General features: G+C 69.7%; 100 protein-coding genes, 4 tRNA genes and 2 pseudogenes (1 of these 106 cut by a window edge). 66 read left to right on the top strand and 40 right to left on the bottom strand.

What is annotated here, in order from left to right:
* Nucleotides 1-15: 15 nt before the first annotated feature.
* The 6 genes from murJ (at nt 16) to SPK54_RS05420 (ending at nt 7,036) form a co-directional block, all read left to right on the top strand.
* Nucleotides 16-1,578 carry a murein biosynthesis integral membrane protein MurJ gene (gene murJ / locus SPK54_RS05445; protein WP_330946901.1) on the top strand — a complete coding sequence of 521 codons (1,563 nt, stop codon included), beginning with the start codon at nt 16-18 and terminating at the stop codon, nt 1,576-1,578.
* A gap of 35 nt (nt 1,579-1,613) precedes the next feature.
* Entirely contained in the window at nt 1,614-2,588 is a 975-nt protein-coding gene (locus SPK54_RS05440; RefSeq protein WP_330946900.1) for a bifunctional riboflavin kinase/FAD synthetase, read from the top strand.
* Nucleotides 2,589-2,684: 96 nt separating this feature from the next.
* Nucleotides 2,685-5,474, top strand: coding sequence for an isoleucine--tRNA ligase (gene ileS, locus SPK54_RS05435; RefSeq protein ID WP_330946927.1), 2,790 nt, complete (start codon nt 2,685-2,687; stop codon nt 5,472-5,474).
* Nucleotides 5,474-5,974, top strand: a complete 501-nt coding sequence (gene lspA / locus SPK54_RS05430; protein ID WP_330946899.1) for a signal peptidase II — start codon at nt 5,474-5,476, stop codon at nt 5,972-5,974. The genes ileS and lspA overlap by 1 nt, the downstream gene beginning before the upstream one ends.
* A gap of 7 nt (nt 5,975-5,981) precedes the next feature.
* Entirely contained in the window at nt 5,982-6,932 is a 951-nt protein-coding gene (ispH, locus tag SPK54_RS05425) for a 4-hydroxy-3-methylbut-2-enyl diphosphate reductase (RefSeq protein ID WP_330946898.1), read from the top strand.
* 28 nt (nt 6,933-6,960) lie between these two features.
* Nucleotides 6,961-7,036 (top strand) — tRNA-Thr (locus SPK54_RS05420).
* Between the two features lie 64 nt (nt 7,037-7,100).
* Here SPK54_RS05420 and SPK54_RS05415 read toward each other — a convergent pair.
* Complete coding sequence (locus tag SPK54_RS05415; protein ID WP_330946897.1) at nt 7,101-8,228, bottom strand: hypothetical protein; 1,128 nt, start codon at nt 8,226-8,228, stop codon at nt 7,101-7,103.
* Between the two features lie 135 nt (nt 8,229-8,363).
* On the opposite strand from SPK54_RS05415, the gene radA reads away from it, so the two are divergent.
* On the top strand, nt 8,364-9,770 hold the full coding sequence (gene radA / locus SPK54_RS05410; protein WP_330946896.1) for a DNA repair protein RadA: 1,407 nt from the start codon (nt 8,364-8,366) through the stop codon (nt 9,768-9,770).
* Nucleotides 9,771-9,842: 72 nt separating this feature from the next.
* On the opposite strand, the gene SPK54_RS05405 is transcribed toward radA, so the two are convergent.
* The 6 genes from SPK54_RS05405 to ccsA form a co-directional block, all read right to left on the bottom strand.
* The gene (locus SPK54_RS05405) at nt 9,843-10,754 is read right to left on the bottom strand and encodes a hypothetical protein (protein ID WP_330946895.1); all 912 of its coding nucleotides are present in this window, start codon (nt 10,752-10,754) and stop codon (nt 9,843-9,845) included.
* A 148-nt stretch (nt 10,755-10,902) separates the two neighbouring features.
* Entirely contained in the window at nt 10,903-12,465 is a 1,563-nt protein-coding gene (locus SPK54_RS05400; RefSeq protein ID WP_330946926.1) for a DHA2 family efflux MFS transporter permease subunit, read from the bottom strand.
* 156 nt (nt 12,466-12,621) lie between these two features.
* On the bottom strand, nt 12,622-13,842 hold the full coding sequence (locus SPK54_RS05395; RefSeq protein WP_330946894.1) for an efflux RND transporter periplasmic adaptor subunit: 1,221 nt from the start codon (nt 13,840-13,842) through the stop codon (nt 12,622-12,624).
* 9 nt (nt 13,843-13,851) lie between these two features.
* Nucleotides 13,852-15,297, bottom strand: a complete 1,446-nt coding sequence (locus tag SPK54_RS05390) for an efflux transporter outer membrane subunit (RefSeq protein WP_330946893.1) — start codon at nt 15,295-15,297, stop codon at nt 13,852-13,854.
* Nucleotides 15,298-15,301: 4 nt separating this feature from the next.
* On the bottom strand, nt 15,302-15,760 hold the full coding sequence (locus SPK54_RS05385; protein ID WP_330946892.1) for a MarR family transcriptional regulator: 459 nt from the start codon (nt 15,758-15,760) through the stop codon (nt 15,302-15,304).
* A 184-nt stretch (nt 15,761-15,944) separates the two neighbouring features.
* Nucleotides 15,945-16,739, bottom strand: coding sequence for a cytochrome c biogenesis protein CcsA (ccsA, locus tag SPK54_RS05380; RefSeq protein ID WP_330946891.1), 795 nt, complete (start codon nt 16,737-16,739; stop codon nt 15,945-15,947).
* A gap of 329 nt (nt 16,740-17,068) precedes the next feature.
* Between ccsA and ffh the strand changes: the two genes are divergently transcribed.
* From ffh to SPK54_RS05325, 11 genes are all read left to right on the top strand, one after another.
* Nucleotides 17,069-18,436 carry a signal recognition particle protein gene (gene ffh / locus SPK54_RS05375; protein WP_330946890.1) on the top strand — a complete coding sequence of 456 codons (1,368 nt, stop codon included), beginning with the start codon at nt 17,069-17,071 and terminating at the stop codon, nt 18,434-18,436.
* 116 nt (nt 18,437-18,552) lie between these two features.
* The gene (locus tag SPK54_RS05370) at nt 18,553-19,662 is read left to right on the top strand and encodes a YjgN family protein (protein WP_330946889.1); all 1,110 of its coding nucleotides are present in this window, start codon (nt 18,553-18,555) and stop codon (nt 19,660-19,662) included.
* A complete protein-coding gene (locus tag SPK54_RS05365; RefSeq protein ID WP_330946888.1) occupies nt 19,662-20,708 on the top strand; it encodes a M48 family metallopeptidase in 1,047 nt (348 codons plus the stop codon). Before SPK54_RS05370 ends, SPK54_RS05365 begins: the two co-directional genes overlap by 1 nt.
* Nucleotides 20,709-20,777: 69 nt before the next feature.
* The gene (gene rpsP / locus SPK54_RS05360; RefSeq protein ID WP_028838841.1) at nt 20,778-21,026 is read left to right on the top strand and encodes a 30S ribosomal protein S16; all 249 of its coding nucleotides are present in this window, start codon (nt 20,778-20,780) and stop codon (nt 21,024-21,026) included.
* 40 nt (nt 21,027-21,066) lie between these two features.
* Nucleotides 21,067-21,603 (top strand): ribosome maturation factor RimM, encoded by a 537-nt coding sequence (gene rimM / locus SPK54_RS05355; RefSeq protein ID WP_190280645.1) that lies wholly within the window; start codon nt 21,067-21,069, stop codon nt 21,601-21,603.
* A 96-nt stretch (nt 21,604-21,699) separates the two neighbouring features.
* Nucleotides 21,700-22,473, top strand: coding sequence for a tRNA (guanosine(37)-N1)-methyltransferase TrmD (gene trmD, locus SPK54_RS05350; RefSeq protein ID WP_330946887.1), 774 nt, complete (start codon nt 21,700-21,702; stop codon nt 22,471-22,473).
* Nucleotides 22,474-22,632: 159 nt separating this feature from the next.
* On the top strand, nt 22,633-23,046 hold the full coding sequence (gene rplS / locus SPK54_RS05345; RefSeq protein WP_028838838.1) for a 50S ribosomal protein L19: 414 nt from the start codon (nt 22,633-22,635) through the stop codon (nt 23,044-23,046).
* Nucleotides 23,047-23,118: 72 nt separating this feature from the next.
* Nucleotides 23,119-23,529 carry an RNA-binding S4 domain-containing protein gene (locus SPK54_RS05340; RefSeq protein WP_330946886.1) on the top strand — a complete coding sequence of 137 codons (411 nt, stop codon included), beginning with the start codon at nt 23,119-23,121 and terminating at the stop codon, nt 23,527-23,529.
* Between the two features lie 60 nt (nt 23,530-23,589).
* Nucleotides 23,590-24,282, top strand: a complete 693-nt coding sequence (locus SPK54_RS05335; protein WP_330946885.1) for a YafY family protein — start codon at nt 23,590-23,592, stop codon at nt 24,280-24,282.
* Between the two features lie 67 nt (nt 24,283-24,349).
* A complete protein-coding gene (locus SPK54_RS05330) occupies nt 24,350-24,988 on the top strand; it encodes a glutathione S-transferase family protein (protein WP_330946884.1) in 639 nt (212 codons plus the stop codon).
* Between the two features lie 251 nt (nt 24,989-25,239).
* Nucleotides 25,240-25,959 (top strand): peptidoglycan-binding protein, encoded by a 720-nt coding sequence (locus SPK54_RS05325; protein ID WP_330946883.1) that lies wholly within the window; start codon nt 25,240-25,242, stop codon nt 25,957-25,959.
* Between the two features lie 50 nt (nt 25,960-26,009).
* On the opposite strand, the gene SPK54_RS05320 is transcribed toward SPK54_RS05325, so the two are convergent.
* Entirely contained in the window at nt 26,010-26,477 is a 468-nt protein-coding gene (locus SPK54_RS05320) for an Lrp/AsnC family transcriptional regulator (RefSeq protein ID WP_330946882.1), read from the bottom strand.
* A gap of 96 nt (nt 26,478-26,573) precedes the next feature.
* Here SPK54_RS05320 and SPK54_RS05315 point away from each other — a divergent pair, with 96 nt between their 5' ends.
* The gene (locus SPK54_RS05315; RefSeq protein ID WP_330946881.1) at nt 26,574-27,746 is read left to right on the top strand and encodes an aminotransferase class I/II-fold pyridoxal phosphate-dependent enzyme; all 1,173 of its coding nucleotides are present in this window, start codon (nt 26,574-26,576) and stop codon (nt 27,744-27,746) included.
* Between the two features lie 41 nt (nt 27,747-27,787).
* On the opposite strand, the gene SPK54_RS05310 is transcribed toward SPK54_RS05315, so the two are convergent.
* The 7 genes and pseudogenes from SPK54_RS05310 to SPK54_RS05280 form a co-directional block, all read right to left on the bottom strand.
* A complete protein-coding gene (locus SPK54_RS05310) occupies nt 27,788-27,973 on the bottom strand; it encodes a hypothetical protein (protein ID WP_330946880.1) in 186 nt (61 codons plus the stop codon).
* A 73-nt stretch (nt 27,974-28,046) separates the two neighbouring features.
* On the bottom strand, nt 28,047-28,661 hold the full coding sequence (locus tag SPK54_RS05305; protein ID WP_330946925.1) for a DUF937 domain-containing protein: 615 nt from the start codon (nt 28,659-28,661) through the stop codon (nt 28,047-28,049).
* 93 nt (nt 28,662-28,754) lie between these two features.
* Nucleotides 28,755-30,270: pseudogene (locus SPK54_RS05300) on the bottom strand (catalase); the annotation flags it as partial.
* Nucleotides 30,271-30,383: 113 nt separating this feature from the next.
* Nucleotides 30,384-31,085 carry an MOSC domain-containing protein gene (locus SPK54_RS05295; RefSeq protein WP_190280657.1) on the bottom strand — a complete coding sequence of 234 codons (702 nt, stop codon included), beginning with the start codon at nt 31,083-31,085 and terminating at the stop codon, nt 30,384-30,386.
* Complete coding sequence (mutS, locus tag SPK54_RS05290) at nt 31,082-33,679, bottom strand: DNA mismatch repair protein MutS (RefSeq protein ID WP_330946879.1); 2,598 nt, start codon at nt 33,677-33,679, stop codon at nt 31,082-31,084. The genes SPK54_RS05295 and mutS overlap by 4 nt, the downstream gene beginning before the upstream one ends.
* Before the next feature lie 173 nt (nt 33,680-33,852).
* Nucleotides 33,853-34,440 (bottom strand): DNA-3-methyladenine glycosylase, encoded by a 588-nt coding sequence (locus SPK54_RS05285; protein WP_330946924.1) that lies wholly within the window; start codon nt 34,438-34,440, stop codon nt 33,853-33,855.
* Nucleotides 34,441-34,450: 10 nt separating this feature from the next.
* Nucleotides 34,451-34,651, bottom strand: coding sequence for a hypothetical protein (locus SPK54_RS05280; protein WP_330946878.1), 201 nt, complete (start codon nt 34,649-34,651; stop codon nt 34,451-34,453).
* Between the two features lie 281 nt (nt 34,652-34,932).
* Between SPK54_RS05280 and SPK54_RS05275 the strand changes: the two genes are divergently transcribed.
* The 17 genes and pseudogenes from SPK54_RS05275 to SPK54_RS05195 all read left to right on the top strand — a co-directional run bounded on the left by SPK54_RS05275 (nt 34,933) and on the right by SPK54_RS05195 (nt 53,684).
* Complete coding sequence (locus SPK54_RS05275; protein WP_330946877.1) at nt 34,933-37,533, top strand: TonB-dependent receptor; 2,601 nt, start codon at nt 34,933-34,935, stop codon at nt 37,531-37,533.
* Nucleotides 37,534-37,638: 105 nt separating this feature from the next.
* Nucleotides 37,639-38,136, top strand: coding sequence for a CinA family protein (locus tag SPK54_RS05270; protein WP_330946876.1), 498 nt, complete (start codon nt 37,639-37,641; stop codon nt 38,134-38,136).
* 44 nt (nt 38,137-38,180) lie between these two features.
* Nucleotides 38,181-38,816 carry a transcriptional repressor LexA gene (lexA, locus tag SPK54_RS05265; protein ID WP_330946875.1) on the top strand — a complete coding sequence of 212 codons (636 nt, stop codon included), beginning with the start codon at nt 38,181-38,183 and terminating at the stop codon, nt 38,814-38,816.
* A gap of 182 nt (nt 38,817-38,998) precedes the next feature.
* A complete protein-coding gene (recA, locus tag SPK54_RS05260) occupies nt 38,999-40,030 on the top strand; it encodes a recombinase RecA (RefSeq protein WP_330946874.1) in 1,032 nt (343 codons plus the stop codon).
* The gene (locus tag SPK54_RS05255) at nt 40,027-40,527 is read left to right on the top strand and encodes a regulatory protein RecX (protein WP_330946873.1); all 501 of its coding nucleotides are present in this window, start codon (nt 40,027-40,029) and stop codon (nt 40,525-40,527) included. Before recA ends, SPK54_RS05255 begins: the two co-directional genes overlap by 4 nt.
* Nucleotides 40,528-40,634: 107 nt before the next feature.
* Nucleotides 40,635-43,286, top strand: coding sequence for an alanine--tRNA ligase (gene alaS / locus SPK54_RS05250; RefSeq protein ID WP_330946872.1), 2,652 nt, complete (start codon nt 40,635-40,637; stop codon nt 43,284-43,286).
* Between the two features lie 122 nt (nt 43,287-43,408).
* Nucleotides 43,409-43,603: a carbon storage regulator CsrA gene (csrA, locus tag SPK54_RS05245; RefSeq protein ID WP_190280666.1), complete on the top strand. Its 195-nt coding sequence runs from the start codon at nt 43,409-43,411 to the stop codon at nt 43,601-43,603.
* A gap of 56 nt (nt 43,604-43,659) precedes the next feature.
* Nucleotides 43,660-43,752: transfer RNA gene (locus tag SPK54_RS05240), tRNA-Ser, on the top strand.
* Nucleotides 43,753-43,836: 84 nt separating this feature from the next.
* A tRNA-Arg gene (locus SPK54_RS05235) sits at nt 43,837-43,913 on the top strand.
* Nucleotides 43,914-44,382: 469 nt separating this feature from the next.
* Nucleotides 44,383-44,628: pseudogene (locus SPK54_RS05230) on the top strand (XRE family transcriptional regulator); the annotation flags it as partial.
* A gap of 46 nt (nt 44,629-44,674) precedes the next feature.
* Nucleotides 44,675-44,938, top strand: coding sequence for a DUF1778 domain-containing protein (locus SPK54_RS05225; RefSeq protein WP_330946871.1), 264 nt, complete (start codon nt 44,675-44,677; stop codon nt 44,936-44,938).
* Between the two features lie 3 nt (nt 44,939-44,941).
* Nucleotides 44,942-45,430, top strand: a complete 489-nt coding sequence (locus tag SPK54_RS05220) for a GNAT family N-acetyltransferase (protein WP_330946870.1) — start codon at nt 44,942-44,944, stop codon at nt 45,428-45,430.
* A 495-nt stretch (nt 45,431-45,925) separates the two neighbouring features.
* The gene (locus SPK54_RS05215) at nt 45,926-47,359 is read left to right on the top strand and encodes a Wadjet anti-phage system protein JetA family protein (protein WP_330946869.1); all 1,434 of its coding nucleotides are present in this window, start codon (nt 45,926-45,928) and stop codon (nt 47,357-47,359) included.
* On the top strand, nt 47,356-47,994 hold the full coding sequence (locus tag SPK54_RS05210) for a DUF4194 domain-containing protein (RefSeq protein WP_330946868.1): 639 nt from the start codon (nt 47,356-47,358) through the stop codon (nt 47,992-47,994). The genes SPK54_RS05215 and SPK54_RS05210 overlap by 4 nt, the downstream gene beginning before the upstream one ends.
* The gene (locus SPK54_RS05205) at nt 47,981-51,412 is read left to right on the top strand and encodes an SbcC/MukB-like Walker B domain-containing protein (protein WP_330946867.1); all 3,432 of its coding nucleotides are present in this window, start codon (nt 47,981-47,983) and stop codon (nt 51,410-51,412) included. The genes SPK54_RS05210 and SPK54_RS05205 overlap by 14 nt, the downstream gene beginning before the upstream one ends.
* Nucleotides 51,409-52,593, top strand: a complete 1,185-nt coding sequence (locus SPK54_RS05200; protein WP_330946866.1) for a Wadjet anti-phage system protein JetD domain-containing protein — start codon at nt 51,409-51,411, stop codon at nt 52,591-52,593. The genes SPK54_RS05205 and SPK54_RS05200 overlap by 4 nt, the downstream gene beginning before the upstream one ends.
* 44 nt (nt 52,594-52,637) lie before the next feature.
* Nucleotides 52,638-53,684, top strand: a complete 1,047-nt coding sequence (locus tag SPK54_RS05195; RefSeq protein ID WP_330946865.1) for a LacI family DNA-binding transcriptional regulator — start codon at nt 52,638-52,640, stop codon at nt 53,682-53,684.
* Here the strand turns inward: SPK54_RS05195 and SPK54_RS05190 are convergent, their stop codons facing one another.
* Entirely contained in the window at nt 53,685-55,385 is a 1,701-nt protein-coding gene (locus tag SPK54_RS05190) for an alpha-amylase family glycosyl hydrolase (protein ID WP_330946923.1), read from the bottom strand.
* Between the two features lie 17 nt (nt 55,386-55,402).
* Nucleotides 55,403-56,890 carry an MFS transporter gene (locus SPK54_RS05185; RefSeq protein ID WP_330946864.1) on the bottom strand — a complete coding sequence of 496 codons (1,488 nt, stop codon included), beginning with the start codon at nt 56,888-56,890 and terminating at the stop codon, nt 55,403-55,405.
* A gap of 164 nt (nt 56,891-57,054) precedes the next feature.
* On the opposite strand from SPK54_RS05185, the gene SPK54_RS05180 reads away from it, so the two are divergent.
* From SPK54_RS05180 to SPK54_RS05170, 3 genes are all read left to right on the top strand, one after another.
* Nucleotides 57,055-58,665, top strand: a complete 1,611-nt coding sequence (locus tag SPK54_RS05180) for an alpha-glucosidase family protein (RefSeq protein ID WP_330946863.1) — start codon at nt 57,055-57,057, stop codon at nt 58,663-58,665.
* Between the two features lie 63 nt (nt 58,666-58,728).
* Nucleotides 58,729-60,765, top strand: coding sequence for a glycoside hydrolase family 97 protein (locus SPK54_RS05175; RefSeq protein ID WP_330946922.1), 2,037 nt, complete (start codon nt 58,729-58,731; stop codon nt 60,763-60,765).
* 237 nt (nt 60,766-61,002) lie between these two features.
* Nucleotides 61,003-63,738, top strand: a complete 2,736-nt coding sequence (locus SPK54_RS05170) for a TonB-dependent receptor (RefSeq protein WP_330946862.1) — start codon at nt 61,003-61,005, stop codon at nt 63,736-63,738.
* 105 nt (nt 63,739-63,843) lie between these two features.
* Here the strand turns inward: SPK54_RS05170 and SPK54_RS05165 are convergent, their stop codons facing one another.
* From SPK54_RS05165 to zwf, 5 genes are read right to left on the bottom strand one after another with little or no spacing between them, the layout of a single operon-like run.
* Nucleotides 63,844-64,491: a bifunctional 4-hydroxy-2-oxoglutarate aldolase/2-dehydro-3-deoxy-phosphogluconate aldolase gene (locus tag SPK54_RS05165; protein WP_330946861.1), complete on the bottom strand. Its 648-nt coding sequence runs from the start codon at nt 64,489-64,491 to the stop codon at nt 63,844-63,846.
* A gap of 2 nt (nt 64,492-64,493) precedes the next feature.
* On the bottom strand, nt 64,494-65,507 hold the full coding sequence (gene glk / locus SPK54_RS05160; protein ID WP_330946860.1) for a glucokinase: 1,014 nt from the start codon (nt 65,505-65,507) through the stop codon (nt 64,494-64,496).
* The gene (gene edd / locus SPK54_RS05155) at nt 65,504-67,339 is read right to left on the bottom strand and encodes a phosphogluconate dehydratase (RefSeq protein ID WP_330946859.1); all 1,836 of its coding nucleotides are present in this window, start codon (nt 67,337-67,339) and stop codon (nt 65,504-65,506) included. The genes glk and edd overlap by 4 nt, the downstream gene beginning before the upstream one ends.
* Nucleotides 67,339-68,040, bottom strand: a complete 702-nt coding sequence (gene pgl, locus SPK54_RS05150) for a 6-phosphogluconolactonase (RefSeq protein WP_330946858.1) — start codon at nt 68,038-68,040, stop codon at nt 67,339-67,341. The genes edd and pgl overlap by 1 nt, the downstream gene beginning before the upstream one ends.
* Before the next feature lie 11 nt (nt 68,041-68,051).
* The gene (gene zwf / locus SPK54_RS05145) at nt 68,052-69,509 is read right to left on the bottom strand and encodes a glucose-6-phosphate dehydrogenase (protein WP_330946857.1); all 1,458 of its coding nucleotides are present in this window, start codon (nt 69,507-69,509) and stop codon (nt 68,052-68,054) included.
* A 191-nt stretch (nt 69,510-69,700) separates the two neighbouring features.
* Here zwf and fabA point away from each other — a divergent pair, with 191 nt between their 5' ends.
* Together fabA and fabB are read left to right on the top strand one after the other, a co-directional pair.
* Entirely contained in the window at nt 69,701-70,216 is a 516-nt protein-coding gene (gene fabA / locus SPK54_RS05140; RefSeq protein ID WP_190280686.1) for a 3-hydroxyacyl-[acyl-carrier-protein] dehydratase FabA, read from the top strand.
* Nucleotide 70,217: 1 nt separating this feature from the next.
* On the top strand, nt 70,218-71,426 hold the full coding sequence (fabB, locus tag SPK54_RS05135; RefSeq protein WP_330946856.1) for a beta-ketoacyl-ACP synthase I: 1,209 nt from the start codon (nt 70,218-70,220) through the stop codon (nt 71,424-71,426).
* Between the two features lie 18 nt (nt 71,427-71,444).
* Here the strand turns inward: fabB and SPK54_RS05130 are convergent, their stop codons facing one another.
* From SPK54_RS05130 to SPK54_RS05115, 4 genes are all read right to left on the bottom strand, one after another.
* Entirely contained in the window at nt 71,445-72,128 is a 684-nt protein-coding gene (locus tag SPK54_RS05130) for a YoaK family protein (RefSeq protein WP_330946855.1), read from the bottom strand.
* Nucleotides 72,129-72,132: 4 nt separating this feature from the next.
* Complete coding sequence (locus tag SPK54_RS05125) at nt 72,133-73,530, bottom strand: PhoH family protein (RefSeq protein WP_330946854.1); 1,398 nt, start codon at nt 73,528-73,530, stop codon at nt 72,133-72,135.
* Nucleotides 73,531-73,612: 82 nt separating this feature from the next.
* Nucleotides 73,613-74,083, bottom strand: a complete 471-nt coding sequence (locus SPK54_RS05120; RefSeq protein ID WP_330946853.1) for a peroxiredoxin — start codon at nt 74,081-74,083, stop codon at nt 73,613-73,615.
* Nucleotides 74,083-74,685: a glycine cleavage system protein R gene (locus tag SPK54_RS05115; RefSeq protein WP_330946852.1), complete on the bottom strand. Its 603-nt coding sequence runs from the start codon at nt 74,683-74,685 to the stop codon at nt 74,083-74,085. Before SPK54_RS05115 ends, SPK54_RS05120 begins: the two co-directional genes overlap by 1 nt.
* 120 nt (nt 74,686-74,805) lie before the next feature.
* Here SPK54_RS05115 and dapA point away from each other — a divergent pair, with 120 nt between their 5' ends.
* Complete coding sequence (gene dapA, locus SPK54_RS05110; RefSeq protein WP_330946851.1) at nt 74,806-75,708, top strand: 4-hydroxy-tetrahydrodipicolinate synthase; 903 nt, start codon at nt 74,806-74,808, stop codon at nt 75,706-75,708.
* Nucleotides 75,709-75,729: 21 nt separating this feature from the next.
* A complete protein-coding gene (locus SPK54_RS05105; protein WP_330946921.1) occupies nt 75,730-76,236 on the top strand; it encodes a hypothetical protein in 507 nt (168 codons plus the stop codon).
* A 274-nt stretch (nt 76,237-76,510) separates the two neighbouring features.
* Here the strand turns inward: SPK54_RS05105 and fdxA are convergent, their stop codons facing one another.
* The 4 genes from fdxA to cysS form a co-directional block, all read right to left on the bottom strand.
* Nucleotides 76,511-76,834 (bottom strand): ferredoxin FdxA, encoded by a 324-nt coding sequence (gene fdxA, locus SPK54_RS05100; RefSeq protein WP_330946850.1) that lies wholly within the window; start codon nt 76,832-76,834, stop codon nt 76,511-76,513.
* Nucleotides 76,835-76,892: 58 nt separating this feature from the next.
* Entirely contained in the window at nt 76,893-78,122 is a 1,230-nt protein-coding gene (locus tag SPK54_RS05095) for an MFS transporter (protein ID WP_330946849.1), read from the bottom strand.
* A complete protein-coding gene (locus SPK54_RS05090; protein WP_330946848.1) occupies nt 78,119-78,562 on the bottom strand; it encodes a SufE family protein in 444 nt (147 codons plus the stop codon). Before SPK54_RS05090 ends, SPK54_RS05095 begins: the two co-directional genes overlap by 4 nt.
* A 119-nt stretch (nt 78,563-78,681) precedes the next feature.
* A complete protein-coding gene (cysS, locus tag SPK54_RS05085; protein ID WP_330946847.1) occupies nt 78,682-80,076 on the bottom strand; it encodes a cysteine--tRNA ligase in 1,395 nt (464 codons plus the stop codon).
* A 104-nt stretch (nt 80,077-80,180) separates the two neighbouring features.
* Here cysS and SPK54_RS05080 point away from each other — a divergent pair, with 104 nt between their 5' ends.
* The 10 genes from SPK54_RS05080 to SPK54_RS05035 all read left to right on the top strand — a co-directional run bounded on the left by SPK54_RS05080 (nt 80,181) and on the right by SPK54_RS05035 (nt 90,754).
* A complete protein-coding gene (locus SPK54_RS05080; RefSeq protein ID WP_330946846.1) occupies nt 80,181-80,627 on the top strand; it encodes a hypothetical protein in 447 nt (148 codons plus the stop codon).
* A gap of 243 nt (nt 80,628-80,870) precedes the next feature.
* The gene (locus SPK54_RS05075; RefSeq protein ID WP_330946845.1) at nt 80,871-81,872 is read left to right on the top strand and encodes an N-acetylornithine carbamoyltransferase; all 1,002 of its coding nucleotides are present in this window, start codon (nt 80,871-80,873) and stop codon (nt 81,870-81,872) included.
* Between the two features lie 41 nt (nt 81,873-81,913).
* The gene (locus SPK54_RS05070; RefSeq protein WP_330946844.1) at nt 81,914-83,119 is read left to right on the top strand and encodes an argininosuccinate synthase; all 1,206 of its coding nucleotides are present in this window, start codon (nt 81,914-81,916) and stop codon (nt 83,117-83,119) included.
* Nucleotides 83,120-83,255: 136 nt separating this feature from the next.
* Nucleotides 83,256-84,341 (top strand): acetylornithine deacetylase, encoded by a 1,086-nt coding sequence (locus tag SPK54_RS05065; RefSeq protein ID WP_330946843.1) that lies wholly within the window; start codon nt 83,256-83,258, stop codon nt 84,339-84,341.
* Between the two features lie 33 nt (nt 84,342-84,374).
* Nucleotides 84,375-85,694 carry an acetylglutamate kinase gene (locus SPK54_RS05060; RefSeq protein WP_330946920.1) on the top strand — a complete coding sequence of 440 codons (1,320 nt, stop codon included), beginning with the start codon at nt 84,375-84,377 and terminating at the stop codon, nt 85,692-85,694.
* Nucleotides 85,691-86,638, top strand: a complete 948-nt coding sequence (gene argC / locus SPK54_RS05055; RefSeq protein WP_330946842.1) for an N-acetyl-gamma-glutamyl-phosphate reductase — start codon at nt 85,691-85,693, stop codon at nt 86,636-86,638. Before SPK54_RS05060 ends, argC begins: the two co-directional genes overlap by 4 nt.
* 101 nt (nt 86,639-86,739) lie before the next feature.
* Entirely contained in the window at nt 86,740-88,038 is a 1,299-nt protein-coding gene (gene argH / locus SPK54_RS05050) for an argininosuccinate lyase (RefSeq protein WP_330946841.1), read from the top strand.
* A gap of 5 nt (nt 88,039-88,043) precedes the next feature.
* Entirely contained in the window at nt 88,044-88,304 is a 261-nt protein-coding gene (locus SPK54_RS05045) for a YciI family protein (RefSeq protein WP_330946919.1), read from the top strand.
* 3 nt (nt 88,305-88,307) lie between these two features.
* Nucleotides 88,308-89,489 carry a glutamate 5-kinase gene (proB, locus tag SPK54_RS05040; RefSeq protein ID WP_330946840.1) on the top strand — a complete coding sequence of 394 codons (1,182 nt, stop codon included), beginning with the start codon at nt 88,308-88,310 and terminating at the stop codon, nt 89,487-89,489.
* Nucleotides 89,486-90,754, top strand: a complete 1,269-nt coding sequence (locus tag SPK54_RS05035; RefSeq protein WP_330946839.1) for a glutamate-5-semialdehyde dehydrogenase — start codon at nt 89,486-89,488, stop codon at nt 90,752-90,754. The genes proB and SPK54_RS05035 overlap by 4 nt, the downstream gene beginning before the upstream one ends.
* A gap of 15 nt (nt 90,755-90,769) precedes the next feature.
* Here the strand turns inward: SPK54_RS05035 and motB are convergent, their stop codons facing one another.
* The 3 genes from motB to SPK54_RS05020 all read right to left on the bottom strand — a co-directional run bounded on the left by motB (nt 90,770) and on the right by SPK54_RS05020 (nt 92,883).
* The gene (gene motB, locus SPK54_RS05030) at nt 90,770-91,720 is read right to left on the bottom strand and encodes a flagellar motor protein MotB (protein ID WP_330946838.1); all 951 of its coding nucleotides are present in this window, start codon (nt 91,718-91,720) and stop codon (nt 90,770-90,772) included.
* Nucleotides 91,721-91,723: 3 nt separating this feature from the next.
* Nucleotides 91,724-92,578 carry a flagellar motor stator protein MotA gene (motA, locus tag SPK54_RS05025; RefSeq protein WP_330946837.1) on the bottom strand — a complete coding sequence of 285 codons (855 nt, stop codon included), beginning with the start codon at nt 92,576-92,578 and terminating at the stop codon, nt 91,724-91,726.
* Nucleotides 92,579-92,806: 228 nt separating this feature from the next.
* Nucleotides 92,807-92,883, bottom strand: a tRNA-Pro gene (locus SPK54_RS05020).
* Nucleotides 92,884-93,028: 145 nt separating this feature from the next.
* Here SPK54_RS05020 and hisS point away from each other — a divergent pair.
* Nucleotides 93,029-94,408 carry a histidine--tRNA ligase gene (gene hisS, locus SPK54_RS05015; protein ID WP_330946836.1) on the top strand — a complete coding sequence of 460 codons (1,380 nt, stop codon included), beginning with the start codon at nt 93,029-93,031 and terminating at the stop codon, nt 94,406-94,408.
* On the top strand, nt 94,408-96,303 hold the full coding sequence (locus SPK54_RS05010) for an aromatic amino acid ammonia-lyase (RefSeq protein WP_330946835.1): 1,896 nt from the start codon (nt 94,408-94,410) through the stop codon (nt 96,301-96,303). The genes hisS and SPK54_RS05010 overlap by 1 nt, the downstream gene beginning before the upstream one ends.
* A 16-nt stretch (nt 96,304-96,319) precedes the next feature.
* On the opposite strand, the gene SPK54_RS05005 is transcribed toward SPK54_RS05010, so the two are convergent.
* On the bottom strand, nt 96,320-97,249 hold the full coding sequence (locus tag SPK54_RS05005; RefSeq protein WP_330946834.1) for a hypothetical protein: 930 nt from the start codon (nt 97,247-97,249) through the stop codon (nt 96,320-96,322).
* A 131-nt stretch (nt 97,250-97,380) separates the two neighbouring features.
* Here SPK54_RS05005 and SPK54_RS05000 point away from each other — a divergent pair, with 131 nt between their 5' ends.
* The 9 genes from SPK54_RS05000 to hisIE are packed head-to-tail and all read left to right on the top strand — an operon-like array spanning nt 97,381 to nt 104,789.
* Entirely contained in the window at nt 97,381-97,704 is a 324-nt protein-coding gene (locus SPK54_RS05000) for a YerC/YecD family TrpR-related protein (protein WP_330946833.1), read from the top strand.
* Nucleotides 97,705-97,713: 9 nt separating this feature from the next.
* Entirely contained in the window at nt 97,714-98,628 is a 915-nt protein-coding gene (gene hisG, locus SPK54_RS04995) for an ATP phosphoribosyltransferase (protein ID WP_330946832.1), read from the top strand.
* Nucleotides 98,625-99,923: a histidinol dehydrogenase gene (hisD, locus tag SPK54_RS04990; RefSeq protein WP_330946831.1), complete on the top strand. Its 1,299-nt coding sequence runs from the start codon at nt 98,625-98,627 to the stop codon at nt 99,921-99,923. The genes hisG and hisD overlap by 4 nt, the downstream gene beginning before the upstream one ends.
* A complete protein-coding gene (gene hisC / locus SPK54_RS04985; RefSeq protein WP_330946830.1) occupies nt 99,920-101,011 on the top strand; it encodes a histidinol-phosphate transaminase in 1,092 nt (363 codons plus the stop codon). Before hisD ends, hisC begins: the two co-directional genes overlap by 4 nt.
* A 2-nt stretch (nt 101,012-101,013) precedes the next feature.
* On the top strand, nt 101,014-102,087 hold the full coding sequence (gene hisB, locus SPK54_RS04980) for a bifunctional histidinol-phosphatase/imidazoleglycerol-phosphate dehydratase HisB (protein WP_330946918.1): 1,074 nt from the start codon (nt 101,014-101,016) through the stop codon (nt 102,085-102,087).
* Nucleotides 102,084-102,689: an imidazole glycerol phosphate synthase subunit HisH gene (gene hisH / locus SPK54_RS04975; RefSeq protein ID WP_330946829.1), complete on the top strand. Its 606-nt coding sequence runs from the start codon at nt 102,084-102,086 to the stop codon at nt 102,687-102,689. The genes hisB and hisH overlap by 4 nt, the downstream gene beginning before the upstream one ends.
* Complete coding sequence (hisA, locus tag SPK54_RS04970) at nt 102,686-103,420, top strand: 1-(5-phosphoribosyl)-5-[(5-phosphoribosylamino)methylideneamino]imidazole-4-carboxamide isomerase (RefSeq protein WP_330946828.1); 735 nt, start codon at nt 102,686-102,688, stop codon at nt 103,418-103,420. The genes hisH and hisA overlap by 4 nt, the downstream gene beginning before the upstream one ends.
* Nucleotides 103,414-104,184: an imidazole glycerol phosphate synthase subunit HisF gene (gene hisF / locus SPK54_RS04965; RefSeq protein ID WP_330946827.1), complete on the top strand. Its 771-nt coding sequence runs from the start codon at nt 103,414-103,416 to the stop codon at nt 104,182-104,184. Before hisA ends, hisF begins: the two co-directional genes overlap by 7 nt.
* The gene (gene hisIE / locus SPK54_RS04960; protein WP_330946826.1) at nt 104,181-104,789 is read left to right on the top strand and encodes a bifunctional phosphoribosyl-AMP cyclohydrolase/phosphoribosyl-ATP diphosphatase HisIE; all 609 of its coding nucleotides are present in this window, start codon (nt 104,181-104,183) and stop codon (nt 104,787-104,789) included. The genes hisF and hisIE overlap by 4 nt, the downstream gene beginning before the upstream one ends.
* Before the next feature lie 21 nt (nt 104,790-104,810).
* Here the strand turns inward: hisIE and SPK54_RS04955 are convergent, their stop codons facing one another.
* Entirely contained in the window at nt 104,811-106,661 is a 1,851-nt protein-coding gene (locus tag SPK54_RS04955) for a diguanylate cyclase (RefSeq protein ID WP_330946825.1), read from the bottom strand.
* Between the two features lie 45 nt (nt 106,662-106,706).
* On the opposite strand from SPK54_RS04955, the gene SPK54_RS04950 reads away from it, so the two are divergent.
* Nucleotides 106,707-108,110: a calcineurin-like phosphoesterase C-terminal domain-containing protein gene (locus tag SPK54_RS04950; protein WP_330946824.1), complete on the top strand. Its 1,404-nt coding sequence runs from the start codon at nt 106,707-106,709 to the stop codon at nt 108,108-108,110.
* Between the two features lie 195 nt (nt 108,111-108,305).
* Here the strand turns inward: SPK54_RS04950 and mtnC are convergent, their stop codons facing one another.
* From mtnC to SPK54_RS04925, 5 genes are all read right to left on the bottom strand, one after another.
* The gene (mtnC, locus tag SPK54_RS04945) at nt 108,306-109,004 is read right to left on the bottom strand and encodes an acireductone synthase (RefSeq protein WP_330946823.1); all 699 of its coding nucleotides are present in this window, start codon (nt 109,002-109,004) and stop codon (nt 108,306-108,308) included.
* Nucleotides 109,001-109,543 carry an acireductone dioxygenase gene (locus tag SPK54_RS04940; protein ID WP_330946917.1) on the bottom strand — a complete coding sequence of 181 codons (543 nt, stop codon included), beginning with the start codon at nt 109,541-109,543 and terminating at the stop codon, nt 109,001-109,003. The genes mtnC and SPK54_RS04940 overlap by 4 nt, the downstream gene beginning before the upstream one ends.
* An 11-nt stretch (nt 109,544-109,554) precedes the next feature.
* Complete coding sequence (locus SPK54_RS04935; RefSeq protein ID WP_330946822.1) at nt 109,555-110,199, bottom strand: methylthioribulose 1-phosphate dehydratase; 645 nt, start codon at nt 110,197-110,199, stop codon at nt 109,555-109,557.
* Between the two features lie 410 nt (nt 110,200-110,609).
* Entirely contained in the window at nt 110,610-111,278 is a 669-nt protein-coding gene (locus SPK54_RS04930; RefSeq protein WP_330946821.1) for a class II aldolase/adducin family protein, read from the bottom strand.
* A gap of 73 nt (nt 111,279-111,351) precedes the next feature.
* Nucleotides 111,352-112,890, bottom strand: coding sequence for an amino acid permease (locus tag SPK54_RS04925; RefSeq protein WP_330946820.1), 1,539 nt, complete (start codon nt 112,888-112,890; stop codon nt 111,352-111,354).
* Between the two features lie 153 nt (nt 112,891-113,043).
* On the opposite strand from SPK54_RS04925, the gene SPK54_RS04920 reads away from it, so the two are divergent.
* On the top strand, nt 113,044-113,238 hold the 5' end (the start) of the coding sequence (locus SPK54_RS04920) for an NUDIX hydrolase (protein WP_330946819.1). The gene runs 345 nt beyond the window's last position; the window shows 195 of its 540 coding nt (coding positions 1-195); its start codon is at nt 113,044-113,046; its stop codon lies beyond the right edge, outside the window.

Genomic DNA, 113,238 nt, shown 5'->3' with positions numbered 1-113,238 from the left:
GGGGATGGCGCAGGCATGAGCGGGTTGTTGCGTTCCAGCGCGGTGTTCAGCGCGATGACCCTGTTGTCGCGGATCGCCGGGTTCCTGCGCGATGCCCTGCAGTCGCGGCTGTTCGGCACCTCGGTGGCGATGGATGCGTTCGTCATCGCTTACCGGATCCCCAATTACCTGCGGCGGATCTTCGCCGAAGGCTCGATGCAGATGGCCTTCGTGCCGGTCCTCAACGAGCTGCGCGAGCGGGGAGACAAGGCGGCGTTGAAGGACTTCATCGACCACATGGCCGGCGCGCTGTTCGCGCTGGTGTTCGTGGTCGCCGGCATCGGCATGCTGGCCGCGCCACTGCTGGCCGAGCTGTTTGCCCCCGGCGCGGTGGGCACGCCGGGCGGGGAGGAGAAGCTGGCGCTGATCGCGCAGATGCTGCGCACCACATTCCCGTACCTGGTCGCCATTTCGATGATGGCGCTGGTGGCCTCGGTGCTGAACAGCTTCGGCAAGTTCGCGCTGCCCGCGGCCACGCCGGTGCTGCACAACCTGACCATGATCGCGGCGATGCTGTGGCTCGCGCCGAAGTTCGCCGAGCCGGTCAAGGCTCTGGCCTGGGGCGTGCTGGCGGCAGGTGCGCTGCAGTTGCTGGTGCTGTGGCCTGCGCTGGGCAAGCTGGGGCTGCGGCCGCGGCTCAAGCCGGGGTTCTCGCACCCGGATGTGCGGCGGGTGGCCAAGCTGATGCTGCCGACCTTGTTTTCATCGTCGGTCGCCCAGCTCAACCTGCTGGTGGGCACGGTGTTCGCCTCGCTGCTGGCCACCGGCAGCCAGACCTGGCTGTACCTGTCCGACCGGCTGGTGGAACTGCCGCTGGGGCTGTTCGGGGTGGCGATCGGCACCGTGATCCTGCCGCACCTGTCGCGCCGGCACGCCGCCACCGATGCCGACGGCTATGGCGCGGCGCTGGACTGGGGCCTGCGGCTGGCCCTGCTGGCGGGCGTGCCGGCGGCGCTGGGCCTGCTGCTGCTGGCCGAGCCGCTGACCGCGGTGGTCTACCAGGGCGGCAAGTTCACTGCCTTCGATACCCGCATGGCGGCGATCAGCCTGAGCGCGATGAGCCTGGGCATCCCGGCGTTCATGCTCAGCAAGGTGCTGTCGCCGGCGTTCTATGCCCGCCAGGACAGCAAGACCCCGATGCGGGCGGCGATCTGGACGGTGGTCTGCAACGTGCTGCTGACCATCGCCCTGACCCTGCCGCTGTGGCTCAACGACGTCCCCGGCGCGCACGGCGGCATCGCATTGGCCACCGGCCTGTCCGGGATCGTCAACGCAGGGCTGCTGTGGCGTTACCTCAAGCGTGACGGGCTGATGCGGCCGCAGCCGGGCTGGGCGCGCTTCTGGCTGCAGCTGGCGCTGGCCTGCATGGCGATGAGCGCAGTGGTGCTGGGGCTGCGCTGGCAGATCGGCGACTGGACTGCGATCGACAGCCTGCTGCATCGCGCGCTGCTGCTGCTGGCGGTGATTGCCGCGGGCGGCGTCAGCTACGTGCTGGTGCTGCTGGGGCTGGGCCTGCGCCCGCGCGACCTGCGCCACTGACCGTTGCCGCGGCGCGGCTATACTGGCGGATCATCATGACCTTCCTGTTCCGCGATGCCGCTGGCGGGGCGCTGTGCCCCCGGGGAAGCGTGGTCTGCATCGGTGCGTTTGATGGCCTGCACCAGGGCCATCGCGCGCTGGTCGGCCGCGCAGTCGAGCGCGCGCGCGCGCTGGGGGTAGCGGCGGTGGCGCTGTCGTTCGAGCCGCTGCCGCGCGAACTGTTTGCCAAGGGCGCGCCGCCGCCGCGGCTGATGCTGCCGCGGGCCAAGCTGGAGCGGCTGTGCGCGCTGGGCTGCGATGGCGTCGGCCTGCTGCGCTTCGACGCGGCGCTGGCGGCGATGTCCGCCGAGGACTTCGTGCGCCAGCTGCTGGTGGCGCGACTTCGCGTGCGCGAAGTGTGGGTGGGCCCGGGGTTCCATTTCGGCCGCGGCCGCGCCGGCGACATCGCGCTGCTGCGCGCGCTGGGCGGGGAATGCGGTTTCGCCGCGCACGAGATCGCGCCGGTGCGCGTCGACGGCGAGCGTGTGTCCAGCACCGCCACCCGTGCTGCGCTGGCAAGCGGCGACTTCACCCGCGCCGCGCGCCTGCTGGGCCGGCCGTACGCAATCGGCGGCCGGGTGGTGCGCGGCCAGCAGCTGGGCCGCACGCTGGGCTATCCCACCGCCAACCTGCGCTATGGCGGCAAGACGCCGGCATTGCGCGGGATCTTCGCCACTTGGGTGCACGGCGTCGGCGAGCGGCCGTGGCCGTCGGTGTCGAGCTTCGGCACCCGGCCCACGGTGGACGGGCAGGAGCCGCTGCTGGAGGCGCACCTGTTCGACTTCGAGGGCGACCTGTACGGGCGCCGGATCGAGGTCGAGTTCGTCGCCCACCTGCGCGACGAGGAAAAGTTCCCCGATCTGCCTTCGCTGGTGGCGCAGATGCACCGCGACGAGGCGCAGGCGCGTGCGATCCTGCAAGACGACGCGCCGTCCGGCGCGACCGCCGCCGTTCAATCCTGTCGCGCCTGACGGCGCTCCTGCACACCGTTCGAGACGCTGTCCGTGACCGACAAGACCGAAAATCCCTACAAGGCCACCATCCTGCTGCCGGAAACCGCGTTCCCGATGCGCGGCGACCTGCCCAAGCGCGAGCCCGAAACGCTGGCGCGCTGGGAGTCCGAAGGCCTGTACGCGCAGATCCGCGAGGCGGCCAAGGGCCGTCCGCAGTTCGTGCTGCATGACGGCCCGCCGTATGCCAACGGTGCGATCCATCTGGGCCATGCGGTCAACAAGATCCTCAAGGACATCATCGTCAAGTCGAAGACGCTGGCCGGCTTCGACGCGCCCTACATTCCCGGTTGGGACTGCCACGGGCTGCCGATCGAGATCGCCATCGAGAAGAAGTTCGGCAAGGTGGGCGTGAAGCTCGACGCCGCCGCGTTCCGGCAGAAGTGCCGCGAATACGCCAGCGAGCAGATCGAGGTACAGCGGCGCGACTTCAAGAGGCTGGGCGTGCTGGGCGACTGGGAACGGCCCTACCGCACGCTGGACTTCCGTTTCGAGGCCGACGAGATCCGCGCGCTGGCCAAGGTGGTGGAGAACGGCCACCTGCTGCGCGGGGTGAAGCCGGTGTACTGGTGCTTCGACTGCGGCAGCGCGCTGGCCGAGGCCGAGATCGAATACCAGGACAAGACCTCGCCGGCGGTGGACGTGGCCTACGCGGCGCGCAATCCACAGCAGGTCAGCCGTGCCTTCGGCAGCGAGCTGCCGGAAGGCGTGGAGGTGGCTGTTCCGATCTGGACCACCACGCCGTGGACGCTGCCGGCCTCGCTGGCGATCTCGCTGGGGCCGGAGCTGGACTACGTGCTGGTGGAAGGCCCGGCCAGTGCCGATGGCGGCCGTCGCTGGCTGGTGCTGGCCGAGGCGCTGGCCGAGAAGGCGCTCAAGCGCTATGGCGTGGACGAAGTCACCGTGCTCGGCCGCGCGCAGGGCGAGAAGCTGGAAGGCATGCTGTTCGCGCATCCGTTCTACGCCGGGCGCGACATCCCGGTGCTGCTCGGCGACCACGTCAGCGCCGAGGACGGCACCGGCGCCGTGCACACCGCGCCCGGCCACGGCCAGGAAGACTTCGCGGTTGGCCAGAAGTACGGCCTGGTCGAGAAGTACACGGCGGCGCAGCTCAACCCGGTCGACGGCCGCGGCGTGTACCTGCCGTCCACTCCGCCCGCCGGCGATGTCGACCTGACCCAGCTGCACGTGTGGAAGGCCAACGACGCCATCGTCGAAGTGCTGCGCGGCAATGGCGCTTTGCTGGCGTTCGCGCCGCTCAAGCACAGCTATCCGCACTGCTGGCGGCACAAGACCCCGATCGCGTTCCGCGCCACCCCGCAGTGGTTCATCTCGATGGAGCAGGCCCACCTGCGCCGCGACGCGCTGGCGGCCATCGAAGCGGTGAAGTGGTATCCCGAATGGGGCCAGGCGCGCATCGCCGGCATGGTCGAGGGCCGCCCGGACTGGACGATTTCGCGCCAGCGCACCTGGGGCGTGCCGATCGCGCTGTTCGTGCACCGCGAAACCGGCGAGATCCATCCGCGCAGCGTCGAGCTGATGCGGCAGGTGGCCGACCGGGTGGAACAGGCCGGCATCGACGTCTGGTATTCGCTGGACGCCGCCGAGCTGCTGGGCGAGGAAGCGAAGGATTACGACCGCATCACCGACATCCTCGACGTCTGGTTCGATTCCGGCGTGACCCACGAGGGCGTGCTGCTGGAGCGCGGCCTGGGCAAGCCCGCCGATCTGTACCTGGAGGGCTCCGACCAGCATCGCGGCTGGTTCCAGAGCTCGCTGCTGACCGGCGTTGCCATCGACAACGCCGCGCCGTACCGGCAGTGCCTGACCCACGGCTTCACCGTGGACGAGCACGGCCGCAAGATGTCGAAGTCGCTGGGCAACGGCATCGAGCCGCAGGAAATCATGAAGACGCTGGGCGCCGACATCCTGCGCCTTTGGATCGCCAGCGCCGACTACAGCAACGAGATGTCGCTGTCGAAGGAGATCCTCAAGCGCAACGCCGACGCCTATCGCCGCATCCGCAATACCGCGCGCTTCCTGCTGGGCAACCTGCACGGCTTCGACCCGGCGCGCGACCTGCTGGCGCCGGACGACATGGTGGCGCTGGACCGCTGGATCGTGCACCGGGCCTGGCAGGTGCAGGAGGAGATCGCCGCGGCCTATGCCAACTACGATTTCGCCGCGGTGGTGCAGGCGCTGATGAATTTCTGCAGCGTCGACCTGGGCTCGCTGTACCTGGACGTCACCAAGGACCGCCTGTACACCATGCGCAAGGACTCGCGCGGCCGGCGCAGCGCGCAGTCGGCGATGTACCGCATCGCCGAGGGCTTCGTGCGCTGGATCGCGCCGGTGCTCAGCTTCACCGCCGACGAAATGTGGGCGTACCTGCCCGGCGGGCATCCCGGCAACGTGCTGTTCACCACCTGGTACGACGGCCTGGCGCCGTTGCCGGACGATGCCGCGCTGTCCGCCAAGGACTTCGAGGGCCTGCTGGAGCTGCGCGAGCAGGTCACCCGCGCGCTGGAGCCGATGCGCGCCGCCGGGCAGATCGGCGCCGCGCTGGAGGCCGAGATCGAACTGCGCTGCAGCGTGGCCGACCAGAACTGGCTGGGGCCGCTGGCCGACGAACTGCGCTTCCTGCTGATCAGCGGCGACGTGCGGGTGGTGCCGGACACGGAGGCGAAGGGCGTGATCGGCGTATTCGCCCAGCCCACCGCCAAGCCCAAGTGCGTGCGCTGCTGGCACCACCGCGAGGACGTCGGCGCGCACGCCGCGCATCCGCTGCTGTGCGGGCGTTGCGTGGCGAACGTGGACGGCCCGGGCGAAGAGCGGAAGTGGTTCTGATGGCGTCGGTCAAGCCCAACGCGCTTTCCTGGCTGGCCGTTTCGGTCCTCGTCCTCGTCCTGGACCAGTGGTCGAAGGCCTGGGTGCTGTCCAGTCTGCCCGAGTACACCGCCGTGCCGGTGATCGACGGTTTCTGGAACTGGTACCGCACCTATAACACCGGCGCGGCGTTCAGCTTCCTGGCCGATGCCGGCGGCTGGCAGAAGTACTTCTTCATGGTGCTGGCGTTCGCCATCAGCGGCCTGATGGCGTGGATGCTTTCGCGCACCGCTCGCGGCGACTGGAAGCAGGCGCTGCCGCTGTCGCTGGTGATCGGCGGTGCGATCGGCAACGTCATTGACCGCTTCCTGCATGGCCACGTGGTCGATTTCATCCAGTGGCACGTCGGCCAGCACTACTGGCCGGCGTTCAACATCGCCGATTGCGCGGTGGTGGGCGGCGCCATCGGTATCGCGCTGTTCGGGCTGCTGGCGGGCAAGACCGAAGCGAAGGGCGGATAATCGCGGCATGGACGTTCTGCTTGCCAACCCCCGCGGTTTCTGTGCCGGCGTCGACCGCGCCATCGAAATCGTCAAGCGCACCCTGGAAGTGTTCGGTGCGCCGATCTACGTGCGCCACGAGGTCGTGCACAACAAGTTCGTGGTCGATGACCTGAAGGCGCGGGGCGCGGTGTTTGTCGAGGAACTGGACGAGGTGCCGGACGGCGCCACCGTAATCTTCAGCGCGCACGGCGTGTCGCAGGCGGTGCGCGCCGAGGCCGAGCGGCGCGGGCTGAAGGTGTTCGACGCCACCTGTCCGCTGGTGACCAAGGTGCATCTGGAAGTCAGCCGCACCAGCCGACGCGGCCGCGACATGGTGCTGATCGGCCATGCCGGGCATCCCGAGGTCGAGGGCACGATGGGGCAGTGGCGCGAGGACGGCGAAGCCGGCCAGATCCATCTGGTCGAGGACATCGACGACGTGGCGGTGCTGGAGCTGAAGCAGCCCGGCAACTGCGCCTACACCACCCAGACCACGCTCAGCGTGGACGACACCCGCGACATCATCGCCGCGCTCCGGATCCGCTTCCCGGACATCCAGGGGCCGAAGCACGACGACATCTGCTACGCCACCCAGAACCGCCAGGACGCCGTGCGCGACCTGGTGCGCGGCGGCTGCGACGCGGTGTTGGTGGTCGGATCGCCCAACAGTTCCAACTCCAACCGCCTGCGCGAACTGGCCGAACGCGAGGGCGCGGCGGCGTGGCTGATCGACAATGCCGACCAGATCGACCCGGCCTGGATCGCCAGCCACCAGTGGATCGGCGTGACCGCCGGCGCCTCCGCCCCGGAAGTGCTGGTGCAGGGCGTGCTGGCGCGCTTGCGCGCCTTGGGTGCGGGCGACGTGCGCGAGCTGCGCGGCGAGCCGGAAAGCATGGTGTTCGCCCTGCCGAAGGAACTGCGCCAGCTGGCGCCGTGACCCGGCAGCCGCTACAATCGCCGGCCATGCCGGAGTAGCTCAGTTGGTAGAGCACGTCATTCGTAATGATGGGGTCGTAGGTTCGATTCCTATCTCCGGCACCAGCAGCAACAGAAAAGCCGCCCTGCAGGGCGGCTTTTCTGTTTGCGGGGCAGCCGGACTTCGCGGCTACACCACCAGGTCGATCTGCTGCAGCGTGCCGGCGCCGCCGTCTTCGCGCAGGTAGAGACCGCTGGCGCGCACCGCGCCCTGCAACGCGTTGGCGCTGTCCTTGAGCGCGAACGGCGTCTCCGCCTTGCCCAGGTAGAGCGCGCCCACGCCGTGCTGCAGCAGTCCCTGCAGGCGGTCCTCGCCGTTGCCGTCGCGGGTCCACACCAGCAGGCGGTCGAACACCGCGTCGTTCTGGTCGATCCAGCCGTTGCCGTCGTCATCGTGCCGCGCCAGGTCGGCGAAGCCGTCGCCACTCTGCGCCCCGAACAGCTCACGGCCATCGTTGATGCGGCCGTCGCCGTTGTGGTCCAGCGCGATGAAGCCGCTGCCCGGGGCGACGAAGCGCATGGCGTCCGCCTTGCCGTCGACGTCCAGGTCGAACTTGAACGTGGTCTGGGTGAGCTGCGCGGCGGTGCCGCCGAAGTTGATCACCAGCGGGTCTTTCAGCGCATCGCCCGCGCGCACTGACACGCGGGTATGGCTGGCGAACTCGCGGCTCATGTTCAGCTCCAGCGCCAGCCGGATTTCCTTGCCGTCGGCGGTTTGCACCACGCCCTGCGCAGTGAAGCGGGTGGCCTCGCTTTCGTAATGGACTTCCTCCAGCGAATAGGTCGCGCCCCAACCGGCGCGGCCATTGCCAGCGGCAGCCGGTGCTGCCGAGCCCTGGCGCGCGGCCGCTTCCGCCAGTTCCGCCGGCGGTTCGCCAGCTTCGCCGCCGCCCAGTTCGCCGGCGTCCATCACCTCGATCTTGCGCCCGGTCAGCTGCTCCACCAGCAGGCGCAACAGCGTGATCCTGAGCTCGCCGATGTCCTCCGCCTTGGCGTCCACCTCGCGGGTGGCGCCGGCGCCATCCACTGCGGGCGGTGCCTGCGGCAAGTCCATCGGCGGCGGACGCAGCGCCTCCTGGCTCAACGTCAGCCGGGTGGCGCCGGCCTGCAGCCGCAGCGACTCGCTGGTGGACTCCAGCTGCACCTGCTGCCGCCCCTCAGGCCCGTCACGCCAGGCATTGAGCGTTTCGTGGCGACGCTGGTACTCCAGCGAGGCGTGGCTGCCGCTGAGCTGCAGGTTGGAGCCGGTGATGATCATGGCGTGGGGGACGTCGCGGGGGAGGGGCTCGTAATCGTTAGCGGCCGGCTGAGGGGAAACCTGAGCGTGGTCCGGTCGCGCCTGCTGCGACCCGGCCCCGCTAAAGTGACGGTAATCCCGATTGCAGGACCGCCAATGTCGAAAGCCGCCGCAAGCCCCTCCACCGCCAAGCGCCGCAGCGCGTATGTGTGCGCGGAATGCGGGGCCGATTACGCCAAGTGGCAGGGCCAGTGCGAAGCCTGCGGCGCGTGGAATACGCTGGCGGAAATCGCGCTGGAAACCGCGGCGCAGGCCAAGTCCCCGGCCTCGCGCCGGAGCGGCTGGGCCGGCAAGGTGGATGCGCCGAAGATCATGGCGCTGGCCGACGTGCAGCTGGACGCGCGCGCGCGCGCCTCGACCGGCATCGGCGAATTTGACCGCGTGCTGGGGGGCGGGCTGGCCGAAGGCGCGGTGGTGCTGGTGGGCGGCGACCCCGGCATCGGCAAGTCCACCCTGCTGCTGCAGGCGCTGGCGCAGATGGCGCCGACCTGGCCCGGCCTATATGTCACCGGCGAGGAGTCGCTGGCGCAGGTGGCCGGGCGCGCGCAGCGGCTGGGCCTACCGCTGGAGGGCCTGCAGGCGCTGGCGGAAACCTGCGTGGAGCGCATCCTTGAACATGCCATCGCGGCCAAGCCGCGCCTGCTGATCGCCGACTCCATCCAGACGCTGTGGACCGACACCCTGACCGCGGCACCGGGCTCGGTGTCGCAGGTGCGCGAGAGCGCCGCGCGGCTGGTGCGCTACGCGAAGGAAACCGGCACCGCGGTGTTCCTGGTCGGCCACGTGACCAAGGAGGGTGGCATCGCCGGCCCGCGCGTGCTGGAGCACATGGTGGACGCGGTGCTGTATTTCGAGGGCGATTCCGGCAGCCGCTTCCGGGTGCTTCGCGCGTTCAAGAACCGCTTCGGCGCGGTCAACGAACTCGGCGTGTTCGCGATGTCGGACGGTGGCCTGCGCGAGGTGTCCAACCCGTCCGCGATCTTCCTGTCCGGCATGGGCGCGCCGCAGCCCGGCAGCTGCGTGATGGTCACGCGCGAGGGCACCCGCCCGTTGCTGGTGGAGGTGCAGGCGCTGGTGGATGCCTCGCCGCTGTCCAATCCGCGCCGGGTGGTGGTGGGCCTGGAAGGCAACCGGCTGGCGATGCTGCTGGCGGTGCTGCACCGCCATGGCGGGGTGATGGTGGGCGACCAGGACGTGTTCGTGAACGTGGTCGGCGGCATCCGCGTGCAGGAAACCGCGGTTGACCTCCCGGTCTTGCTGGCGGTGTTGTCCTCGCTGCGCGACGCGCCGCTGGCCGGCAAGACGATCGCCTTCGGCGAAGTGGGTCTGAGCGGCGAAATCCGCCCGGTGCCGAATGGCGAGGAGCGGCTCAAGGAGGCTGCCACGCACGGGTTCAAGCGCGCCATCGTGCCGAAAGCCAATGCGCCGAAATCCGGCAATTACAAGGGCATGGAGGTGGTCGCGGTGGAGCGGTTGGCAGATGCGCTGGAAGTGGCTGGATAGCCGCGTAAGCGGATGGGCATGCTCAAGATCCGCCGCGCGTCGCCCGCCGGTGCGCGCGCCGCGGTCTGATTATCAGCGCAAGAGATGTTTGCGCAGTTGGCTGTCGAAGATGACGTGTTTGCTGCCCGCTGGCGCGCTGTCGGCGGTGTACGACGGATTTGCATAACCGAGAATGTCTGCCCTGCGCGCACGGATAGCTTGGTCGGTGGCTACATAGATCAGGTAGTACAGCGCGGCAATGTCGCCGCGCCAGTGCGCGGGCGGTCGCGGACACAGGGGTGACTGCATGCCAAGCAGCTGTTGCAGCAAGCCATCGGTCTTGTCTGCGAGATTGCGAACGCCGAACGACAATCGCCACCAGGTCTTGTTGAACCGTCCCCATCCAGGCAGAGAAACGACCGGCGCCGTGATTGAATGCTGGCCAGGATCGGAGCCGAACCAAGCCGCCATCAGGGAGAACCGGTTGTTTTTCGCCCAAGGCAGGATATTTCGCCACATCTCCATGACATCCGCTGGTGACAGTACATCTAGCTGCAGGCCGTGGTAGACACGCTTGGTCCACAGCAACATCAGATGGAGGGTGATCGAATCTACCCAGTACGTTTCGCACACCCGCATGTAGCGGCTCTGGTTGATCGTGCGATAGCCGTGGCCTGCGTCGTCGTTAAGCTTGCTTGATGTCCAGATCACGTCGCGGACCAATACATTCTCAAGCTCGAGCATTTGAGCGGAGTCGTAGCTTTCCTCGGGCGAGGCGCCGGCTTTGATTACGCAACGCCTCGCCATGATTGCGAAATACTCGTGGTTCAGCTCGTTGAGCAGGCGATTGCGTTCCAGCTTGCGCCCCGCGGAGGCCGCGACGATCTGGTTGCGATGTATGAGGAAATAGGCGAACAAGGCCGCGCACAGGCCCAGGATCAGCTGGAAAGTCTGTACTTCACCGCTTGGATTGAACCCGAAATAGCGAACCAGCTCGGCAAGCATTTCCGAAAACGAAGAGGGATCGGAAGTCTGCGTTGGCATGGGTAGTATTGAATCAGGCCAGAAGCGGCGGGTTTTTCGATGTTAGCGTGACGGCACCGAAGTGTCAGTTTTCGCTTGTCCCCATTACTGTCCGGTGTAGCTCATTGGGTCAGTGCCCGCCGCCGGGCGCGCCGCCCGTCTTGGCTCCGAATGGCGGTTTTGCCAGCCACACGAACAGGATCACGCCGAGGAAGATGATCCCCAGCAGGTGGAAGATCTCGTTGAAGCCGATCTGCGCGGCGTGATTGGAAATCATCCGTTCCAGCACCGCGGCGCCTTGCTGGAGATCGCCGCCGCCGTAGCGGGCCACGGTCTCCATCGTGGCGGGGTCGAGGGAGGAAATCCGCTCGGTCATGTGCGCGTGGTGGACGGCGCCGCGCTCGCTCCAGGCGTAGGTGGTCAGCGAGGCGGCGAAGCTGCCGCCCAGCGTGCGCACGAAGGTGGCGAGGCCGGAGCCCGCGGCGATCTCGTGCGGCTCCAGGTCCGACAGCAGGATCTGCAGCACCGGCATGAAGAACAGCGCCACGCCCAGGCCCTGGAACAGTTGCACCAGCGCCACGTGCTGGAAATCCACGTCGAGGTTGAAATGCGACCGCGCGAAGCTGGTCAGCGACATCGCGATGAAGGCGAAGCTGGCCAGGATGCGCAGGTCGAAGCGGTTGGCGTACTTGCCGACGAAGGGCGTCAGGATCACCGGCAAGATGCCGATGGGCGCCGTGGCGAAGCCTGCCCAGATGGCGGTGTAGCCCAGGTTGCGCTGCAGCCACAGCGGCACCAGGATGCCGACGCTGAAGAAGGCGCCGTAGGCCACGGTCATGGCGATGGTTCCGGAGCGGAAGTTGCGGTGGCGGAACAGGCGCAGGTCGACGATGGGGTCCTTGTCGGTCAGCTCCCAGATGACGAACACCACCAGCGCGATGGCCGACGTGATGGCCAGCGCCACGATCATCGGCGAGGCGAACCAGTCCTCGTCGTTGCCCAGGTCCAGCAGCACCTGCAGTGCGCCCACGCCGAGCACCAGCGTGGCCAGGCCGATGTAGTCCATCTTCGGCTTTTCCAGCCGCTCCGGCCGGCCCTTCAGCTGGCGGCCGACCACCGTGCTGGCGAAGATGCCGATGGGAATGTTGATGAAGAAGATCCATTCCCAGCTGTAGTTGTCGGTGATCCAGCCGCCGAGGATCGGCCCGGCGATCGGCGCCACCACCGTCACCATCGCCAGCAGGGCGATCGCCTGCCCGCGCTTGGCGGGTGGATAGATCGACAGCAGCAGCGCCTGCGTCACCGGGTACATCGGCCCGGCCACGAAGCCCTGCAGGGCGCGCGCCACCACCAGCAGGCCCATGCTGTGGGCGATGCCGCACAGGAACGAGGCGAACACGAACGCCAGCGTGGACCACATGAACAGCTTGCGTTCGCCGAAGTGGCGGGTCAGCCAGCCGGTCAGCGGCAGGGCGATGGCGGTGCTCACCGCGAACGAGGTGATGACCCATGTGGCCTGGTTGGCGCTGCCGCCGAGGTTGCCGGAGATGGCCGGCAGCGACACGTTGGCGATGGTGGTATCCAGCACCTGCATGAAGCTGGCCAGCGCCAGCCCGAGCGTGGTCAGCGCCACGTTCGGCGGGCGGAAATCGGAGGGCTTTGCCGTGACTTCGGGGCCGGGCGGCAGGCCCATCGATTCTTCTTCCTGGGCAAGGGTCGTGGCCATGGAGGATCGCTATCGGAAGAGGTGCAGGAGCGGCAGTGCGGTGGCTGCCGGCCGGGCGGGATCCGTCACCCAAGGGGGAGGGGAGGGAACGGGGCGCCGCCGGCGCGACTCCTGCGAAGGGGGTCAGGACGCGCGGCCCTGCGGCAGGTTGCCGGCGATGATCCGCTCGATCAGCGCGTCGGCGTCGTGCAGCTGGCGGGCGTAGGCGTCGGTGGTCAGCACCGGCTTGTCGGCCGGCGCGGCCGGCAGCACGGGGCCGCCCTGGTCGTGCACGTCCACGTCCACCGCCATGCTCATGCCGAGGCGCAGCGGGTGGTCGCGCAGCTGCTTGGGGTCCAGCTGGATGCGCACCGGGATGCGCTGCACGATCTTGATCCAGTTGCCGCTGGCGTTCTGCGCCGGCAGCAGGGCGAACGCGCTGCCGGTACCCAGCCCGAGGCTGACCAGCTTGCCGTTGAAGGTCACGTCGTCGCCGTACACGTCGGCGGTTAGCGTCACCGGCTGGCCCAGGCGCATGTTGTGCAGCTGGGTTTCCTTGAAGTTGGCGTCCACCCACACGTCCTGCAGCGGGATCACCGCCATCAGCGCGCCGCCCGGCTGCACGCGCTGGCCCAGCTGCACGCTGCGCTTGGCGATGAAACCGTCGACCGGCGCCACGATGGCGGCGCGCTGCAGGTCCAGGTAGGCCCGGCGCAGCTGCGCCGCTGCCGCCTGCACCTGCGGCTGGCTGGCCACGGTGGTGGCGTCGACCAGCGCGCGGTTGCGCGACAGCTGCCCGCGCGAGGCCGACAGCGCGGCTTCGGCGGCTTGCAGCTGGGCCTGCGCATGCGCCAGTTCCTCGGCGGAGACAGCGCCGCTGGCGACCAGCCCGCTGCGCCGCGCCACGTCCGCGCGCGCCTGCTGCAGCGCCACTTCGCGCGCGGCGATGTCGGCCTGCGCGCTGTCCACGCTGCTGAACAGGCCGCGGACCTGGCGCACCGTCCCGGCGAGGTTGGCTTCGGCCTGCGCCAGCGCCACCTGGGCGTCGTTGGGGTCCAGTTGCACCAGCACCTGGCCCGCCGTCACCCGCATGCCGTCGTCGGCATTGATGGAGACCACCGTGCCCGGCGTCTGCGCGGTGATGCTGACGATGTTGCCCTGCACGTAGGCGTCGTCGGTGTCCTGGTGCCAGCGCGCGACCAGCAGGTAGTAGGCGAGCCAGGCGATGCCGGCCACGACGACGATGGCCAGCAGGACCAGGAGTGCACGGCGCCGCTTGCCCTGCGCGGGCGTCCGCGTGACCTGCGAGGGCGGCAGCGGGGCGGCCGGGCCGGTGGAGGTGTTCGGCGTGGTTTCGGTGGTCATGGGGGCGCGTCAGTGGGAGGCGATGGGGGCTGGCGCGGTGGCGGCGATGCCGCCGCCCAGCGCCTGGTCGAGGTCGATGGCCGCGGCGTAGCGCTGGCTGCGCACGGCCGCCAGCTGTTGCTCCGCCTGCAGCAGCGGCTTGCGGGCCGCCAGCAGGTCGAGCCGGTTGGCCAGCCCGGCGCGCTGGCGCTGCTCCACCACCTGCGCGGCGGCAGCGGCGGCGCTGCGGGCCTGTTCCAGCGCGGCCGCCTGGGCGTCCAGCGCGCGGATGGCCTGCACGGCGTCGGTGACGTGGCGCAGGCCATCGACGACGGTCCGGTTGTAGTCGGCCACGGCGAGGTCGTAGTCGGCGTCGCGCGCGGCCAGGTTGCTGCGCAGCTGGCCGCCGTCGAAGATCGGCAGGCTCAGCGCGGGGCCGCCGAAGCCGAGGAAGGCGTCGCTGTCGAACAGGCCCTTGAAGCCGGTGGCGGCAAGCCCCGCCAGCCCGCTGAGGTCGATGCTGGGGCGGAACCGCGCCTTGGCCGAGGCGATGCCCTGCGCGGCGGCTTCCACCCGCCAGCGCGCCGCGACGACGTCCGGACGATGACCCAGCAGCTCGCTGGGCAGCACCGACGGCAGCGCCGGTGCCGGGGTCTCGAGCAGGTGCGGTCGCTGGATCGCCAGGCCGCGGTCGGGGCCTTGCCCCAGCAGCGCGGCCAGCGCGTTGCGCAGCCCGTCGATGCGCTGCTGCGCGGCTTCCGCTTGGGCTCTGGCGGCGGCGGCCATTGCTTCGTTGCCGCGCAGCGCGGCCTTGTTGTCCAGACCGGCGGCGATGCGCTGCTGGCCGAGCGTGACGAGGTCGTCGGTGCGCGCCTGCTCGCGGCGGGCCAGGTCGAGATCATCGAACGCCTGCGCCAGCGCGACGTAGCTGCGCGCCACGTTGGCCGCCAGCGACAGCCGCGCCGCCTGCGCGTCCACTTCGCTGGCATGGGCCTCGCCCAGCGCCGCAAGGTAGTCGGCGCGCCTGCCGCCCCATACGTCCAGCGGCCAGTCGAACTTCAGGGACAGCACCGCGTTGTGCATCAGCTGGCCACCGAGCTCTTCGCCGGCCAGTCCCGCCGGCAGCTGGGCCAACGCGTACTGCGCGCCGCCGCCCACGCTGGGCTTGCGCGCGGCGTCGGCCAGCCCGGCCTGTGCCTGCGCCTTGCGGGTCCGCGCCACGGCGGCGTCCAGCGAGGGCGCGCCGGCCAACGCCTCATCGATCAGCGCATCGAGTTGGGCGTCGCCGAACGCGCTCCACCAGCGCTCGCTGGGCCAGGCGGCAGGCGATAGGGGCGCGCCGGCCAGCGCGCGACCTGCGGCCAGAGTGGCGTTGTCGTGCGGTATGCCCTGCGGCGCCAGCCCGGCAGTGCTGGCACAACCGGCCACCAGCAGGGCGCCGCCCAAGGCGGCTGCAAGAATCGAAAGTCGCGGCATGAGGTCAGTCCGGGGAAAGCAGGTTGTCGCGGGCTTGCTCAAGCAAGCCGGTCAATTGCGCGCGCGTTGCTTCGTCCATGCCGTGGAAGGCGCGCTCGCGCACGCGCGCGCCGCACTGGTCGACGTCCCGCCACAGGTCGCGGCCGGCATCGGTCAGGTGGATGTGCAGGGCGCGGCGGTCGTGGGGATCGGCCGCGCGGGCCAGCAGGCCGCGCGCCTCCAGCCGGTCCAGCAGCCGGGTCATGGCGCCAGGATTCAGGTCGGCGGCGCGGGCCAGGTCGGTGACGCCGGCGGTGCAGCCGCTGGCCAGCTTCTTCAGGGTGATGTACTGGCTGAAGGTCAGTTCATGCCCGGCCGCTGCCAGCTCGCGTTCCATGCGCGCCCACATGGCATCGCGCAGTTGGCGGAACAGCAGGCCGAGCGAGGTGCTGCAGGCGCCGGCGGACGGGTCGGAAGGCTTCATGGGGCGGCATTTTGTTTCGATGGACAATAGTTGTCAATGCAATTATTTGCATTGCAAACGTATTCGCGGCACACGGCAGTCCCTCGCCAGCGCATCGGGATTTCCTCGGGGGAAGGACGCGAAGACCGGCGCGCCTGCATGACAGGCGCGAGCCAGATGGACAGGGGGCGGCGCGGGATGCCGCTCAGGCGGTGCGGTGCAGCACCAGCTCCAGCACGAACTTGCTGCCGAAGAACGCCAGCACCAGCAACGCCATCGCCGCCAACGTCCAGCGCACCGCGGTGGCGCCGCGCCAGCCGCGCCGCGAGCGGCCCAGCAGCAGTGCGCCGAAGGCCAGCCACGACAGCACGCTGAGCACGGTCTTGTGCACCAGGTGCTGGGCCAGCAGGTTCTCCACGAAGAGGACGCCGGTCAGCAGGGTGGCGGTGAGCAGCGCGAAGCCGACCGCGATGGTGCGGAACAGCAATGTTTCCAGCTCGGTCAGCGGCGGCAGTGCGCGCAGCCAGGCGTGGAACTGGCGCCGGCGCAGGGCGCCCTCCTGCGCCCACAGGAATACCGCCAGCACGGCCGCCAGCGCCAGCGTGGCGTAGGCCAGCAGGGCCAGCCACGCGTGCAGAAGCATCCGCCAGTCCAGCGGATCGGGCGCCAGGGCGTGGCCATAGAAGCGATAGGCCAGCAACACCAGCGCGGCCAGCGGGAACACCACCACCCCAAGCGCGCGCATGCGCCCGGTGGCGGCGACCAGCGCGGTCAGCGCAGCCATGCCGACGCCCACCAGCGACAGCGCGGCGAAGAAATGCAGGTCGGTGGCGCCGCTGTTGCGCCAGGCCAGGTAGTGGACCAATCCGTGCAGCAGCACGGCGGCATCGGCAGGCAGCAGCCAGCCGCGGCCGCCCTTGTCCTGGCCGCGGCGCGCATCCACTGCCAGCCAGACGGCGGCCGCGAGGTACAGGACAGCGGCGGACAGGACGATCAGCATCCGCCAAGTGTCGCACAGCGGGGCACCATCCCAGAACGCCCGGACACCGCTGGATGCTCGCCCCGGCGCCCTCGTGGTCACTACTGGCGTGGCCGGCTTGTGGTGGCGCTGCGCGCCAGTGCAGCGGTGGACGCAAGGCCTGCAGGCCCGGGCAGCTGGGCGAAGACGTGGTTGAGTGTCCTGTCCAATCCTTCGGCGATGAACGGTGCAAGCCCGGGGCACGGGTTTGTTGGCGAAGCGGGCGCCGCGGCGCGGCGGGCGCAGCTGGGCCGCAGTCGCATGGCCTTATAATTCATGGTTCCCGTTTTCCCGACGAAGGTCACGCCCGCGTGTTCGAATCCCTGACCCAGCGCCTGTCCGGCACCATCGAGCGCCTGCGCGGCCGCGGCCGCCTGACCGAATCCAACATCAGCGAGGCCGTGCGCGAGGTCCGCATCGCGCTGCTGGAAGCCGACGTGGCGCTGCCGGTCGTGCAGGCGCTGATCCAGCGCATCAAGGTGCGTGCGGTGGGCCAGGAGGTCATGCGTTCGCTCTCGCCCGGCCAGGTGCTGGTCAAGATCGTGCGCGACGAACTGGCGGCGGTGATGGGCGCGCAGGCCGCCGACCTCAACCTCAACGTGCCGGCGCCGGCGGTGATCCTGATGGCCGGCCTGCAGGGCGCGGGCAAGACCACCACCGTGGCCAAGCTGGCCAAGCACCTGAAGGACAAGCGCAAGAAGAAGGTGATGGTGGTCAGCGCCGACGTCTACCGGCCGGCCGCGATCGAGCAGCTGCAGACGCTGGCCGGGCAGGTCGGCGCGGTGTTCTTCCCGTCGCAGGCCTCGCAGAAGCCCGAGGCCATCGTCAAGGCCGCCATCGACGAGGCCCGCAAGACCTTCGCCGACGTGCTGATCGTCGACACCGCCGGCCGCACCAGCATCGACGACGCGATGATGGCCGAGATCAAGGCGCTGCACGCCGCGGTCAACCCGGTCGAGACCCTGTTCGTGGTCGACTCGATGACCGGCCAGGACGCGGCGGTCACGGCCAAGCACTTCGGGGAAGCGCTGCCGCTGACCGGCGTGGTGCTGACCAAGACCGACGGCGACGCCCGCGGCGGTGCGGCGCTGAGCGTGCGCTACATCACCGGCAAGCCGATCAAGTTCATCGGCGTGGGCGAAAAGCCCGATGGTCTGGACGTGTTCCATCCCGACCGCGCCGCCGGCCGCATCCTCGACATGGGCGACGTGCTGTCGCTGGTCGAGCAGGTGGAAGCCCAGGTCGATCACGACAAAGCCAAGAAGCTGGCCGAGAAGGTCGCCAAGGGCAAGAAGTTCGACCTCAACGACATGCGCGACCAGCTCGAGCAGATGCAGAACATGGGCGGCCTGTCCGGACTGATGGACAAGCTGCCGGGTGTCGGCCAGCTGCCGGAGCACGTCAAGCAGCAGGTAACCGGCAAGGAAGTGCCGCGGATGATCGCCATCATCAATTCGATGACGAAGAAGGAGCGCCGCAACCCGGATCTCCTCAACGGCTCGCGGCGCGCCCGCGTGGCGCGCGGCAGCGGCCTTACGCCGGCCGACGTCAACAAGGTGCTCAAGCAGTACCAGCAGATGGAAAAGATGATGGGCAAGCTGGGCCGCGGCGGCATGAAGGGCATGATGCGCGGCCTGTCCGGGATGATGGGCGGGCGCGGCGGGCTGCCGTTCCGCTGAGCCCGGGCGCGCCGGCTGCGCCGCGCAACCGTTACCGCCAATCATTCGCAGCGCTCCGGGCAGCCTCCGGTTAAGCTTCCTCTCCGCGTCGGGGACGCTTGCAAGGGGAAGGGGCGATGTTCGAAGGGGAGTCCACTACGCCGGAGCAGGTGTCCGCCGTGCCGGCCGAAACGCCGGTGGTCCGCCATCAGCCGGAATTCTCCGGTCGCGTCGGTGAGTATTTCGGCATCTGGTTCGTCAACCTGCTGCTGGGCATCGTCACCCTGGGCATCTATTCGGCCTGGGCCAAGGTGCGCACCGAGCGCTATTTCTACGGCAATACCCGGCTCGCGGGCTCCAGCTTCGACTATCTGGCCGACCCGATCGCCATCCTCAAGGGGCGGCTGATCGCCTATGCCGTGGTGATCGCGCTGGGCCTGTCGTCGCAGTTCCTGCCGCTGCTGTATGTGGTGATCCTGCTGGCGCTGGCGGCGTTGATGCCGCTGATCATCGTGCTGGGGCTGCGGTTCCGCGCACGCAATTCGGCGTGGCGCGGGCTGAGCTTCCGCTTCGACCGCAGCGGCGGGGAGGCCTACGGCCCATTCCTGGGCTGGCCGATCCTCAGCGGCCTGACCGCCACCCTGCTGTATCCGCTGATGAAGCTGCGGCAGCACGAGTTCGTCGTCGCCGGCCACAGCTTCGGGCGCCAGCGCTTCGGCTACGCCGGCGATGCCGGGCGCTATTACGTGCCGTACCTGATCGCGCTGGGGATCGGCGTGGGCCTGATGGTGCTGTTCTTCCTGGCCTTCGGCGCGGTGATCGCGGCGGGCGTGGTCGCCGGCAAGGGCGAGGCCAATGGCGCCGGCGGCGCGGCGCTGGGCGTCGGGATGGTGGCTGCGCTGCTGCTGCTCTACGGCGGCATGTTCGGCGTCGGCATCTTCCTGCGGGTGAAGTTCGCCAACCTGCTGTGGAACAGCACGCGGCTGGGCCCGCACCGCTTCGAATCCACCCTGCGCGTGCGCGACATGCTGTGGATCTATTTCAGCAACCTGGTCGCCATCGTCTGCACGCTGGGGCTGGCGGTGCCGTGGGCGATGATCCGGCTGGCGCGCTACCGCGCCGCGCACTTCGCGGTGTGGGTCGAGGGCAGCCTGGAGGGCTTCCTGCGCGACAGCGAGCGCGATCACGCCGCCGCCGGTGCGGAGCTGGTCGATGCGCTCGACGTGGGCGTCGACCTCGGCTTCTGATGGCGCTCACCGCGCACTGCTACGACGGCCAGTCCAGCCGCATGCGCGCGGCGCAGCTGGACTGCGTGGACGGCTGCCTGCAGCTGGCGTTCGAGGACGGCCAGCGGCAGCGGTGGCCGCTGGAGGCGGTGCGGATCCGGCCGCGGCTGGGCAACACCCCGCGGGTGCTGCAGCTGCCGGATGGGGGCTACCTCGAGTTGACGCACAGCGCCGAGCTGGAAGCCTGGTTCCCCGACGGCAGCGGCCGCATCGAAGGCTGGGCGGACTGGCTGGAGCGCCGCCGCGGGGCGATCCTGGGGTCGGCGCTGCTGGTGCTGGCGGCGACCGTGCTGTTCCTGCGCCACGGCATGCCGTGGCTGGCGCGCGAGGCGGCCGAGCGCATGCCGGCGGTGGTCGAGCGGCACGTCAGCGAGCAGGTGGTCGCGCTGCTCGACCGGCTGCACTTCAACCCGAGCACGGTGCCGGCCGCGCGCCGGGCGGCACTGCAGCAGCGCTTCCGGGCGCTGGTGCGGGGCGAACCGCGCTCGGCGCAGATGCGCGTGGTGTTGGTGGACGCGGAGGGGCTCGGGGCGAACGCGTTCGCGCTGCCAGACGGGCGCATCTTCGTCACCGACCAGTTGCTGGAATTGGCCGGCAGCGACGAGGAGGTGCTGGCCGTGCTGGCCCACGAGGCCGGGCACCACGTGCACCGGCACGGCATGCGCGGCGCGCTGGAGCAGTCATCGCTGTTCGTCGTCGCCGGGCTGCTGTTCGGCGACGCCTCGGGCTCGTCGCTGGCGGTATCGATCCCGGCCACGCTGCTTGGCAGCGGGTTTTCCCGCGGCCACGAGCGCGAGGCCGACGCCTACGCGTTTGACCTCCTGCGGCGGCACGGGCAATCGCCCAAGGCGTTCGCCACGATGATGCGGCGGCTGTCGGCGCTGGTGCCGGAGGCGCTGGAAAAAGGCCCGATGGGCTACCTGTCCACCCATCCGCCCAGCCCGGAGCGGATCGCTGCGGCGGAAAAGGCGGCCACGGGCGCAGGGGCCGGGGCGGCTTCCCCGTAGCGGCCGGTGCCGCTATACTTGCCGGCTTACCCGGCCATCCCGGCCGCTGGGCAACACCGAGAAAGCACCATGGTCAAGATTCGCCTTACCCGCGGCGGCGCCAAGAAGCGCCCCTTCTACCACATCATCGTCACCGACAGCCGCAGCGCCCGCGATGGCCGCAACATCGAGCGCGTGGGCTTCTACAACCCGGTGGCGCAGGGCCAGGAAAAGCGCATCGAGCTGAACGTCGAGCGCATGAAGTTCTGGCTGGACAACGGCGCGCAGCTGACCGACAAGGTCGCCGACCTGTACAAGCAGGCCGCCAAGGCCGCCTGACGGCTTCGGGCCGCCTCGCGCGGCCCGTCGCATCGAACGCATGAACGCACCGGACGCCGGCCAGCGGAAGAATCCAGAACGGATGATCCCGATGGGCCGGTTGCACGGTGCGTTCGGCGTGCGCGGCGAAGTGAAGCTGGAAAGCTACGCCGACCCGCTGCGCGCCATCGCCCGCTACCAGCCGTGGACGCTGCGCGACGCGCGCGGCAACCAGCGGCTGTGCGAGGGTGCGAAGGTGCGCGAGGGCGGCAAGGGGCTGATCGCCACCTTGCCGGGCGTGGATGACCGCGATGCCGCCGAGGCGCTGCGCGGCACGGACATTCTGGTGCCGCGTTCCGCGCTGCCGCCGCCGGCACCCGGCGAGTATTACTGGGTCGACCTGGAAGGCCTGCGCGTGGTCAATCTGGACGGGGCCGATTTCGGCGTGGTCTCGCATCTGTTCAACAACGGCGCCAACGATGTGCTGGTGGCGCAGGGCGAGCGCGAGCGGATGATCCCGTTCGCACAACCGGCGTACGTGCGCAGCGTCGACTTCGATGCCGGCGTCATCACCGTGGACTGGGACGCCGAGTTCTAGGATGTGGCGGCGCGCCGCAGCGGCGCGGACTGCTTCCGGCGGGATCAGGCAAAGCCTTTGCGCCGTGGGGCGGGTTTCCGCCCAATGGAGATACCCATGCGCTTCGACATCGTCAGCCTGTTCCCCGACTTCGTCGCCCAGATCGCCGCGCATGGCGTGGTGGGGCGCGCCGGCGAGCGCGGGCTGCTGTCGCTCCACGGCTGGAATCCGCGCGACTACGCCGAAGGCAACTACCGTCGGGTCGACGACCGCCCGTTTGGCGGTGGTCCCGGCATGGTGATGATGATCGACCCACTGCGTGCGGCGATCCGTGCGGCGCGCGACGCCGACCCGGCGCCGGCGCGGGTGGTCTACTTGAGCCCGCAAGGCGGCCGGCTGAACCAGCGCAAGGTCCGCGAACTGGCGGCGCTGCCGCGGCTGGTGCTGCTGTGCGGCCGCTACGAAGGCGTCGACGAGCGCCTGCTGCAGGCCGAGGTGGACGAGGAAATCTCCATCGGCGACTACGTGCTGTCCGGCGGCGAGCTGGCCGCGGCGGTGCTGGTGGACGCGGTGGCGCGGCTGCAGGAGGGCGCGCTGAACGACGCCGAGTCCGCCGTGCAGGACAGTTTCGAGGGCGACGGCCTGCTGGACTGCCCGCACTACACCCGGCCGGTCGAGCACGCGCTCGGCGCGGTGCCGGAGGTGCTGTTGTCCGGCAACCACGCCGAGATCGCCCGCTGGCGCCGGCAGCAGTCGCTGGGCCGCACCTGGCTGCGGCGGCCCGACCTGCTGGACGAGGCGGCGCTTCCGAAGGCCGACCGGGCCCTGCTGGACGCCTTCCGCGCGCGCTGGCTGCAGGCGGTGGGCGAGCCGCCCGCCGGCGATGCCTGAGCCCCGGCACCGCGGCTGGATTTCGGCTACAATGCGCGGCTGGGCCCCGCCCATGCACCACGCTGCACCGAGCCATGACGCGGGTCCACGTGCACTCGCGCAACAACGACACCAACAGGCGCGTGCCGATGCACGCAACAAAAATCCAAGGTTGATCCCATGAACAAGCCCTCGATCCACACCCTGCTGCAGGACTTCGAAACCGCGCAGATCTCGCGCAAGCTGCCCGACTTCGGCCCCGGCGACACCGTCGTCGTCAACGTCAAGGTCAAGGAAGGCAACCGCGAGCGCGTGCAGGCCTATGAAGGCGTGGTCATCGGCAAGAAGAACGCCGGCCTGAACTCCGCGTTCACCGTGCGCAAGATTTCCCACGGCTTCGGCGTGGAGCGCGTGTTCCAGACCCACAGCGCCGCCATCGATTCGGTGGAAGTGAAGCGCCGTGGCGCCGTGCGCGCCAGCAAGCTGTACTACCTGCGTGGCCTGGAAGGCAAGAAGGCGCGCATCAAGGAAGACCTGGCCGGCAACGCCAAGGCGCGCGCCAAGGCCGCTGCCGAAGCTGCAGCCGCCGAGTAATTCCGGCGCAGCGTCCGCGCGACGGCCACCCCCCGGGTGGCCGTTTGCGTTTACGGGCCCACCAATCGTTCGATGCCCATGCAGATGCCAGAGGAAGCCGCCAGCGTCCGCCTCGACCTGTGGCTGTGGGCGGCGCGCTTCTTCAAGACCCGCGCGCTGGCCAAGCACGCCATCGACACCGGCAAGGTGGAGATCGGCGGGCAGCGCGCCAAGCCTTCGCGCGGCGTGCGCGTGGGCGATGCGCTGCAGGTCGCCCGGCTGGAGGAGCGCTTCGAAATAGAAGTACTGGCGCTGAGCGATGTGCGCGGCCCGGCCAGCGTCGCGCAAACCCTGTATCGCGAATCGGATGCATCCAAGCAGGCGCGCGAGCAGGCCCGCGCGCAGCGCGCCGCCGAGCGCGCCGGCTACCATCCGCCCGAGACCAAGCCCGACAAGCGCGCGCGCCGGCTGATCCGCGCGCTGGGCGACATCGACGCGCTGTAGCCGGGCGGCGCTGGCCAGGCCGTCCGGGTATCCTGCGGCGCCGTTCCCGCGGATCCGCCGATGACGCAGCGCGCCACCCGCCTCCTGCAGTTGCTGGATGATCTCCGGCGCCGGCGCCGCCCCGTGCGGGCCGCGCAGCTGGCGGCGCAGCTGGGGGTCAGCCTGCGCACCCTGTACCGCGACATCGAGGCCCTGCGCGGGCAGGGCGCCGACATCGCCGGCGATCCCGGCATCGGCTATCTGCTGCGCCCCGGTTTCCTGCTGCCGCCGATGATGTTCTCGGAAGAGGAACTGGAGGCGATGGTGCTGGGCACCCGCTGGGTGGCCTCGCATGCCGACCCGGAGCTGGCCGCGGCGGCGCGCGGTGCCATGGACCGCATCCTTGGCATCCTGCCGGCCGGGCTGCGCCTGCAGGTGGAAACCGGCGGCCTGTTCGCGCCGGACTGGTGCCCGAAGACCCCCGAACCCTGGCTGCCCACGCTGCGCCGCGCCATCCGCGAGCAGCGCGTGCTGCACCTGGCCTACGCCGATGCCGGCGACCGGGTGTCGCAACGCACGGTCTGGCCGTTCGCGATGGCCTTCCTCGACGACCGTCGGCTGCTGGCGGCGTGGTGCGAGCTGCGCGGCGATTTCCGCCACTTCCGCGCCGACCGTGTGCTGGGGCTGGAGGATGCAGGCCGGCACTACCCGCAGACTCGGCACGGCTTGCTGCAGCGCTGGCGCGAACACGAGCGGATCCGCCAGCGCGATTGAAGGCTGCTGCCATCGGCTGTCAGCAGGCCCGGCGCAGACTGCGCGTCCACCCAACCCAGGACCCGCCATGACCCCGCAGCTGCGCTTCTACACCAACCCGATGTCGCGCGCCCGCATCACCCGCTGGATGCTGGAGGAAACCGGCCTGCCATACGACGAGGTGCAACTCGAATTCGGCACCAGCATGAAGTCGCCGGCGTTCCTCGCCATCAACCCGATGGGCAAGGTGCCGGCGCTGGTGCATGACGGCGTGGCGATCACCGAGAACGCCGCCATCTGCCTGCATCTGGCCGACCTGGTGCCGGAACTGGGCCTGTTGCCGCCGCCGGGCACGCCGGAGCGCGGCGCCTGCTACCGCTGGATGCTGTTCGCCAGCCCGCTGGAGTTCTTCATCACCGCGCGCCGGCACGGCACCATCGCGCCGTCGATGGAAGCCGGCTACGGCAACGAGGCCGACCTGCTGCGCACGCTAGAAGGCGCGGTGGCGGGCAGGCGGTATCTGGTCGGCGACCGCTTCACCGTGGCCGACCTCTACATCGCCGCCTTCATCGGTTATTACATCCAGATTGGCGAGCTGGAGCCCAAGCAGGTGTTCCAGGACTACGCGATGCCGCACCTGCAGCGCGCCGCTGCGCAGCGAGCCAATGCCCGCGACGATGCGCTGGCAAGGCCGGCATCGACGCCATCGCAGGACGAAGCCCACTGACAGCGTGCGCTCGCCCGGCCGGCGTCCCGTCCGCGGGGAGCCGGCTTGCGCAGCCGTCCTGCTGGTGCAGCCGGGGTGCCGGACGCAGGACAGCGGCGCGATGCCGCTGCGGAATGGCTTAGGCGGAATGCGCTAGGCCCGGTGGCCGCGTTTAGTGCTTCCAGCAAATGGCGGTGCGTGCCGCGCATTGCCAACATGCGCTGGAAGCACTGGAGGCAAGGAGCCGCGCCATGGCCGTCACGGTATTGAGGATGGGATCGAAAGGAAGCGAGGTCAGGCGCCTGCAGGAGGCGCTCAACCGCAAGTTGCCGGGCTGCAGCCTTCGCCCCGACGGCGATTTCGGCAACCAGACCCGCAGTGCGGTGCGCCGTTACCAGGACCAGGCCTGGCTGGTGGTGGATGGCGAGGCGGGCCAATGCACGCAGAATGCGCTGTTCGATGCGGAAACCTACGCGCCGGCGCGGCATACGCGGCCGTTCATTCCACAGCCCACCAACAGCACCTGCTGGGCGGCGGCCACGGCCATGCTCAAGCGCAGCAGCGTCGCCGCGGTGAAGGCGGCGACGCCTGCCGACATGTGGGATGACACCAACGGTTTGTACAACCAGGCGGACGCGGCCAACTGGGTGCCGCAGACCGAGCGGTACGCGCGGGCACACGGCCTGCGCTCGTACCCGCCGGCGTCGTGGACGCCGCAGGCCTTCGCGGCCATGGTGCGGCAGGGGCCGGTGATGGTGGATACGCTGTGGAACCCCGGTGGCTACCTGCAGCGCATTCCAGGTGGCTATCAGGGCAGCCCGGGGCACATGACCCTGGTGGTCGGGATCCGCGGCGACAACGACCCCAGCGGGCGCGGCACCAACCTGATGGTGTACGACCCCTGGGAGCCGAACATCGGGCGGCAGTGGCGGGTGAGCTATCTCCGCTGGGTGTCCGAAGTCAGCACCCGCACCTATCGCTTGTTCCAGTAGCCGGGCGGAGCGGGCAGGGCGCGTCGTCCGCCCGGCCCGCCCACGGCGGATCAACGGGCGTGATCCTGCGCCGGCAGTTCCACGTTGCGCTGGAACTCGAAGATCAGCCGCGTCTCGATGTGGGCCACTTCCTCGCGCTCGGTCAGCGCGGTCAGGGTGAACTGGCGCAGGTGTTCGCTGTCGCGCACGCCGACGTGGGCGAGGAAGTCGTCGGCGCCGGCCACGTGGTAGCACGCCAGCACCTCGGGCAGGGCCAGCAGGTGCTGGTGGAAGCCATCGACCAGTGCGCGCGAGTGCCGGGCCAGCCGCACCGAAATCATCGCCTGCAGGCCCACGCCCATGGCCTCGGGGGCGATCTCGGCATGGTAGCCCAGCAGGATCTTCGCCTCGCGCATCCGCCGCACCCGTTCCAGCGCGGTGGACGGCGCGATGCCCACCTTCTCGGCCAGGTCCTTGTTGGGCAGGCGCGCATTCTTCCGCAGCAGGCGGAGCAGGGCGTAGTCGATTCGATCCAGCATGATGATTGGCCGCCTTGGAGAAATATCCTTCGGTTCGACGGATTCATGCCGAACGGGGTTCTAGGATAGCGGTATCCCATCGCATCCGAGGCCGCCATGCACCGCTTCCAGACCACTGCCGTCCACGCCGGCCGCGAAGACTTCGGCGACCTCTGCGTGCACGCGCCGCCGCTGGACCTGTCCACCACCTATCCGATCGCCGATCTCGACGTGGGCAGCGCCAGCTTCGATGCGCTGGTCGGCGGCCACGCCAGCGCCGCCAACCCGATCTACGCGCGCCTGCACAACCCCACCGTGGCCCGCGCCGAGAACGCCATCGCCGCGCTGGAAGGCACCCAGGCCTGCGTGGCCTACGCCTCCGGCATGGCGGCGATGACGGCGGTGCTGCTGGACCGCGCCCAGCACGGCAGGCACGTGCTGGTGGTGCGGCCGCTGTACGGCACCGCCGACCACCTGCTGGCCACCGGCATGTGCGGGCTGGAGGCGGAGTTCGTGAAGGCGGACGAGATTGCCGCGCGCTTGCGCCCGGATACCGCGCTGGTGGTGATCGAGACCCCTGCCAATCCCACCCTCAACCTGGTGGACATCAAGGCGGTGGTCGCTGCCGCCGGCAGCGTGCCGGTGCTGGTGGACTCCACCTTCGCCACCCCGGTGCTGCAGCGTCCGGCGGAACTCGGCGCGGCCTACGTCCTGCACAGCGCCACCAAGTTCCTCGGCGGCCACGGCGACGTGATCGCCGGGGTGGTCTGCTGCGACGAGGCCCGCGCCGCGCCGCTGCGCACCGTGCGCGCGGCCACCGGGGCCCTGCTGCACCCGCTGGCCGCCTACCTGCTGCACCGCGGCCTGCCCACGCTGAAGCTGCGGGTGGAAGCCGCGCAGGCCAACGCGCAGGTGCTGGCGCAGCGGCTGGCCGAACATCCGGCGGTATCGAAGGTGTTCTATCCGGGTCTGCCGGGCGCGCACGGCGCGCACCTGGTCGGCACCCAGATGCGTGGGCCGGGTTGCCTGATGGCCTTCGAGCTGCGCGGCGGCCACGACGCAGCCGCCAAGGTGATGGCCTCGGTGAAGGTGATGACCGCGGCGGTGAGCCTGGGCTCGGTGGACAGCCTGATCCAGCACCCCGCCGGCCTGACCCACCGCATGGTTGACGACAAGGTGAAGGCGGCGACCGGCATCACCCCGGGCCTGCTGCGGCTGTCGGTGGGCATCGAGGACGTGGAAGACCTGTGGGACGATCTGGCGCAGGCGATGGCGGCCAGCGCCGCCTGAGCGGGCCGGCACGCCGGCGCCGATGTCGCGGCGCCCGGGCCTCAGCCCGGCCTGCCGCCCACAGGCGGCAGCAGGACGATCAGCAGCGTGACCACGGGGCCGCCCAGCAGCGAGCCCAGCCACCAACCGATGCCGCTGCGCCCCTTGGACTGGGCCAGCCCGGCGTTGATCAGGGACAGCGTTCCCCAGCCGACGAAAAAGCTGGAATCTGCCTGCGAAAGGTTCATGCGTTGCGCTCCATTCGGGGAGGACGTGCGGGGTGGGTGCGCGGACGGGGAGGTCCGCGCACCCGGCGGGAGCTCAGCGGCCGCCCCCCAGCAGCCCGCCGCCGATCTTCATCAGGTCGCCCAGCCCCAGCTGGCCGTCGCCATCCTGATCGAGCACCGCGCCCAGCAGTCCGCCGCCGACGCCGCCCGCCTGGCGCACCTGCGCGTGCTCCCGCCCCAGGATATCGCCCAGTGCCTGCGGCGATGCCGCTTCCTGCTGGCCGCCGAACATCCGCTTGGCCAGGTAGGCCATGACGATGGGGGCAAGGATCTTCAGCAGCATCTGCGCCTTGTCGCCGCCCAGCCCGGTGGCCTGGCCGAGGCCGTTTTCGGCGCGCGGCAGCTGGCCACCGAAGATGTGGCCCAGCTGACCCAGGCCGTCGGTCTGCCGGCCCTGCTGGCCCCCCAGCACCGCGCCGAGGACATCGCCAAGCCCGCCACCGCCATTGTGGTCGCGGCCCAGTGCGCCCAGCAGCGCCTCGGCGCCCCCGGGTTGGGCGGTGTTGCGGCCCATCGCGCCGAGGATCATCGGCAGGGCGGCGGCGATGGCGCCGGAGGTCTGCGCGGGGCTGGCGCCGAGCTGCTGGCTGATCTGCTGCAGGGCAGGGCCGGACAACTGGGAAAAGAGGTCATCGGTCAGGGACGGCATGCTGGATTCCTGCGCAAGCGCCGGTTGGCGAGTGCGGCTAGGGTAACCCCGCCACGAAAACGCCGGCAGGCGAACCTGCCGGCGTCCGTCCGATGCGGGAAGCCCTTCAGCCCAGGCTGTTGGGCGACTGCGCCGCGGCAAAGGCCCCGAGCTTGCGCAGCGCGGCCTCCACCCCGGCGCCGTAGGCCGGGTCGGCCTTCGTGCAGTTGTCCACGTGACGGCGCTTGATGAAGTCGGGCGCGTCGCCCATGGCACGGGCGGTGTTGTCGAACAGCAGTTGCTGTTTTTCCGGCGTCATCAGGCGGAACAGGTCGCCCGGCTGCTTGAAGTAGTCGGCATCGTCCTCTCGGTAGTTGAACCAGTCCGCGAGGTTGCCGCTGATCTTCAACGGCGGTTCGCGGAACTGCGGCTGTTCCTGCCACTGCTGGAAGCTGTTGGGCTCGTAATGCGGCAGGCCGCCGTAGTTGCCGTCGACCCGGCCGATGCCGTCGCGATGGTTGCTGTGCACCGGGCAGCGCGCGGCGTTGACCGGGATCTGCTGGTAGTTGGTGCCGAGCCGGTAGCGCTGCGCGTCGGCGTAGTTGAACAGCCGGGCCTGCAGCATTTTGTCCGGCGACACGCCGATGCCCGGCACCAGGTTGGACGGCGCGAACGCGCTCTGCTCGACGTCGGCGAAGAAGTTCTCGGGATTGCGGTTCAGCTCGAACTCGCCGACCTCGATCAGCGGGTAGTCCGCTTTCGGCCACACCTTGGTGAGGTCGAACGGGTGGTAGGGGACCTTCTCGGCGTCGGTCTCCGGCATCACCTGCACGTACATCGTCCACTTCGGGAAGTCGCCGCGCTCGATGGCGTCGAACAGGTCGCGCTGGTGGGTCTCGCGGTCGTTGCCGATCGCTTCGGCGGCCTCGGCGTCGGTGAGGTTCCTGATGCCCTGCTGGGTGCGGAAGTGGAACTTCACCCAGAAGCGCTCGCCCGCCGCGTTCCAGAAGCTGTAGGTATGCGAGCCGAAGCCGTGCATGTGGCGGTAGCTGGCGGGGATGCCGCGGTCGCTCATCACGATGGTGATCTGGTGCAGTGCCTCCGGCAGCAGCGTCCACCAGTCCCAGTTGTTGGTGGCGCTGCGCAGGTTGGTGCGCGGGTCCCGTTTGACCACCTTGTTGAGGTCGGGGAACTTGCGCGGGTCGCGGATGAAGAACACCGGGGTGTTGTTGCCCACCATGTCCCAGTTGCCTTCCTCGGTGTAGAACTTCAGCGCGAAGCCGCGGATGTCGCGCTCGGCGTCGGCCGCGCCGCGCTCGCCGGCGACGGTGGTGAAGCGGGCGAACATCTCGGTCTTTTTGCCGACCACGCTGAAGATCTTCGCGCGGGTGTACCTCGTGATGTCGTGGGTGACGGTGAAGGTGCCGAAGGCGCCGGAGCCCTTGGCGTGCATGCGCCGCTCCGGGATCACCTCGCGCACGAAGTTGCCCAGTTTCTCGTGCAGCCAGACGTCCTGCGAAAGGAGCGGGCCGCGTGGCCCGGCGGTCAGGCTGTTCTGGTTGTCGGGTACCGGCGCGCCGAAGTCGGTGGTCAGGTAGCTGGGCTTGGGGGGATCGGTGGGCTTGCGCATCGCACTGGCTCCGTGGCGGGTGATGCGGCCACTCTAGGGGCCCTGATCGATGATTGGAAATCGATTGGCGGGATCATTCTGATTGTTTCTGGCTATGTACCAGCCGTCTGCGATCAAAGCCCTGATGGACCGTCGACGCGTCGGCTCCAGTCCTCTACCGCGCCCTGTTCCAGACGGCGTTCGATCAGTTTGCGGTGCGACGGCACCAGCGGCAGCGCCAGTGCGGGTTCCAGCTGGATCGGGTCGAGCACGCGCTGGTACAGCAGCGCGCCCAGGCGCTGCAGCGTCCAACCCGGGTGCGGGCGCTCGGTCAGCACCAGCACGTCGCCGGCGCGCGCCGTGCCGGGCCGCAGCACCCGGTAATACCAGCCAGTACGGCCGGTGGCCTGTACCCGGCGGGCCATGTCGGCCACGCCGAAGCGGTCGTTGAGCTTCCAGCAGGGCTGCCGGCCCTGGCTGACTTCCAGCAGTGCGTCTCCCAGCACGAAGCGGTCGCCCAGGCATACATCGGCTTCGGTCAGGCCGCGGGTGCTGATGTTTTCGCCGAACGCGCCAGGCGCCTGCAGCAGTGGCAGCACACCCAGATCCTGGCGCCAGGCGGTGTAGTGGTCGAAGGCGTACTGGTGCACCGCCTTGTCCACGCCGCCGTGCACGCGCAGGTCGCCCTGTTCGTCGCCTTCGAGGCCCAGCTCGCCAATGTGTACCGCTCCAGCCAATGGCCGCTTGTCGATGGCGCTGCTTGTGCCGGGCCGGGTATAGGCGCGTGCCTTGCCAGCCAGCAGGGCATCCACGGCGACGGCGGTCGAGCCGCTCATGCCAGCGCCTTCAGCCGGTACAGCGCTTCCAGTGCCTGCTTCGGGGTCAGGTCGTCGGGATCGATGCCGGCCAGCGCGTCCAGCGCCGCGCTGGACGGGGCGAACAGGCCGAACTGCTGCGGCTGGTCCAGGGCAGGAGCGCTCAGCGGGACATGCGGCGTATCGCGGCTCTGCGCTTCCAGCTCCGCCAGCCGCGTCCTTGCCTGCTGCAGCGCGGCCTTCGGCAGCCCCGCCAGCGCCGCCACCTGCAGCCCGAAGCTGCGGTTGGCCGGGCCGGGGCGCACAGCGTGCATGAATACCAGCGCGTCGCCGTGCTCCACCGCGTCCAGGTGCAGGTTGGCGATGCCGCTGCCCGGCTCGGCCAGCGCGGTCAGCTCGAAGTAGTGGGTGGCGAACAGCGTGTAGCTGCGGTTGGCGGACGCCAGCTGGCGCGCCACCGCGTCGGCCAGCGCCAGACCGTCGTAGGTGGAGGTGCCGCGGCCGATCTCGTCCATCAGCACCAGCGACTGCTCGCTGGCGTGGTGGAGGATGTAGGCGGTCTCGCTCATCTCCACCATGAAGGTGGATTGGCCGCGTGCGAGGTCGTCGCCGGCGCCGATGCGGGTGAGGATGCGGTCGATCGGGCCGATCTCCGCTTTCGCCGCGGGCACGAAGCTGCCGATGCAGGCCAGCAGCACGATCAGCGCGTTCTGGCGCATGAAGGTGGACTTGCCGCCCATGTTCGGGCCGGTGATGACGTACATGCGCGTGGCGTCGTCGAAGACGAGGTCGTTCGGCTCGAACGGGGCGTCGCGCAGCGCCTCCACCACCGGATGGCGGCCGCGCTCGATGCGGATGCCCGGTGCGTCGCGCAGCACGGGCCGGCTCCAGTCCAGCGCCTGCGCGCGTTCGGCGAAACCGGCCAGCACGTCCAGTTCGCTCAGCGCCAGCGCGCAGCGGCGCAGCGGTTCCAGCACCTCGTTGAGCGCATCCAGCACGCCGTCGTACAGCAGTTTCTCCCGTGCGAGCGCGCGCTCGCGGGCGGACAGGACCTTGTCCTCGAAGCCCTTCAGCTCCTCGGTGATGTAGCGTTCCGCGCCGGTCAGGGTCTGGCGGCGGGTGTAGTGCACCGGCGCGCGGTCGCTCTGGCCCTTGCTGATCTCGATGAAGTAGCCGTGCACGCGGTTGTAGCCGACCTTGAGGTTGGCGATGCCGGTGGCCTCGCGCTCGCGCGCCTCCAGGTCGATCAGGAACCGGTCGGCGTTCGTCGACAGTTGGCGCAGTTCATCCAGTTCGGCGTCGAAGCCGTCCGCGATCACGCCGCCGTCGCGGGCCAGCAGCGGCGGTTGGGCGACGATGGCGGCGCGCAGCATGCGCGCACTGTCTTCGTGTTCGCCCAGCTCTGCATGCAGCGCGGCCAGCCGCGGCGAGTCCAGCGGGGCGAGGATGTCGCGGATCGCGGGCAGCAGCGACAGCCCGTCGCGCAGGGTGGACAGGTCGCGCGGACGCGCGCTGCGCAGGGCCACGCGCGAGAGGATGCGCTCCATGTCGCCGAGGCTGCGGAACGTCTCGCGCAGGTCGTCGTCGGCGCGCTGGTCGATCAATGTCTGCACCGCGTGGTGGCGCTCGCCGACCACGCGGCGGTCGCGCAGCGGGCGGTGCAGCCAGCGTCGCAACAGGCGGCCGCCCATCGGGGTGACGGTGGAGTCCAGTACGCCCAGCAGGGTGGCTTTCACATCGCCGTCGACGCGCGTGTCCAGCTCCAGGTGGCGGCGCGTCGCGGCGTTCATCGCGATGGCGTCGTCGCTGGTCTCGAGGGCGATGCTGCGCAGGTGCGGCAACCGCTGCTTCTGGGTTTCCTCCACGTAGCCCAGCACCGCCGCGGCGGCGGCGACCGCCAGCGGGCGGTCTTCCAGGCCGAAGGCGGTGAGGTCGTGCACGGCGAAGAACTGCAGCAGCTGGCGGCGACCGGAGTCGGCGTCGAACAGCCACGGCGGGCGCCGGCGCAGCCCGCGCGATTCCAGCGCGCAGGCGGGCCAGCCGTCCTCGTCGGCGAGCAGCGTTTCCGCCGGCTGCAGGCGCGCCAGCTCGGCTTCCAGCGCGTCTTCGCCGGCCACTTCGTTGGCGCGCAGGCGGCCGCTGGCAAGGTCGGCCCAAGCGAGGCCGTATCCTTGCTTGCCGCGGCTGATCGCCAGCAGCAGGGTGTCGCGGCGTTCGTCCAGCAGCGCCTCGTCGGTCACCGTGCCGGGGGTGACGATGCGCACCACCTTGCGTTCCACGATGCCCTTGGAGGTCGCGGGATCGCCGATCTGCTCGCAGATCGCCACCGATTCGCCCAGCGCCACCAGCCGCGCCAGATAACCTTCGGCCGCATGGTGCGGCACCCCCGCCATCGGGATCGGCTGGCCGGCCGACTGCCCGCGCTGGGTCAGGGTGATGTCCAGCAGCCGCGCCGCCTTGCGGGCGTCATCGAAGAACAGCTCGTAGAAATCGCCCATGCGGAAGAACAGCAGCACGTCCGGGTGCTCCGCCTTGGCGGCGAAGAACTGCTTCATCAGCGGGGTGTGTTCTGCGGGAGGCGTGGGCTTTCCCTGGGGGTCTTTCGTTTCGAGCATTTGCCGCGGAGTGCCGGAATCGGGGAGGTGGCTGCGGATTCGCAGCGGAGGGCAGCCATCTTAGTGGGCAACGCCGGCGAAGGGGGCGTGGGCACGGCCCAGCGGCGGCGGTGCTGGCGGGAACGAACGGCTGGCGGTTGTCGTCGGTCCGATCCTCGCGGCCGCCGGCTGGGTCAGGGCCTGCGTGGCCGGACCGAGACATGCGGGTGGTCGGGAACGTGCCAGCGCCACGGGAAATCGGTGGCCTTGCTGATGCCGATGCGCGGGCCCACCACGGGATCGGCGGGTGGCGGGGTGCCATCGCTGACGATGCGGATGCCGCGATCGCCGAGCACGAGGTCGGCGCCATCCAGTTCGCGGGTGATGCCGAATGCCTGCGACAGCTTGCCGGGACCGCTGGCCAGGTCGGTGTCGCGGCGCGCAGCCGGACGCGCAGCGCGCATGGACTCGATGCCCAGAACCGGTTCGGCGGCGCGGAGGAGCACGCCCACGCCTTCGCCCACTTCGCCGCAGACCGCGTTGCTGCCCCAGTGCATGCCGTAGGTGAAATAGACATACAGGTGGCCGGGCGGGCCGAACATGGTGGCGTTGCGCGCGGTTGGTCCGCGGAACGAATGCGCGGCCGGGTCCTCGTGGCCGGCGTAGGCCTCCACCTCCACGATCCGGGCGGCGCGGCCGTCGGCCCGCACCAGCAGCTTGTTCAGCAGCTCCGGTGCCACCAGCGCGGGGTGCCGCCGGTAGAAGTCGCGCGGCAGCACCATCCAGTGCGTCTCAATGGCGGCGGGCACGTTCCCCCCCGGTGTCGGAACGGTCGCGGCGCTGCGGCGGATCCGTCGCGGGTGCTTGCAGCGGGCGTGGCAGGCCGGCGCGCTCGCCGATATCGGCGAACACCCGGGCCAGGTCCTGGCGGAAGCGGGGCATCTGCGCGGCAACGGCGTCCAGCCGCGCGTCCAGGTTGGTGGTGTCGGGCATGACGGTCTCCCGTGGTTGCCGGACGAGTGTATTGCCGCGCGCGCCGCGCCGGTTCACGGGGCGATCACGGGCGCGCGCAGTTGGGGGTGGCAGCAGGTGCGGGCGCGTCCGTCGCGGGGGGGATTCGTGCGCGCTCCGGGCGGCCGGTGCGCTGCGTCTGTTCGCCTTGTGAAGGGTGTGCTAGCGTCCCAGCCATGCGCCCATACCCCCACGTGGTCGCGTTCCCGGAACAGCGGTATCCACAAACGATTTCCATCGAAACCACCAGTGGGGGGAAGGTCATGCTTCGCAAGCAACCACAACGTAATCCGCTGTCCACGGCCGTCATCGCCGGCCTCATCTCCACGCTTGCCCTGCCTGCCTTCGCGCAGGACGCCGCTCCGGCGGCCAAGCAGGAAGCCAAGACCCTCGATACCCTGGTCGTCACCGCGCAGAAGCGCGAAGAAGTCATGCAGGACGTGCCGATCGCGGTCACCGCGCTGTCCGAGCAGACCCTGCAGGACACCGGCGTGCGCGACATCAAGGACCTGCAGATCCTGGTGCCGGGCCTGACCGTCACCAGCACCCAGAGCGAGACCATCACCACCGCGCGCATCCGCGGTATCGGTACGGTGGGCGACAACGTGGGGCTGGAGTCGTCGGTGGGTGTGGTGATCGACGGCGTGTATCGCTCGCGCAACTCGACTGGCTTCGGCGACCTTGGCGAGCTGGAGCGCATCGAGGTGCTGAAGGGCCCGCAGGGCACCCTGTTCGGCAAGAACACGTCCTCCGGCGTCATCAACGTGGTCACCCGCAAGCCGGGCTTCGAGCGGGTTGCCGATGGCGAGGTCACCTTCGGCAACTATTCCGCGCTGGGGCTGGCCGGCTCGTTCAACACCCCGCTGGGCGACTACGCCGCGCTGCGCGTGTATGCGGCGCACCGCAACCGCGACGGCTGGATGTCGGTCATGACCGGCGCCGGCCCGCGCAGCGAGGAGCGCGACTACGACCAGGACTTCGACACCTTCCGGGCGAAGCTGCTGATTGCGCCGACCGAAAACGTGGAGATCGTGCTGTCGGCCGATTCCACCCGTCGCGACGAGAACTGCTGCACCGCCGTGCAGCTGGTCAGTGGCCAGAGCTCGACCCTGCTCAACGCGCTTGCCGGAGGCGGTGCCATCGCCCCCACCGGCCAGGCCGACCCGTGGTCGCGCGTTTCCTACAGCAACCGCAGCACCGCGCAGAAGATCAGCGACCGCGGCGTGCAGGGCGAAGTCAACATCGACCTGGACATGCTGGGCGGGGCGCGCCTCACCTCGATCACCGCCGGCCGCGACTGGGATGCGGTCAACGGGCGGGATTTCGACTTCACCACCGCCGACATCCTCTACATGGATCCGAAGGAGGACGAGTCGTACGCGCGCTTCAAGACCTTCAGCCAGGAATTCCACCTGAGCGGCGCCACCGACAAGGTCGACTGGCTGTTCGGCGGCTTCTACTCGAAGGAAACCATCAACCGCACCGAAAGCTACCGGATCGGCGCGCACTACGAGCCCTACCTGTCGATCGGGTTGCTGTCGATGATCAACCCGGCGCTGGCGGCGCTGCCCAACGCGGCGACGTTCCTGTCCGCCGCGACCGGCAAGCCCTACGGCACCACCTTCGCGGGGTTCGGGTCGCTGGATCGCTACACCCAGGACGCCAAGAGCACCGCGCTGTTCGGCAATACCACCTGGCATGCCACCGATGCGCTCGATTTCACCCTGGGCCTGCGCTACACCCGCGAGACCAAGGACCTGCATTCGGTCTACAGCAACCCCAACGGCAGCCCCGGTTGCGCTTCGTACTTCGGCCCGACCGGCGTCAGCGCCGCGGCCATCGGCCGCATCGCCGCCGCCCTGACCGCGCGCGGGGTGCCGTTCGCCTCGTTGCCTGCCGCCAACCAGCAGGCGCTGATCAGCAACATCGTCGGCTACAGCTGCCTGCCCTGGGCCAATGCGCTGCACAACGGCCGCGTGACCGACCAGTCGCGCAGCGAGAACGAGTGGTCCGGCACGGTCAAGGCGGCCTACCGCTGGAACGAGCACGCCATGACCTACCTGTCCTACGCGCGCGGCTACAAGGCGGGCGGCTTCAACATGGACCGCGTGCAGTCGTCCACCGGCCTGTCCAGCGGCGGCGCCGGCATCACCCCGGTCAACGACACCTCGTTCCCGGGCGAGTTCGTGGACAGCTGGGAACTGGGCGCCAAGACCACCTGGGCCGGCGGCAACCTGCTGTTGAACGCGGCGCTGTTCCACCAGACCTACAGCGACTTCCAGCTCAACAGCTTCCTCGGCACCAGCTTCGTGGTGCGCTCGATCCCGGAAGTGGTCTCGAAGGGCCTGGACGCCGAGCTGCTGTGGCAGGCCACCCCTGGCCTGATGCTGCAGGCTGGCGCGATGTATGCGGACACCAAGTACGGCGACGACATCCCGGGCGCGGACTTCACCTACCCGGGCGCGCTGTACAAGCTGCCCGGCGCGCAGATGAGCTTCGCACCCAAGTTCTCCGGCTCGCTGTCGGCGACGTACGAATGGGATATCGGCGCGAACCTGGAAGGCCGCTTCAACATCGGCGCCAAGTACATGTCCAGCTACAACACCGGCTCCGACCTCGACGCCGAGAAGGCGCAGGACGCCTACACGGTGGCGAACGCGCGCTTCGGGATCGGTTCCCGCGACCGCAAGTGGCAGCTGGAGCTGTGGGCGCAGAACCTGTTCGATGAGGACTACGTGCAGGTCGGCTTCGACGGCCCGCTGCAGGCGCTGGGCACGCCCGAGCCGGGCAATCCGAAGAACACCTACAACGCCTTCCTCGGTGCCCCGCGGATGTACGGCGCCACCCTGCGGTTCCGCTTCTGAGGGCAACCGCCAGCGTTCCACCCCACCGGCCCGCACGAGCGGGCCGGTTTTGTTTTCGGCGCCGGATGCGCTACAACGCCCGCAAGTCTTCCGCCGGTTCCGTTGATGATCGCCCCCACCGATGCCGAGCTCGATGCCCTGTCCCGCGCCACCGGCGAGCGCCTGCTGGCGCTGCGCCACATGCTGGTCACCGCCGAAAGCTGCACCGGCGGCTGGATCGCCAAGTGCATGACCGACGTGCCCGGCTCGTCGGCCTGGTTCGACTGCGGCATGGCGGCTTACAGCTACGAAGCCAAGCAGGCGCTGCTGGGCGTGCGCCCGCAGACGCTGGAGGAATTCGGCGCGGTCAGCCGCGAAACCGTGGTGGAAATGGTCTCCGGGGCGCTGGTGCATTCGGGCGCGACCATCGCGGTGGCGGTCACCGGCATCGCCGGCCCGGGTGGCGGCAGCGACGACAAGCCGGTCGGCACGGTCTGGATCGGCTGGAAGCGTCGCGGCGGCTATGCGCGCGCGGAGGTCTTCCATTTCGAGGGCGACCGCGACGCGGTGCGCCGGCAGACGGTGGCGGCGGCGCTGCGCGGGCTGGAGCTGCAACTGGCCTGAGCCGGGATTGACGTTCGCGAATGTTAGTAGTATTACTACTAACCATGAGCCTGACCGACACCCAGCGCGCCATCCACGCCTTCCTCGCCGAGCGCATCGAAGCCGACGGGTTCGCCCCCTCGCAGGCGGAGATCGCCCGCGCCTTCGGTTTCAAGGGCGTGCGCGCCGCCCAATACCACCTGGAAGCGCTGGAGGCGGCCGGCATCGTCGAGCGCAGCCCCGGCCGCGCGCGCAGCCTGCGCCTGCTGCAGCTGCCCGGCGGCCCGCGCCAGCTCGACCTGCCCGCCAACGACGATGCCCTGCAGCTGCCGGTGCTGGGACAAGTGGCCGCCGGCGTGCCGATCGGCGCGGACATCGGCAGCGAGCAGATGGTGCTGATGGACCGCGCACTGTTCTCGCCAACGCCGGACTACCTGCTCAAGGTCAAGGGCGACTCCATGCGCGACGAGGGCATCTTCGACGGCGACCTGATCGGCGTGCATCGCACCAACGAGGCGCGCAACGGACAGGTCGTGATCGCCCGCATCGACGACGAAATCACGGTCAAGCTGCTGCGGATGGGCCAAGGCCGCATCCGCCTGCTGCCGCGCAACCCGGATTACGCGCCGATCGAAGTGAAGCCGGGCCAGGATTTCGCCATCGAAGGGCTGTACTGCGGCCTGGTGCGCCCCAATGCGTGATCCGTCGGCCTTTCCGCCCCGTGTAGGGCAGGGAACTCCGAGCCGCCGCGCGGCGATTCCCGATGCCGATGACTTCCGCCGCCATGCGAAGTTTCCGAGCGGGCCCCGCGGTCGCAGTCCTTGCGACGCACCCCGCCTAAGCTGACCCCATTCCAGAGATCACCGATTTGAGGAGCACCACGATGGACGAGAACAAGAAGCGCGCGCTTGCGGCGGCCCTGGGCCAGATCGAACGCCAGTTCGGCAAGGGCTCGGTGATGCGCATGGGCGACCGCACGGTGGAAGCGGTGGAAACCATCGGCACCGGTTCGCTGATGCTGGACATCGCGCTGGGCATCGGCGGCCTGCCCAAGGGGCGCGTGGTGGAGATCTACGGGCCGGAGTCCTCGGGCAAGACCACCCTGACCCTGCAGGCCATCGCCGAATGCCAGAAGGCCGGCGGCACGTGCGCCTTCATCGATGCCGAGCACGCGCTGGATCCGATCTACGCGCAGAAGCTGGGGGTGAACCTGGACGACCTGTACCTGTCGCAGCCGGACACCGGCGAGCAGGCGCTGGAGATCGCCGACATGCTGGTACGCTCCAACGCCGTCGACATGGTGGTGGTGGATTCGGTGGCGGCGCTGACCCCGAAGGCCGAGATCGAGGGCGAGATGGGCGACCAGCTGCCCGGCCTGCAGGCCCGCCTGATGAGCCAGGCGCTGCGCAAGCTGACCGGCAACATCAAGCGCAGCAATACCCTGGTGATCTTCATCAACCAGCTGCGCATGAAGATCGGCGTGATGATGCCCGGCCAGAGCCCGGAAGTGACCACCGGCGGCAACGCGCTGAAGTTCTATGCCTCGGTGCGCCTGGACATCCGCCGCATCGGCAGCATCAAGAAGGGCGACGAGATCATCGGCAACCAGACCCGCATCAAGGTGGTCAAGAACAAGCTGGCTCCCCCGTTCAAGCAGGTGGTCACCGAGATCCTGTACGGCGAGGGCATCAGCCGCGAAGGCGAGCTGATCGAAATGGGCGTCAATGCCAAGCTGGTGGAGAAGGCCGGCGCCTGGTACAGCTACGACGGCGAGCGCATCGGGCAGGGCAAGGAGAACGCGCGCCAGTACCTGAAGGAGAATCCCGCCGCCGCGATGAAGCTGGAAGCCGCGCTGCGGGAGCAGTTCGTGCCGGAAGAGTCCTCGCGCGACGAGGGTGAGGCTGGCGAAGAATGACCGGGTCGGGCGGCGGCGACGACGGGGTAGCCTCGTCAGCGCCGAAGCGTCGCCGCCGCCCGGAGCCCACGCCCCTGCAGCGCGCGCTGGGCCTGTTGACCCGGCGCGATCATTCCCGGCTGGAGCTTTCGCGCAAGCTCCAGCAGCGGGGGGTGGAGCCTGACCAGGCCGATGCCGCCATCGGGAAGCTGACGGCGGCAGGCTGGCAGGACGACGGCCGGTTCGCCGAATCGCTGCTGCGCAACCGGGCCGGCAGCGGCTACGGGCCCGCTTATATCCGCGCGGAGTTGGCCACCCATGGTCTCGGCAGCGACGTCATTGCCGCGGTCATGGACGGTTTCGAGGGCGACTGGGCCGAGAACGCACGCGACCTGCTGCAGCGCCGCCACCCCCAGGCGCTGTGCGGCGATCGCGACGCCCGCCGCAAGGCCGCGGATTTCCTGCTGCGCAGGGGCTTCGGAATGGAGCATGTCCGCGCCGCGATGGCGGTCGAGTAGGGGTGATCGCCTGTAAACTGGCGGCCTTGGGTTGCCAACTCGGTTTCGCGGCTGCATCTTGAGCGGTTCGCGGGCGCAGCGCTGCCCGCCACCTCCCCGAAGCCCGCATGAACACCCCAGCCAAGACCACCTCCGACATCCGCCGCGACTTCCTCGAATTCTTCGCCTCCAAGGGCCACACCATCGTGCCCTCGGCGCCGCTGGTCCCGGGCAACGACCCGACCCTGCTGTTCACCAACTCCGGCATGGTGCAGTTCAAGGACGTGTTCCTGGGTGCGGAGAAACGCAGCTACGTGCGCGCGGCCGACGTCCAGCGCTGCCTGCGCGCCGGCGGCAAGCACAACGACCTGGACTCGGTGGGCTACACCGCCCGCCACCACACCTTCTTCGAGATGCTCGGCAACTGGTCGTTCGGCGACTACTTCAAGAAGGACGCCATCGCCTGGGCTTGGGAGCTGCTGACCGAAGTCTGGAAGCTGCCGAAGGACCGCCTGCTGGCCACCGTCTACCACACCGACGACGAGGCCTACGCGATCTGGCGCGACGACATCGGGCTCCCGGAAGACCGCATCATCCGCATCGGCGACAACAAGGGCGCGCCGTTCGCCTCCGACAATTTCTGGCAGATGGCCGACACCGGCCCCTGCGGTCCCTGCACCGAGATCTTCTACGACCACGGCCCGGGCCACTTCGGCGGTCCCCCGGGCTCGCCGGACGAAGACGGCGACCGCTACATCGAGATCTGGAACAACGTCTTCATGCAGTTCGACCGCGCCGCGGACGGCACCCTGACGCCGCTGCCCGCGCCCTGCGTGGACACGGGCATGGGCCTGGAGCGGATCACCGCGATCCTGCAGGGCGTGCATTCCAACTACGAAATCGACCTGTTCCAGGCGCTGATCAGGCATGCGGCCGAGTTGACCGGCACGGCGGACCTGGAGAACAAGTCGCTGCGCGTGATCGCCGACCACATCCGCGCCTGCGCCTTCCTCATCGTCGACGGCGTACTGCCGTCGAACGAGGGCCGCGGCTACGTGCTGCGCCGGATCATCCGCCGCGCGCTGCGCCACGGCTGGATGCTGGGCGTGCGCGAGCCGTTCTTCCACAAGCTCGTCGCCACGCTGGACGCACTGATGGGCGAGGCCTATCCGGTGCTGCGCGACGGCCGCGCCACCGCCGAGCGCGCGCTCAAGGCCGAGGAGGAGCGCTTCGCCGAGACGCTGGATTCCGGCATGAAGATCTTCGAGGACGTGGCGGGTCGTGTGGGCGACAAGGTGATCCCCGGCGTCGACGCCTTCCGCCTGTACGACACCTACGGCTTCCCGCTCGACCTCACCCAGGACATGGCGCGCGAGCGCGGCATGTCGGTGGACGTGGCCGGCTTCGATGTGGCGATGGAGCACCAGAAGGAAACCGCCCGCGCCGCCGGCAAGTTCGGCGGCGGCGTGCAGCTGCCGGCGGATCTGGTCGCCAAGCTCGCGCCCACCGTCTTCCTCGGCTACGACGAACTGGCCGCTGGCAGCCTGCAGGTGCTGGCGCTGCTGAAGGACGGCAAGCCGGTGGAAGTGGTGGAGGCCGGTGATGACGCCATCGTCATCCTCGACCGCACGCCGTTCTACGCCGAGTCCGGCGGCCAGGTCGGCGACACCGGCGACCTCGACGGCGTCGAAAGCCGCTTCAACGTCAACGACACGCTCAAGCTGGCCGGGCAGTTCCACGGCCACGCCGGGCGCGTGCAGTTCGGCCGCCTGCGCGTGGGCGACCATCTGCGCGGCGAGATCGACGCCGGCCGCCGCGGCGCCACCATCCTCAACCACAGCGCCACCCACTTGCTGCATGCCGCCCTGCGCAACGTGCTGGGCACGCATGTGCAGCAGAAGGGCTCGCTGGTGGCGCCGGACCGCCTGCGCTTCGACTTCTCGCACTTCCAGCCGATGACCGCGGCGGAACTGGCCGAGGTGGAACGCCGGGTCAACGCCGAAGTGCGCGCCAACCACGAGGGCGAGGTGCGCCACATGGACATGCAGGAGGCGCTGGACTTCGGCGCCATGGCGCTGTTCGGCGAGAAGTACGGCGAGCGCGTGCGCGTGCTGCGCTTCGGCCCGACCTCCACCGAGCTGTGCGGCGGCACCCACGTCGGCCGCACCGGCGACATCGGGCTGTTCAAGATCGTGTCCGAAGGCGGCGTGTCCGCCGGCGTGCGCCGCATCGAGGCGGTGACCGGGCAGGGCGCGCTGGATTTCGTGGCCGAGGAAGAACATCGCCTGCACGAAGCCGCGCACCTGCTGGGCGGCACCACCGGCGATGTCGGCGACAAGCTGCGCAACCTGCTGGAGCGCCAGAAGAAGCTGGAGCGAGAAGTCGAGGCGCTGAAGGCCAAGGCGGCATCCAACGCCACCGGCGACCTTGCCGGGCAGGCGCAGGATGTGGCCGGCATCAAGGTGCTGGCGGTGCGGCTGGAAGGCTTCGACGCCAAGGCGCTGCGCGATGCGATGGACCGGCTCAAGCAGCAGCTGGGCGACGCGGTGGTGGTGCTGGCCGGCACCGAAGGTGGCAAGGCTGCGCTGGTGGCAGGCGTGAGCGGCGCGGCGCTTGGCCGGATCAAGGCCGGCGATGTGCTGGGCGAGGTGGCCCGTCAGATCAATGGCAAGGGCGGTGGCCGCCCCGACATGGCGCAGGGCGGCGGCGAGGATGGCCCCGCGCTGGTGGCCGCGCTGGAGAGCGTGCCGGTGCGTGTGCGTGAATGCCTCCAGCCCTGAGCGGGAGTGCATTGCGTTGGGTTGTCCAATGCAAACCCGCGCCAGTATGATCGGGTGGACTGGATGTCTGCGGTCCCGTATGGTCGGTAACGCATGAAAACCAGCGACAGGGGAGTTGCGCGATGTTGATCTTGACCAGACGGGTAGGCGAAACCTTGATGATCGGAGACGCGATTACCGTCACCGTGCTCGGCGTGAAGGGCAACCAGGTGCGGATCGGCATCACTGCACCCAAGGACGTGGCCGTGCATCGGGAGGAGATCTACCAGCGGATCCAGGGCGGCGAGGACAACCGGGACGAAGAAAAGTCCTCCTGAGGTTTGCCGGAACGCGGCATTCCCTGTATCCTTGCCGGCTCGCGATTTCGCTTCACGGAGACTTGCCCGAGAGGCCGAAGGGGCTCCCCTGCTAAGGGAGTATGGGGTCAAAAGCTCCATCGAGGGTTCGAATCCCTCAGTCTCCGCCACTTGCGGCGAAACGCGAAAAACCAGCGCCGACACGGGAATTTCCCGTTGACGCGCAATCAGCGGATCTGCATAATTCCGCTTCTGCGCCCGTAGCTCAGTTGGATAGAGCACCAGGCTACGAACTTGGGGGTCGGAGGTTCGAATCCTTCCGGGCGCGCCATCTAAGCAACTAAGCCGCTGATTTCAGCGGCTTTTTTGTTGCCTATGGGATTCCTACCCACCTAAAAACCCACCTACGAATTTTCGGTTTTGAAGTGCGTACAAGATGCCGTGTGATGGCTAAGCTGCGTAGCGTTGAGATCCCTAACGGTCAATGCGGCTGAAGATTGCGCGAGCGTCACCACGGCTTGGTGGTTGCGGCGAAACACGCCGCGCAGCTCGCATCCAGATCCCCCTTACTAGTAGTCCAGGCGCGCAGCAGGTGCCTCGCTGCCAGGCAAGTCGTCTTCCCGCACGATGCCGAGTGCAAGTCGCCCTACCTGCGTCCGTTCGGGGGGCGAAAGATCCTCTTCATCTGGGAAGCCATCGAGCGGGACATGCATCTGGCTTCCAAGCGGGAAATCGGCGTGCCGATGGCCGCGGGCGGGGTGTGTCGTGGCTAGGCTTCCAGCGGCAATGTCTTCGCCAATCTCGGGTTTGATGAGGCCGAGGCCCAGGTGCTCGCGCTCCGTGCAGACCTGATGGCCCAGCTCGAGCAGACGCTCAAGGCGCGTAAGATGACCCAGGTCGCGGCTTCCAAGGTATTGGGCGTGAGCCAAGGGCGGGTGTCCGACCTGGCCCGCGGCAAGGTCGAGAAGTTCAGTCTCGACATGCTGGTCACGTTTGCCGCCAAGCTCGGGAAGCCGGCAAAGATCGAGCTGGGTCAGGGTTCTTGACTTCGGCGCCTTGTACGGTATTATTCCGTACAACTAGGAGTTAGCCATGACCACTGCTGCCGCCCGTCTCGACCTGCGCTTGAATCCCGCCGACAAGGCCCGGATTTCCCGTGCCGCGGATCTGCGCGGCGTGCCGCTTTCGGCCTTCGTGCGCAATGCGGTCATGCGCGAGGCGGAGAGTGTCATGGCGGCGGAGTTGACCGTGACCTTGTCGGTGGAGGAGTCCAAGCGCTTTCTGAAAGCGCTCGATGCGCCCTTCCAGCCCAATGCCAAGTTGAAGAAGGCGCTCGCCCGCGTTGCACAGAATTGACCAGTGCTATTGGTCGAACAGCTGCAGCCCAAGCGACATGATCGTGCCGGGTTCGCATGTGGCGAGCCTGTGCTGGACAACTATCTGCGCCAACAGGCGGCGCAGCACCACCGGGATGGCATCAGCACGACCCATGTCCTGGTGGAAGCGGCAGCTTCTGGTCGCATCCTCGGCTATTACACCCTGTCAGCAGCCCAGCTCCTGCTGATGGAGTTGCAGGAGCGGGATCGCAAACGCCTTCCTGGTTACCCCGTGCCCGCGATCCGCATGGGCCGCCTGGCTGTCACGGCCGCCGAGCAAGGGAAGGGGCTTGGAGACTATCTGCTGGGGCATGCGGTGGCCCGTTGCCTGAGCTTGCGGGGACAATTGGGGGTGCGTGTGCTGTTGGTCGATGCCCTGCATGAAAAGGCCGCCAAGTTCTATCGTGCCTACGGGTTCCGCGAAACGTTCGAGAACGCCACGACGCTCTATCTCCCACTGGGGACTTCGTAGTCTGATCGGGTGTCCAACTTGGCTCGCGGCAAGGTTGGACCGACCAGAGTTCCGTAGACACTCATTCGCCGCTCTGCGCGTAGCGCCTTGCGAGTAATACAGGGTCTCCATGGGAATGCGGTATCCCAGTGTCAGCCTTTCCGACCCGCTCAATTCCACCTTGATAGGCTGGACGGCCTCTCTTGCATAGCGCGGTTGCATCACGGCACCGCCCGAGGTGCAGGAGGCCAACACGGTAACGAGGGGTAACAGGTTCCAATGTTCATGCATTGAGTTTTCCTTATCCCCTGAATTGCAAATGCTCGGATTGGCTGGCTGTAGCAGAGCCGTCCGTGGTGCCTGCTGGGCAAGCTGTCGACCCGAGGCAGCCCCGCACCGGGGTTGGGCCACTGCCATCGCGCGGCGATCGGGGATAATCATGCGCAAGCCGGACGCCTGCGGGCGCGCGCCGGTGTCGACGTGCGGCAACCATGGAACGGGAGGACGGTAGACACGATGCACGCAAGCGCGCCCCTGTTCGCGGTGGTCCCGGCCGGCATTTTCGGCCCGCTGGCGTCGGCCAACCGTCAGCACCATTGGGCGCTGCTGTGCCGGCTGTACGAGGAGTTCTTCGGTCCCGATGCGCCGTTGGCGCCGCCCGTGGGATTCCAGCGCCGCGAGGTCACCGCTGCCATCGAGCGTTACCTGCTCAGCGATGATCCGTGGGAGGACGAGGACGGGCAGGCGCCGGATGCGCCGCTGAACGTGCGCGCCAACGCCATCCACGAACGTTTCCGCGCGGCCGGCTGGCTGCGCCAGGAGCGGGTGGGCGCGCGCGAGATGGTCAGCATGCCGCCGCTGGTGGCGCAGTTCCTGGCCACGCTGCTGGAGTTCGCCGAGCGGGGCCCCACCTTCGTGTCGGCCAAGGTGCGTTCGATCGAGCTGCAACTGCGCCAGGTGGTGGAAGGCAGGGCGGCCGGGGATGCACTGGACGAGGCCGCCGACCAGGCGCGGCGGTTGCTGGTGTCGCTGAGTTCGATGAGCCTGAAGGTGCGCGACCTGATGCCGGAGCTGTCGCGCGCGGAGAGCACCGCGCAGTTCGCGCGACAGTGGTTCGAACGCTACGTGGCCGGCTTCTTCGTGGGCGACTACGCCGACCTGCACACGGCCGACCACCCGCTCGCGCGGCGCAGTGCGATCCTGGCGATGGCGCGCGAGATCGAGACCGGCGACCGGCGCGCGGCGGTGCTGGGCTGGTACACCGAGCATCTCACCGCGGGCGATGCCGAGCGCGCCGCGGCGCGGTTGGCGCGCAGCCTGCGCCGGCTGCACGAGCTGGAGCGCATCGACGAATACCTGGGCCGGCTGGACGAGGACATCCGCCAGGCCAACCGCCGCGCGCTGGCCTTCCTCGACTACCGCCTGCGCGCGCCGGCCAGGCTCGACGTGCTGCTGGCACGCGCGATCCGTGGCGCGCTGGCGGCGCCGGAACACGCGCTGCGGCTGCCGGTGGCGCCGGGCGCGCTGATGGACGACGCGCAACTGCGACCACCGCGACGCAAGCCCGCCGCCATCGCACGCAGTGCCAACGCCGTGGCCCTGCCCACGCCGGAGCAGCAGGCGCGGCTGGTGCTGCTGCGGCGGATCAAGCGCGCGCGGCTGGTGACGGCGGAAGACATGGCGCGCTACGTCGGCCGCCACCTGCCTGCGGACGGGCGGGTGGAGTCGGCGGCGCTGGCCATCGACAGCATCGCCGACCTGCGCGCCTACCAGACCCTGCTCACGCTGGCGCTGCGCAGCCATCGCGTCGGCGGCCTGCGCCGCGACGATCCGCTGACCCGGCTGGCCAAGGGCTTTCGCGTCGAGCTCATCGATGCCGGAAAACGCAACGACAACGGTTATCTGCGCGCGCCGCGCTTCACCATCCACCGCATCCGAAAGACCGCATGAAACGCAGCTGGAACGTCCTCTCGCAACTCTCCAACGGCATCCACGCGGTGGCCGATTTCGAGCGCGCCGCCTATCGCCTGGTCACCGAGCAGGTGCTGTACGCCAGCGACCGCGGCGCGCGCACCGCCTACCATCTGGTCGAAGACCATTTCGACGACTACGTGTCTGCGCTGGCGCCATTGGGCATCCGCCTTGAGCGCAACGCGCACTACCGGTACGTCGTCGCGCTGCCGGCGCACGCCGAGGGCGTGCCGGTGACGCTGGAGGAAACCCTGCTGCTGCTGGTGCTGCGCCAGCGCTACGACGAGGCGGCGCGGCAGGGCGACATCGAGGAGCTGGGCGAAGTGGTGGTGGAGCTGCCCGAGCTGCAGGAGGCCTACCAGGCGCTGATCGCGCGGCCGATGCCCGAGGTCGGGACGCTGCGCGCGCTGGCGCGCACGGCCAGGCGCTGGGGCGTGGCGCGGCTGGTGGACTCCGAAGCGGACGATCCCCAGCCATTCCACCTGCGCGTGCGCCCGGCCATCGTGGACATCGTCGGCGAAACCTGGCTGCAGCGGCTGGACCAGCACAACCGCGACGACGAGGCCGGCGACGACGAAGCGGCGGGCACGGAGGAAGACGATGCAGCTGCTTGAGCGCGTGCACCTGGTGCAGTTCTTCCTGTTCGAGGCGCAGACGCTGGAACTGTCGCCCACCAGCGCCATCATCGCGCCCAACGGCGCCGGCAAGAGCGCGTTGCTGGACGCGCTGCAGATCGTGCTGCTGGGCGGCGACCGCTCGCGGATCCGCTTCAACGCCCAGGCCGGCGGCAGCGCCCGCGCGCGCTCGATCCGCGACTACTGCCTGGGCACCTGGCGCAGCGGCGAGGAAGGGCGCAAGCGACGCACCGCCACCACCTACATCAGTCTGGTGTTCCGCGACCAGGACAGCGGCCTGCCGCTGACCGCCGGCATCGCGCTGGGCGCCAGCGCGGATGAGCCAGATCACCGCGTCTACGGCCAGTACATCGCGCCGGGCGTGGCGCTGACGCTGGACGACCACCTGGAACGCGCCAACGGCCGCGAACTGCCGCTGGCCTGGGCAACCTTCAGGGAGCTGTTGGCACAACGTTGCCGCGAAGCCGGCAGCGGGCCGGGCCCGGAGCTGCATGCCGGCAGCGAGCGCTTCCTCAAGGACCTGCTGCTGCGCCTGCGCGCCGCGCCCGCCGGCCAGCCCGACGTCAACGCCTACCGCAAGGCCTTCCAGAACGCGCTGAACCTGCAGCGGGTGGAGGACGTGGACCTGTTCGTGCGCACGCTGGTGGCAGAAGACCGGCCCACCGACATCGCCCGCTTCCGCGCGCTGCTGGACACCTTCCGCCAGCTCAAGGAGAAGGTCGAACAGGTGGTGGCGCGGATCGCCGCCGCCGAAGGCGTGGATGCGCAGTACGAGAAGATCGCCCAGCAGGCCACCCGCGCGGCCAGCTGCCGCGCGCTGGCCGCGGAATATGCGCGCGACCTGCTGTCGGAGCAGGTGGAGCAGGCAGAAGCGGCCTGCGAGGCCGCCGGTGCGCAGCTGGCCGCTACCCGCCGCGCGCTGGGCGAAGCCAGCAGCGAGCAGGCGGCCTTCGAGGACGCGCACGCACAGGCGCAGGCGCGCCTGCAGGGCAGTGCGGGTTACGGCGAGCAGGCGCAGATCGACGAGCTGGCCGGCCGCGACCGCGCCGAACTGGCGCGGCTCAAGCGCGAACTCACCCGCAGCGTGGGCATGGTGCGCGAGCAGTGGCAGGCGGCCGCCAGGCTCGATCTTCCAGCGCTGGACGCGGCGGCACTGGCGCAGGCGCAGGCGGCGTGGCAGCGCTGGTACGACGCGCTGGCGGCGCTGCCTGTGGACGCCGAGCTGCCGTGGCAGCCTGCCGCACTGTTTGCCGAAGCGCAGCAGGCGCTGGCCGCCGCGCAGCCGCTGATCGCCGCCGTCGATGGCCACGCCCGCGCCCTGCATGCCGGCGTGGACGAGGCGCAGGGCCGGCTGGCCGCGGCCCGCCAGAACCAGAAGCGACTGGCCGCAGGCAAGGCGGAGCTGCATCCCGACGTGGTGCGGCTGATGCACTACCTGCAGGACGAGGGCATCGCCGCGCGCCCGGTCTGCGACCTGGTGCGGGTGCGCGATCCGGCCTGGCAGGGCGCCATCGAAGCCTATCTGCGCGGCAACGTGGAGGCGCTGCTGGTGCCGGCAGCCGACGAGGAGCGCGCGGTGAAGCTGTACCGCGCGCTCAGCGGCGGACGCAGCGTGTACGGCGTCAAGCTGGCGCTGTCCAGCGCGGCGCGGCGGAGCGGGGAAGATCCCAAGCCCGGCACCGTGGCCGCGTTGCTGGATGGCGACAACGTCGAGGCGCTGGCGTTCCTGCGGCGTACCCTCGGCGAGCTGCGCTGCGTGGACAGCGAAGCGGAGCTGATCGCCGCGCGCAACGGCCTGACCCGCGACGGCCTGCTGGCCAAGGGCGGCAGCATCGAGCGCCGGCGCCTGCCCGCGGCCGACGAGTTGAAGATCGGCGCCAGCGACAACCGCGCCCGGTTGCGCGTGCTGCGCGAGGACATCGAGGCGGCCGAACGCGAGCTGCGCGAACTCGAGCCCGCGCTGCGCCGCGCCGATGCCTGCCAGCGCGGGCTGGCGCCGCTGGCCGATCCCGAACGGCTGGCGCAGGCGCTGCACGACGCCGCGCTGGAGCATCGTCAGGTGCTGCGCCGCTACCGCGACGCGCAGCAAGGCCGCGAGGCCGCGCAGAACCCCGACCTGCTGCGCGCTTCGGAACAGCTGCGCGAACTGGCCGAGCAGCTGGCTGCCTGCCGCAGCCGGCGTGACGCGCTGCTCGGCAGGGTGGCGCTGGACGAGGGCGCGGAGACCAGCGCGCAGCGGCTGCTGGCGGGCCTGCGCGGGCAGGAGGAGCTGGTGGCGCGGCGCGCGGTGGAGGCGTTCCGCGATGCCGACGTGGATCCCAACCGGGTCGAGCGCCTGCGCGAGGAGATGGATGCCAAGTGGCCGGCGCTGGAAGAACGCGGCGCGCGCTGCGAGGAGCGCGCCAGGGACAGCGACCGCCAGCTGGACAATCTCAAGCCCGAGGCCTGGGGCACGCTGTCGCAGTACGCCAAGGACCACGGGCTGGCGCTGGCGCTGGCCCCCGGAGACTGGCGCGCCGCGCGCAGCCTGCTGGCAAAGGAGCTGGCGCAGCTGCGCGAATCGGAGCTGGCCAACTACCAGCGCCAGGCCGACGAGGCCTACGCCACCGCCACCGAGACTTTCCGCAGCAACGTGGCTTCGGCGCTGTACGACAACTTCAGCAAGCTGAAGTACCAGATCGGCACGCTCAACCGCACCCTGCGCGCCAGCCCCGCGTTTTCCAACAACGAGCGCTACCAGTTCCACTACGAGGTGGCGCCCGAATACCGCGAGCTGCACCGCTTCATCCAGCGGGTGGCCGATGTCGGGGGCGAGGACGGCCTGTTCGGTAGTGCGGGCGAAGTGCCGGCCGCCTTCCGCGAGCTGATCGAGGACAACGCCGCGCAGCGCGGCGCCGCCTCGGCGCTGGACGACTACCGCCGCTTCTTCCGCTTCGAAGTGCAGATCCGTCAGGACGACAAGGTGATCGGCTCGCTGTCCGAGCGCATGCGCTCCGGCTCGGGCGGCGAACACCGCGCGCCGCTGTACGTGATTGCCGGCGCCGCGCTGGCCGCCGCCTACGGCAAGAGCGCGGCGCATCCGGGCGGGCTGGGCCTGATCCTGCTGGACGAATTCGGCGACAAGATCGACGCGCAGAACGCACGCGCCACCGTCGACTACCTGCGCTCGCTGGGCCTGCAGCTGATCCTGGCCGCGCCCGACACCGCGCAGGGCACGCTGTCCGGCGTACTCGACAGCTACATCGAACTGTTCCGCGACGGCGACCTGCTGCAGGCCGAACGCATCGAAGTCACCGAGGCGGCGCGTGCGCTGCTGCTCTCCGACCAGTTCGACCTGCACCCGCAGCTGCTGGCCGAGGAGGCCGCGCGGATCGCCGCCGGCAAGGCCGAGGCGTGAGCGCGGCGCGCGCGCTGCTGGAGCGCCTGCTGCGCCGGGCGGAAAGCGCGCGGCGACGGGGTGACGACCGATCCGTCGCGGTCAACATGGCGCGCGTCGATGAATACACCACGCTGCGCACGTTGCCGGAATTCGAGACCTTCCACGCCCGGATCGCACTGGCGGAACGTGCCGGCGCGCTGGAGGTGGAACGCGAAACACGCGCCGGCGACGGCACCAGGCTCCTGCGATTGCGCGTGTGCGATGCATCGGCATTGGCCGCACATCTCGGGGTGAGGCTGCTGGGCGAACGCGTGGCCGAGGCTGAACGCCTGCTCGATCCCTGGCGTGGCCGCTTCCCGGTGCTGGACGAGGTGCTTGCCGCATGGCGCGGCAATCGCAAGCTGCGCTCGGCGGGCCCCGAGGCGGCGCGGGAGTTGGCCGACGCAGCCAGTGCCGTGGCCGCGCGCCTGGACGACGCCGGTACCGAGCGCGTCCTGCGCCGGGAAAGCGCGCGCCTGTTCGGCGACAGCAAGCGGCTGGAGAAGCTCACCCGCTGGCTGGAGCTGCTGGCCACCGGCGAACTTGTCCCCAGCGGGCTTTCCGAGGTCGAAGTCTGGTCCATGCTGGGCCTGCGCCGCGAGCCGCAGCCGCTGCTGATCGCAGGGGGCGGCGCGGTGACGGTGGGTGGGGTCGTGCTGCCGCTGCCCCGGCCCTTCATCGGGGTTCCGGTCGAGCAACTGCAGGCGCTGCGCACCGATGCACGCTGCCTCGTCAGTATCGAGAACCTGGCCAGTTTCCACGATGCTGCCCGTGCGCCCGGTGCGGAAAGCGCGCTGCTGCTGTACACCGGCGGCATGCCGTCGCCGGCCTGGCGCGCCGCCTACGCCCGCATCCTTGCCTGCCTGGCGTCGATGCTGCCGGTCTACCACTGGGGCGATATCGACGAAGGCGGATTCCGCATTGCCGCCAAGCTTGCGGAAACCGCGGCGGCGGCCGGACGCCAGCTGCAGCCGTGGCGGATGAGTCCCGACGCATTGGCGGACGTGGCTTGCGCGGCGGCCGCGACGCCAACCCCCGCGCAACTCGCGCGGATGTGCGCCTGGGCCCGTCGCGCCGGCTGGGATGAGGCGGCTTCCGCCCTGCAGGCAAGGCCGCTGCGCCTGGAACAGGAAAAGCTGGAGCCGCAGCTTCCGGCATAGGCCGTCCGTGCCGGCGGGCGCGCAGCCGTTGCTACACTCCGGCCATGACCGAAGCGCGCCGCTCCCGCAAGAAGACCCGGGTCACCTCGCTGGACATCGCCCACCGGGCCGGGGTGTCGCAGGCCACGGTGTCGCGGGTGCTGGCCGGCAGTCCGCTGGTCAACGCGGAGACGCGGCGGCGGGTGGAACTGGCGGTGCGCGAGCTGAACTACAAGGTGGACCGCCACGCCTCCAGCCTGCGCACGCAGCGCGCCGGCACGCTGGCGCTGCTGCTGTTCGAGGATCCCACCCAGGACGATTCGCACATCAACCCGTTCTTCCTGTCGATGCTGGGGTCGATCACCCGCGCCTGCGCGCGCCACGGCCACGACCTGCTGGTGTCGTTCCAGCAGCTGTCCGACGACTGGCACGCCGACTACGAGGACAGCATGAAGGCCGACGGCCTGATCCTGCTGGGCTACGGCGATTACCTGGCCTACCAGGCCAAGTTGGAGCGGCTGGTGGAGCAGGACACGCATTTCGTGCGCTGGGGCCAGGTGGAGCAGGGCCAGCCGGGGATTTCCATCGGCTGCGACAACCATGCCGGCGGGCTGTTGGCGGGCCGGCACCTGCTGGCGCAGGGGCGGCGCAGGATCGCGTTCCTCGGCGACGCTTCCAACCGCTTTCCGGAGTTCTTCGCCCGCTACCAGGGCTGCGACGCGGCGCTGCGCGAGGCCGGAGCGGCGATGCTGCCGGAGCTGCAGGTGGACGCCGACAGCACCGAACAGGCCGGCGCCGACGCCGCCAATACGCTGCTGGCGCGCGCGCTGCCGTTCGATGCGGTGTTCGCCGCCAGCGACCTGATCGCGATTGGCGCGATGCATGCGCTCAAGCAGGCCGGGCTGCGCATTCCCGAAGACGTGGCGGTGGTGGGCTTCGATGGCACCTCGATGGCGCTGTATGCCAACCCGCCACTGACCACGGTGGTGCAGGACACCTCGAGGGCCGGCGAGCTGCTGGTGCAGGCGCTGCTGCAGCAGGTGCGCGAGCAGCCGGCGCAAAGCGCGATGCTGCAGCCCGCGCTGGTGGTGCGGGCCTCCAGCGGCGGCTGATTATCGCGGCAGCCGGGCGCCCGCCATTGCCGCGTCCAGCGCCGCCGCCAGCACCGGGTCGGTGACCGGCGCATCCAGCAGGTAGACCTGCACGCCATGCGCCGGCACGCTGGTTTCGAGCGTCCCACCCGCAGCGACCTCGACTACGCCGCCATCCAGTGCCGACGTCCAGCGTCCCGCCTGCAGCATCGAATCGATCGCAAAGCGCTCCGCAGCATCGCCCTTGTTGAGCAGCACCAGCGCGATCTGCGCGCTGCCAGCGTGCTGGTACACCCTGTAGAACGCCGCGCGCGTGCCCTGCAGCTTCAGGTTGACCTGCAGGCCGCGCTGCAGCGCCGGCGAGGCCTCGCGTACCTTGGCGATGCGCGCAAGCGCGGCGCGGATCGGGCTGGCCTTGGCCGCGGCGATGCCCTCCACGCCGAAGTAGTTGCGGTTGCCGCCGTGCTCGGGCCGGCCGCGCATGAAGCCCATCTCGGAGCCGTAATAGACCACCGGGATGCCGCGCGCGGTGAACAGCCAGTTGTGGGCATCGATGAAGCCGGCGTCGCTGGCGTCCATCCGCGGCATGTCGTGGTTGTCGTAGAAGGTGGCGAGGTCGTAGGGGTTCGCGTACGGCCCGCCGGTGAGGTGCAGCGCCGGCGCCAGCCGTTCGAAGCCGGCCTGCTTGCGGCCGAAGGCCTCCTCCATCGCCTGCTTCATCGGGAAGTCCAGCACGCTGGTCTCGCCATGGCCGGGGAGGGTGTGGCGGGCGATGGTGGCGGCGTTGTAGTCGAAGGCTTCGCCGAACATGAAGAAGCCCGGATGCTTTGCGCGGATGCGGGTGGTGAACTGCTGCCAGAACGCATCCGGCATCCACGCGATGGTGTCGATGCGGAAGGCGTCCGCGCCCTGTTCGATCCACTGCTCGTAGGCGCCCGCCAGATAGTCCAGCACCGCGGGGTTGCGTTCGTTGAGGTCCGCGAGCTGGGCAAGGTTGCCGCTGGCGTATTTCTCGCCATCGACCGGGCCGGTCGTGTTGTAGAAGCGATGCAGCGGGTTGTGCGCCGGGTCGAGCTGCTCCGGCGGCAGGTTCTGGTGGTCGGCGATCAGCTTGCCGTCACGGTCGTAGATCTTGCCGAAGCCGGGTTGGTCTCTGGTCATCCCCCACGCCGGCGAACCGTGGTTGCCCACGATGTCCAGCACCAGCTTCATGCCCTTGCCGTGCACCGCGTCGGCCAGCCCGCGGAAGTCCAGCCCGGCGCTGGGCAGGTGCTCGTCGAGCTGGTAGAAGTTCACGCCCCAGTAGCCGTGGTAGCCGGTCTTGCCCTTGTCGGCGAGGCTGCCGCCGCAGGTGGGCGCGGTGCCGCCGGTGAACGGCTCGTCGGGGTTGTCCACGACGGGGGTGATCCACACCGAGGTGAAACCCATCTCGCGGATGTAGCCGAGGTGGTCCGCCAGCCCGCGGAAGTCGCCGCCGAGGTAGCCGATGTTGCCGGCCACGCCGTTGCAGGGCGCCAGCGGGATGTCGAAGGTGCCCTGCGCGCGCTGGTCGTTGGCGGTGTCGCCGTTGACGAAGCGGTCGGTGACCACGAAGTACACCGCTTCGCGGGCGAACGGTTCCAGCGTGCCGTAGTAGTCGCTGGACTGGCGCGCGGAGGACGGCGCGGTGCTGGCGCAGCCGCTGGCCGCGGCGATCAGTGCGAGGGTGAGCAGGGTGCGGATCGGGCGCATGGCGGGCCTCAGGCGTGGGCGACGGGTTCGGGCACGCGCAGCACGCACGCGCCGGCGACGAGCAGGCTGGCGCCGCCCAGCACGAGGATCTTCGCCGGATCGTCGGCGAACACGTGCTTGAGGATGTAGCCCAGCGTCGCCACCGCCACCAGCTGCGGGATGACGATGAAGAAATTGAAGATGCCCATGTACACGCCCATCTTGCGCGCGGGCAGGCTGTCGGAGAGCAGCGCGTAGGGCAGCGACAGGATCGAGGCCCAGGCGATGCCGACGCCGGCCATCGACAGCAGCAGCCAGTTCTCGTCGGGCAGGAACGGGATCGAGGCCAGTCCCAGCCCGCCCAGCGACACGTTGACCAGATGGCTGCCGCGCAGGCCGAAGCGGCGCGCCATCCACGGGATCGCGATCGCCGCCAGCGCGGCGAAGCCGTTGTAGGCGGCGAACAGCACGCCCACCCAGTTGGCGCCGGTGTTGTAGGCGGCCGAGGCGGTGTCGGTGCTGCCGTAATACACGCTGGTGACGGTGGCGGTGGTGTAGATCCACATCGCGAACAGCGCGAACCACGAGAAGAACTGCACCACCGCCAGCCGGCGCATGGCGGTGGGCATCGCGTAGATGTCGTGCATGACCTGGGCAAAGCCGTTGTCGCGGCCCACCACGTTCAGTGCCAGCAGGGCCACGCCGTAGGCGGCCAGCAGCGCGCCCAGCAGGTACAGCTCGCGCGGCAGGCCCTGCCAGGCCACGCCGGCCAGGCCCAGCCCGCCCAGCAGCAGCCACAGCAGCCCGAAGCGGGTGGCACGCGCCTGGTCGAGCGGGGCGCGGTCCAGCGGCGGCGCCTGGTCGAAGGCCTGCAGCGCTTCCGGCGGATATTCGCGGGTGCGCAGCACCGTCCACGCGATTGCGCCCAGCAGCACGCCTGCGCCGGCATAGAAGGCATAGCGCACGGTGTCGGGCACTTCGCCGGGCCCGGCGGTGTTGGCCACGCCCCATTTTTCCAGCAGCCACGGAAGCAGGCTGGCCACCACCGAGCCAATGCCGATGAAGAAGCTCTGCATCGCATAGCCCTTGGCACGCTGCGACACCGGCAGCTGGTCGCCGACGAAGGCGCGGAACGGCTCCATCGACACGTTGATGGACGCGTCCAGCACCCACAGCAGGCCGGCGGCGATCCACAGCGTCGGCGAGTCGGGCATGAACAGCAGCGCCAGCGAGGCGAGCAGCGCGCCGGCGAGGAAGTAGGGGCGGCGCCGGCCCAGCCCGGTCCAGGTGCGGTCGGACAGGTAGCCGATCACCGGCTGCACCAGCAGGCCGGTCAGCGGCGCGGCGATCCACAGGCCCGGCAGCGAATCCATCTCCGCACCCAGGGTCTGGAAGATGCGACTGACGTTGGCGTTCTGCAGGGCGAAGCCGAACTGGATGCCGAGGAAGCCGAAGCACATGTTCCAGATCTGCCAGAACGACAGCTGCGGCTTGGCGGTGGTGCCGGTGGTGTGCATGCGGTCCCCTGTGCGCGCGATGGCCGGCCGGGACGGGCGGCGGGGTAGATATACCGCACCGCTTCCGCCGCGCCGTGCATGTAAACGTATTCACGCACCAACGGTGCCGCAGCCGTGGCGACGCGCGGCATAGTCCGCGCTTGTCGCAGGGGCGTGGAGCGGGAATGGCTGGACAGAACTGGTGGCGCGGCGCGGTGATCTACCAGATCTACCCGCGCAGCTTCCTCGACACCAACGGCGACGGCGTGGGCGACCTGCCGGGCATCCTGGCGCGCCTGGACTACATCGCCTCGCTGGGCGTGGACGCGATCTGGATCTCTCCGTTCTTCACTTCGCCGATGGCCGATTTCGGCTACGACATCGCCGACTTCCGCGGGGTCGATCCGCTGTTCGGCACGCTGGCCGATTTCGACCGCGTGCTGGAAAAGGCGCACGCGCTTGGCCTGAAGGTGATGATCGACCAGGTGCTCAGCCACTGCTCGGTCGACCACGCCTGGTTCCAGGAGAGCCGGCAGGGCCGCGACAACCCGAAGTCCGACTGGTTCGTCTGGGCCGACGCGAAGCCGGACGGTACCCCGCCCAACAACTGGCTGTCGATCTTCGGCGGGGTGGCGTGGACGTGGGAACCGCGCCGCGGCCAGTACTACCTGCACAATTTCCTGTCGTCGCAGCCGCAGCTGAATTTCCACAATCCCGAGGTGCGCGCGGCGCAGCTGGACAACCTGAAGTTCTGGCTGGACCGCGGCGTCGACGGTTTCCGCCTGGACTCGATCAACTTCCCGTTCCACGACGCGCAGCTGCGCGACAACCCGCCCAAGCCTGCGCACCTGCGCACCGGACGCGGCTTCAGCGCCGACAATCCCTACGCCTTCCAGTACCACTACTACAACAACACCCAGCCGGAAAACCTGGCCCTGCTGGAGGACGTGCGCGCGCTGCTGGACCGCTATCCCGACGCTGGCGCGCTGGGCGAGATTTCCTCCGAGGATTCGCTGGCCACCACCGCCGAGTACTGCACGCCGCAGCGGCTGCACATGGGCTACAGCTTCGAGCTGCTGACCACCGACTGCAGCCCGGCCTACATCCGCGCCACGGTGGAAGCGCTGGAAGCGAAGATAACCGACGGCTGGCCCTGCTGGGCCATCTCCAACCACGACGTGCAGCGTGCGGTGACGCGCTGGGGCGGTGGCGACGATGCGGCGATGGCCAGGCAATTGCTGGCGCTGGTGTGCTCGCTGCGCGGCTCGGTCTGCCTGTACCAGGGCGAGGAGCTGGGCCTGCCCGAAGCCGAGGTGCCGTTCGAGGCGCTGCAGGATCCCTACGGAAAGGCGTTCTGGCCCAACTTCAAGGGCCGCGACGGCTGCCGCACGCCGATGCCGTGGACGGCCGCGGACGACGCCGGCTTCAGCAGCGCCGTGCCGTGGCTGCCGGTGCCGCCGTCGCACCGCGCCCTGAGCGTGGAGGCGCAGGAGCGCGATCCGGCCTCGGTGCTGCATGCCGCGCGCGCCTTCCTGCGCTGGCGCAGGCAGCAGCCGGCATTGGTGCAGGGCACGATCCGCTTCCTGGATGCGCCGGCGCAGGTGCTGGCACTGGTGCGTGAACACGCCGGGCAGCGGCTGCTGCTGGCGTTCAACCTGTCCGCACAGGCCTGTGACTGGACGCTGCCGGCGCCGGCCACCCTGCTGGATGTGCCGGGCTTGCCAACACCCGCCGTGGAGGCCGATGTACTGCGGCTGCCGCCGCGCGGCGTGGCCTGCGCGGTGCTGGCGGACTGACCGGAGGAGCGGATCATGCAGGGGAAGACGATGGGTATCCCGATGCGCGTTTCGCTGCTGGCGATGGCGCTGGTACTGGCGGTGCCGGGTGTGGCGCTTGCCGAACAGGTGGCGCAGGTGAAGTCGCCGGATGGCCGCATCGCGGTGCAGCTGGATCTCAACGGCGAAGGCCGGTTGGCCTACCGCGTGCTGCGCGACGGCAAGCCGGTGATCCGCGACTCGCGGCTGGGCTTCATCTTCCGCAACGGCCGCCAGCTGCTGCGCAACCTGGCGTTGGAAAAACAGGCGCAGCGCAGCGCCGACAGTACCTGGGAGCAGCCCTGGGGCGAGCGCCGCTACGTGCGCGACCATTTCAACGAACTGCGCGCCGGCTTCGTCGAGAAGGATGGCGACCGCCGCCGCTTCGACATGGTGTTCCGCGTGTTCGACGACGGCATCGGCTTCCGCTACGACGTGCCGGCGCAGCCGGCGCTGCGCGAGGCGCAGATCGTGCAGGAACTGACCGAGTTCGCCGTCGCCCGTCCGGCCACCGCGTGGTGGATCCCGGCGCTGGAGTGGAACCGCGAGGAATACCTCTACCACCGCACGCCGCTGCCCGAAGTGGCGGTGGTGCAGACGCCGATCACCCTGCGCACCGACGATGGCCTGCACCTGGGCATCCACGAAGCTGCGCTGGTCGACTATGCCGGCATGAACCTGATGCGCGGCGGCGACGGCGAGCTGCGCGCGCTGCTGACGCCCGGCAGCCCCGCACCGGTGGTGCGCAGGACGCCGTTCGCCACCCCGTGGCGCACGATCGCGATCAGCGAGCGCGCCGGTGGGCTGGTCGAGTCCAACCTGATCCTCAACCTCAACGAACCCAACGCGCTGGGCGACGTGGGCTGGTTCCGGCCGTCGAAGTACGTTGGCGTGTGGTGGTCGCTGCACCTGGATACCGAAAGCTGGGCGACTGGCCCGAAGCACGGCGCAACAACGGAACACACCAAGCGCTACATCGACTTCGCCGCCGCCAACGGCTTCCGCGGCGTGCTGGTGGAAGGCTGGAACGTGGGCTGGGACGGCGATTGGTTCGCCAACGGCTGGGGCTTCGACTTCAGCAAGCCCACCCCGGACTACGACCTCGCCGCGCTGTCGAAGTACGCCGGTAGCAAGGGCGTGCACCTGATCGGCCACCACGAAACCGCCTGCGCGGTCAGCCACTACGAGCGGCAGATGGACGCCGCCTTCGCGAAGTTCGCGACGCTGGGCATCGACGCGGTCAAGACCGGCTATGTCTGCGACGCCGGCCAGATCGAGCGCCAGGACGCGCCCGGCGCGCCGGTGCTGCGCGAATGGCACGAGGGCCAGTGGATGAGCAACCACCACCTGCGGGTGGTGCGCGACGCGGCCAGGCGCCACGTGGCGATCAACGCCCACGAGCCGATCAAGGACACCGGCCTGCGCCGCACCTATCCGAACTGGATCTCGCGCGAAGGTGCGCGCGGCATGGAGTTCAACGCCTGGGGCAACCCGCCGAACCCGCCGGAACACGAAGTCACGCTGGTGTTCACCCGCCTGCTGGCGGGACCGATGGACTACACGCCGGGCATCGTCAGCCTGACCGGTCGCAACGGGCAGGAGATACAGAGCACGCTGGCGCGCCAGCTGGCCCTCTACGTCGGCATCTACAGCCCGATCCAGATGGTGGCGGACCTGCCGGAGCATTACGCCGCGCATCCCGAAGCGTTCCGCTTCATCAGGGATGTCGCGGTGGACTGGGACGAGTCGAAGGTGCTGGCCGGCGAGGTGGGCGAGTACGTGGCGATCGCGCGCAAGGCGCGCGGCGCGCCGGAGTGGTTCATCGGTGCGCTGAACGACCGCAGCCCGCGCACGCTGGCGCTGGCGCTGGACTTCCTCGAACCCGGCAAGCGTTACCGCGCGGAGATCTACCGCGACGGCGAAGGTGCCTCGTTCACCGGCGATGCCCGCTTCCGCTTCGTCCGCGAGGAAAAAACCGTGACCCGCGGCGACGTGCTGCCGCTGTGGCTGGCCGGCGGTGGCGGCGCGGCGGTGCGCTTGCTGCCGGTTGCGCCGGAAGCGGTTTCCGCGGCGTCGCCCTGAGCCTTGCGCGGACGCTTCGGCGGGCGCGCCTGCGGGCGCCATTGGTTTTTTGCTGCAAGCCAGCATTGGCGCGGGCTGCAAGGCATCCGCCGGGAGCGGCAATGAATACGTATGCAGCATCTTCTGTTGGCCGATGGCGCGACTACCATCGCAATGTTCATGTGATGCGCGTGGCGCAGGCATGAGGAGCGGACGACCACAGTCCGCCATTTCCGAGAACCATTTCTGGAGGGGAACATGGTGCACTTGAAGCGAAACCTGTTGAGCGTGGCGCTGGCGTCGGCCGCGCTTTTGTTGACCGCGCAGGCACATGCGCAATCCGCCGGCGAGACCGAACAGGGCGAGCAGGCTGCAGCCGCCAAGAAAAAAGCCGATGACGCCAAGAATCTCGACAAGGTCGTCGTTACCGGCATGCGCGGTGCGATCGAGCGCTCGATCGACACCAAGCAGGCGTCCACGTCCATCGTCGAATCGATCTCGGCCGAAGACATCGGCAAGCTGCCCGATTCGAGTATCGCCGATTCGATCGCGCGCCTGCCGGGACTGACCGCGCAGCGCGAGCGCGGCCGCGCTTCCCAGATCAACATCCGCGGCTTCAACGGCGACTTTTCCACCGCGACGCTGAACGGACGCGAGCAGGTCAGCACCGGCGACAACCGCGGCGTCGAGTTCGACCAATATCCGTCCGAGCTGCTCAGCTCGGTGCTGGTCTACAAGACCCCGGACGCCTCGCTGGTCGGGCAGGGCCTGTCCGGCACCGTCGACCTGCGCACCGTGCGTCCGCTCGATTACGACAAGCGCGTGGTCAACATCGGCGCGCGCTACGAGCAGAACAAGATCCGCAGCCAGAAGGAAACGGGGAATCGCTTCAACGTTTCGTACATCGACCAGTTCCGCGACAACACCATCGGCCTGTCGATCGGCTATACCCACCTGGATAGCCCGCAACCCGGCTACCAGAACGAAGTCTGGGGTTATACCGACGGCCCGAATGGCACCACCGTGCTGGGCGGCGGCAAGCTGTACCGCTTCGACGACAACAACAAGCGCGACGGCGTGGCGGCCACCCTGCAGTTCCGGCCGAACGACTTCTACGAAGGCACGCTGGACTGGTTCCACTCCAAGTTCGAGAAGACCGAAATCAAGACCGGCATGGAGTTCGGCACCGTCTGGGGCAGCGGCCAGCTGCAACCCGGCTACACCGTCAGCGGCAACAACACCATCACCGAGAGCACCTGGGCCAACGTGCATCCGGTGGTGCGCATGGACAGCAACCCGATCACCGACAAGCTCGACTCGATCGGCTTCAACAACAAGTTCCGCGTCAGCGAACACTGGACCATCAACGCCGACCTCTCGACCTCGAAGGTGGACCGCGACATGCGGTTCCTCGAAACGTACGCCGGCCCGAAGGCCAACGGCGGCGCCACCGCGATGGACCTGGTGCTGGATCCCAGCGGGAAGTTCAACAACTACCTGTTCGTCGCCGACCTTGGTGCCGCGAATCTGGAGCTGAAGGACAACGGTGGCTGGGGCCAGGACGGGTACCTGAAGGACTTCACCGTCACCGACAAGCTGGACGCCTTCCGCATGAACGCGATCCGCTCCTTCGATACGGGGGTGGTCAGTGCCATCGATTTCGGCCTCAACTCCAGCCGCCGCACGAAGCGGAAGGGCTCGTCGGAAGCGAAGCTTTGCCTGCAGGTCGATCCGGGCAATGCCGAGAACTGCCTTGCCGGCGGCAGCGCCGCCTTCCCCGGCGAGGACCAGTCCTTCGGCTTCGGCGGCCTCGATACGCTGGGCTACATCGACGCCAATGACCTGCTGGACTCGGGCACCTACACGCTAGTGCGCAAGTACCACAAGGACATCGCCGCCAAGAACTGGTCGGTGACGGAAAAGCTGACCACCCTGTACTTCAAGGCCGACCTCGACACCGAAGTGGCGGGCAAGCCGCTGCGCGGCAACGTCGGCTTCCAGCAGGTCTTCGTCCATCAGGATTCCGAGGGCTACAGCACGTTCGCGGGCAATGCGGCGGGCTCGGCGGCGACCGATGGCGCCAGCTATTCGGTGTTCCTGCCCAGCCTCAACCTGGGCCTGGAGTTCCTGCCGGATACCTTCCTGCGCTTCGGGGCAGCCAAGCAGATGGCGCGTCCGCGCATGGACCAGATGAAGGCCGGCATGGACGTGAACATCGACACCACGCGTGGCGACTGGAGTGCCGGCGGCGGCAACCCGAAGCTGAAGCCGTGGCTGGCGCATGCCTACGACCTGTCGCTGGAAAAATACTTCAGCACCGCGCAGGGCAACCGTGGCTATTTCGGCGCTGCGTACTTCCGCAAGAACCTGCTGACCTACATCTACCAGCAGAACGACCTGCCGTTCGACTTCGCCGGCTTCCCGCTGCCCCCGCCCAGTGCTGGCCAGGTGGTGTATCCGACCTCCACCGTGGGGCGCATGAGCCAACCGGCCAATGGCGAAGGTGGTTCGCTGCACGGCCTCGAGCTCACCGCTTCGGTGCCGCTGGACCTGCTGTGGAAGCCGCTGGATGGCCTCGGCATCATCGCCACCTATTCCGATACCAGCAGCTCGATCCATCCGAATGGCCCCGGTACTTCCGAGCCCATCTCGGGGCTGTCGAAGTACGTGTCCAACGTCACCGCGTACTACGAGCGCGGCGGGTTCTCGGTGCGCTACAGCAGCCGCTCCCGCTCGGCCTTCCGCGGCGAAACCCGCGGCTTTGGCGCCGACTACCAGACGATCGACATCGCCGGCGAGACGGTGCAGGACGCGCAGCTGAACTACAGCTTCCCGGACAGCAGTGCGTTCAAGGGCCTGTCGCTGTACCTGCAGGTCAGCAACATCGGTGACGAGCCGTTCTCCACCTACAACTCGGGGGATCCGGCGAACCGCCCGGTGTCGTACTTCGAGTACGGCAAGACCACGCTGATGGGCTTCAGCTACAAGTTCTGAAGCCAGCTTCATCTCTGGGCCACGAGCCAGCCCCGCCGGCGCCAGCCGGCGGGGTTTTTCCTTGCGGAAGCGCGGGTATGGCTGGCGCGGGGGAGTGCGCGGGGGTCAGCGCGGCAGCGCCGCCGCCTCGCGCGCCAGCCGGCCGATGCGCGCCCAGTCGCCGGACTTGATGGCGTCGCCGGGCAGCATCCACGAACCGCCCACGCAGGCGACGTTCGGAAGCGCCAGATAGGCCGGCGCTTTCTCTATATCGATTCCGCCGGTCGGGCAGAACCGCGCCATCGGCAGCGGGCCGGCCAAGCCCTTGAGCGCGGCCACGCCGCCGCTGGCCTCGGCGGGGAAGAACTTGAAGCGCTGCCAGCCGTGTTCCAGCCCGCGCATCAGCTCGGAGGCCGTCGCTATTCCGGGGATCAACGGGATTGCGCAGCGCTTCGCGGCTGCATACAGCGCATCGGTGCAGCCGGGCGAGATGGCGAACTGCGCGCCGGCCGCCTCGACGCGGCGCAGGTCGGCTTCACCCAGCACGGTGCCGGCACCCACGCAGGCCTGCGGCAGTTCGCGCGCCAGCAGGGCGATGGCGTCCAGCGCGCAGGCGGTGCGCAGGGTCACTTCCAGCACCGGCAGGCCGTTGTCGGCCAGCGCGCGGCACAGCGGCAGTGCGTCCTCGAGGCGTTCGATGGTGATCACCGGCACCACCGGCGCGCGGGCGAACACGGCATCGACGAGCTGGCTGTGGCGGGCGGTGTCGAACATGCTCAGAGCTCCGTGGCGCGCAGGGCGCAGGCGGCGCCGAGCAGGCCGGGATGGGGATGGGTGATGACCTGGACCGGCAGCGATTCCAGCAGCGGCGCCATCCGCCCCTTGGCGAGGAAGCGTTCGCGGAACGCGCTGCTGCGCAGGAACGGAATGAAGCGCGGCACGATGCCGCCGGCGATGACCACGCTGCGTGCGCCGTGGATCAGCGCGCAGTCGCCGGCCACGCTGCCCAGCACCGCGCAGAACCGGGCCAGCGCACGGCGCGCGGACTGGTCGTGGCCGTCCAGCGCGGCCGCCACGACCTCAGCCGGATCGCGCAGCACGGGCGCGCGCAGCGTGGTTTCGCCGGGTTGCGGCAGCTGCCCCGGCAGCACCGCCCCGGAACCGCGCAGCACCGCATCGATTTCGGACAGGCCCTTGCCGCACAGCAGGCGTTCGGTGGAGGTGCGCCCGTGCTGGGCGGTCAGCCACGCCGCGATCGCGCGCTCCTCGTCGCCGATCGGGGCGAAGCCGACGTGGCCGCCTTCCGTCTCCACTACCTGCCAACCCTTGGCCGCGGAGCCCACCAGCATCGCCACGCCCAGCCCGGTGCCGGGGCCGAGCACGCTGATCGGCCCGCGCTGCGGCGGCTCCGGCGCGCCGTGCAGGGTCACCAGGTGTTCGGGCGACAGCGCGGGGATCGCCCAGGCCACCGCGCCGAAGTCGTTGAGCATGCGCAGTTCGGACAGGCCCAGGGTGCGCTGCAGTTCGCTGCGCGAGAACGACCAGGCGCGGTTGGTCAGGCGGATCTCGTCGCTGCCCACCGGGCAGGCCACCGCCAGCGCCGCGCGCGCGGGCTTCTCGCTGACCCCAGCCAGATAGCGTTCGATGGCGTGTTGGAGGCTGGCGAAGTCCGCATTGGGCAGCGCTGCGGACTCGAGCAGTTCGATCTCGGGCGCATCCAGGTCGACCAGCGCGAAGCGCGCATTGGTGCCGCCGATGTCGCCGACCAGGGCGAGGCTGGAATGGCTCATGCGCCGTGGTTCCCGAACAGCGAGCAGGCACCGCTCTCCGCCGAGCCGACGCCGCCGCGCATCAGCGCGAACAGCTCGCGGCCCATCCCGGACTGGTTGCCGGCCAGATCCGGCAGCACCACCTCCCGCGCCTGCCATTCGGCGGCGTCCACCAGCACGTCCATGCTGCCGGCTTCGGCATCGATGCGGACCAGGTCGCCTTCGCGCAGTTTCGCCAGCGCGCCGCCATCGGCGGCTTCCGGGGTCACGTGGATGGCCGCCAGCACCTTGCCCGAGGCGCCGGACATGCGGCCGTCGGTGAGCAGGGCCACGCGCTGGCCGCGGTCCTGCAGCGCCGCCAGCGTGGGGGTGAGCTTGTGCAGTTCGGGCATGCCGTTGGCGCGCGGGCCCTGGCCGCGCACCACCGCGATGAAGTCGCCTTCCAGCCCGCCGGCCTTGAACGCCGCCAGCAGCGCGTCCTGCGATTCGAAAATCCGCGCCGGCGCCTCGTGGCGGCGGTACTGCGGCGCCACCGCGGAAATCTTGACCACCGCGCGCCCCAGGTTGCCCTGCAGTCGGCGCAGCCCGCCCTCGCTGTCGAACGGCGCGGATAGCGGGCGCACGATGTCGGTATCGCGCGAGGCGGCCGGCGGGTCGCGCCAGCGCAGCGCGAGATCGTCCAGGTAGGGCTGCCGGGCCTGCTGGCGCAGGTTGCCGCCGTGCACGCACAGGAGGTCCTCGTGCAGCAGGCCGGCGTCCAGCAGCTGCGAGATCACGAAGCCCATGCCGCCGGCGGCCTCGAAATGGTTCACGTCGGCGGAACCGTTCGGATACACCCGCGCAAGCAGCGGGGTGGCCTTCGAGAGTTCGTCGAGGTCGTTCCAGTCGATGATCAGGCCGGCGGCGCGCGCCACCGCGACCAGGTGCAGGGCATGGTTGGTGGAGCCGCCGGTGGCGGCAAGGCCGACCATCGCGTTGACGATGGCCTTCTCGTTGACGGTCTGCGCCAGCGGGCGGTAGTCGTCGCCCAGCGCGGTGATGCGCAGCGCCTGTTCGGCGGCGGCCACGGTCAGCGCGCTGCGCAGCGGCGTGTTCGGCGGCACGAAGGCGGTGCCCGGGATGTGCAGGCCCATCACTTCCATCAGCATCTGGTTGGAATTCGCGGTGCCGTAGAACGTGCAGGTGCCGGGCGCATGGTAGGACGCGGCCTCGGCGTCCATCAGCTCGTCCTGGCTAGCCTGGCCCAGCGCATAGCGCTGGCGCACCTCGGCCTTCTGCTTGTTGGGGATGCCGGAGGGCATCGGCCCGGCGGGCACGAAGATCACCGGCAGGTGGCCGAAGCTGAGCGCGCCGATCAGCAGACCGGGCACGATCTTGTCGCACACGCCCAGGCACAGGACCGCATCGAAGCTGTCGTGCGAGAGCGACACCGCGGTGGCCAGCGCGATCACGTCGCGCGAGAACAGCGACAGCTCCATGCCGTCGCGGCCCTGGGTCACGCCGTCGCACATCGCCGGCACGCCGCCGGCCACCTGCGCGCTGCCGCCGGCGTTGCGCGCGGCCATGCGGATCAGCGACGGGTACTGCTCCATCGGCTGGTGTGCGCTGAGCATGTCGTTGAAGGCGGTGACGATCCCGATGTTGCCGCCGCGCCCGCCGCGCAGCGCCGGCTTGTCCTCGCCGGAGGCGGCGAAGGCATGCGCCTGGTTGCCGCAGGACAGCTTGTAGCGGTACGGACCGGCCGCGCGCGCGGCGTCCATCCGCGCGAGGTAGTCGCGGCGCGTCGCCAGGCTGCGCTCGGCGATGCGGGCGGTGACGCGTTCGACGGCGGGATGCAGCGCGGCGGTGGACATCATGGGCTCCAGTGGATGTGGATGGGGGCCGGCGCGGGCGCGTGCAGCAGTGCGGCAACCGGGTACGGCGCGTGCGGCTCCTGCTGGACGCGGCGCAGGATCGCGCGTTTGTCCTGGCCGCTCACGACCAGGTGCACGGCGCGCGCGCGCAGCAGCCGCGGCAGGGTCAGGCTGATCCGCGCGAACGGGGCTTCCGGTGGCAGCGGATCGGGCAGGGTGGCGATGGCGTCCATGCCGCTGTCCATCGCCAGTCCGTCGGCGAGGTTGGCCGCGCCCGGGAACAGCGAGGCGAAATGTCCGTCGGCGCCCATGCCCAGCAGGACGGCATCGAACGGTTCGGGATGGGCGGCCAGAAGCGTGCGTGCCTGCGCGAGCGAGGCATCGATATCCCCGTCGGCGGCGGTCAATGGCTGCACGCCGATGTTGGCGTCGCCCGCGAACGCCTTGCGCAGGTTGCCCAGGTTGCACGCCGGGTGATCGTGCGGCACGCAGCGCTCGTCGGTAGGCAGTGCCTCGATGTGGCCGCCGAGCTGCGCGTTGGCCAGGTGCGCATACACCGGCAGCGGCGTGCGGCCGCCGGCCAGCGCGAGGAAGGCGCTGCCGCGCGCCGCGATGGCGGCGCGGCAGGCCGCTTCGAACGTTTCGGCGACGCCGGCCACCAGCGTGGAGGCATCGGGGTAATCGCGTTCGATCCAACCCATCGCCGCCGTCCTCATTCGCGCCAGCCGTGGCCGCAGCGGTCGATCAGCGACACCGACGCGCTGGGCCCCCACGTGCCGGCGGGGTAGGGTTTGGGGACCATGCCGGCGTTGCGCCAGCCGTCGGCGATGGCATCGACCCACTGCCATGCCGCCTCGGTCTCGTCGCGGCGCACGAACAGCGTGCCGTTGCCCTCGATCGCATCCAGATAGAGGCGCTCGTAGGCGATGCGCTTGCGCGCGTTGAGGAATTCCTCATGGAAGTCCAGGTCCAGCGCCACCTGCGACAGGCGCAGGCCGGCGCGATCCAGCCCCGGGGTCTTGCTCATCAGGTCCAGCTCGATGCGCTCTTCCGGCTGCAGCTTGATGAGCAGCCCATTGGGCCGCATGTCGGTGTCCGCCGGGCCGCCGAAGATCGAATACGGCACCTTGCGGAACTGGATGTAGATCTCGGTGCTGCGCGCGGGCAGCCGCTTGCCGGTGCGCAGGTAGAACGGCACCCCCGACCAGCGCCAGTTGTCCACGTGCGCGCGCAGGGCGACGAAGGTCTCGGTGCGGCTGGCGCGGCCCAGCTCCTCGGCGTAGCCCGGCACCACCCGGCCTTCACTGGCGCCGGCGGTGTACTGGCCGATCACCGATTCGGTGGCCACGTTGCCGCGGTCGATCGGCCGCAGCGAGCGCAGCACCTTGATCTTCTCGTTGCGCACCGCGGTGGGCTCGAAGCGCGCCGGCGGCTCCATCGCGACCAGGCACAGCAGCTGCAGGAGATGGTTCTGCAGCATGTCGCGCAGCGCGCCGGACTCGTCGTAGTAGTCGCCGCGGCCCTCCACGCCGACCGTCTCGCCGACGGTGATCTGCACCTGCTCGATGTGGCGGGCGCTCCACAGCGGCTCGAACAGCGAATTGCCGAAGCGCAGGGCGATCAGGTTCTGCACCCCCTCCTTGCCGAGGTAGTGGTCGGTGCGGAAGATCCGCTCCTCGTCGAAGGCCATGGCAACGCTGTCGTTGATGGCGATGGCAGAGGCCAGGTCCTTGCCGATCGGCTTCTCCAGCATTACCCGGGTGCCCGGGCCGGCGACGCCGTTGGCGGCCAGCGCCTGGCAGGCGGGGCCGTAGAAGCGGGGGGCGGTGCTCATGTGGTAGAGCACGTCGCCGTTGCGCAGCGCGTCCACGCGGGCGGCCAGTGCCTGCATCGAGGCCGTGTCGTCGGCGCCGGCGGCGCAATAGTCCAGCCGCTCCAGCAGGCCGCGCAGGGCCTCCTCGCTGCGTTCGGCAGCGGGGACGCGCTCGGCGATGCTGGTGGCCACCAGATCGGCGAATCCTTCCCGATCCAGCTCGCTGCGCGCGGTGCCAAGGATGCGCATGCCATCCGGCAGCAGCTGCTCGGCCTGCAGGCTGTAGAGCGAGGGCAGCAGCATCCGCCGGGCAAGGTCGCCGGTGGCGCCGAAAATGGTCAGCAGCGAAGCTGGCATGGCTTGCGACACGGAGTCGTTCCGGCAAGGGTTCCACCGCAGCTTAATATGCTTGGCGCGGGGTGTTGCGGTGCACACGTTTGCAGTCGTTTCACCCGGGCCGGCCGGAACCGCGTGGCGGAACCGGCAATACGCCTAGGTATCGCGCAGGTGTCGTGTTTACAATCGAGGTTTCCCCCTTGGGCCAGTCCATGACCCGCGCTTCATCGTTCACCCGCGAGCAGCTCCTGGCCAGCGCACGCGGCGAGCTGTTCCCGAACAGCCTGGCCCGCCTGCCGGCCGACCCGATGCTGATGTTCGACCGCATCGTCGAGATCAACGACGGCGGCGGCGCTCACGGCAAGGGCTTCGTCCGCGCCGAGCTCGATATCCGCCCCGACCTCTGGTTCTTCCAGTGCCATTTCCTCGGCGACCCGGTGATGCCCGGCTGCCTGGGACTGGATGCGATGTGGCAACTGGTCGGCTTCTACCTGACCTGGCTGGGCGCGCCCGGCCGCGGCCGCGCGCTGGGCTGCGGCGAGGTGAAGTTCACCGGCCAGGTGCTGCCCACCGCCAAGGTGGTGACCTACGAGATTGACGTGACCCGCGTGATCAACCGCAAGCTGGTGGTGGCGCAGGCCGATGCGCGCACCCTGGTCGACGGCCGCGAGATCTACACCGCCAAGGACCTGCGGGTGGGCCTGTTCACTTCCACGGAGAGCTTCTGACATGCGTCGCGTCGCCATCACCGGCATGGGCATCACCTCCTGCCTCGGCAACGACCTGGACAGCGTCTCGCGCGCGCTGCGCGAGGGCCGTTCCGGCATCCGCACGCTGCCCGATTCGGTGGAGCGCGGCCTGCGCAGCCAGATCGGCGGGGCGGTGGACATCGACCTCGACGCAGCCATCGACCGCAAGCTCAAGCGTTTCATGAGCGATGCCGCCGCCTACAGCTATATCGCGCTGCGCGACGCCATCGCCGATGCCGGGCTGAGCGACGCGCAGGTGAGCGACCCGCGCACCGGCCTGATCGCCGGCTCCGGCGGCGGCTCCAGCCGCTGGCAGGTGGAGACCGCCGACATCCTGCGCGACCGCGGCGTACGCAAGGTCGGCCCGTACATGGTGCCGCGCACGATGTGCTCCACGGTGTCGGCCAACCTGGCCACCGCCTTCAAGATCAAGGGCCTGAGCTATTCGATCAGCGCCGCCTGCGCGACCTCCGCGCACTGCATCGGCGCCGGCGCCGACCTCATCCGCCATGGTGCGCAGGACATCGTGTTCGCCGGCGGCGGCGAGGACCTGGACTGGACGATGACGGTGATGTTCGATGCGATGGGCGCGCTGTCCGCCGGCCGCAACGACGAACCGCAGAAGGCGTCGCGCCCTTACGACGCGGGTCGCGACGGCTTCGTCATCGGCAGCGGCGGCGGCATGCTGGTGCTGGAGGACTGGGACCACGCCGTTGCGCGCGGCGCGCACATCCACGCCGAGCTGGTGGGCTATGGCGTGACCTCGGACGGCGCCGACATGGTGGCGCCGAGCGGCGAGGGCGCGGTGCGCTGCATGCGCATGGCACTGGAGGGCGTGGATCGCCCGGTCGATTACCTCAACACCCACGGCACCTCCACCCCGCTGGGCGACATCGTCGAACTCAACGCGGTGCGCGAGGTGTTCGGCGAGGCGGTGCCGCCGCTGTCCTCCACCAAGGCGCTCTCCGGCCATTCGCTGGGCGCGGCCAGCGTGCACGAGGCGATCTACAGCCTGTTGATGCTGCGCGACGGCTTCATCGCCGGCTCCGCCAACATCGACAACCTCGATCCCGGCGCCGAAGGCTTCCCGATCGCGCGCGAGAGCCGCGATGCCAGGCTGGACGTGGTGATGTCCAACAGCTTCGGCTTCGGCGGCACCAACGCCGCGCTGGTGTTCGCGCGGGCTTGAGTCCGGCGCTTCCTGCGCTCAGTCGCCGGCCGCCGGCGACTGGCGCAGCTGCAGGTGCCGCCATGCGGCATAGCCCAGGCCGGTAAGCCCCGTGGCGGTGGCCGGGACCGCCAGCGCCAGATAGCCCAGCCGGGCGAACAGCAGCGCGCCGAGCACCGCGCCGCAGAAGAACCCGGCGATGATCAGCACGCACAGCAACAGGCGCCGCTTCTGCAGCGGCATGCCGCGCAGCGCGTGGCCGACGCCGATGCCGAGGTCGGTGAACATGCCGGACAGATGGCTGGTGCGGATCGCGGCGCCGCTGAAGGTGGTCGCCATCGCGTTCTGCAGGCCGCAGGCCATCGCCGCCAGCAGGGCGCCGGCGATCTGCTGCCGCAGGAACAGCGGGATCGCGGCGAACAGCAGCAGCGATTCCAGCACCAGCGCCACGCCGTAGCGGCGGCCCAGCCGCAGCGTGCTGTCCTGGATGACCATCCCGCTGACCGCCGCGCCCAGCATGAACGCCAGCGCCACGCCGGCCAGGTGGCTCGCCGCGCGCAGGTCGCCCTGGGCCATCGCGCTGCCCAGCAGGGTGGTGGTGCCGGTCAGGTGGGTGACCGCCTGGTGTTCGAAGCCGAGGTAGCCCACCACGTTGACCATGCCCGATGCGCAGGCCAGCAGGCCCGCCCCGATCCATACCCAGCGCGGCAGGTGCAGGCCCATCGCGCTACAGCACCTCGGAGGCGTAGTCCGCCAGCCGTGAACGCTCGCCGCGGCGCAGGGTCACGTGGGCGCTGTGCAGCCAGGTCTTGAAGCGGTCCACCGCGTAGGTCAGCCCGGAGGTGGTTTCGGTCAGGTAGGGCGTGTCGATCTGCTCGACGTTGCCCAGGCAGACGATCTTGGTGCCGGGGCCGGCGCGGGTGACCAGGGTCTTCATCTGCTTGGGGGTGAGGTTCTGCGCCTCGTCCAGGATCAGGTAGCGGGACAGGAAGGTGCGCCCGCGCATGAAGTTCATCGAGCGGATCTTGATCCGCGACGCGAGCAGGTCGTTGGTGGCCGCGCGGCCCCAGGCGCCGCCGTCCTGGTTGTGGGTCAGCACCTCCAGGTTGTCGGTCAGCGCGCCCATCCACGGCGTCATCTTCTCCTCCTCGGTGCCGGGGAGGAAGCCGATGTCCTCGCCCACGCTGACGGTGGCGCGGGTCATGATGATCTCGCGGTAGCGCTGCGCGTCCATCGTCTGCGCCAGGCCGGCGGCCAGCGCCAGCAGGGTCTTGCCGGTGCCGGCGGTGCCCAGCAGGGTGACGAAATCGATGTCCGGGTCCATCAGCGCGTTGAGCGCGAAATTCTGCTCGCGGTTGCGCGCGGTGATGCCCCAGACCGAATGCTGGCTGTGGCGGAAGTCGTCGACGATCCGCAGCGTCACCCGGTCGCCCTCCACCTTGGTCACCTTCAGCTCCGACTGCTCGTCGCCGGGGAGGAAGGTGAACTGGTTGGGATACCAGTCCTCGTCGTCGCTGCGGCTGATCTCGTAGTAGGTACGGCCCTTGTCGGTCCACGACTTCAGGTCGGTGCCGTGGCGCTGCCAGAAATCCTCGGGCAGCGGGGTGGCGCCGGTGTAGAGCAGGCTGAAATCGTCCAGCGCGCGGTCGTTCTCGTAGTCCTCGCTGGCGATCCCGGCGATCGAGGCCTTGATCCGCAGGTTGATGTCCTTGGACACGAACACCACGTCCGCATCGGGCTGTTCGTCCTTCAGGGCCAGGATCGCGCCGAGGATGGCGTTGTCCGGCACCACCGCGCCGAAGCGCTTGCCGGCATCGAAATTGCCGGTCTGGAACCGCAGGCAGCCGGTGCTGGCGGCGCCGCGCAGCTGCAGGCCGCCCGGCCGCTGCAGGGCGATCCCGCGGGTGACGTCGGTGCTGCCGTGGGCCTCGATCAGCTCGTTGAGGAAGCGGCTGACCTGGCGCGCGTTGCGGCTGGATTCGCTGGTGCCCTTCTTGCCGTTGTCCAGCTCCTCCATCACCTGCATGGGCAGGTAGACATCATGCTCCTCGAACTTGAACAGCGCGGTGGGGTCGTGCATCAGCACGTTGGTGTCGAGGACGTAGAGGCGCTTGTTCCGGGTCATGCAGACATCCCTTTGGTCGGACAGCAGCGGGCCACCGCGTCCCGCGGAGCGGGGCAGTGGGGGTTTGTGAAAACAGAAGCGGTCACTTGGCCCGTGCGGCCTTCAAGGCGTCGAGCACGGCTTGTGCATGGCCGGGGACTTTCACCGGCTGCCATTTCTGGCGCACCACGCCGTCCGGGTCGATCAGGAAGGTGCTGCGGACGATGCCGACGTATTCGCGGCCGTAGAGTTTCTTCGGTTGCACGACGCCGAACGCGTCGCACACCGCGCCGTCGGCATCGCTCACAAGATCGAACTTGAAGCCCTGTTTTGCGCAGAAGTTCTGGTGGGATTTCAGCGAATCCTTCGACACGCCAAGCACCGTCGCACCGGCGCGCTTGAACTTGGGCAGCAGGGCGTTGAAGTCCAGCCCCTCGGTAGTGCAGCCGGGGGTGGAATCCTTCGGGTAGAAGTACAGCACCAGCCACTGGCCGGCGTAGCCGCCGAGCGTGGCGGGCCGCCCGCTGGACAGCGCAAGCGGCAGGTCGGGGATGCGGTCGCCGGTGTCGAGCATCAGTACTTCATCGGATCCATGATGGCGTCGAGGTTCAGATGGTCGCAGAACTCGAGGAAATCGTCGCGCAGCGCGGCGATGTGCATGTCCGCCGGCACGCCTATGGTCAGCTGCGCGGAGAACATGTCGGCACCGGTCTGCATCGCCCGGTAGCGCGAGCAGTGCAGGCTTTCGATGGTGATGCCCTGGTGGTCGAAGAAATCGGCCAGCTGGAACAGGATGCCCGGCTTGTCGGCGGCGATCACCTCCACCACGTACGGCAGCAGGCTGGATTGCAGCGGCTTGGGGCCGGTGCGGTACCAGACCAGCTTCAGCCCCTCTTCGCGCTCCAGCTTGGTCAGCATGGTTTCGAGCTTGGCCACGGCGTCCCAGGAGCCGGTGACCAGCGCGGTGACCGAGACATCCCGCCCCACCGTGGCCAGCCGCGTATCGACCAGGTTGCAGCCTGAGTCGGCGATGCGGCGGGTGACGGCCAGCAGCGGCGACTGCGGATGCGTGGTGTACGCGTTGATCAGCAGGTGGTTCTCGTTCGGCTGGGGCCGTGGGGCGGCGGTTTTGCTCAAAGCGGGGGATCCAGGCGTGGGGAAGTGCCGCCAGTACATGGCCGCATGGTCGCCAGCATACTTGCCGGCGCTTTCGAGCCGCAAGTAAGATCAAGGCCATACGCGAGTTTCCCCCATGCGCCCCGCGTCCCGCGCGGCGCCTTGCCCGAGCCTTTCCCCTTGCGACTTTCCGGCAGCATCACCGCCCTGGCGACGCCGTTCACGGCCGCCGGCGATATCGATTTCCCCGCCTGGGAGCGGCTGCTGCGTGCGCAGCTGGAGGCGGGCACGCAGGCGGTAGTGGTGGCGGGATCCACCGGCGAGGCCGCCGCGCTGTTCGATGACGAGTACGACCGCCTGCTGGCCGCCGCGGTGGAGTTCGCGGCCGGCCGGATGCCGGTGCTGGCCGGTACCGGCCAGTCCAATACCGCCAAGACCGTCCGCTTCAACCGGCGGGTGGCCGCGCTGGGCGCGGATGCCGCGCTGGTGGTGACACCCCCCTACGTGCGCCCCACCCAGGCCGGATTGCTGGCGCATTTCCGCGCGGTGGCCGACGACGGCGGGCTGCCGGTGGTGCTGTACAACGTGCCCGGCCGCACCGGCTGCGACATGGTGCCGGAGACGGTCGGCGAGCTTTCGGTGCACGCCAACATCGTCGGCATCAAGGAAGCGCGCGCTGAGGAGGACCGGATGGCGGCGCTGCTGCCGCTGCGCCGCGAGGATTTCGCGGTGCTGAGCGGCGATGACCCAACCGCGGTGCGAGCCATGCTGGCCGGCGCCGACGGGGTGGTGTCGGTGGCCTCCAACGTGGTGCCGGCCACCTTCCGCCGCCTGTGCGACCTGGCCCGAGGTGGCGATGCGGCCGGTGCGGAGGCGCTGGACGAGGCGCTGGCCGGGCTCTACCACTTCCTCGGGGTGGAACCCAACCCGATCCCGGTCAAGGCGCTGCTGGCGCTGGACGGTATCGGCCATGGCCTGCGCCTGCCGCTGCAACCGCTATCATCCGCGCATGCCGGGCAGGCCGCCCGCCTGCACGCGGCCATCCGCCAACTCGAACAACGCAGCCGCGCCGACGCGGCCTGACAGGAGATCCAGATGCACCGCATGTTCCGCGCGTCCACGGCCGCCCCGCTCGTCGCCATCCTGCTGGCGACCAGCCTGTCCGGCTGCCACTGGTTCAAGAAGAAGAACGAGCTGTATACCCAGAGCGGCGAATCGCGCCCGCTGGAAGTGCCGCCCGACCTGGACCGCCCGTCCGCGGACCGGGCGATGGCGCTGCCGACCGCCGGCAACAGCGTCACCGCCTCCGCTGCCCAGGCCGCCCGGCCGGGCGCGGTGGCCCCGGTGGGCTTCAACGCCGTCGGCGAGCGCGATGCTGTCTTCGCCAAGGTGGGCGAAGTGCTGGCCGCCACCAGCGGCGTGAAGATCGCCAGCAAGGCCGAGATCCTGGGCACCTATGACGTGGACTACATGGACAGCAAGTTCCTGGTGCGCGTGACCAAGGCAGGCGAGGGCACCTATGTGTCCGCGGTGGATCCGCGCGGTCTTCCGCCCAGTGGCGAGGCGGCGGGCAAGCTGATCGGCCTGCTCAAGGCGGCGATCGCACCGTAACCCGGGCGTTCCCCGCCCCCGGCCGCGGGGATTGCGATCCACTCCCGGGCCGCGCTGCCGCCACATCGTGCATGCGCTTCGCGTCCACGGCGCGAAGCGCTGTTTGTCTGCGGGCCCGTCAACACGGCATCCGCAACGCTGGCGTTGGCCGACGCGTTGGGCGAGCGCCACGCGATGCGTGGCGGCATGGAAGGAACCGCAGGCGCGGCCTATCGGGGCGCTTGCGCCGCGATTCAGCGCGTCGGGCAGCGGGGCGGCGTCGGAACCGACCGGCTCAGCGTTCCAGCAGCGGCAGCTTGTTCGGCTTGCCGTCCCATTCCGCGGCGTCGGCGGGCGGTTCCTTGCGCACGGTCAGCACCGGCCATTCCTTCGCCAGCTCGGCGTTCAGGCCGATGAACACTTCCTGGCCGGCGGGAACGTCTTCTTCCGGGAAGATGGCACCGACCGGGCACTCGGGCTCGCACAGGGTGCAGTCGATGCACTCGTCGGGGTCGATCACCAGGAAGTTCGGGCCCTCGTGGAAGCAATCGACCGGGCAGACCTCGACGCAGTCGGTGTGCTTGCACTTGATGCAGTTTTCGGTGACGACGAAGGGCATGGCGCGGATTCCGTGGAGCGTTGCTGCGAGGCCGCTAGTTTAGCGCGGGCGGCGGCGGTTACTGCAGTTCGCGCAGGTCCAGCCGGCGCAGCCGCGGCGCCAGCCGGGCGGTGGTGGCGACCACGCCCAGGGTCACGAACCCGCCCACGATCATCGCCGGCACCAGCCCCATCAGCCGCGCCATCACGCCGTCGTAGAACGCGCCCAGTTCGTTCGAGGAACTGACGAAGATGCCGTTGATCGACGACACCCGCCCGCGCATCTCGTCCGGGGTGACCAGCTGCATGATGGTGGAGCGCATCACCACCGAGACGCCGTCGCAGACGCCGTACAGCACCAGCAGCAGGGTCGACAGCCACAGGTGCCGGGACAGCGCGAAGGCCATGGTGCACAGGCCGAAGCAGGCCACCGCCACCAGCAGCACCCGCCCGGCGTGGCGCTGCAGCGGGTGGCGGGTCAGCCACAGTGCGATCGCGATGGACCCCACCGCCGGCGCCGCGCGCAGGATGCCCAGCGCCTCCGGGCCTTCATGCAGGATGTCCTTGATGAAGGCCGGCAGCATCGACATCGCCCCGCCCAGCAGCACCGAGAACATGTCCAGCGCCATCGCGCCCAGCATGATCTGGTTGCCGGCGACGAAGCGCGCACCTTCGGCGATGCTGCGGAAGATCGGCCCGCGCTGCTGCGGCAGCGCTGGCTCGGACACCGGCATCGCCAGCAGGGTGGCGGCGGCCAGAAGGGCGAACCCGGTGCCCACGGCGTAGGCCACGGGCTTGCCCATCCAGCCCACCAGCACGCCGCCGGCCGCGGGACCAAGCACCAGCCCGACCTGGAACACCACGCTGCCCAGGCTGGCGCCGTGGCCGAACTGCGCGCGCTGCAGCACCCGCGCGAATAGCGCGTTGTAGACCGGGCCGAGGAAGGAGCGGCCGATGCCGCCCACCGCCACCGCCAGATAGATGGGCCAGGTGCCATGGGTGGCCAGGGCGCCGCTGGCGATCAGCGCCAACACGCCGGCATTGACCGCCAGCAGGGTGCAGGCGGCTGCGCCGAGCTTGCGCCGCGGCAGATGGTCGACCAGGTAGCCGGAGAACGGAGCGATGCAGAAGTACGGCACCACTTCCGCCAGCCCCACCAGCCCCAGCGCCAGCGGATCGCCGGTGAGTTCGTAGATATGCCAGCCCACCGTCACCGCGACGATCTGGTAGGACAGCAGGGTGCAGATGCGGTACAGCAGCAGCCAGCGGAAGCCGCGGCTGCGCAGTGGCGGGGCTGGCGCCGCGCTCATTCCGGCAAAGCGGTGCGGGCGCGGTCGCGGATGAAGGCCAGCAGCGCGGCCAGACCGTTGCTGCGGGTCGGCGAGAGGTGCTTGGACAGGCCGATCGAGGCGATGTAGTCCGGTTCGGTGGCGAGGATTTCCGCCGCGCTGCGCCCGGAATACACCCGCAGCGCAAGGAAGATCAGGCCGGAGACGATGGCCGAGTCGCTGATCGAATGGAAATCGAGGCGGTCGGCGTTGCCTTCGGCCACGATCCAGACCAGCGACTGGCAGCCCTGCAGGCGGTGTTCCTCGGTCTTCCACGCTTCCGGGAATTCCGGCAGCTTGCGGCCCAGGTCGATCAGGTACTGGTAGCGCTCCGACCAGTCGCCGAAGAAGCCGAACTCGTCGGCGATGGCGGCCTGGGCGTCGGCGGCGGTTGGTTCGAGGGGGAAGGGGTTATCGGTCATGTCGTTTCCGGGAACTTGCTGGCTGCCATCCGTGGCGCTGCATCCATGATTCGGATCGTCCGGCCCGGCCATCCCTGGCCGGGCGTTCGGAAGCGCAGCCGGTGCCGATAGGGCACCGGCTATGCGCGCTTCCTCACCCAGCGCACGCCCTGCGGCGTGTCCTCCAGCAGAATGCCTTCGTCGGCCAGCTGCTGCCGGATCGCGTCCGCGCGGGCGAAGTCGCGGGACTTCTTCGCCTCGTTGCGCTCGTCCACCAGCGCCTGGATGCGGGCGTCGTCGTCGCCGGAGGCGCCGCGGGCGAACCAGTCGGCCGGCGATTGTTGCAGCAGTCCCAGCACCTTGCCTGCGCCGAGCAGCTGCGCCTTCAGCGCGGTCTTGTCTTCCGTCGATGCGGCCTTGCGCGCTTCACCGGCGATGCGCGCAATTTCGGCCAGCGCCGCCGGGGTGTTGAGATCGTCGTCCAGCGCGGCTTCGATGCTGGCGGGCGTGGCCGGCTCGGCCTCGACGTCCGCCAGGTCGCGTAGGGTGCCGTACAAGCGGTCCAGCGTGCGCACGCACTGCTCGATCAGCCCGTCCGACCACTCCAGCGGCTGCCGGTAGTGGGCCGACAGCAGCGCGTAGCGCAGCGCCTCGGGCGGATGCGCCTTCACCAGATCGTGCACGCGCTGGATGTTGCCGACCGACTTGGCCATCTTGGCGCCGCCGAAGTTCAGCATGCCGTTGTGCAGCCAGAACCGCGCGAACGGCCTGCCGCCGTGGGCGCACTCGCTCTGCGCCACCTCGTTCTCGTGGTGCGGGAACTGCAGGTCCACGCCGCCGGCGTGGATGTCGATGGTTTCGCCCAGGTGGGCCTCGGCCATCGCCGAGCATTCGATGTGCCAGCCCGGGCGGCCGCGGCCCCAGGGCGAATCCCAGCCCGGCAGGTCGTCGGTGGAGGGCTTCCACAGCACGAAATCGCCGGGATCGCGCTTGTACGGGGCCACCTCGACGCGCGCGCCGGCCAGCATCTCGTCGGTATCGCGGCGCGACAGCTTGCCGTAGCCCGGGAAGCTGGCCACCGAGAACAGCACGTGGCCCTCCGCCGCGTAGGCGTGGCCGTCGGCGATCAGGCGCTCGATCATCGCGATCATCTGCGGCATGTGCGCCGTCGCCGCCGGCTCGATGTCCGGGGCGAAGTCGCCGGCGACGCCCAGCGCCGCCATGTCCTCGCGGTAGGCGTCGGCGTATTTGTCGGTGATCGCGGCGATCGGCGTGCCCAGTTCCTTCGCCGCCGCGTTGATCTTGTCGTCCACGTCGGTGATGTTGCGGGCGTAGCGCAGGCCGCCGTAGCGGCGCCGCAGCAGTGCGGCCAGCACCCCGAACACCACCGGCCCGCGGGCGTTGCCGATGTGCACGTAGTTGTAGACGGTGGGCCCGCACACGTACATGGTTGGGCACCCGGGCGACAGCGGCGCGAATGGCTCGGTCCGGCGGCTCAGGGTGTTGTAGAGGTGGAGCGTGTTGGAAGGGCTCATGGCGGGACGCGCGTGGGATGCGCCATTGTAGCGGCCGCGCAGCGCCGGCCGCCGCGACAGCGTCGATTCATGCGGTGCCGGCCGCGGGCCGATAAACTCCGCGCATGTCCGTCTCCCGATTCCTCGCCGCGTTGTGCCTGCCCCTGGGCCTGTGTGCGGCGGCCGCGGCGTTCTCGCAGGACGCAGGGCGCGAGGTCGTGCTGCCGGTCGAGAACGTGCGCTACGACTACGCGCAGGTGCTGTCGGTACGCCCGGTCTACCAGGTCCTGCGCACCACCGCGATGGAGCGGGTCTGCGATCCCCGCGAGCCCGCCATCAGCGCCACCCTTGCACGGGTGATGAGCGCGGTGCGCAGCCGCGGCAGCGGCGACAGGGACGAGGAGGATGCCCGCAACTGCCGGATGGAGCCGGTGGCCAAGGAGCATCGCCGCACCATCGCCTACGACGTGGATTACATGTACCGCGGCAGCAAGTTCCGCACCCGCATGGATCGCGACCCCGGCAACCGCCTGCGCATCCGTGTTTCCATCGCCCCCCAGCCGTTCGACTGATCGCTTGCGCAGGACCCCGCGGCGTGCGAGCATGCCGCCCCGATGAACGCCCACCTCGCCACGCGCCACGCTGACACTGCCCGGATGGCCTCCGGCATGACGTCGCGCGCGCGCCGACCGGAACCCCCACATTCCGCTGGGTAATCCGGACGCGTCGTCGTGCTTCACCATCCGAACCCAGCCCCAGGCTGGGTTCTCGCGTTTCCGGCCCTGTAAACCTTCCCATCCCCTCGAGCCGATCCCATGAAGCACTTCCTCAACACCCAGGACTGGAGCCGCCCCGACCTGGACGCGCTGCTGGCGCAGGCCGCCGCGTTCAAGCGCAGCAAGCTGGGCGATGCCATGAAGGGCCGCTCGATCGCGCTGGTGTTCTTCAACCCCTCCATGCGCACCCGCACCAGCTTCGAGCTGGGCGCGTTCCAGCTGGGCGGCCACGCGGTGGTGCTGCAGCCGGGCAAGGATGCGTGGCCGATCGAGTTCGACCTCGGCACCGTGATGGACGGCGACACCGAGGAGCACATCGCCGAGGTGGCGCGGGTGCTGGCGCGCTACGTGGACCTGATCGGCGTGCGCGCGTTCCCGAAGTTCGTCGACTGGTCGGTGGATCGCGAGGACCGGGTGCTGAAGGCGTTCGCCAAGTACTCCACGGTGCCGGTCATCAACATGGAGACCATCACCCATCCCTGCCAGGAGCTGGCCCATGCGCTGGCGCTGCAGGAGCACTTCGGCACCAGCGACCTGCGCGGCAGGAAGTACGTGCTGACCTGGACCTACCACCCGAAGCCGCTCAACACCGCGGTCGCCAATTCGGCGCTGACCATCGCCACCCGGCTGGGCATGGACGTGACCCTGCTGTGCCCGACCCCGGACTACGTGCTGGACGAGCGTTACATGAGCTGGGCCGCGCAGAACGTGGCCGAAAGCGGCGGCTCGCTGCAGGTCAGCCACGACATCGAGAGTGCCTATGCTGGCGCCGACGTGGTCTATGCCAAGAGCTGGGGCGCGCTGCCGTTCTTCGGCAACTGGGAGCCGGAAAAGCCCATCCGCGACCGTTACAAGCACTTCATCGTCGACGAGGCCAAGATGGCGCTGACCAACGACGGCGTGTTCTCCCACTGCCTGCCGCTGCGCCGCAACGTGAAGGCCACCGACGCGGTGATGGATTCCCCACGCTGCATCGCGATCGACGAAGCCGAAAACCGCCTTCACGTGCAGAAGGCCGTGATGGCCGCGCTGCTGCGCTGAGCGGCGATTCCTCTCCCTCGTTCCCCCCTCGGACACCCTCCATGACCGCCCCCAACGACTCTCGCGACATCGTCCTGGCCTTCTCCGGCGGCCTCGACACCAGCTTCTGCGTGCCCTACCTGAAGGAGCAGGGCTGGAACGTGCATACCGTGTTCGCCGACACCGGCGGCGTGGATGCCGACGAGCGCGCCACCATCGAGGCCCGCGCCGCCGAGCTGGGCGTGGCTTCGCACGTCACCGTCGACGGCGGCCCTGCCATCTGGTCCGGCTTCGTGAGGCCGTTCGTGTGGGCCGGCGAGGGTTACCAGGGCCAGTACCCGCTGCTGGTCTCCGACCGTTACCTGATCGTGGACGCCAGTCTGGCGCGGGCGCGCGAGCTGGGCACCAATGCCATCGCCCACGGTTGCACCGGCATGGGCAACGACCAGGTGCGGTTCGACCTCGCCGTGAAGGCGCAGGGCGACTACCGAATCGTCGCGCCGATCCGCGAGATCCAGAAGCAGCACACCCAGACCCGCGCCTTTGAACAGGCCTACCTGGAGGCGCGCGGCTTCGGCGTGCGTGCCAAGCAGAAGGCCTACACCATCAACGAGAACCTGCTGGGCGTGACCATGTCCGGCGGCGAGATCGATGCCTGGGAAGCGCCGGGCGAGGGCGCGCGCGGCTGGTGCGCGCGCCGCGAGCACTGGCCGGCGGAGGCGCTGGAAGTGACGCTGCGCTTCGAGAACGGCGAGGCGGTGGCGCTGGACGGCCATGACCTGCCGGGCGACAAGATCCTGGCCAAGCTCAACACCATGTTCGCCCAGTACGGCGTCGGCCGCGGCATGTACACCGGCGACACCACCATTGGCCTGAAGGGCCGCATCGTGTTCGAGGCGCCGGGCCTGGCCGCGCTGCTGGCCGCGCACCGCGCACTGGAGGAAGCGGTGCTGACCAAGCAGCAGAACCGCTTCAAGCCGGACGTCGCCCGCAAGTGGGTGGAGCTGGTCTACGAGGGCTTCTTCCACGACCCGCTGAAGACCGATCTGGAAGCGTTCCTGGCCTCCAGCCAGCGGACGGTGAACGGTGAGGTGGTGCTGCGCACCAGCGGCGGCCGGGTGGATGCCGTAGCCGTGCGCTCGCCGCACCTGCTGAACGCCAAGGGCGCGACCTACGCGCAGTCGGCCGACTGGGGCGTGGAGGAGGCCGAGGGTTTCATCAAGCTGTTCGGCATGAGCAGCACGCTGTGGGCCGAAGTGAACGGCTGAGGCTGTCGTTCCCGCGAAAGCGGGAATCCAGCGTCCGGATTTTCAACTCACTGCCAAGAACTGGATACGCAGACACACAAGTCTGCGAAAAGATGCCCGCCCTCGCGGGGATGACGAGCAAGAGCGAACCCCTTACATGCTTGAAGATGTTCTCCGCCACCTCGAAGCGTTGGTGTCCTTCGATACCCGCAACCCGCCGCGCCGGATCGGCACCGGCGGGATCTTCGACTATCTGCGGGCGCAGCTGCCGGGCTTCCGCTGCGACGTGGTCGACTACGGCGACGGCGCGGTGTCGCTGCTGGCCGTGCGCGGCGCCCCGCAGCGCGTCTTCAACGTGCACCTGGACACGGTGCCCTCGTCCGAGGCCTGGGATGGCGATCCGCTGCGGCTGCGGGTGACGCGCGACCGCGCCATCGGCTTGGGCGCCTGCGATATCAAGGGTGCGGCGGCGGGGCTCCTCGCCGCGGCCAATGCGACTTCGGGCGACGCGGCGTTCCTGTTCTCCAGCGACGAGGAAGCCAACGATCCGCGCTGCATCGCGGCGTTCCTTGCCCGGGATCGCGGCTTCACCGAGGCGATCATCGCCGAGCCCACCCGCTGCGAGGCGGTGCTGGCCCACCGCGGGATCAGCTCGGTGCTGCTGCGCTTCAAGGGCGAGGCCGGGCACGCCTCGGGCGCCAACGCCATGCAGGCCAACGCGCTGCACCAGGCGATGCGCTGGGGCGCGAATGCACTGGACCTGGTGGAGGGCGAGGCGCACGCGCGCTTCGGCGGTCTGACCGGCCTGCGCTTCAACATCGGCAAGGTCGAGGGCGGGATCAAGGCCAATGTGATCGCGCCGAGCGCCGAGGTCCGCTTCGGTTTCCGCCCGCTGCCGTCGCATGACATCGACGGGCTGCACGTCCGCTTCGGCGCCTGCGCCGCGGTGGGCGCGCTGGAGCGCTACGAAGAGACTTTCCGTGGGCCGTCGCTGCCGGCCGGTGACATCGCCACCGCGGAGGAGCGCCGGCTGGCCGCGCGCGACCTCGCCGACGCGCTGGGCCTGCCGATCGGCAACGCCGTCGATTTCTGGACCGAGGCCTCGCTGTTCTCGCAGGCCGGCCTGACCGCCTTCGTCTATGGCCCGGGCGACATCGCCCAGGCGCATACCGCCGGCGAGTGGGTGGCGCTGGACGAACTGCAGCGCTACGCCGATTCCATCACCCGCATCCTTGGAACCTGACCCGCCGTGACCCCGATCCTCTCCCCGCACGCCGTGCACGATCCGCAGACGCGCCAGACCATCGTGCGGCTGCTGTCCAGCATGGGCAGCGCGAAGGAAATCAGCCAGTACCTGAAGCGCTTCTCGCAGCTCGACGCGGCGCGCTTCGCCGTGGTCAAGGTGGGCGGCGCGGTGCTGCGCGACGACCTCGACGCACTGGTGTCCTCGCTGGCCTTCCTGCAGGACGTGGGCCTGACCCCCATCGTCATCCACGGCGCCGGCCCCCAGCTCGATGCGGAACTGTCCGCCGCCGGCATCCAGAAACAGACCATCGACGGCCTGCGGGTGACTTCGCCGGAGGCACTGGCCATCGTCCGCCGGGTCTTCCACGCGCAGAACCTGAAGCTGGTGGAAGCCTTGCAGGCGGCGGACGCGCGCGCCACATCGATCGTGTCCGGCGTGTTCGAAGCGGACTACATGGACCGCGGGCGCTACGGCCTGGTGGGCGAGGTGAAGCGCGTCGACCTGGCGCCGATCCAGGCCAGCCTGCAGGCCGGTTCGATCCCGGTGATCGCTTCGCTGGGGGAAACCATCGGCGGGCAGATCCTCAACGTCAACGCCGACTTCGCCGCCAACGAGCTGGTGCAGGAGCTGCAGCCCTACAAGATCGTTTTCCTTACCGGCACCGGCGGGCTGCTCGATGCCGAAGGCCACGTCATCGACTCGATCAACCTGTCCACCGAATACGACCACCTGATGCAGCAGCCGTGGATCGAAGGCGGCATGCGGGTGAAGCTCGAGCAGATCAAGGACCTGTTGGACGGGCTGCCGCAGGCGTCCTCGGTGTCCATCACCCGGCCCGACGAGCTGGCCAAGGAACTGTTCACCCACAAGGGCTCGGGCACGCTGGTGCGGCGCGGCGAGCGCGTGCTGCAGGGCGCTGCGTGGACCGACTTCGACCTGCCGCGGCTGCGCGGGTTGATCGAATCGGCGTTCGGCCGCAAGCTGCTGCCGGATTATTTCGAGACGACGAAGCTGCATCGCGCCTACGTCAGCGAGCACTATCGCGCGGCGGTGATCCTCACGCAGGAAGACGCCGGCGTGTACCTGGACAAGTTCGCGGTGCTGGACGAAGCGCAGGGCGAGGGCTTGGGCCGCGCGGTGTGGCTGGTGATGCGCGAGCAGAACCCGGCGCTGTTCTGGCGCTCGCGCCACGGCAACCCGGTCAACGCGTTCTACGACGCCGAGTCCGACGGCTGCATCAAGCAGGAGAAGTGGAAGGTGTACTGGTATGGCGATGCGGGCTTCGACCGCATCGAACGCTACGTGGCGCTGTGCGCCCAGCGGCCGGCGACGCTGGAGGAGCCGGCATGAGCGGGATCAAGGTTGGCCTGGTCGGCGCGCGCGGCCATACCGGCGCCGAGCTGATCCGCCTGTTCTCGGCGCATCCGCGCTTCGAGCTGGCGTTCGTGACCTCGCGCGAGCTGGACGGCCGGCGCGTGGCCGACCACAACCCTGGCTTCACGGGCGAGCTGCGCTACAGCTCGCCCGACTACCGCGACCTGCCGGGGCTGGGTGCGGACGCCGTGGTGCTGGCGCTGCCGAACGGCAAGGCCGCGCACATCGTCCAGCAGTTCGACGACGCCGGCGCCGATCCGGTGCTGGTCGATCTGTCCGCCGACTATCGTTTCGACCCCACTTGGTATTACGGCCTGCCGGAACTGACCCGCACGCGCTACGCCGGGCAGAAGCGCATCAGCAACCCCGGCTGCTACGCCACCGCCATGCAGCTGGCGATCGCGCCGATGGCGAACGTGCTGGACGGTCCGGCGCAGTGCTTCGGGGTGAGCGGTTACTCCGGTGCCGGCACCACGCCCGGCGACCGCAACAATGTCCAGCTGTTGCGGGACAACCTGATGCCGTACGCGCTCACCGGCCACGTGCACGAGCGCGAAGTCTCGGCACAGCTGGGGCACGCGGTGGAGTTCATGCCGCACGTGGCGCCGCATTTCCGCGGCATCACCCTGACCGCCAACCTGCACCTGTCGATCGCGTTCGAGCGAGAAGAAGTGCTGGCGCGCTACCGCGGCCGCTATGCCGGTGAGCCACTTGTGCGGGTGCAGGACGAGGCGCCGTGGGTGAGCCGCATCGCCGGCAGGCACCACGTCGAGATCGGCGGCTTCGCCCTGTCCGGCGACGGCCGGCGGCTGGTGGTGGTGGTGACCGAGGACAACCTGCTCAAGGGCGCGGCCACCCAGGCGCTGCAGAATCTCAACCTGGCCTTCGGCCTCGACGAATTCATGGCGATCCCGCTGTAGGTGCACCGCAGGGGTGCGATCTCTTCGCGCGCCTGTCGGTCGGTCCCACGGAAACCATCGCACCCCTGGGTGCTCCTACAACTGCAATGCGTGGAGGCAACATGTCCGATCTGTTGTGGCAAAAACCCGGCGTAGCGGTGGACGCCGGCATCCAGGCCTTCCTGGCCGGCGACGACGTGCTGCTGGACCGCGCGTTCTTCCTGCACGACATCGCCGCCAGCGCCGCGCACGCCGAGGGCCTGCAGCGCATCGGCATTCTCACCGCGGACGAGCTGGGCGGCCTGAAGCGCGAGCTGGCGAACTTGGCCGATGATTTCCGCAGCGGCGCCTTCGTCCTGGACGAGCGCTTCGAGGACGGGCACTCCGCCATCGAGGCGCGGCTGACCGAGCGGCTCGGCGATGCCGGCCGCAAGATCCATACCGGCCGCAGCCGCAACGACCAGGTGCTGGTGGCCACGCGCCTGTGGCTGAAGGAGAAACTGGCGCGGGTGGCGCGGCTTTCGCGCGAGATCGCGGGGGTCGCGCTCGACCGCGCCGTGGCCGAGAAGGAACTGCCGATGCCGGGCTACACCCACATCCAGCGCGCGGTGGTGTCCTCCGCCGGCATGTGGTGGGCAGGCTGGGCCGAGGCCTTCATCGACGATGCCATGCGCGCCGCCGACACCCTGGCGCTGGTGGACTGCAACCCGCTGGGCACGGCGGCCGGCTACGGCGTCAACCTGCGGCTGGACCGGGAGCACACCACCCGCGCGCTGGGCTTCGCGCGCATGCAGGTCTCGCCGGTGTACGCCCAGCTTTCGCGCGGCAAGTTCGAGCTGGCTGCGCTGGAGGCGCTGGGCAGCGCGACGCTGGACCTGCGCCGCCTGGCCTGGGACCTGTCGCTGTTCACCAGCGCCGAGTTCGGCTTCGTCGCGCTGCCAGCGCAATACACCACCGGCAGTTCGATCATGCCGAACAAGCGCAACCCCGACGTGATCGAACTGATGCGCGCCACCCACGCCAGCGTGGCCGCCGCGCGCACCGAGATCGAACAGCTGATGTCGCTGCCGTCCGGCTACCACCGCGACCTGCAAGCGTCGAAGGGCGCGATCTTCCACGGCTTCGGCCGCGGCCTGGCGGCGCTGGAGCTGCTGCCGGCGCTGCTGGCCAACCTCGACTGGCGTGAAGACCGCCTGCGCGCGGCGATCGATTCCGGCATGTACGCCACCGACGTGGCGGTGGAGGCCGCGATCGCCGGCCTGCCGTTCCGCGAGGCCTACAAGGCCGCGGCCGCGGCCGCGGCCGCCGACGAGGTGGGCCAGGGCCGCACGCCGGAAGGTTCGCTGGCTGCACGCACATCGCCGGGCGCCGCCGCGGACCTGCGGCTGGACGTGCTGCGCGCGCGCTGGGAGGCGCTGTGAGCGGCGTGGTCGTGCGCCACCTGGTGCTGGTGATGCGGCGCCCCGGTTTCGACGCTGGCCTGCTGCCGGCGCACGCGGCCTTCCTCGACGCACTGCGCGCGCGGGGGGTGCTGGACTGCAGCGGCGGCTTTGCCGACCGCAGCGGCGGCGCCTACCTGTTGCGCGGCATCGCCAGCGTGGAGGAGGCGCGCAGGATCGCCGAGTCGGATCCGCTGGCGGTCCACGGCGCATCGGACGTCGTGGTCCACGAGTGGCACACGCACTGAGCCATGGACGCACTGGCCTTCCCGGTACAGCCATTGCCGCCGTGGAAACGCGCGGTGCTGAAGGTCGGCAGCAGCCTGCTCGCGGCCGAAGGCGGCGGCCTGAGCCCGCGCTTCGCGCTGGGGCTGGCGCAATTCGTGCTGGCCAGCCGCCAGGCCGGGCGCGAGGTGGTGATCGTGTCATCCGGTGCGGTGGCGGCCGGGCGCGCGGTGCTGCCGCGGGCCGCGGATGGAGCGCCCACGATCGCGGCCAAGCAGGCGCTGGCGGCGCTTGGGCAGGCCCAGCTGGTCGGCCTGTGGCAGCGCTTCTTCGAGGCGCCGGTGGCGCAGGTGCTGCTGACCCACGACGACCTGCGCGACCGCCGGCGCTACCTCAACGCGCGCGGCGCGCTGCTGGAACTGCTGCGGCTGGGTGCAGTGCCGGTGGTCAACGAGAACGACACGGTGGCCGTCGATGAGCTGAAACTGGGCGACAACGACAACCTCGCCGCCGCGGTGGCGTCGCTGGTGGACGCCGAGCTGCTGCTGATCGCCACCGATATCGCCGGCCTGTACAGCGCCCACCCGGGGCACGACCCCGCTGCGCGGCCAGTGGCGCGCGTCGAGGCGATCACCCCGGCAGTGCTGGGAATGGCTGGCGATGCCGGCGCGCTGGGCACCGGTGGCATGCGCACCAAGCTGGAGGCCGCGGCCAAGGCAGCGGCCGCGGGCATCTCCACCGCGCTGTTCAGTGGCCGCGACGCGACTGCCGTGGCGGCACTGGGGCAGGGCGAGCTGCGCGGCACCCTGGTCGACGCACAGGGCAGCCGCCTGCGTGCGCGCAAGCAGTGGCTGCGGCATGCACCCGCGGCGGGTGTGCTCGACGTCGACGCAGGCGCGTGCGCCGCGTTGCTGCGCGGCGCCTCGCTGCTGCCCGGTGGCGTGCGCGGCGTGACCGGCGAATTCCGCCGCGGCGACGTGATCGAGGTGCGCGCTGCCGACGGCACCGTGTTGGCGCGCGGGCAGGCGCAGTACAGCGCGCGCGACGGCGCACGCATCGCCGGCCGCCACAGCCGCGAGATCGAAGCCGTGCTGGGCTTCCACTACGACGAGGCCATGATCCACCGCGACGACCTCGTCCTGCTGCACGCTGCCGGCCATCCGGCCGCCGAACCGCAAGGCGAAACCAACGGAGAAACCACGGCATGAGCGGATACGTGCGGAACCTGGCGCAGGCGGCGCGTGCGGCGCAGGCCGCCATCGCGGCGGCCGAGGCATCGACCCGGCGCGCGCTGCTGGAAGGCATGGCCGAACGGCTGCTGGCCGGGCAGGACGCGATCCTCGAAGCGAATGCCGGCGACCTGGCGCGCGCGCGGCAAGCCGGCGCGGGCAAGGCGACTCTGGACCGGCTCGCGCTGGATCCGGAGCGCGTGCGCGGCATGGCCGAGGCGCTGCGCGAGGTGGCCGCGCAGGCCGATCCGCTCGGCAAGGTCACCCGCAGTGACGTGCGTCCCAACGGCATCCGCATCGAGCGCCAGCGCATCCCGCTGGGGCTGGTGGCGATGATCTACGAGGCGCGGCCGAACGTGACCGCGGAGGCGGCGGCGCTGTGCCTGAAGGCCGGCAACGCGGTGCTGCTGCGCGGCGGCTCGGAGGCGGCGGCCAGCAATGCCGCGATCGCCGGGTGCCTGCACGCGGCATTGCGCGACGCAGGCCTGCCAGAGGCGGCGGTTTCGCTGGTGGTCGACACCGCGCGCGAGCACGTGCTGGAATTGTTGCAGCTGTCCGACCTGATCGACCTCGCCATCCCGCGCGGCGGCGAGAGCCTGATCCGCTTCGTCGCCGAACATGCACGAGTGCCTGTCATCAAGCACTACAAGGGCGTCTGCCACCTGTACGTGGACCGCGCCGCCGACGTGAACGTTGCGCTGGGCCTGCTGATCGACGGCAAGGCATCGCGCCCGGGCGTCTGCAATGCGCTGGAAACCCTGCTGGTGCACCGTGACATCGCGCCGGCGTTCCTGCCGCGCGCGCTTGCGGCCCTGCGCGCCACCGGGGTCGAGGCCCGCGGCGATGCCGCCACCCGCGCCTTCGATGCGTCGCTGGCAGAGGCCAGCGATGACGACTACGCGGCCGAATTCCTCGACCTGGTCATCGCCATCCGCGTGGTCGATTCCCTCGACGAGGCGATCGCCCATGTCCGGCGCTTCACTTCCGACCACACCGAAGTCATCGCCACCGCCGACCCGGCGGCGGCGCAGGCGTTCGTGGACGCGGTGCGCAGCTCGGCGGTGATGGTCAACGCCAGCTCGCGGTTCAACGACGGCGGCCAGCTCGGCCTCGGCGCGGAAATCGGCATTTCCACCACCCGCCTGCATGCCTACGGCCCGATGGGGGTGGAAGCGCTGACCATCGAGCGCTTCGTGGTGCGCGGGCACGGCCAGCTCCGACACCCGCTGCCGACAGGGCGGTGAGCTGCAACGCGGCGCTCAGCCGCCGGCCTTGGCCGCCGCGGGCGTGGCCGCTGCCGCCGGCACCGGCAACGGCACCGGCACCGGCACCGGCATGCTCTGGCTCCGGTTAAGGGCCGCGTCCTCGGCCTCCTTGGTCATCACCACGATGCTGATACGGCGGTTGATCGGGTTGAGCGGATTCTTTTCATCGAACGGCACCGCCGGGCCGAAGCCGACCACGCGCACCACCTTGGCCGCCGCCATGCCGCCTTCCAGCAGCGCGCGGCGGGCGGCATTGGCGCGGTCCGCGCTCAGCTCCCAGTTGCTGTAACCGATGCGGGTGGCGTAGTTGGCGGTGTCCGTATGACCGGCCAGGCTGATGCGGTTGGGAACCCGGTTCACGAACCGCGCGATCTCGTGCAGGATCTCGCTGGTATAGGACATCAGCTGCGCGCTGCCGAGGTCGAACATCGGCCGGTTCTGCTTGTCCACGATCTGGATGCGCAGGCCTTCCGGCGTGAGATCCAGCAGCAGCTGGTCCTTGAACGGCTCCAGCGCCTGGCTCTTGCTGATGGCTTCTTCCAGCTCCTTCTTCAGGGCTTCCAGCCGCTGCTTTTCCAGCACCCGGCGCTGCGCCTCGGTAGGGTCGCCCGGGGTGCGGGTGAACTCGGCGCCGGGGCCTTTCGGCAGATCCATGGTGCCGCCCAGCTTGATCATCGAGTTGCTGGCGCCGCCGGGCCCGTTCATGCCCGGCGCGGGGGCCGGGCTTGCGCCCGCGATGGGGCTGGGGTTCTTGAAGTAGTCGGACACAGCTTCGCGCTGCTTCGTGGTCAGCGCGCCCACCAGCCACATCACCATGAAGAACGCCATCATCGCGGTGACGAAGTCGGCGTAGGCCACCTTCCACGAGCCGCCGTGGTGGCCGCCGCCCTGGACCTTCCTGACCCGCCGGACGATGACCGTGGGCTTTTCGTCCTTGCCGGCCATGGCCTATTTCAGCGCCTTGATGTGCTGCTCGAACTCCGAGAAGCCCGGGCGCAGCGCGGACGGCACGGTCTTGCGCGCGAACTCCAGCGCGATCTTCGGCGGATAGCCCCGCAGGCTCGCCAGCAGGGCGGTCTTCACCGATTCGTAGATGCGCCCGTCCTGCTCGGCGCGGGCCTCCACCGCGGCAGCCAGCGGCGCCACGAAGCCGTAGGCCAGCAGGATGCCCAGGAAGGTGCCGACCAGCGCTGCGGCCACGTGGCCGCCGACCTCGGCGATGTCGCCGCCGATCGAGGCCATGGTGATGATGATGCCGAGCACCGCGGCCACGATGCCGAAGCCGGGCAGGCCGTCGGCTACCTTGTTCAGTGCATGCGCGGGCGCCAGCTCTTCGTGGTGGTGCTTTTCGAGTTCCAGTTCCAGCAGCGGTTCCAGTTCGTGCGGTTCGATGTTGGACCCCACCATCAGGCGCAGGCAGTCGGTGATGAAGTCCATCAGGTGGTGGTCGTCGCGGATCGCCGGATAGTTCGCGAAGATCGCGCTTTCCATCGGATTGTCGATGTGGCTTTCCAGCGCCATGAAGCCTTCCTTGCGCGCCCGGTTGAGCAGCTCGTACAGGAGGCTGAGCGCGTCCAGGTAGTCCTTGCTCTGGTAGCGCGGGCCCTTGAAGACGCCCAGCACGGCGGCAAAGGTCTGCTTGACCGTTTTCGGCGGCGTGCCGGCGAGGAATGCGCCGAACGCGGCGCCGCCGATGATGACCAGTTCGAAAGGCTGCCACAGCGCGGCCAGCTTGCCGTGGGAGGCGACGAAACCGCCGAGGACGCTGAGGGTGACGACGATGAAGCCGACGATGATGAGCATGTGGGTGGCGGTGGCCCGGCGGGGAAGATTTCCAGAATATCGGATTCCTTCGGAATGTTTGAAGCGTTGTTACCGCGGTAATGCCAGCAACTGTAAGCGATGTTCTCCACCGCAAGCAGGGACTCAGCTGCCTTCATGCACCTATCCAGTGTGCGAGGGAGCGAGGATTCCTGACCGGAAAACGAAAAAACCGCCTTTCGGCGGTTTTACGCAACAGCTTGATTTGATTGGTCGGGGAGACAGGATTCGAACCTGCGACCTCTACGTCCCGAACGTAGCGCTCTACCAGACTGAGCTACACCCCGACAGCTGAGCCGCGCATTTTAGGGACATGTCCCGGCCTCGGCAAGTCCCCCGCGATGCATTCGCCGTCGACATGCCGCTTGCGGCCTTCGGGGAAACGGCCGCGCCCGCTAAACTAGCTGTTTTCCGCGCCACCGGAGCCCCAACGTGATCAAGCCACGCACCCCCGCCGGGGTCATGGAACTGCTGCCGCGCGACCAGATCGCCTTCCAGCGGATGCTCGACACCATCCGCCAGACCTTCGAGCGCTTCGGCTTCCTGCCGGTGGAAACGCCGGTGATGGAGCTGTCCGAGGTGCTGCTGACCAAGTCCGGCGGCGAAACCGAGCGGCAGGTGTATTTCGTGCAGTCCACCGGCGCGCTGGAGAAACAGGCCGAAGGCCTGCCGGAACTGGCGCTGCGCTTCGATCTCACCGTGCCGCTGGCGCGCTACGTGGCCGAGCACGAGCACGAGCTGGCGTTCCCGTTCCGGCGCTACCAGATGCAGCGGGTGTATCGCGGCGAGCGCGCCCAGCGCGGACGCTTCCGCGAGTTCTACCAGTGCGACATCGACGTGATCGGCAAGGACGCGCTGTCGCCGCGCTTCGACGCCGAGATCCCTGCGGTCATCGCGGCGGTGTTCGAGCGCCTGGCGATCGGCGAGTTCACCATCCACCTCAACCACCGCAAGCTGCTGCGGGGCTACTTCGAGGGCCTGGGCATCGAAGGCGAGGCGCAGCTGCTGGTGCTGCGCGAGCTGGACAAGCTGGACAAGCGCGGTGCGGATGCCGTGCGCGAAACGCTGGCGGGCGAGGGGTTCGGGCTCGGCGCGGAGGTCATCGACAAGTTGATGGCGTTCTCGCAGGTGCGTTCGCACGGACATGCCGATGCGCTGGCCAAGCTCGACGCGCTGGGCACGGGCACCCCGCTGTTCGAGGAAGGGCGCGAGGAGCTGCGCGCGATCCTCGGCCAGCTGAAGGCGCTGGGTGTGGCGGAGTCGCGCTATGCGCTGAACCTGTCGATCGCGCGCGGGCTGGATTACTACACCGGCATCGTCTACGAGACCACCCTCGACGCCTATCCGCAGATCGGCTCGATCTGCTCCGGCGGCCGCTACGAGAATCTGGCCGGGCACTACACCAAGTCGAAGCTGCCGGGGGTGGGCATTTCCATCGGCCTGACGCGCCTGTTCTACCAGCTGCAGGACGCCGGGCTGGTCGCCACCGCCGACAGTTCGGTGGACGTGCTGGTGGCGCTGCTGGACGACGCGGGGCTCGCGCACGCACTGGCGCTGTCGCAGCGGATGCGTGCGGCCGGCCTCAATGTGGAGACCCAGCTGGAGCCGCGCAAGCTGGCCAAGCAGTTCCAGTACGCCGACAAGGCGGGGATCCGCTTCGTGGTGATGCGTGGTGAGGACGAGGCCGCGCGTGGCGTGGTCACAGTCAAGGACCTGCGCCGCGGCGAACAGTTCGAGGTGGCGGAGACCGAGCTGGCCGCGGCCCTGCTGGTGGAACGCGAGCAGCTGCGCAGCACGGCGGGGAAGGCGTGATGAGCGATGTGGTGATGTTGGATGGCGTGTCGCTGACTCGCGCCCAGCTGGTGCAGGTCGCCCATGGCGCAAGGGTGGCGATGGATGCGAAGGCATTGGACCGGGTGGCGCATGCCGCCGAGTTCCTGCTGGCGCAGGTGGCGAAGCAGGAACCCATCTACGGGATTTCCACCGGTTTCGGCAGCAACGCCGACAAGCTGCTGGGCAGCCACCGCCTGCGCGACGAACTGTCGGGCGCGGCCAGGTCCGGCCAGCCGCCGCATATCGAACTGCAGCGCAACCTGATCGTCACCCACGCGGTCTGCGTGGGCGAACCGTTCGCGCCGGAAGTGGTGCGGGCGATGCTGTGCATCCGCATCAACACGCTGCTGCGCGGGCATTCCGGCATCCGCGTGCAGACGCTGGAAGCGCTGGCGGCGATGCTCAATGCCGGCATCGTGCCGGTGGTGCCACAGCTGGGCTCGGTGGGCGCCTCCGGCGACCTGGCGCCGCTGTCGCATCTGGCCATCGTGCTGCTGGGCGGCGGTGAAGCCTTCGTCGATGGCCAGCGCATGCCGGGGGCCGACGCGCTGGCGCGCAAGGGCCTGCGGCCGGTCGAGCTGTCGTACAAGGAAGGCCTGGCGCTGAACAACGGCACCGCGCAGATGCTGGCCACCGGCGTGCTGGCGGTGCAGCTGCTGGACGACCTGCTGGATACAGCCGACCTGGCCGCAGCAATGACCATCGATGCCTTCGCCGGCCGCCTCGGGGCGTTTGCGCCGGAAGTGCACGCGCTGCGCCCGCATCCGGGGCAGGTGCAGACCGCCGCCAACCTGCGGCGCCTGCTGGACGGTTCCACCCTGTCCGACATCGCCTACCACCTGGTGCCGAAGTTCCGCCAATGGCTGCCGGGCAGCTGGGACAGCCCGTCGCTGCAGGCGCTGGGCTTCGACATCGGCTGGGACTGGGTGGGTTTCGCCCAGCGCCATGGCCGCGAGAAGTTCTACCAGCGCTTCCTGCCGTTCCGCGGCGGCAAGAAACACCAGCCGCAGGACAGCTACTCGCTGCGCTGCATCCCGCAGGTGCACGGCGCGGTGCGCGACGCGCTGGAGCAGGCCAAGCGGGTGCTGGACGTCGAGCTCAACGCGGTGACCGACAACCCGCTGGTGTTCCCGGACAAGACCGACGCCGCATTCGTGGAAGAGCAGGTGATCTCCGCCGGCCACTTCCACGGCATGCCGCTGGCGCTGGCGATGAGCTACCTGAAGGCGGCGATCCCGGTGCTGGCGTCGATCAGCGAGCGTCGCCTAAACAAGTTGGTCGATCCGGCTACCAACGATGGCCTGCCGCCGTTCCTGATCGGCAACGAGGACGGCACCGAGTCCGGCCACATGATCGTGCAGTACACCGCCGCGGCCATCGTCAACGACCTTGCCAGCCGCGCGATGCCGGCCTCGGTCTATTCCATCCCGACCTCGGCCAATGCCGAGGACCACGTCTCGATGGGCGCCAACGAAGCGCGCCACGTGCTGGCGATGGCGCAGGACCTGGGCAAGGTGCTGGGGCTGGAACTGTTCACCGCCGCCCAGGCCCTGGACCTGCGCCGCGACATGATCAATGCCGCCCGCGAGCTGGCCCGTCGCACCGATGCCGCCGGCTTCGCCGCCAAGGTCGGCGGCGGCCCGTTGCCGGATGCCCCCGACCGCGCGGCGTTCCTCGCGGAAGTGGATGCGCTGCGCGAACAGCTTGCCCGTTCCGGTGAATTCCAACCGGGCAGCGCGGTGGCTGCGGCCCACGCCGCGATCCGCGCGCGCATCCCCTTCCTAGACCGCGACCGCGCGCTGGATGGCGAAGTGGCCGCCGCGGTGGCGATGGTGGCGGACGGATGCATCCTCGCGGCGGTGCGCGCGGACTGACAGCTCCGCCCTGGCTTCAGCGGGTGCCGGCTTGCAGCAAGCCGGCACGCCTGAGCAATGCGATCAGCCGGTCGCGGAATTCGGGGTCGCCGCTGCGCCAGCCCTGCGTGCTGTCGATCAGCTTGCCGCCCTGGATGACAGCGAAGGTCGGCATGTTCCACTTCGGAATCACCGCCCATTCGCTGCGCTCATGGATCGCCAGCATCGGCGTCTGCGGATGGCTGCGATTCCATTCCTGCAGGGCGTCCAGCTGCTCGTGGCCGGGCGGCAACGACAGCCAGTGCGCGTGCCGCGCGAACACCGGGCCAAGCACCGGATCGCTGGCGATGTCGCGGGCCGCGTCGGCCGAGAAATGACAGCCCGCCACGACGATGATCTGCAGGGGAGCCAGGTCGATGCCGATCCGGGTCAGCGTGTTGCCGTCGTTGCCGAGGCGCCATGCGCTGGGCAGGCCGGGATCGGCTGCGATGATGGACCTGGGAACCCGGGGAAACCCGGCGTCCGGATGCCGGGCGGCCAGCGCAGCGGCGGCATCGAAGCGTCCCGCAGCCAGCAGCGCGTTGAACAGGCGCGATCTGGCGCGGTTGTCCGCCACGCCGCGGCGCTCCATTTCGCCCAGCACCCGCTGCGCCGAGGCAAGGATGTCAGCGTCACTGCCGTAGAAGATCGCGGTTTCCGTAGCGGCCCAATGCTGCTTCAGGTCGGCGTCGCTGTGCATGCGCAGCAGCTCCGCGGTGTCGAGGCCGCGGAAGTTCCGGGCATAGCTGCGCTGGATTCGCGCCGCCAGGATCAAATCGTCCGGCCGCGGCGATTGCTGCGCTTCGGCTTCGACCCGATCTGCGCGCCGGGCAACGCCCTCGTCGGCGGCGAGCGCAGGCAGGGTGGGGATCAGGGCCGCCAAGCCTGACAAGACCAGCATCATGAACGTGCGCATCGAAATCAGCATAGGCCTGTTCCGGTGGGCTTGCCAATCGCGAGCTATCGAATTAATGTATTAGCACGCTATTACATTGACCCAGAGCCAGGCGCCGTCCGCGATCCGGCGGCGGGCCTGTCGCCAAACGTCCCGAGTGCCCCATGAAACAACGCCCCAAACCCCTGCCCAAGTACGACGCCGCGGTTGCCATCGATGCATTGGCCGCGGTGCTGGCGAAGCTGGAAAGCGCGGAGGAAGTCCGCGCTTTCCTCGAGGACCTGTGCACGCCGGCGGAGCTGGAGGCCATGGGCGACCGTTGGCGAGTGGTGCCGCAGCTGCTGCAGGGCGTGCCCTATCGCGAGATCCACGAACGCACCCGGGTCAGCGTGACCACCATCGGCCGGGTGGCGCGCTGCCTCGAGCGCGGTGCGGGCGGCTACCGGATCGCTGCCAGCCGTCTTGGCCTGGCCAATCCCTCTTCCTGAGTTGCCACGATGACTACTGCAGCTACATCCAACGGGCGCGACCGCCTGCGTATCGCCATCCAGAAGAACGGCCGCCTCAGCGAGCCCGCCCGCGCACTGCTTGCGTCGGCGGGTTTGAGCTGGCGCGAAAGCCGCGACAAGCTGTTCTGCTACGGCGAATCGCTGCCGGTCGATCTGTTGCTGGTGCGCGACGACGACATCCCCGGCCTGATCGCCGACGGCGTCTGCGACCTCGGCGTGGTCGGCCGCAACGTCCTGCTGGAACAGGCGGGCGAGCGCAGCGAGGCCGGCCTGCCGCCGGTGTTCCGCGAGTGGCGCGCGCTCGGCTTCGGCGGCTGCCGGCTGTCCGTCGCCGTGCCCGACGGCTGGGACTGGCAGGGCCCGGCGCAGCTGGCCGGCAAGCGCATCGCCACCACCTATCCCAACCAGCTGCGCGCCTGGCTGCGCCAGCAGCAGGTCGACGCCGACATCGTGATGCTCAACGGCTCGGTGGAGATCGCGCCGCGGCTGGGCCAGGCCGATGCGATCTGCGACCTGGTTTCCAGCGGCGCCACGCTGGCCGCCAACCAGCTCAAGCCGGTGCTCGACATCCTGCAGAGCGAGGCGGTGCTGGCCGGGCCGGTGCAGCCGTTCGGCGACGTGCGCGCCGAGCTGGCCGACCTGCTGCTGCGGCGTATGGACGGCGTGCTGCGCATCCGCGACAGCAAGCTGCTGCTGTTCCAGACCCCGCGCGAGGCGCTGCCGCAGGTGCTGCAGCTGCTGCCGGATGCCGAGCCGCCGACGATGTGCGCGGTGGATGGCAGCGAAACCCTGGCGTTGCAGGCGCTCTGCCACGGCGCGATGACCTGGCAGCGGCTGGAGGACCTCAAGCGCGCCGGCGCGCGTGGGCTGATGGTGCTGCCGGTGGAGCGGATGCTGGCATGAAGCGCATCGACTGGAACCAGCTTGACGATCCCGCGCGCGAGGCGGTGCTGCGGCGGCCGGTGCAGGCGGTGTCGGACGCCGTGCGCAGCGGCGTGCAGGCGGTCTTCGACGAAGTGGCCGCGCGTGGCGATGCCGCCCTGCGCGACTTCACCGCGCGGTTCGACGGCGTGGCGCTGGAGGCGTTCGAAGTGGACGCGGACGAGTTCGCCCGCGCCGCCGATGCGGTGCCCGCCGAGGTGCAGGCCGCCGTCGCCGAGGCCGCGGCGCGCATCGAGGCCTTCCACCGCGCGGGCATCGCGTCCCCGTACGAGGTGGAAACCGCCCCCGGCTTGACCTGCCGGCGGGTGCAGCGGCCCATCCGCCGGGTGGGGCTGTACGTGCCGGCCGGCAGCGCGCCGCTGCCGTCGACCGCGTTGATGCTGTGCGTGCCGGCGCGCCTGGCCGGCTGTACCGAAGTGGTCCTCTGCACGCCGCCGCGCGCCGACGGCAGCGCCGATCCGGCCGTGCTGCTGGCGGCGCGGCAGGCGCCGGGCGTGCGGGTGTTCAAGCTCGGCGGCGCCCAGGCGATCGCCGCGATGGCGCTGGGCACCGCCAGCGTGCCGCGCTGCGACAAGCTGTTCGGCCCGGGCAACGCGTGGGTGGACGAAGCCAAGCGGCAGGCCGCGCAGCGCCCGGGCGGCATCGCCATCGACATGCCGGCCGGCCCGTCGGAAGTGCTGGTCATCGCCGATGCCGGCGCCAACGCCGCGTTCGTCGCCGCCGACCTGCTGTCGCAGGCCGAACACGGGCCCGACTCGCAGGTGCTGCTGCTGACCGACAGCCCTGCGCTGCTGGACGCGGTAGCGACGGAGGTCGACGCCCAGCTGGCCACGCTGCCGCGGGCGGACATCGCCCGGCGCGCGCTGGAGGCGTCCAGGCTGGTGCTGGTGCGCGACATCGCGCAGGCCATCGCCATCAGCGACGCCTACGCGCCGGAGCACCTGATCCTGTCGGTACGCGAGCCGCGTGCATGGTTGGACCGCATCGGCAGCGCCGGCAGCATCTTCCTCGGCGACTGGACGCCGGAAGCGCTGGGCGACTACTGCAGCGGCAGCAACCATGTCCTGCCCACCGGCGGCGCCGCGCGCGCATGGAGCGGCTTGTCCGTGGCCAGCTTCCAGAAGGCCATCACCGTGCAGGAAGCCAGCCGCGCCGGGATTGCCAATGCCGGGCCGTGCGCGGCCATCCTGGCGCATGCCGAAGGCCTGCAGGCCCACGCGCGCGCGGTCGAACTGCGATTGGAGCAAGCGGCATGAGCACCACGGTGAACGCGCTGTTGCGCGAGGACCTGCGCGACTTCGGCGGCTACAAGTCGGCGCGCAGCGAGGCGCTGGCCGGTTCGGTCTGGCTCAATGCCAACGAATCCGCTTGGGCCAACCCGTCCGACCCTGGCGCGGCCCTGCGCCGCTACCCGCAGCCGCAGCCGGATGCGCTGCGCGAACGCCTGGCGCGGCTCTACGATGTCGCGCCGGCGCAGCTGCTGGTCGGCCGCGGCAGCGACGAAGGCATCGACCTGCTGGTGCGCGCATTCTGCGCGCCGGGGCGCGGCCGCATCGTCATCGCGCCGCCGGTGTTCGGCATGTACGCGGTGTGCGCGCGCCTGCACGGCGCCGGCCTGGTGGAGGTGCCGCTGGTGGACGCACCAGACGGCTTGCGGGCCGATTTGGCCGCAATAGGCGATGCCGCGCTGGAAAGCGGGGCGAGCCTGCTGTTCCTGTGCTCGCCGGGCAATCCGTCCGGCGAACTGCTGCCGCTGGACGCCATCGCCACGCTGGCGCGGCGGCTGCGCGGCCGCTGCCTGGTGGTGGTGGACGAGGCCTACGGGGAATACGCCGACGTGCCGTCCGCCACCACGCTGCTGGCCGACTACGACAACATCGCGGTGCTGCGCACCCTCTCCAAGGCGCACGCGCTGGCCGCGGCGCGGGTGGGCTGCGTGCTCGGTGCGCCGGCGCTGATCGAGGCGCTGCGCCGCTGCCAGGCGCCGTATCCGGTGCCGCAGCCGGTGGTGGATGCGGCGCTGGGCGCGCTGGCGCCGGAGGCGCTGGCGCTGACCCGCAGCCGCATGGAGGCGGTGCGCGAAGCGCGCGCGCGCCTGGCCGACGGCCTGCGCGGGCTGGCGGGCGTGCGCCGGGTCTATCCGTCGGCGGGCAACTTCTTGCTGGTGCGTTTCGCGGATGCCGACGCCGCGTTCGACGCGCTGCTGGGCGCCGGCGTGGTGGTGCGCGACATGCGCGCGATGCCGCAGCTGGGCGATGCCCTGCGCATCAGCGTGGGCACCGCGGAGGAATGCCGCCGGGTGCTGGCCGCGCTGGACGGCCTGCGCATGGAGGCCGCGGCATGAGCCTGCGCCCGATCCTGTTTCTGGACCGCGACGGCACGCTGATCGAGGAGCCGGCCGATTTCCAGATCGACGCCTACGAGAAGCTGCGCTTCGTGCGCGGCGTCATCCCCGCGCTGCTGAAGCTGCGCGACGCCGGCTACGAGTTCGTCATCGTCAGCAACCAGGACGGCCTCGGCACCGACGCCTATCCGCAGGCGGCGTTCGACGGCCCGCATGCGCTGATGCGCCAGGTGTTCGAGAGCCAGGGGCTCACATTCCGCGACGAGCTGATCGACTGCAGCCTGCCGGCCGACAACAGCCCCAACCGCAAGCCCGGCATCGGCATGATGACCGCCTACCTGCAGGACCGCGGCATCGACTGGGCGCGCAGCGCGATGGTGGGCGACCGCCCGACCGACCTGCAGTTCGCGGACAACCTGCGCATTCGCGGCTTCCAGTTGGCCACCGAGCAGTTCGGTGGCGAGTGGGACTGGGCGGGCATCGCCCACGTGCTGGCCGACGCGCCGCGCCAGGCCACGGTCGTGCGCAACACCCGGGAAACGAAGATCCGCGTCGAAGTGGACCTGGACCGCGTGGCCGAGCCGCAGGTCGCCACCGGGCTGGCGTTCTTCGACCACATGCTGGAGCAGATCGGCAAGCACGGCGGGTTCGCGCTGGCGATCCGCGCCGAGGGCGACCTGCACATCGACGAGCACCACACCGTCGAGGATACCGCGCTGGCGCTGGGCCAGGCGCTGCGCGAGGCGCTGGGCGACAAGCGCGGGATCGGCCGCTATGGCTTCGTGCTGCCGATGGACGAATGCCTCGCCAGCGCCGCGCTGGATTTCAGCGGCCGGCCGTACCTGGTGTTCGAGGCGGCGTTCCGGCGCGAGCGCGTGGGCGACCTGCCCACCGAACTGGTGCCGCATTTCTTCCGCTCCCTGTGCGACGCAGCGGGCCTCAACCTCAACCTGAAGGTGCACGGCGAGAACGACCACCACCAGGTGGAAGCCTGCTTCAAGGCGGTGGCGCGCGCGCTGCGCCAGGCGATCCGCCGCGACGGCGTGGAGCTGCCGTCCACCAAGGGGGCGCTGTGAGCGAGGTCGCCGTCATCGATGCCGGCGGGGCCAACTTCGGCTCGGTCTGCTACGCGCTGGAGCGGCTGGGCGCGCGCCCGCGCATCGTGCGCGACGCTGATGGCCTGCGCGGCATGCCGCGCGTGCTGCTGCCGGGCGTCGGCGCCGCGGCGCCCGCGATGGCGCTGCTGCGCGAGCGCGGCTTCGCCGAGGTGCTGCCGCGCGCGGAGGTGCCGCTGCTCGGCATCTGCCTGGGCATGCAGCTGCTGTTCGACGGCTCGGAGGAGGGCGATGTCGCCTGCCTCGGCCTGTTGCCCGGCCGCGTGCGCAAGCTGCAGGGTGGCCCCGGCCTGCGCGTCCCGCATATGGGCTGGAACGCGCTGGAGCCGTTCGTCCTCGCGTCGCCGCTGCTGGCGGGGATCGAGCAGGGCGCCACCGCCTACTTCGTGCACGGCTACGCGGCGCCGGTGACCGCCGACTGCATCGCTGCGTGCACCCACGGCGAACGTTTCGCCGCCATGGTCGCGCGCGGCGCCGTCGCCGGTGCCCAGTTCCACCCCGAGCGCTCTGCGGCCAGCGGCGCGCGCCTGCTCGACAACTTCCTGCGCTGGACCCCCGCATGAGCTTCATCGTCTATCCCGCCATCGATGTCCGCGCCGGCAAGGTGGTGCGCCTGCGCCAGGGCGACTACGCCGACGAAACCCGCTACGGCGACGACCCGCTGGCGTTCGCGCTGCGCTACGCCGAGGCCGGCGCGGCGTGGCTGCACCTGGTCGACCTGGACGCCGCCAAGGCCGGCGGCTACACGCTGCAGCCGCTGCTGCGCGACCTCCGTGCACGCACCGGCCTGCAGGTGCAGACCGGCGGCGGCGTGCGCAGCGAGGCCGACGTGGCGGCGCTGCTGGAGGCCGGCGCGGGGCGCGTGGTGGTGGGTTCGCTGGCGGTGACGGCACCCGATACCGTGATGGGCTGGCTGGCCACGTTCGGCAATGAGCGGATCACCGTCGCGCTGGACGCACGGCAGGACGCGACGGGCACGTGGCGCCTGCCGGTGCACGGCTGGACGCAGGTCGCCGCCGAGACGCTGGACGCGCTGTTGGCACGCTATGCGGACGCCGGGCTGGTGCACCTGCTGTGCACCGACATCGCCCGCGACGGCATGCTGGCCGGGCCGAACATCGAGTTGTACCGCCGCCTGTGCGCGGCCCACCCCGGCGTGCGCGTGCAGGCCAGCGGGGGAGTGCGCGATGCTGCCGACGTGGCTGCGGCGCGCGCCGCCGGCTGCGCTGGCGCGGTGCTGGGCAAGGCGCTGCTGGATGGGCGCCTGTCGCTGGTGGAGGCGCTGGCATGCTGAGCCGCCGCCTGATTCCCTGCCTGGACGTGCGCGACGGCCGCGTGGTCAAGGGCGTGCGCTTCCGCGACCACGTCGACATGGGCGACATCGTGGAGCTGGCGCTGCGTTACCGCGATGCCGGCGCCGACGAACTGGTGTTCTACGACATCGCCGCCAGCCCGGAGGGCCGCAGCGTGGACCGCGGCTGGGTGGAGCGGGTGGCCCGCCTCATCGACATTCCGTTCTGCGTGGCGGGCGGTATCCGCAATGTGGAGGATGCGCGCGCGGTGCTGCGTGCCGGCGCCGACAAGATTTCCGTCAACACCCCTGCGCTGGAGCGGCCGGCCCTGATCGCCGAACTGGCCGAGGCCTTCGGCGTGCAGTGCGTGGTGGTCGGCATCGATTCCGTGCGTGAGGCCGACGGCGAGTGGCGCGTGCGCAGCCACACCGGCAGCCCCGACGCGATGCGCGCGCCGGGCAAGCGCACGCTGGACTGGATCGAGGAGGCGCAGCGGCTGGGCGCCGGCGAGATCGTGCTGAACTGCATGGGCAGCGACGGCGTGCGCGGCGGCTACGACATCGCCCAGCTGCGCGCGGCGCGCGCCCTGTGCCACGTGCCGCTGGTGGCGTCCGGCGGGGCCGGCGAACCCGCGCACTTCGCGCAGGCGTTCCTCGAGGCGGACGTCGACGCGGCGCTGGCGGCCAGCGTGTTCCATTCCGGCGCGGTGGAGATCCCCGCGCTCAAACGGTTCCTGCGCGGGCAGGGCATCGAGGTGCGGCTGTGAGCACGGCGACGTTCGACATCGAGGCGCTGGCCTGGGACAAGCAGGGCGGCCTGCTGCCGGCCATCGTGCAGGACGCGGCCACGCTGCGCGTGCTGATGCTGGGCTACATGGACCGCGCAGCGCTGGCGGCGACGCTGGCCAGCGGCCAGGTGACGTTCTACAGCCGCAGCAAGCAGCGGCTGTGGACCAAGGGCGAGTCCTCCGGCCATGTGCTGGCGCTGGTGTCGGTGGACGTCGACTGCGATGCCGACACCCTGCTGGTGCAGGCCCGGCCGCACGGCCCGACCTGCCACTTCGACCGCACCAGCTGCTTCCCGGACGCACCGGGCGACGGCCTGGCCGAGCTGGATGCCCTCATCGCCCAGCGCGAGCGCGAGCGCCCGCAGGGCAGTTACACGACGCGCCTGTTCGAGGGCGGCATCCGCCGGATCGCCCAGAAGGTGGGCGAAGAAGGCGTGGAAACCGCGCTGGCGGCGGTGGCCCAGGACGACGAGGCGCTGCTGGGCGAGGCGGCCGACCTGCTGTACCACCTCACGGTGTTGCTGCGCGCCCGCGGGCTCTCGCTGGAAGACGCCAGGCAGGTGCTGGCAGCGCGCCGCGGTTGAGCCCCGGCGACCCGCGCCGCCTCAGGCGGTGGTCAGCGAGTGGCGTACGCAGTTGCGACCGTCGCCCTTGGCGCGGTACAGCGCCTCGTCGGCGATGCGGATGATTTCCTCCGCGCTGTCGCCGCGCTCGCTTGACACCGTGTGGATGCCGATGCTCACGCTCAGGCGGATGGCCAGCGCTTCATGGCGCACGGGATCCTGCTGGATGCGCAGGCGGATCGCTTCCGCCACCTGCAGGGCGTCCTGGGCATCGCGGCAGGCCAGCGCCACCACGAATTCCTCGCCGCCGAAGCGCGCCACCAGCCCGCCGCGTTGCGCCGCCACCTCCTCGATCCTGCGCGCCGCCTCCACCAGGCAGCTGTCCCCCGCGGGATGGCCGTGGCTGTCGTTGATCCGCTTGAAGAAATCCAGGTCCAGCAGCAGCAGTGCGATCTGCCTGCCGCTGCCCTTGCGCGCCGCCAGCATTTGCGCGAAGGCTTCGCGGAAGTGGCGGCGGTTGTAGGCGCCGGTCAACGGATCGCGCCGGCTGTACTCCTGCAGCTTGACGTTGGCCTCGCCCAGCTTCGCCATGGTGGTGCGCAGCTCGCGGGTCCGGTCGATCAGGCCGCGTTCCAGGGTTTCGTTGGTTTCCTGCACGATGCGGATGTTTTCCTCGCGCAGGCTGGCATAGCGCCTGCCCAGCGCCAGCGAGAGCAGCAGCAGTTCCAGTGCGGAACCGATCTGCACGCCGTTTTGGGTCCAGAAGTTCTGCGGCAGCACGCCGAAAGCCAGCAGGGTGAACGCTGCCGTGCCGCTGAGGAACAGCGACCAGGCCAGCAGGAACAGCCGTGCCGGCTGGTAACCGCGGCGCAGCATCACCACGGTGGCGATGATGATCCAGGCCACGCCCAGCAGGACCGCGCGCGAGGCGATGGGGGTGGCGATGCTGTACGGCAGCCAGGTCGCCGCCACCCCCAGCATCGCGAAGAATGCCACCACGCCCAGGCACACCTTGTCGCCAAGCGGCCAGCGCGTGCGCAGGTCCAGGAAACTGCGCGCGAACAGCTGCATGCCGATCAGGGCCAGGCAGATCGACAGCGGGATCGAGGCGTCGGCCAGCCAGGCGGAGGTCGGCCACAGGTACTCGAAGCCGTAGCCGTTGAGGGTGAACAGCACCAGTCCGAATGCACCGGTATGCAGCAGGTACCAGAAATAGCTGGCGTCGCGCAGCATCAGCCACAGCACCAGGTTGTAGCAGAGCAGCGCCAGCACGATGCCGTAGTACAGGCCGTTGGAGAACTGGGCGTCGCGCAGCAGTTCGGCGAACGCCTTGGGCGTGTACAGCGCCAGCGGCACCTGCATCGAGCTCTCGCTCTGCACCCGCAGCAGCAGCTCCACCGGTTCCCCCGGCCGCAGGTCAAGGCGGAAATTGGGGTGCCGATAGCGGATGAAGCGGTCCGCGAACGGGACGTGGTCGCCGCCCGCGGTGTGCTCGAGGCGCCCGTCGGGGTGGCGCACGTACAGGTCGAGCCTGTCGCTCAGCGCATATTCCTGCACCAGGATCCACACCGGTTCGTCGCGCTGCAGGTTCACGACCGGCAGGTGGAACCAGTAGGCCCCGGTCTGGAAGCCGAACGCGGGGTTGCCGTCGGGCAGCGGCACGAAGCGGCCGGCCTGGGCCCGGGCGAAAGCCTGTTCCGGCGTGGCGTCGGCGGAGTCGTCGTGCCAGTAGCGCAGCGCCCCGGCCAGCGGGAAGCTGGCATCGCCGGCGCCCAGGCGCAGCATCGGCTCGCCGGCGGAGGCCGGCAGCATGCACAGGCAGGCGGCCAGCGCCAGCAGCCAGCCGGCCAGCCGCCCCCGTTCCCGCGCGCGCCATGCATGTCCCGTCCCCATGCCGGGATTCTAGTGCAGGCCGCGCTTGCCGCGCATAATCGGCGGATGCGCCTGCGCCTCCCCTTGCTCCTGCTGTTTACGCTGCTGCCTGTTTTCGCCACGCCGGCCGCCGCCGGCGGACCTGCCTGTGTACCTGTTGCCGTGGAGGCGCCGCTGCCGCTGCCGCGCGCCGCCCGTGCCCCCGGCCCCGGTTGCATCGTCTATCGACGCGCGCCGCGTGGCCTGGCAGGCGAATCCGCCAAGGTGCTGGTGTTCGGCGATCCGCAGGTGAAATCCGACGACGACGTGGACTACTTCCGGCGCGACATCGTGCAGCCGCTGCAAGGCCGGCACGATGCCAGCCTCGGCCTGACCCTCGGTGACCTGGTGGACGATGTGCCGGCACTGCTGCCGGCGGTGAAGCAGCTGACCGAATCGCTGGGCGTGCCGTGGCTGCATGCCCCCGGCAACCACGACGTGGACCCGGGCGCCAGCAGCGACGAGGCGTCGCTGCATCTGTTTCAGCAGCGGATCGGCCCGGACACGTTCGCCCGCCAGACCGCGCTGGCCAATATCGTCGTGCTGGACGACGTGATCTACCGGCCCGGGCAGAAGCCGGCCTATATCGGCGGCTTCCGTGAAGACCAGTTCGCCTTCCTCGAACGCTGGCTGCCAACCCTGCCCAGGGATCGCCTGCTGGTGCTGGCGATGCATATCCCGCTGTTCGAGGACGCCGCCAAGGACAGCTTCCGCGACGCCGATCGCCATCGCCTGTTCGCGCTGCTGGCATCGTTCCCGCACGTGCTGGTGCTGAGCGCGCACAACCACAGCCAGCGCCACTACTACCATGCCGCCGCCGACGGCTGGACGGGGGCGCAGCCGCTGCACGAATTCAACCTGGGCGCGGCCTGCGGTTCGTACTGGGCCGGCGCCCGGGATGCCGACGGGATCCCCGATGCCACCATGTCCGACGGCACGCCCAACGGCTACGCGCTGCTCACGATCAAGTCCGGCGGCGACTATGCGCTGGCCTGGCACGCGGCGCGCGATCCCGCGGACAGCCAGATCGGCCTGCACGCCCCCAGGGTGCTGCGGCGCGGCGCCTATCCGGCCTGGGGCGTGTTCGCCAATGTCTACATGGGCGATGAAGACACCCGCGTCGAGTTCCGCGTCGATGGCGGCGACTGGATGCCGATGAAGAAAGTGCTGCAGCCCGATCCGCGGCTGATGGCGGAGAACCGGCGCGATGACGAGGCCAGCGCGCTGCGCGGCTACGACCGCTCGCCGGAGGCCGAGGTGTCGGCGCATCTGTGGCGCGCCGCGCTGCCGACCCGGCTCGCTGCCGGCGAACACCGCATCGACGTGCGCGCCTTCGACCGCTGGCGCGGCGAAGTGACCGCCAGCACGAGTTATTCGCTGCTGGAATACCAGCCGCCGCAGCCGCACGAGGCGCTTCAGGCCGGCCCCTGATTTCTTTGGCGTGCGGATGCCGGTTACACAGCAGCTCGGGTTTCGCGTTGATCGGGGGGCAGCTGCCACAGAGCCGTGGTGGCGATGCCAGGCCTGCGTTTGCATTCCGCGCTGGCGCGGGCTGAGCCAGGCGCGGCGTCGGAGCAGGCGCGGACGATCGTCAGCCGATGGCGCGGCGCTCGAGCGGCTGCGGGTTCAAGCGGTGGGGTCGATGTCGGCGAACGATTCCACGCGCGGATGTCCGTTCGCGGCAGCGCCGGTGCGCGGCTGCGGGTAGTCGTCGCGACGGTCCAGCAGCACGGTGCGCAGCCCGGCGTCGCGCGCCGCGTCGAGCTCGGCGACCACGTCGGACAGGAACAGGATGTCGCCAGGCTGCCGCGCCAGCTTGGCGGCGATGACGCGGTAGCTCGCGGCTTCGCGCTTGCCGCCCACTTCGGTATCGAAGAAGCCGGAGAACAGCGGCGTCAGGTCGCCGGCATCGGTATGCGCGAACAGCAGCTTCTGCGCCGGCACCGAGCCGGACGAATACACCGCCAGCGTGTGGCCCGCCGCGTGCCAGGCGCGCAGCGCCGGCGCCACGTCCGGGTACAGCGGCGCGGTGAAGTCGCCTTCGCGATAGCCGGCCTGCCAGACCATGCCCTGCAACGCCTTCAGCGCGGTGTGCTTGCGGTCCTCGTCGATCCAGCCCTGCAGGGTTTCCACGATCACCGCGTCCTGGCAGGCGCTGGCGGAAATCTCCACCGCCACCGCGTCCAGCCAGCGGCGCACCTCCGGATCGTGCCCGTGTTCTCGCACGAACGCAGGCAGTTTCGCCCGCGCATACGGGAACAGCACGTCCTTGACGAAGGACATGGAGGACGTGGTGCCTTCGATGTCGGTGAGGATGGTGGTCAAAGCGTCGATCCCGCCTCGAGGCGCGGGAACCGTTGCGCGATGTCGCTGCCGGTGAAATGGCCCACCCAGCCGTCCGGCGCGGTGAAGAAGCGGATGGCGACGAAGCTGGGCGCCGGGCCCATGTCGAACCAGTGGGTGGTGCCGTCGGGCACCGCGATCAGGTCGCCGGCCTCGCACAGCACTTCGTACACCTTCTCGCCGACATGCAGCGAGAACAGACCGCTGCCGGCGACGAAGAAGCGCACCTCGTCTTCCTTGTGCGCGTGCTCGTCGAGGAACTTGGCGCGCATCGCCTCGCGGTTCGGGTTGTCCGGCGCGATGCTGACCACGTCGACGCTGCGGAAGCCGCGCTCGGCCACCAGCCGGTCGATGTCGGCGCGGTAGGCGGCCATGATCGTTTCCGGCGCGTCGCCGGGCTGCACCGGGTGCGCGGCTTGCCACTGTTCGAAGGCGACGCCGATCTTCGCCAACTCGGCCGCGATCCCGGCGTGGTCGGTGGTGGTCAGCAGCGGCGCCTGCGGGGCGTCGTGGTCGAAGATGCGCAAGCGGCTCACGTCAGGCTCCCGCGCAGGCGACGCATTTCCAGCTCGCAGCCGAGCAGGAATTCGAATGCGTCCAGGTGCCGGCGCGCCTCGCTGATGTCGCGGCCCCAGGCATACAGGCCGTGGCCCGCGATCAGGTAGCCCCAGGTGTTGGGCTCGGTCAGCACCGCATCCACGCTGGCGGTCAGCTGGTCCATGTCCTGCGAATTCGGCACCACCGGCAGGTCGAGCTCGGTTTCGTGGGTGGCGTGGCCGCGCAGGGCCTTGAACAGCTCGTAGCCGCGCAGGCGCACGCGGCCCTGGTCGGCGTACAGCAGGCCGGCGATGGTCTGGGTGGGCGAGTGGGTGTGCAGCACCGCGCCCACGTCGGGGAAGCGGCGGTACAGATGGGTGTGCAGGGCGGCTTCCGCGGACGGCCGGTGGTGGGTGGCCACCGGGTCGTTGGCCATGTTGACCACCATGATGTCGGCTTCGGTCAGGCGGCCCTTGTCCTTGCCGGAAATGGTGATCGCCGCGTGGTCGGCATCCATGCGGATGGAGAAGTTGCCGGCGGTGGCCGGGGTCCAGCCCTTGGCGGCCAGCTCGCGGGTGTGGCTGATGATCTGGGCGGCGCAGCCGGCGTACAGGTTGTGGTCGAAAGCGGGGGTGTTCATGCGCGAAGTGTAGGGCTTGGCGGCTGCCAGCGTCATCACGCTGCGCGATGCTTTCAGACCTGGATCTGTGGTGAGTTCAGGCGGGCATCACGCGGGGGTTCGCGCGGGCGGTCAAGCGGAGAGGCAAGCGGGGGCTCAAGCGGGCATTACGCGGGCATCACGCGGGTACCGCAGCCCGCAAGTCGCTCCCCGATACTCGCTTGGTTGTGGGCTGCGGTACCCGCGTGATGCTGCGGGGTTTTCTCGCGGAGGGGGGAGCTACGCGTGATGCTGCGGGGTTTTCTCGCGGATGCGGGAGCCGCGCGTGATGCTGCGGGGCTTTCTCGCGGAGGGGGGAGCCACGCGGGATGCTGCGGGGTTGCGCGCCTCAAGGCTGGCGAGTCGCGCGGTGATGGCGAAGGGCCAGGCGGTTATCGCTGCTGGCCGTAGGTGCTGAACTTCTCCAGCACCCGCGCCATCTCTTCCGGCGGCAGGTCGCGGGTGTGGCCCAGCATGCGCGCCAGCAGGTATTGGCGGGCCAGGTTCTCCACTTCTTCCGCCAGCGCGTAGGCCTCGGATAGGGTCTTGCCGGTGGTGACCTGGCCGTGGTTGGCCATCAGGCAGGCGCGCAGGCCGCCATCAAGCGCACGCAGGACGTTGGCGGACAGTTCGCCGGTGCCGAAGGTGGCGTAGTCGGCGCAGGGGATGCGGTCGCCGCCGGCCACCGCCACCATGTAGTGGAAGGCGGGGATCTCCTGCCCCAGGCAGGCCAGCGCGGTGGCGTGGGTGGAATGCACGTGCACCACCGCGTTCATGTCCGGGAACGCGTGCAGGATGTCGCAGTGGAAGCGCCATTCGCTGGACGGGATCAGCTGCCCGGGCGGGCAGCTGCCGTCCGCTTCGAGATAGACGATGTCCTCGGGCAGCAGGCGGTCGTAGGCGCGCCCGGTTGGGGTGATCAGCAGCCCGTCGCGCCAGCGGATGCTGGCGTTGCCGGACTTGTTCAGCGACAGCCCGCTGGCGTTCATCGCGCGGCAGTGGTCGATCAGCGACTGCCGGGCGGCGCGCTCGTGGTCGTGCAGGATGTGCGAATTCGACATCCGCAAAGGATAACGGGAGCCATAACGAAAAACCCGGCCTGAGCCGGGTTTTTCGCGGTGCCTGGCCTTGCGGTCAGGCCTGCGGGCCCTCGTGGAACTTGGGTTCGGCTTCCATCGTGTTGCCGCCTTCCGGACCGGTGATGCCGCGCGCCAGATCGCTGTTTCGGTAGCCGTAGACGGCGTACACGATCAGGCCGACCACCGCCCAGCCGAAGAACAGGCCGATGGTGTACATCGACAGGTTCAGGAACAGCAGCAGGCAGCCGGCGATGGCCAGCGGGCAGACCACCCAGGCCAGCGGGGTGCGGAACGGGCGGTGCCGCTTGGGGTCGCGCTTGCGCAGGATCAGCACGCCCAGCGATACCGCCATGAAGGCGAACAGGGTGCCGGAGTTGGAGATGTCCGCCAGGATGCCCACCGGGAACATCGCCGCGAACAGCGCCACGAACACGCCGGTGATCATGGTGACCACGTGCGGGGTGCGGAACTTCGGGTGCACCCGGGACAGGATTTCCGGCAGCAGGCCGTCGCGCGACATCGTGAAGAAGATGCGGGTCTGGCCGTAGATCATCATCAGCACCACCGAGGGCAGGGCCAGCGCAGCGGCCAGGCCGATCGCGTTGCCCCAGCCGGCGAAGCCCAGCATCTTCAGCACGTGCGCCAGCGGTTCCTTGCTGCACACCAGCGCATCGGAGCCGGCGCAGGCCGCCGCCATTTGCGGGGTGCCCGGATGGAGGGCCACGCCATCCGGGCCGAACATCGGCTGCGCGCCCATGGCGCCCACCGCGCCGTAACCCACCAGCATGTAGAACACGGTGCAGACCAGCAGCGAGCCGATCAGGCCGATCGGGATGTTGCGGTTGGGGTTCTTGGTTTCCTCGGCCGCGGTCGAGACCGCGTCGAAGCCGACGTAGGCGAAGAAGATCGAGGCCGCAGCGCCCAGCACGCCGATGCCGCCCAGCGGGCTGCCCCAGCCAGTGGGGAAGAACGGCTGGAAGTTGACGTCCTTGGCCGCCGGCACCGCGATGATGATGAAGGCGGTCAGGGCGATCACCTTGACCAGCACCAGCACCGCGTTGACCTTGGCCGACTTGGAGGTGCCCAGCACCAGCAGGCCGGTGATCACCAGGGCGATGCCGAAGGCCAGCACGTTGAAGGCGCCGCCATCCATCGGGCCGGTTCGCAGCGCCAGCGGCAGTTCCATGCCGGCACTCATCAGCAGCCCGTTCATGTAGCCGGACCAGCCCACCGCCACCGCGCCCGCGGCAACCGCGTATTCCAGCACCAGCGCCCAGCCCACGGTCCAGGCGATGGCCTCGCCCATCACCGCGTAGGTGTAGGTGTAGGCGGAGCCCGCCACCGGCACCATCGAGGCCAGTTCGGAGTAGGCCAGCGCGGCCAGCGCACACACCACCGCCGCGATCACGAAGGCCAGCATCATCGCCGGGCCCGCCTTCTGGCCCGCTTCCGCGGTCAGCACGAAGATGCCGGTGCCGATGATGGCGCCGATGCCGAGCAGGGTGAGCTGGAAGGCGCCGAGCTGGCGCGTGAGTGCTTTCTTTTCCGCCGTCTCGAGGATCTTGTCGAGCGGCTTGACTCGCTGGAACAGCATCAGGTGACTCCCCCGGGTTCTTGTTGTGGTCGGCCGCCTGCAGGCATGCCGCAAGGGGCCGACCTTAAACGCTCATGGGCGTCGGGCACAAGCGCCGGCGGTCACGACGCGGGATAATGCAGCGCATTCAGATTCCAAGGAGCACAACCCGCGATGGACGCAGCCCTGCACGCCGCGCTGGATGGGTACGCCGCACGCTGGCCGGACGAGCTTCCCACCGTGGCGCTGTTCCGCGAACTGCTGGGCGACGGCGAGGATCCGTTCCGCCGCGAACGACTGGCCGGGCATTTCACCGCCTCCTGCTGGCTGGTGGATCGCAGCGGCACGCGCGTGCTGCTGACCCACCAT

The organism is Thermomonas sp. LB-4 (assembly GCF_036409385.1).
Lineage (GTDB): Bacteria > Pseudomonadota > Gammaproteobacteria > Xanthomonadales > Xanthomonadaceae > Thermomonas.
Note: the sequence above shows the minus strand (reverse complement) of the source record. Positions and strands in the feature narration are given on the sequence as shown.

Coding starts and splice junctions, on each gene's coding strand:
- argH (WP_330946841.1), top strand. CDS start 86,740: ATGTCCGATCTGTTGTGGCAAAAACCCGGCGTAGCGGTGGACGCCGGC.
- SPK54_RS05320 (WP_330946882.1), bottom strand. CDS start 26,477: ATGCTGGATCGAATCGACTACGCCCTGCTCCGCCTGCTGCGGAAGAAT.
- SPK54_RS05105 (WP_330946921.1), top strand. CDS start 75,730: ATGTTCCGCGCGTCCACGGCCGCCCCGCTCGTCGCCATCCTGCTGGCG.
- SPK54_RS05075 (WP_330946845.1), top strand. CDS start 80,871: ATGAAGCACTTCCTCAACACCCAGGACTGGAGCCGCCCCGACCTGGAC.
- SPK54_RS05170 (WP_330946862.1), top strand. CDS start 61,003: ATGGTGCACTTGAAGCGAAACCTGTTGAGCGTGGCGCTGGCGTCGGCC.
- SPK54_RS05195 (WP_330946865.1), top strand. CDS start 52,638: ATGACCGAAGCGCGCCGCTCCCGCAAGAAGACCCGGGTCACCTCGCTG.
- lexA (WP_330946875.1), top strand. CDS start 38,181: ATGAGCCTGACCGACACCCAGCGCGCCATCCACGCCTTCCTCGCCGAG.
- SPK54_RS05395 (WP_330946894.1), bottom strand. CDS start 13,842: ATGACCACCGAAACCACGCCGAACACCTCCACCGGCCCGGCCGCCCCG.
- radA (WP_330946896.1), top strand. CDS start 8,364: ATGTCGAAAGCCGCCGCAAGCCCCTCCACCGCCAAGCGCCGCAGCGCG.
- SPK54_RS05035 (WP_330946839.1), top strand. CDS start 89,486: ATGAGCGGATACGTGCGGAACCTGGCGCAGGCGGCGCGTGCGGCGCAG.
- trmD (WP_330946887.1), top strand. CDS start 21,700: ATGCGCTTCGACATCGTCAGCCTGTTCCCCGACTTCGTCGCCCAGATC.
- SPK54_RS04930 (WP_330946821.1), bottom strand. CDS start 111,278: ATGTCGAATTCGCACATCCTGCACGACCACGAGCGCGCCGCCCGGCAG.
- glk (WP_330946860.1), bottom strand. CDS start 65,507: ATGAGCCATTCCAGCCTCGCCCTGGTCGGCGACATCGGCGGCACCAAT.
- SPK54_RS05185 (WP_330946864.1), bottom strand. CDS start 56,890: ATGCACACCACCGGCACCACCGCCAAGCCGCAGCTGTCGTTCTGGCAG.
- SPK54_RS05125 (WP_330946854.1), bottom strand. CDS start 73,530: ATGACCCGGAACAAGCGCCTCTACGTCCTCGACACCAACGTGCTGATG.
- lspA (WP_330946899.1), top strand. CDS start 5,474: ATGGCGTCGGTCAAGCCCAACGCGCTTTCCTGGCTGGCCGTTTCGGTC.
- cysS (WP_330946847.1), bottom strand. CDS start 80,076: ATGAGCCCTTCCAACACGCTCCACCTCTACAACACCCTGAGCCGCCGG.
- SPK54_RS05440 (WP_330946900.1), top strand. CDS start 1,614: ATGACCTTCCTGTTCCGCGATGCCGCTGGCGGGGCGCTGTGCCCCCGG.
- edd (WP_330946859.1), bottom strand. CDS start 67,339: ATGTCCACCGCCGCGCTGCATCCCGCCGTCGAACGCGTCACCGCCCGC.
- ispH (WP_330946898.1), top strand. CDS start 5,982: ATGGACGTTCTGCTTGCCAACCCCCGCGGTTTCTGTGCCGGCGTCGAC.
- SPK54_RS05400 (WP_330946926.1), bottom strand. CDS start 12,465: ATGGGCCTGCCGCCCGGCCCCGAAGTCACGGCAAAGCCCTCCGATTTC.
- SPK54_RS05180 (WP_330946863.1), top strand. CDS start 57,055: ATGGCTGGACAGAACTGGTGGCGCGGCGCGGTGATCTACCAGATCTAC.
- rpsP (WP_028838841.1), top strand. CDS start 20,778: ATGGTCAAGATTCGCCTTACCCGCGGCGGCGCCAAGAAGCGCCCCTTC.
- motB (WP_330946838.1), bottom strand. CDS start 91,720: ATGGCCGGCAAGGACGAAAAGCCCACGGTCATCGTCCGGCGGGTCAGG.
- SPK54_RS05330 (WP_330946884.1), top strand. CDS start 24,350: ATGACCCCGCAGCTGCGCTTCTACACCAACCCGATGTCGCGCGCCCGC.
- SPK54_RS05115 (WP_330946852.1), bottom strand. CDS start 74,685: ATGTACTGGCGGCACTTCCCCACGCCTGGATCCCCCGCTTTGAGCAAA.
- SPK54_RS05275 (WP_330946877.1), top strand. CDS start 34,933: ATGCTTCGCAAGCAACCACAACGTAATCCGCTGTCCACGGCCGTCATC.
- ileS (WP_330946927.1), top strand. CDS start 2,685: ATGCGCGGCGACCTGCCCAAGCGCGAGCCCGAAACGCTGGCGCGCTGG.
- SPK54_RS05315 (WP_330946881.1), top strand. CDS start 26,574: ATGCACCGCTTCCAGACCACTGCCGTCCACGCCGGCCGCGAAGACTTC.
- hisF (WP_330946827.1), top strand. CDS start 103,414: ATGCTGAGCCGCCGCCTGATTCCCTGCCTGGACGTGCGCGACGGCCGC.
- SPK54_RS05255 (WP_330946873.1), top strand. CDS start 40,027: ATGACCGGGTCGGGCGGCGGCGACGACGGGGTAGCCTCGTCAGCGCCG.
- SPK54_RS05090 (WP_330946848.1), bottom strand. CDS start 78,562: ATGACCGATAACCCCTTCCCCCTCGAACCAACCGCCGCCGACGCCCAG.
- fdxA (WP_330946850.1), bottom strand. CDS start 76,834: ATGCCCTTCGTCGTCACCGAAAACTGCATCAAGTGCAAGCACACCGAC.
- SPK54_RS05365 (WP_330946888.1), top strand. CDS start 19,662: ATGGCGCTCACCGCGCACTGCTACGACGGCCAGTCCAGCCGCATGCGC.
- argC (WP_330946842.1), top strand. CDS start 85,691: ATGAGCGGGATCAAGGTTGGCCTGGTCGGCGCGCGCGGCCATACCGGC.
- proB (WP_330946840.1), top strand. CDS start 88,308: ATGGACGCACTGGCCTTCCCGGTACAGCCATTGCCGCCGTGGAAACGC.
- SPK54_RS05325 (WP_330946883.1), top strand. CDS start 25,240: ATGGGATCGAAAGGAAGCGAGGTCAGGCGCCTGCAGGAGGCGCTCAAC.
- SPK54_RS05225 (WP_330946871.1), top strand. CDS start 44,675: ATGACCACTGCTGCCGCCCGTCTCGACCTGCGCTTGAATCCCGCCGAC.
- SPK54_RS05335 (WP_330946885.1), top strand. CDS start 23,590: ATGACGCAGCGCGCCACCCGCCTCCTGCAGTTGCTGGATGATCTCCGG.
- SPK54_RS04955 (WP_330946825.1), bottom strand. CDS start 106,661: ATGGGGACGGGACATGCATGGCGCGCGCGGGAACGGGGGCGGCTGGCC.
- zwf (WP_330946857.1), bottom strand. CDS start 69,509: ATGCCAGCTTCGCTGCTGACCATTTTCGGCGCCACCGGCGACCTTGCC.
- hisG (WP_330946832.1), top strand. CDS start 97,714: ATGACTACTGCAGCTACATCCAACGGGCGCGACCGCCTGCGTATCGCC.
- mutS (WP_330946879.1), bottom strand. CDS start 33,679: ATGCTCGAAACGAAAGACCCCCAGGGAAAGCCCACGCCTCCCGCAGAA.
- hisA (WP_330946828.1), top strand. CDS start 102,686: ATGAGCTTCATCGTCTATCCCGCCATCGATGTCCGCGCCGGCAAGGTG.
- alaS (WP_330946872.1), top strand. CDS start 40,635: ATGAACACCCCAGCCAAGACCACCTCCGACATCCGCCGCGACTTCCTC.
- hisD (WP_330946831.1), top strand. CDS start 98,625: ATGAAGCGCATCGACTGGAACCAGCTTGACGATCCCGCGCGCGAGGCG.
- fabA (WP_190280686.1), top strand. CDS start 69,701: ATGACCCGCGCTTCATCGTTCACCCGCGAGCAGCTCCTGGCCAGCGCA.
- SPK54_RS05415 (WP_330946897.1), bottom strand. CDS start 8,228: ATGATCATCACCGGCTCCAACCTGCAGCTCAGCGGCAGCCACGCCTCG.
- SPK54_RS05280 (WP_330946878.1), bottom strand. CDS start 34,651: ATGCCCGACACCACCAACCTGGACGCGCGGCTGGACGCCGTTGCCGCG.
- recA (WP_330946874.1), top strand. CDS start 38,999: ATGGACGAGAACAAGAAGCGCGCGCTTGCGGCGGCCCTGGGCCAGATC.
- SPK54_RS05285 (WP_330946924.1), bottom strand. CDS start 34,440: ATGGTGCTGCCGCGCGACTTCTACCGGCGGCACCCCGCGCTGGTGGCA.
- SPK54_RS05215 (WP_330946869.1), top strand. CDS start 45,926: ATGCACGCAAGCGCGCCCCTGTTCGCGGTGGTCCCGGCCGGCATTTTC.
- SPK54_RS05205 (WP_330946867.1), top strand. CDS start 47,981: ATGCAGCTGCTTGAGCGCGTGCACCTGGTGCAGTTCTTCCTGTTCGAG.
- SPK54_RS05370 (WP_330946889.1), top strand. CDS start 18,553: ATGTTCGAAGGGGAGTCCACTACGCCGGAGCAGGTGTCCGCCGTGCCG.
- SPK54_RS05270 (WP_330946876.1), top strand. CDS start 37,639: ATGATCGCCCCCACCGATGCCGAGCTCGATGCCCTGTCCCGCGCCACC.
- SPK54_RS05065 (WP_330946843.1), top strand. CDS start 83,256: ATGCTTGAAGATGTTCTCCGCCACCTCGAAGCGTTGGTGTCCTTCGAT.
- SPK54_RS05070 (WP_330946844.1), top strand. CDS start 81,914: ATGACCGCCCCCAACGACTCTCGCGACATCGTCCTGGCCTTCTCCGGC.
- SPK54_RS04925 (WP_330946820.1), bottom strand. CDS start 112,890: ATGCTGTTCCAGCGAGTCAAGCCGCTCGACAAGATCCTCGAGACGGCG.
- SPK54_RS05005 (WP_330946834.1), bottom strand. CDS start 97,249: ATGCTGATTTCGATGCGCACGTTCATGATGCTGGTCTTGTCAGGCTTG.
- SPK54_RS05340 (WP_330946886.1), top strand. CDS start 23,119: ATGCCCATGCAGATGCCAGAGGAAGCCGCCAGCGTCCGCCTCGACCTG.
- SPK54_RS05000 (WP_330946833.1), top strand. CDS start 97,381: ATGAAACAACGCCCCAAACCCCTGCCCAAGTACGACGCCGCGGTTGCC.
- SPK54_RS05175 (WP_330946922.1), top strand. CDS start 58,729: ATGGCGCTGGTACTGGCGGTGCCGGGTGTGGCGCTTGCCGAACAGGTG.
- SPK54_RS05305 (WP_330946925.1), bottom strand. CDS start 28,661: ATGCCGTCCCTGACCGATGACCTCTTTTCCCAGTTGTCCGGCCCTGCC.
- pgl (WP_330946858.1), bottom strand. CDS start 68,040: ATGGGTTGGATCGAACGCGATTACCCCGATGCCTCCACGCTGGTGGCC.
- SPK54_RS05385 (WP_330946892.1), bottom strand. CDS start 15,760: ATGAAGCCTTCCGACCCGTCCGCCGGCGCCTGCAGCACCTCGCTCGGC.
- fabB (WP_330946856.1), top strand. CDS start 70,218: ATGCGTCGCGTCGCCATCACCGGCATGGGCATCACCTCCTGCCTCGGC.
- SPK54_RS05405 (WP_330946895.1), bottom strand. CDS start 10,754: ATGCTTGCCGAGCTGGTTCGCTATTTCGGGTTCAATCCAAGCGGTGAA.
- SPK54_RS05080 (WP_330946846.1), top strand. CDS start 80,181: ATGTCCGTCTCCCGATTCCTCGCCGCGTTGTGCCTGCCCCTGGGCCTG.
- ccsA (WP_330946891.1), bottom strand. CDS start 16,739: ATGCTGATCGTCCTGTCCGCCGCTGTCCTGTACCTCGCGGCCGCCGTC.
- csrA (WP_190280666.1), top strand. CDS start 43,409: ATGTTGATCTTGACCAGACGGGTAGGCGAAACCTTGATGATCGGAGAC.
- murJ (WP_330946901.1), top strand. CDS start 16: ATGAGCGGGTTGTTGCGTTCCAGCGCGGTGTTCAGCGCGATGACCCTG.
- SPK54_RS05210 (WP_330946868.1), top strand. CDS start 47,356: ATGAAACGCAGCTGGAACGTCCTCTCGCAACTCTCCAACGGCATCCAC.
- rplS (WP_028838838.1), top strand. CDS start 22,633: ATGAACAAGCCCTCGATCCACACCCTGCTGCAGGACTTCGAAACCGCG.
- SPK54_RS05120 (WP_330946853.1), bottom strand. CDS start 74,083: ATGCTCGACACCGGCGACCGCATCCCCGACCTGCCGCTTGCGCTGTCC.
- SPK54_RS05295 (WP_190280657.1), bottom strand. CDS start 31,085: ATGAGCGGCTCGACCGCCGTCGCCGTGGATGCCCTGCTGGCTGGCAAG.
- SPK54_RS05130 (WP_330946855.1), bottom strand. CDS start 72,128: ATGGGCCTGCACCTGCCGCGCTGGGTATGGATCGGGGCGGGCCTGCTG.
- SPK54_RS05165 (WP_330946861.1), bottom strand. CDS start 64,491: ATGTTCGACACCGCCCGCCACAGCCAGCTCGTCGATGCCGTGTTCGCC.
- SPK54_RS05310 (WP_330946880.1), bottom strand. CDS start 27,973: ATGAACCTTTCGCAGGCAGATTCCAGCTTTTTCGTCGGCTGGGGAACG.
- SPK54_RS04950 (WP_330946824.1), top strand. CDS start 106,707: ATGCGCCTGCGCCTCCCCTTGCTCCTGCTGTTTACGCTGCTGCCTGTT.
- hisC (WP_330946830.1), top strand. CDS start 99,920: ATGAGCACCACGGTGAACGCGCTGTTGCGCGAGGACCTGCGCGACTTC.
- motA (WP_330946837.1), bottom strand. CDS start 92,578: ATGCTCATCATCGTCGGCTTCATCGTCGTCACCCTCAGCGTCCTCGGC.
- SPK54_RS05095 (WP_330946849.1), bottom strand. CDS start 78,122: ATGAGCGCGGCGCCAGCCCCGCCACTGCGCAGCCGCGGCTTCCGCTGG.
- SPK54_RS05010 (WP_330946835.1), top strand. CDS start 94,408: ATGAGCGATGTGGTGATGTTGGATGGCGTGTCGCTGACTCGCGCCCAG.
- SPK54_RS05390 (WP_330946893.1), bottom strand. CDS start 15,297: ATGCCGCGACTTTCGATTCTTGCAGCCGCCTTGGGCGGCGCCCTGCTG.
- SPK54_RS04935 (WP_330946822.1), bottom strand. CDS start 110,199: ATGAACACCCCCGCTTTCGACCACAACCTGTACGCCGGCTGCGCCGCC.
- rimM (WP_190280645.1), top strand. CDS start 21,067: ATGAACGCACCGGACGCCGGCCAGCGGAAGAATCCAGAACGGATGATC.